This window comes from Cupriavidus ulmosensis (assembly GCF_977008105.1).
Map to the genome: position 1 here is coordinate 227,267 of NZ_CDRMWP010000002.1, position 114,250 is coordinate 341,516.

The window sequence follows — 114,250 nt, forward strand, 5'->3', positions numbered from 1 at the left end:
GACGCCTTCCTGTACAGCCGCCACGCCTGGCAGACCATCACCGACCAGTACCGCCAGTACTGCACGGATCCGTCGTTTACGGACTATTTCTGGACGGTGCGCATCATGCACAAGCCGCTGTGGCAGCTTGCGCGCATCGCCGGCAACCTGCTGCCGGCCAAGGTCTACCACACGGTGTCGACCGGCTATGCCGGCTTTCTCGGCGCCATGCTGCATTACCAGACCGGGCGCCCGCTGCTGGTGTCCGAGCACGGCATCTACACCAAGGAACGCAAGATCGACCTGTTCCAGAGCCAGTGGATCCGCGACAACCGCAACGTGTTCGAGCGCGACATCTCGCAGATCAGCTATTTCCGCGAACTGTGGGTGCGCTTCTTCGAGACGCTCGGCCGCGTGTGCTATGACGCGGGCGACACCATCGTGGCGCTGTACGAAGGCAACCGCCTGCGCCAGGTGACCGACGGCGCTGCCGCCGAGCGCACGCGCAACATCCCCAACGGCATCAACCTGCCGCGCCTGTCCGCGCTGCGCGCGAAACGCGCGCCGGGCGTGCCGCCGGTGCTGTGCCTGATCGGGCGGGTGGTGCCGATCAAGGACATCAAGACCTTCATCCGCGCCATGCTCACGGTGGTGCGCCAGTACCCGGACGCCGAAGGCTGGATCGCCGGCCCCGAGGACGAGGACCCGGAATACGCGCGCGAATGCCGCAGCCTGGCCGAGAGCCTGGGGCTGGGCGAGCGCGTCAAGTTCCTCGGCTTCCAGCGCATCGACGACCTGCTGCCCAAGGTGGGCGTGCTGGTGCTGAGCTCGATCTCCGAGGCGCTGCCGCTGGTGGTGCTCGAAGGCTTCGCCGCCGGCGTGCCGTGCGTGACCACCGACGTGGGCTCGTGCCGCCAGCTGATCTTCGGCCTGCCCGGCGAGGACGCCGCGCTGGGCGCGGCGGGCGACGTGGTGCGCATCGCCGACCCGGCCGCGCTGGCGCAGAAGGCCCTCGACCTGCTGGGCTCGCCCGAGGCCTGGCACGCCGCGCAGCAGGCCGGCATCCGCCGCGTCGAGCGCTACTACACGCAGGAAATGATGGTGGGCAGCTACCGCGAGCTGTACACGCGCCTGATGGCGCAGTCCGGCGCGCAGGCGCCGGCGGGCGCCTCGCCGGCCAAGGCCGCCCAGGCCGCGGGCTGCCCCATGAAGGGAGGTCGCTGAGATGGCGGGGATCGGTTTCGAGCTGCGCAAGATGCTGCGGCGGGACAGCCTGTCGGGCATGCTCGGCGCCTATGCCTATGCCGGCATCATCAGTTCCGGCCCGTGGGTGCTGTCGATCGTCGGCATCCTGCTGATCGGCGTGCTGAGCCTGCCGTTCGTGGTGCCGGGCAGCCTGGTGACGCAGTTCCAGGTGTCGGTGACCTACCTGATCGCGGTCAGCCTGATATTGACCGGGCCGATGCAGCTTGCCTTCACGCGCTTCACCTCGGACCGCCTGTTCGAGAAGCGCGACCACCTCGTGCTGTCGAACTTCCACGCCGTGGCGCTGCTGGTGACGGTGCTGTCCGGCGCGATCGGCATCGGTTTCGCGCTGTTCTCGTTCCAGGCGCAGTCGGTGCTGTACCGGCTGCTGATGATCGCGGGCTTCGTGGTCATGAGCAACATCTGGATCGCGGTGATCTTCCTGTCGGGGATGAAGCAGTACAAGGCCATCGTGTGGACCTTCCTGATCGGCTACACCTTCACGGTGGTGGCCGCGCTGGCGCTGCGCGGCTTCGGCCTGGAAGGGCTGCTGTCCGGCTTCGTGGCGGGCCAGCTGAGCCTGCTCACGGCGATGGTGGTGCTGATCTACCGCAACTACACCAGCCAGCGCTTCATGTCGTTCGAGGTGTTCCAGCGCCGCTACGCCTACCCGAGCCTGATGCTCATCGGCCTGCTGTACAACCTCGGCATCTGGCTCGACAAGTTCATGTTCTGGTACGCGCCGTCCACCGGCCAGCAGGTGATCGGGCCGCTGCACGCATCGATCATCTACGACATCCCGGTGTTCCTGGCCTACCTGGCGATCATTCCCGGCATGGCGGTGTTCCTGGTGCGCATCGAGACCGATTTCGTCGAGTACTACGATGCGTTCTACAACGCCGTGCGCGGCGGCAGCTCGCTCGAGCACGTCGAGGACATGCGCAACACGATGGTGCAGACCATCCGCCTGGGGCTGTACGAGATCGTCAAGGTGCAGGCCATCGCCGCGCTGCTGCTGTTCGTGGTGGGGCGCTACATCCTGGCGCTGCTGGGCATCTCCGAGCTGTACCTGCCGCTGCTGTACGTGGATGTGATCGGCGCCAGTCTCCAGGTGGTGCTGCTGGGCGTGCTGAACATCTACTTCTACCTGGACCGCCGCCGCGAGGTGCTGCTGCTGACCGCGCTGTTCGTGATCCTCAACGTGGCGCTGACCTCGCTTACGCTGCAGCTTGGCCCGGCCTGGTACGGCTACGGCTTCGCCGTGTCGCTGCTGGTCGTGGTGGCGCTGGCGATCTACCTGCTCGACCGCAAGCTGGATCGGCTCGAATACGAGACCTACATGCTGCAATAGGACAGGTCAGGGCCGCCCCGCGCGCCGGCACCGGCGCGCCGCCGCCCGATTTTCGGTACCATTCTCCCCACGTGCCCGGCCCCCGCCGGGCTGTCGTGCTTGCGGGCGCCGCGCCAGCGCCCGCCTGCGCTTGCTTGCCACGCCCGCCTGTCGTGCCCATGCCCGTGCCGGTGCGTGGCGCGGCGGCGGGCGCGGGCGGCGCGATGAAGAGGTAAGTATGAGAATAGCTTCGGTGGAAGACGACAAGAGCCAGGCCGAGCTGATCCAGCAGATCCTGGTCTCGGCCGGCCACGAGTGCGAATGCTTCGCCAGCGGTGGCAGCTTCCTGCGCGCCCTGCGCGACAAGGCGTTCGACCTGCTGGTGGTGGACTGGCAACTGCCCGACACCAGCGGTTTCGAGGTGGTCACCTGGGTGCGCCAGAATTCCGGGCGCAACCCGCCCATCCTGTTCCTGACCAGCCGCTCGCTGGAAGAGGACATCGTCGCCGGGCTCGGCGCGGGCGCCGACGACTACATGATCAAGCCGGTGCGCCGCGCCGAGCTGGTGGCGCGCGTGGGCGCGCTGCTGCGCCGCACGTATCCGCAGGCGCAGCAGGACGGCGACCTGATCCGCGTGGGCAGCTACCTGGTCGACCCGGCCGCGCGCACGGTGGAAGTGGGCGGCGTGCGCGCCGAGGTCTCGCCGCGCGAATTCGATCTGGCGCTGTTCCTGTTCCGCAACCTCGGCCGGCTGCTCTCGCGCGAGGTGGTCGAGCAGGCGGTGTGGGGCAGGGCCATCGGCGCGGGCTCGCGCACGCTGGACACGCATATCTCGCGCCTGCGCATCAAGCTCGCGCTGCGGCCCGAGAACGGCGTGCGCCTGACCTCCGTGTATTCGCACGGCTATCGCTTCGAAGCCACGGCAGATGGCGACAAGCAGGAAGACTGAGTTTATGAAGCGGTTCGACATGGCGACAAGCAGAACGGGCGGGATGGTCGGAATGGGCGGGATGGGCAGGATGGGTGGAGCGCGTGGCGCGGGCAGCGCGCGCGGCATGGCAGGCCGCGCCGCGCGGCATCCGCGCCTGCGCGCGGTGCTCGGCGCAATGGGCACGATGGGCGCGGCCGGCCTGATCGGCATGCTCGGCGCCGGCTGGCCCGGCGATGCGGCCGCGCAGGCCGCGGGCGCGGACGGGCAGGACTTCATTTACCTGGTGCGCCCGGGCGACACGCTCATCGGCCTGGCCGGGCAGTTCATGGACACGCCCGGCGGCTGGCGCGAGCTGCAGGCCCTCAACAAGGTGGCGGACCCCTACCACCTGCCGCCCGGCATGCGCCTGCGCATCCCGCTCGCGCGCATCCCGGTCGTGCCGGGCAGCGCGCGCGTGGTGTTCGTCACCGGCACGGCCCGCGCCGACGGCCGCGCGCTGCAGGCCGGCATGACGCTGGCCGAGGGCGCGCGCCTGGCGACGGAAGCCGGCGCTACCGTCACCATCGAGCTGGGCGACGGCTCGCGCGTCACGGTGCCGCCCGCGAGCGCGGTGGAAGTCCGCCGCCTGCGCGCGTTCGCGCGCACCGGGCTGACCGACACCGTGATCGGCATCGACCGCGGCGAGGTGGATTCCCGCGTGGCGCCGCGCGGCACCGGCGTGGGGCGCTACGAGATCCGCACGCCGTCGCTGGTGACGGGCGTGCGCGGCACGCATTTCCGCGTCGGCACCGACGACGGCGCCAGCCAGGGCGCGGTGCTCGAAGGCCGCGTGCAGGCCAGCGCCCGGCGCGGCCAGCGGGCCGCGGTGGCGGCCGGCTACGGCGTCAGCGTGTCGGCCGCCGGCGTGCTGGCGCGGCCGGTCGCGCTGCTGCCCGCGCCGGCGCTGGCGCCGCTGCCGTCGCCGCTGCTGGCCAGCAGCGCCACCGTCACCTGGACGCCGGTCGCCAGCGCCGCCGCCTACCGCGTGGTGGTGTCGCGCGATGCCGCCCAGACCGAGCTGCTGTCGTCGCAGACCGTGGGCGCGGCCGAGGCCGCGCTGCAGGACCTGCCCGAGGGCACGCTGTACCTGGGCGTGAGCGCGCTCGACGCGCGGCGGCTCGGCGGCGCCGGCACGGTGGCGCCGCTGGTGGTGCGGCTCAACCCGGCCGCGCCGTTTACGCTCGCGCCCGAGCGCGGCGGCACCGCCTACGGCGAGGAAGCCGCGCTGCGCTGGGCCGAAGTCACCGGCGTCGCCCAATACGAATACGAGGTGGCCGCCGACGCCGACTTCCGCCAGGGCGTCGTGCGCGCGCGCGCGGACACGCCGTCGGCCAGCCTGCCGCTGGCGCCGGGCCGCTGGTGGTGGCGCGTGCGCTCGCTCGACGCCGCCGGCCAGCCGGGCCCGTGGAGCGAGCCGGTGGCCTTCACGCAGGAGCCGTCGCCGCCGCAGCCGAGCTTCGACGACGACGGCGGCGACACGCTGCACATCGCCTGGCCCGGCGCCGGGGCCGGCGCGGCGCAGGCCTACCGCCTGCAGATGGCCGCCGATGCGGCCTTCACGCAGATCGTGGCCGACGTGCGCAGCGACACCAACGACGCGCGCCTGCCGCGCCCGGCCAGCGGCACCTATTTCGTGCGGGTCGGGCGCGAGAGCGCCGCCGCCGGGCCGCACTACTCCGCACCCCAGCGCATCGAGGTGAAGCAGTACGTGCGCGACGCGCAAGGCCGGCCGGTAGGCGCCGGCGGGCGCATGCTCGACCGTGCCGACTGAGCAGGCCCGCATCGCGCGGATCGCCCGCGCCGCCGCGCGCGCCCGCGCGCTGGCGCGCCTGCCGATGCGCCTGCTGGCCGGCTACCAGCGCCGCACGCTGGTGGAGTGGGCGCTGCTGAGCGCGGCGGTGCTGCTGCTGGTGGCGGCCTGCGCGCTGCTGGGCTGGAGCGAGCGCGCCGACAAGGCGGTCTACGACCTCGCCGTGGTGGCCCAGCGCCACGCGCCCGCCGACGACATCGTCATCGTCGCCATCGACGATCCGGGCATCACCGCGATCGGCCGCTGGCCGTGGCGCCGCCACGTGTTGGCCGACCTGATCGACCACGTCGCCGCCGGCGCGCCGCGCGTGATCGGCGTGGACGTGATCCTCTCCGAACCGGACCTGCAGCATCCCGCGGACGACCGCGCGCTGGCGCTGGCGATGGCGCGCGCCGGCAACGTGGTGCTGCCCGCGCTGGCCGAGCCCGGCGGCGACGGCCTGCAGGTGCGCTATCCGCTGACCGGCCTGGGCAGCGCGGTGGGCCACATCAACATCGCCGTGGACCTCGACGGCATCGCGCGCCAGGTATTCCTGCAGGAAGGCCTGCCGGGCCAGCTGCTCGATCATTTCTCGGCGGCGATGGTCGCCTTCGGCCGTCCGCCGCGGCCGGTGTCGGGCTACCGGCACGACCACCAGGACAGCGCGCCCGACGCCGACGGCTGGCTGCACCGCTACCGCCTGCGCATTCCGTTCGCCGGGCCGCCCGGCACGTTTCGCCAGATCCCCGTGCTCGACGTGCTCGGCGGCAAGCTGCCGCCGGACACGTTCCGCGGCAAGGCGGTGCTGATCGGCGCCACCGCCAGCGGGCTGGGCGACGTCTATCCCACGCCGGTCTCGCGCGACGGCCACGGCATGAGCGGCGTGGAGATCATCGCCAACGCCATGCACGCGCTCGAGCGCGACAGCGCCATCGTGGCGCTGCCGGCGCCGTGGTTCTGGCTCGGCACGCTGCTGCCGGTGCTGCTGGCGGCGCTGGCCGCGCTGGCGCTCACGCCGCGCAACGCGCTGGTGGTGACGGTGGCGCTGCTGGCCGGCACGCTGGGCGCGAGCCTGCTGCTGGTGGTGCTGGCCCACCTGTGGTTCGCGCCGGTCAGCGCGGTGCTGGGCTGCGGCCTGCTGTACCCGCTGTGGAGCTGGCGCCGGCAGGAAGCCGCGCTGCAGTTCCTCACCGACGAGCTGGCGCAGCTCGAGGCCGAGCCGGGCCTGCTGGCGATGCCCGCCGACGAAGGCGAGCCCCGCCGCGGGCGCAACCTCGACACCCGCATGCGGGCGGTCTACCGCATGACCACGCGCCTGCGCGACCTGCGCCAGTTCCTCGCCGACGGGCTGGAAGGCCTGCCCGAGGCCACCGTGATCTGCGACCCGGCCGGGCGCGTGCTGCTGGCCAACCGCCGCAGCCTGCTGCTGGCGCCGCGCACGCTGGCGCCGCTGGCCGACGTGGCGGCGCCGCGCCCGCGCATCGGCGAGCTGGTCGACGAGGTGTTCGTCCAGCCCAAGGCCGGCCACGAATATTGGGAGCAGCTGCGGCGCGCCCACGCCGGCGGCGACAGCGCGCAGGCGCCGCCCGGCGTGGAGCTGGAAGGGCGCGACCAGCGCCCCATGCTGCTGCGCGGCGCGCCGCTGCGCAGCGACACCGGCGGCGTGGCCGGCCTCATCATCAGCGTGATCGACATCACCCAGGTGCGCATGGCCGAGCGCCGGCGCGAGGAATCGCTGCGCTTCATCTCGCACGACATGCGCTCGCCGCAAGCCTCCATCCTCGCGCTGATCGAACTGCAGCGCGAAGAAAGCCGCGCGCTGCCGCAGGCCGCGCTGCTGGCCCGCATCGGCGACTACGCCAGCCGCACGCTGGAGCTGGCCGACGACTTCATCCGCCTGGCCCGCGCCGAGGCGCCGCACCTGAACTTTATCGAAGTCGATCTCGCCGGCGTGGTGCTCGACGCCACCGACGAGCTATGGGCGCTGGCCAGCGCCGCGCGCATCGACCTGCGCCTGGAGATGGGGGAAGAACAGCCGATGGTCACGGCCGAACCCGTGCTGCTGGTGCGCGCGATCGCCAACCTGGTGAGCAACGCCATCAAGTTCAGCCCGCCGCAGAGCACCGTCACGGTACGCCTGTACCGCGTGCCGCAGGGCGTGGCCATCGACGTGGCCGACCAGGGCCGGGGTATCGCGGTGGAAGATCAGGGCCGCCTGTTCCAGCCGTTCGCGCGCCTGCGCGACAACGAGCGCAACGCGCCCGCCGGCAGCGGCCTTGGGCTGGTGTTCGTCAAGACGGTGGTGGAGCGGCACGGCGGCGAGATCCGCCTGTCCAGCGAAGCGGGGAAGGGGGCGACGTTTACCATCGTGCTGCCGTGCTGAGCGGCACGGCGCGGCCACGCTCAGCGCGCCGCGTGCGTGCTGCTCGGCTCCTGCCCGGGCGCTGCCTGCGCGGCCGCGCGGCTGTCCATCTGCCGGATCTTGCGCGCGGCGCGCTGTTCGTTGTCTTCCTGCAAGGTGACGCACAGCACGGTGAGCAGCGCGAACGCCACCATGCATAGCGCGATATAGCCAAGCAGCTTGGTTCGTTCGGATCGCATCGGCGTGCCTGTGGTGAATAGCGCTGGATTCTAGGCGCGCCGCGCGCGGGTAATGTCAACAAATGCAAGGGCTGGCCGCGCGCGTGCCGTCACGGCATCGGCGCGCGCGCCGGGCCGTCATGCCGGCGCGGGCCACGGCATGCCGCCGCGGCGCACCGCGCGGCCATGCTACGATCCGCGCCTATCTCGGAGAATGAAGATGTCTTTTACTTGCCAGAACCAATCGTGCCGCATGCGCTGGGAAGAGGCGGATGTGACGATCAAGGATGAAGGCCAGGGCCTGCTGTTCCGTTGCCCCGTGTGCAACTCGCGCAACCCGGTGGTGCCGCAGCGCCGCCCGGACGGCACCATCCGCTACCAGCAGCGCACCAGGTAATCCCGCGGCGGGCTCAGCCGCCCGCGCGCTTGACCGTCATGCCGCGCTGGCGCAGCTTCTCGATCACGGCGTCGCAGTGGTCGCCCTGGATCTCGATCACGCCGTCCTTGACGGTGCCGCCCGAGCCGCAGGCCGCCTTGAGTTCCTTGCCGAGCTGGGCCAGCGCCAGCGGCGCCAGTGCCACGCCGCGCACCAGCGTCACGCCCTTGCCCTTGCGGCCCTTGGTTTCCCGCGATACCCGCACGATGCCGTCGCCTTGCGCGGCCGGCTGCGCCTTGCCGCAGGTGCAGGCCGCGGCGGGGTTGCCGCAGCCGGGGCACATGCGGCCGTGTTCCGTGGAATAGACCAGCGAGCTGGCGGGTTTGGGCCCTGGCATGACGACGTTCCTGGTGGCGGGGCGGCATGCCCCGGGGCAGGGCAGGGTACGTCAGGCGGGCGCCGCCGGCAAGCGTGCCGGCGCGAGGCGCCGGGCTAGCGGCCGGCGGGACTGCCGTAGAACGTGCCGGTGCGGGGGTTCGACACGATATAGGTATTGCGCCTGGCCCAGGTCTGGGCGGCCATGAATGCTTCCGGCTCGCGCTGGGTCCACTCGCTGGTCATCAGCGGCGCGGCTTCCTGCTCGGTGGTCATGTATACGGCTGCCTTGTGCAGGGCCGCGCGGCCCTTGCCTCCCGGAATCGTAATGGTGCGAATCGTCACGCGCATCGTCGGGATCCTCCACGTTTCTGGTCGCCAGATTATGTCCGGCTCCGCGGGGCAGTATCGTGACAATTGTGACAGCGAAATGCCGGCGGAGCGCAGCGGCTCCTAGTCTACTTCGTCTGGCGGCAGGATGGCGCGTGTGTTGCGCAAGCACCGCATCCCCGGCGTGCCGCGGCAGGGGCGCAGGCAACTTCCACGGCACAAATTCCCGCGGCGAGTGCAAATGTATTGACATGGCGGCGCGCCGCGCGGGGCAGGACATGACCAATACATTGTAGGCCGCGGGCGGCTGCGCGGGCAGCATCGCGCCGGCTTGTCATCGGCCGGCCCGGCGTCAGAGTCCGCCGGTGTCGAGGCGGATGCCGAGCTCGCCGGCCATCTGCTCGAGCATGGCCTGCAGGCGCGCGACCTTTTCCTCCAGTTCCCGCTGCGCGGCTTTCATCGCTTCGAACTCGGAGGGCGGCACGGTGTCCTCGCCGTTGCCTTGCGCGGGCGTGTCGTCCACGCTGACCTCGCCGCACAGCAGATGCATCCAGCGGTGCTCGCGCCCGCCGGGCGCGCGCGGCAGCTTGACCACGCGCGGCGGCTCGGCGGCGGCGAGTTCGTCGAGGAAGACCTCGACCGAGGAGATGTCGGCGAACGCATGCAGGCGCGCGCTGTTCAGGCGCAGCTCGGCCGCGGTCTGCGGGCCGCGCAGCATCAGGATGGCGAGCAGCGCGGCGGACTGGCTGGGCACGCCCAGCACGCGCTTCATGTTCTGCTCGAAGCGCGGCACGCGGCTGCTGCTGCCTTCCATCGCCAGGCTCAGGCGCTTGAGGCCGTCGATGGCGGTGAGCACTTCGTCTTCGGTGGCGTTCATCACCGGCGCGCGCGCGGTCTTCTGGTTGCAGCCGGCGGTGAGCGCGTTGAGCGAGAGCGGATAGGTGTCGGGCACGGTGTGCTGCTTTTCCAGCAGCACGGCCAGCACGCGCGCCTCGAGCTGGGTCAGGGCGCGGATGGCGGGGCGTGCGGAGAGATCGGGGGTGGTGTCCATGAGTGGCGTCGCTCGGTGAGGCGGCTGCGGGCCGCGCGGCGGATGCGCGCGGGCCCGGAGGCAGCGGTTTTGCGAGCCATATGATAGCCGCCCGGGCGCGTCTTCCCGCCGGAGCCGGCCATGCGGCGAAGCGGGCAGGACATGCGCGGCCCGCGCCGCGCGGGGCCGCGTCAGTCGCGCGAGGCCAGCGTGCGGTTGATGCCCAGCGCCAGCAGCGTGCAGGCGGCGCCGGACAGAAGATAGACGCTCACCGCCACCAGCCCGAACTCGACCGACAGCCCCAGCGCCACCAGCGGCGCGAAGGCCGCGCCGAACAGCCATGCGAAGTCGGAGGTCAGCGCCGCGCCGGTATAGCGGTAGCGGCTCTCGAAGTTCGAGGTGACGGCGCCCGCGGCCTGTCCGTAGGACAGGCCCAGCAGCCCGAAGCCGATCAGGATGAACAGGTCCTGCCGCGCCGCGCTGCCGCCCATCAGGAACGGCGCGAACAGGCTGAAGATGGCGATCAGCGTGGCCATCAGGCCGAGCGTGGTGCGCCGGCCGATGCGGTCCGCGATCACGCCCGAGGCGATGGTGCCGAGCACGGCGACGCCGGCGCCGATGATCTGCACCACCAGCACGTCGCTCACGTCCTGCGTGCCGTGCACCGCCACCCACGACAGCGGGAACACCGTGACGAGGTGGAACAGCGCATAGCTGGCCAGCGCCGCGAACGCGCCGAGGAACAGGTTGTAGCCCTGGTCGCGCGCGATCACGATGGGGCTGATCGGCTCCAGCTCGCCTTCGTCCAGCAGTTGCGTGTACTCCTGCGTCACCACCAGCCGCAGCCGCGCGAACAGCGCCACCACGTTGATGGCGAAGGCCACGTAGAACGGATAGCGCCAGCCCCATTCGAGAAATTCCTCGATGTCGAGGCTGGTGCGCAGGAACAGGAACAGCGAGCCCGCGATGAAGAAGCCGATCGGCGCGCCGAGCTGCCCCAGCATCGAATACCAGCCGCGCCGCTGCGGCGGCGCGTTGAGCGCCAGCAGCGAAGGCAGGCCGTCCCACGAGCCGCCGAAGCCGATGCCCTGCAGCACGCGGAAGCACGCCAGCAGGATGATGGACTCGCGCCCGAGCGTGTCGTAGCCCGGCAGGAAGGCGATGCCGGCGGTGGCCGTGCCGAGCGCGAACAGCGCCGCGGTGAGCTTGATGCCGCGCCCCCAGCGCCGCTGGATCACCATGAACAGCGTGGTGCCGAACGGGCGCGCGATGAAGGCGAAGGAGAAGACCGTGAAGGACAGCAGCAGGCCTTCCACGCGCCCGGCGAACGGGAAGAACACCGCCGGGAAGACCAGCACCGAGGCGATGCCGTAGACGAAGAAATCGAAGTATTCGGAGGCCCGGCCGATGACCACGCCGGTAGCGATCTCGCCCGGCGCGACCCTGGCATGGTGCGCGGCCTCCTGGGCCGAGGGTGCTGACGACGGGTCGTGCTGGTGAGCGATGCTGGACATCATCAGGCCTTGTCGTAGTGCCACACTCCTTTAAGAATGGCACTTCTTTGACTACAGTGCCATAGGAAAATATGCAGTGTCGGAAAGCTTGATTCTCGAAGTATGATGTTGCCCATGCCAGCCCACCGGCGTTCCAACGATCACTTGGACGGCTATGCATTTGCGTACACGGATAGTGCCATCCCGCTACGTCAAGCGCGGATTCCTACTTTCGGCTGCCTTGCTGTTGACGGGTTGCAGTGCCGTGCTGATGGCCCCGTCCGGCGACCTCGCGGTCAGGCAGCGTGATCTAATCATCATCTCGACCGGCCTGATGCTGTTGATCATCGTGCCGGTGATCATCCTCACACTGCTGTTCGCCTGGCGCTACCGCGCCTCCAACCGCGCCGCCACCTACGAGCCCGACTGGGACCACTCCACGCTGCTCGAACTGGTGATCTGGTCCGCGCCGCTGCTCATCATCATCGCGCTCGGCGCGATCACCTGGGTCAGCACGCACAAGCTCGACCCGTACCAGCCGCTGTCGCGCATCGACGCCGAGCGCGGCGTGCCCACCGGCACCGAGCCGCTCACCGTGGAAGTGGTGGCGCTGGACTGGAAGTGGCTCTTCCTGTATCCCGACCAGGGCATCGCCACCGTCAACGAACTGGTGGCGCCGGTGGACCATCCGATCCGCTTCAAGCTCACCGCGTCGAGCGTGATGAACTCCTTCTTCATTCCCGCGCTGGCCGGGCAGGTCTACGCCATGCCGGGCATGGAGACCAAGCTCCATGCGGTCATCAACGCGCCCGGCGTGTACGAGGGCTTCTCCGCCAACTACAGCGGCGCGGGCTTCTCCGGCATGTACTTCAAGTTCCACGGCGTGAGCAACGAGGAGTTCGAGCGCTGGGTCAGGCAGGCCAAGGCCGGCGGCGGCGCGCTCACGCGCGAGACCTACCTGAGGCTCGAGCAGCCCAGCGAGCGCGAGCCGGTGCGCCGCTACGCCAGCGTGGACCCGGCGCTGTACGGCGCCATCCTCAACCGCTGCGTGGAAGCGGGCAAGCCGTGCATCAAGGACATGATGCCGATGACCGGGCAGGCCACGCGCCAGGCGCAGCGGGCGCAGCCGGTGCCATCGGTACGGCTGGGGTCGGGGCGGGGCGAGTATGCGCTGGCCTCGCTGCAGCGGGACCGCGCGCCGTTCGGCGAGATCTGCACCGCGAGCGACCCGACCGGCTCCGGTTCCGCCAAAGCCCTGCCGCGCTGACGCGGCCCGGCCCGACGCCATGACGCGAGCGCCGAAAAAGAATCCTGCAACAATGCCCCTGCGGCCCTGGTGATGACAATGCCCGAGCACGATCTTACCCAGCTGGTATTCGGCCGCCTGACCTGGGAGGCGATTCCCTACCACGAGCCCATCCTGCTGGCGACCTTCGCCGTGGTGGCGGTCGGCGGGCTGGCGCTGGTCGGCGTGCTGACCTACTTCCGCGCGTGGGGCTACCTGTGGCGCGAATGGTTCACCAGCATCGACCACAAGAAGATCGGCATCATGTACATCGTGCTCGGCATCGTCATGCTGCTGCGCGGCTTCGCCGATGCCATCATGATGCGCGCGCAGCAGGCGGTGGCCTTCGGCGATTCGGCCGGCTACCTGCCGCCGCACCACTACGACCAGATCTTCACCGCGCACGGCGTGATCATGATCTTCTTCGTGGCCATGCCGCTGGTCACGGGCTTCATGAACTTCGTGGTGCCGCTGCAGATCGGCGCGCGCGACGTGGCCTTTCCCTTCCTCAACAACTTCAGCTTCTGGATGACGGTGGGCGGCGTGGTGCTGGTGATGATGTCGCTGTTCGTCGGCGAGTTCGCGCGCACCGGCTGGCTGGCCTATCCGCCGCTCTCGGGCATCCTGCAGAGCCCCGACGTGGGCGTGGACTACTACATCTGGTCGCTGCAGGTGGCGGGGCTGGGCACGCTGCTGTCCGGCATCAACCTGCTGGTGACGATCGTCAAGATGCGCGCGCCCGGCATGACGCTGATGAAGATGCCGATCTTCACCTGGACCTCGCTGTGCACCAACGTGCTGATCATCGCCGCGTTCCCGGTGCTCACCGCGGTGCTGGCGCTGCTGGCGCTGGACCGCTACGTCGGCACCAACTTCTTCACGGCGGACCTCGGCGGCAACGCCATGATGTACATCAACCTGGTCTGGATCTGGGGGCACCCCGAGGTCTACATCCTGGTGCTGCCCGCGTTCGGCATCTTCTCCGAAGTGGTGTCAACCTTCTGCGGCAAGCGGCTGTTCGGCTATGCGTCGATGGTGTACGCCACGGTGGTGATCACGGTGCTGTCGTACCTGGTGTGGCTGCACCACTTCTTCACGATGGGCTCGGGCGCGAGCGTCAACTCGTTCTTCGGCATCACCACCATGATCATCTCGATCCCGACCGGGGCGAAGATTTTCAACTGGCTGTTCACCATGTACCACGGGCGCATCCGCTTCGAGGTGCCGATGCTGTGGACGGTCGGCTTCATGGTGACGTTCGTCATCGGCGGCATGACCGGCGTGCTGCTGGCGGTGCCGCCGGCGGACTTCTCGCTGCACAACAGCCTGTTCCTGATCGCCCACTTCCACAACGTGATCATCGGCGGCGTGCTGTTCGGGCTGATGGCCGGCATCAGCTACTGGTTCCCCAAGGCGTTCGGCTTCAAGCTCGACCCGTTCTGGGGCAGGTGCTCGTTCTGGTTCTGGCTGGTCGGCTTCTACGTCGCCTTCATGCCGCTGTACGTGCTCGGCCTGATGGGCGTGACCCGGCGCATGAACCATTTCCAGGATGCCTCGCTGCAGATCTGGTTCCAGATCGCCGCGTTCGGCGCGCTGCTGATCGCCTGCGGCATCGGCTGCTTCCTGATCCAGCTGTTCGTGAGCTTCCGCCGCCGCGAGGCACTGCGCGACACCACCGGCGACCCGTGGAACGGCCGCACGCTGGAGTGGTCCACGTCCTCGCCGCCGCCGCAGTACAACTTCGCCTTCACGCCGCTGATCCACGACAACGACGCCTGGTGGCAGATGAAGCAGCTCGGCTACCAGCGCCCGCAGCAGGGCTTCATCCCGATCCACATGCCGAAGAACACCAGCGCCGGCATCATCCTCGCGGGGCTGAGCACGCTGATGGGCTTCGCGCTGATCTGGCACATGTGGCTGATCGTGGCGCTGGCGTTCATCGCCCTGCTGGCGGTGGCGATCGGCCACACCTTCAACTACAAGCGCGACTACTACATCCCGGCCGACACCGTCGTCCGTACCGAGGCAGAGCGCTCGCGCCTGCTTGCCACTCATGGTTGATATCGCCACCCCCTACGGCCCGGACAGCATGAGCGCGCAGGCGGCCCCGCGCGAGGCGCAGCTGCGCTTCTACGAAACCACCGAGGTGCACCCGCAGAACGGCACGCTGCTCGGCTTCTGGCTCTACCTGATGAGCGACTGCCTCATCTTCGCCAGCCTGTTCGCCGTCTACGGCGTGGTGGGCCGGCGCTATGCCGGCGGCCCGACCGGCGCGGAGCTGTTCGAGCTGCCGCTGGTGGCGCTCAACACCACCTTCCTGCTGCTGTCGTCGATCACGTATGGCTTCGCCATGCTGGAGATGCAGAAGGCGCGCACCAGCCAGACGCAGTGGTGGCTGGCCATCACCGGCGTGCTGGGCGCGGCCTTCCTCGGCATCGAGATGTACGAATTCGCGCACCTCATGCACGAAGGCGCCGGGCCGCAGCGCAGCGCGTTCCTGTCGTCGTTCTTCACGCTGGTCGGCACGCACGGGCTGCACGTGACCGTGGGCATCGTGTGGCTGGTCACGCTGATGGTGCAGGTCGGCAAGTACGGGCTGATCCACGAGAACAAGCGCCGCCTGATGTGCCTGTCCATGTTCTGGCACTTTCTCGACGTGGTCTGGATCGGCGTGTTCACCTTCGTCTACCTGATGGGAGTCCTGCCATGAACGCGCACGACAATACGCTGGCCGGCGGCGCCGGCGCGCACGGCCACGATGGCCACGACGGCCACGGACACCATGACGACGAAGGGTTCCACGCCACCTTCGGCGGCTACATGACCGGCTTCGTGCTCGCCGTGCTGCTGACCGCGGTGCCGTTCTGGCTGGTCATGGCCAACGTGTTCGACAAGTCACGGACCACGGCGCTGGTGCTGCTGGCGTGCGCCGCCGTGCAGATCGTCGTGCACATGATTTACTTCCTGCACATGAACTTCAAGTCCGAGGGTGGCTGGACCATGCTGGCCCTGATCTTCACCATCGTGCTCGTCGTGATCGCGCTGAGCGGCTCGCTCTGGGTGATGTTCCACCTGGATCAGAATATGATGCCGGCTATGCACGACACGAAGAACCTACCTTGAACGCAACTCGACACCCCCAGCCCCAGCCAGCCACCGGCGCCGCAAGCGCCCAGCCGTCCGCTTCCCCGCGCCGCACCGGCGCTCTCGTGGTGTTTGCCGTCCTGGCGGCATTCGCCTTTTCCGTCCTGGTCGGGCTCGGCACCTGGCAGGTCCAGCGCCGCGCCTGGAAGCTCGACCTGATCGAGCGCGTCAACGCGCGCGTGCACGCGCCGCCGGTGGCGGCGCCCGGTCCCGCGCAATGGCCGCAGGTCAGCGTGGCCGGCGACGAATACACGCACGTGCGCGTGTCCGGCACGTTCCTCAACGACCGCGAGACGCTGGTCCAGGCCGTGACCGACCTGGGCGGCGGCTTCTGGGTGGTCACGCCGCTGCGCATGGCCGACGGCAGCGTGGTGCTGGTCAACCGCGGCTTCGTGCCGCCCGAGCGCGCCGAGCGCGCTACCCGCAGCCAGTACGACCCGCCCGGCGAGACCACCGTCACCGGCCTGCTGCGCATCAGCGAGCCCGGCGACGCCTTCCTGCGCCACAACGACCCGGCGGCCAACCGCTGGTACAACCGCGACGTGCCCGCCATCGCCGCGGCGCGCGGCCTGCAGAACGTGGCGCCGTATTTCATCGACGCCGACGCGGCGGCCGGCGCCGCGCCCGCGGTCAATGGCGCGGCGGCCGACCCCGAAGGCAGCGTGCCGCGCCAGCAGGACGGCGAGCGCACGTGGCCGGTCGGCGGGCTGACCGTGATCTCCTTCCACAACAGCCACCTCGGCTACGCCATCACGTGGTACGGGCTGGCGCTGATGGTGGCGCTGGGCGCCTTCCTGGTCGGCCGGCAGGAGTACCGCCGGCGCAAGGGGATGTGAGGCGCGGCTGGTGTCCCGACGCATCGGGACGCCGGCCAGCACATCCGCCGGGGCCCTAGCCGACCGTGGCCTCGAACACGCGGCGGTAGTTGCCGCCCAGGATCATGCCCGTTTCCTGCTGGGTGAAGCCCGCGGCGACCAGCGCGTCGCCCAGCGAGGGCAGCTGCTCGTAGCCGGTGAAGACCGGCGGCGAGATGAAGCCGAGCATGTCGGTGCCCAGGCCGACGTGCGCCACGTCCACCACGTCCGCCATGCGCTTGACGCCTTCGGCCATCGCTTGCAGGCTGTGGAAGGTGCCCGCGCTCGGCCACACGCCAATCACGCCGCCGGTGCCGGCGATGGCGCGCGCATGGTCCGGCGAGATCAGCCGGCTGCGCGTGCCCGGGTGCGTGGCCAGCGCCGTGTGTGAGATCACCAGCGGCTTGCTCGACGCCGCCGCCGCGCGCTTGACGAGGTCGTAGGTGCCGTGCGCCACGTCCACCACGATGCCCAGCGCATTGCAGCGCCGCACCACCGCGGCGCCGAAGTCCGTCAGGCCGCCGTGCACCGGCGCCTCGGTCTGGATGTCGCCCAGTTCGTTGACGCGGTAGTGCGTCAGCTGCAGATGGCGCAACTGGTACATCGCATGCGCCTCGTCCACGCGCTCCAGCCGGCCTTCCAGGAAATCGGCGCCCTCCGCCGCGATGATCGCGCACGGGCCGGCGTGGCCCTGCGCCGCCAGCGTGGCCGCGCTGGTGACGACCTGCATGCGCTCGCGCGCCACCAGCTCGTGCGCGCGCGCGAATTCGGTGCGGCCCAGCGCGTAGAGCTCGCCCTCCTGCGGCGTGCGCCAGGCCTCGAAGCGCATGCGGTTGGCGGATACGCGCGTGACCGTGGTGTCGGTGACGATGGCCAGGCAGATCAGGTTCATGCCGCCCGCGCGCATCGGCGCGGCCAGCGGCAGGAACGGCCGGCGCGCGCCGATGGCCGGATCGCGCGAGACGATCACGCGGCCGGCGTGGCTGTGCATGTCGATGGTCAGCGCGTCGGCGGCCGGTTGCCATCTGGCCGGCGCGTTGGCCGGCTGCGCGTTGCCGGCCGCATCGGCCTGCTCTTCGGTGTAACCGGAGAACCGTCCCGGCGCACAGGCCGCGAGGCCGAGCGCCGCGCCGGAGGCCAGGAACACGCGCCGGCTCATGGTGCCGGCGGCGGGCGCGGCGAGCGGCTGCGCGTCGCGCAACTGGTAGCGCCATCCCGCCGGATCGTCCAGCAGGCGCACCAGGCGGCCGCGCAGGCCGACTGCCTGCGCCGGCAAGGCCAGCGGGCCGGCGGCGTAGACCTCGACGCAGGCCCGCGGATCGCGCGGCACGCAGCCGCCGCAACAGGGCGGCTCGGCCGCCAGCAGGAAATAGTCGGCGGCCTGTGCCTCGGGATCGAGGGAGATCATCCAGCCGCCGAATTCGACCGTTGCGCCGTCGAGCGCGTCGGCATTGCCGTTCCGGATCGTCGTCCAGTCGATCTGCATGCGGGGTCCCCTGGTGTGGCCGGCGCCGCGCCGGCCGCGCTATGGAGGATAGCCGCTCGGGCCCCGCTTGTGCGTCAGCTTTTCTGCGCCGGGGGGCTGAACAGGTAGGGCACCACCGCGGCCGCCACCAGCACGCCCGCCGACAGGAAGATGGCGGCGTAGGTGCGCGAGACCGGCCAGCGCGCGGCGTCGCCGAAGCTGGCGATCATGCCGAAGGCCCACGACGCCAGCGCCGAGCCGAGGAAGACGAAGGTATTGAGCAGGCCCAGGCCGCGCCCGCGCGCCGCCGGCGGGATCAGGCCGCGGCCCTGCGCCATGACCAGTGGGTGGAGCATGCCGATGGTGGACAGCAGCGCCATCAGGCCCACGCCGGAGGCCACGCTGCTGTCCGGCCACATGGTCAGCAGGATCGCGCCCAGCAGCGAGAAGCAGGACCAGCCGCCGATGGTGGCCTTGAGCGAGCTGCGCCGCACCAGCACCGGCAGCACGAACGCCGTGGCGAAGCCGGCCAGGCTCAGCAGCGTCAGCGCCACGCCGCGCGGGCCGGCCTGCAGGCCGTAGACGCTGGCCAGGTAAGGCCCGCTCCAGGCATTGCGGAAGGCGGTGCCGGCGGCCATCGCCACGCACATCGGGATCAGCGTCCACAGCGGCGCCAGGCCCAGCAGCCGGGCGCTCTGCAGCAGCATGGCGCGCCACGGCGTGTGGCGTGCCTCGGCATGGCCCTCGTCGCGCACGCAGCGCCAGACGCCGTAGCAGGCCATCGCCATGCACAGCGCCGCGAACGCCATCGCCACGCGCCAGCCCAGCAGTTGCGAGGCCCAGCCCAGCGGCGCCGTGGCGCACAGCGCGCCGATCATGCCGGTGGCGTTGGACTTGCTGACCACGCGCGTGTAGTCGCGCTCGGACAACTGCTCGGACGCGAAATGCAGCAGCCCCATGAAGACCGGCGCGCAGGCCAGGCCGAGCCCGGCCTGCGCCAGCATGGCCACGCCACCGTTGGGCGCCAGCGTAAACAGCAGCGACGACACCGCGCCGATGGCCAGCAGCAGCGACGTGGGCCGGCCCACGCCGTAGCGGTCGAAGGCGATGCCGACCGGGATCTGCGCCGCCGCGAAGGCCATGAAGAAACTCGACGACAGCGCGCCGAAGCCGGCCGCCGACAGCCCGAAGTCATGCTGGAGTTCCGGCGCCATCACCGCCAGGCAACTGCGGTAGAACTGGCTGAGCGCGAACGCGAAGGTCAGCAGGAGGATGCCGTGCAGCGCGCGGTTGGTGGCATCGGGGGCGCTTTGCCGCGCGGGCAGCTGGCCGCCTTGCGCGGCTGGGGATGTCTTCACGATGGAACCAGGTCTGTGTTCTTCTTATGCGCTGCTTCCCGGAGCACGGGCGCAGGACCGCGACCGCGGGGCGCCGCGGCAGCGGGTCATTCTACGCTGCCGGCCCGCCGGCCGAGGTGCGCCGCGGTTGGCTTGCGTGGTTCGCCGGCGTCAATCTGTTCGATTATCGGTGCGGATGGATGTCCGGCTTGTGACCGCGCGGCAGCGTTCCGGCCCGGCCGGTGGCCGATGAAAATTCGCCACATCCCGCTCGTGCACACGCGATTCGCCGCCTATTCTCCTATGGCTGTGCACGTTGTATCGCTGGCCGGCCGCAGCTTGCCGGGCGCCATGAACGCGGAAGTCTGCCTGTCCCGCCAGGGCGGCAGTCCACGGCCAGGGATGCCTGGTGCCCTGGTCTTGCCGCGCCCGCAGGGGACGGCGCTCCGCGCCTTTTCCTTCCCGCATCGTTTCTCGCCAAGGAGCATGCAGTGACTACGCAACAAGAACAAGACCCCGTGCCGTCGCCAGCGCGCCGCAATGTGCTGGTGGCCGGCGCGTCCGCCGTTGCCGCCGGCACCCTTTCCGCCCTGGCTGCCACGGCGGACGCCGAGGCAGCCACCAAGCCGGTTCGTGCCGGCGGCCAACACGCCCCCAACCAAGGAAGCCAAGTCATGGATACCATCACCACCAAAGACGGCACCCGCATCTACTACAAGGACTGGGGTACCGGCCAGCCCATCGTGTTCCATCACGGCTGGCCGCTCACCGCCGACGACTGGGACGCGCAGATGCTGTTCTTCCTCTCCAAGGGCTACCGCGTGATCGCGCATGACCGCCGCGGGCACGGCCGCTCCACCCAGACCGCGACCGGCAACGAGATGGACACCTACGCCGCCGACGTGGCCGCGCTGGCCGCGCACCTCGACCTGCGCAACGCCGTGCACGTGGGCCACTCCACCGGCGGCGGCGAGGTGGCCCGCTACGTGGCGCGCCACGGCGCCGGCCGCGTGGCCAAGGCGGTGCTGATCGGCGCGGTGCCGCCGGTCATGGTCAAGAGCGCGGCCAATCCGGGCGGGCTGCCGCTCGACGTGTTCGACGGCTTCCGCGCCCAGCTTGCCGCCAACCGCGCGCAGTTCTACAAGGACGTGCCGATTCCGTTCTACGGCTACAACCGCGAAGGCGCCAAGGTCTCCGAAGGCATCAAGGAGAACTGGTGGCGCCAGGGCATGATGGGCGGCACCAAGGCCCACTACGATTGCATCAAGGCCTTCTCCGAGACGGACTTCACCGAAGACCTCAAGAAGATCGACGTGCCGGTCCTGATCATGCACGGCGACGACGACCAGATCGTGCCGATCGCCGATTCGGCGCTGCTGTCCATCAAGCTGGTGCGCAACGGCACGCTCAAGGTCTACAAGGGGTATCCGCACGGCATGTGCACCACCCATCCCGACGTCATCAACGAAGACCTGCTTGCCTTCATCAAGCAATGACCGCGCGGCAGCCGGCCCAAAGCCGGCTGCGGTTTGTCGGTCTTTCCCTTGCCGTGCCGCCCGCGATTCCCACCGCGGGCGGCACGGCGCCTGTGCGTCCCAAGGCCGCCGGCGGGATGCGCGCCTGCCGCTCTTGCCGGCCAGGCGGCGCTTCCCGCACGGAAGGCACCGCATTCTTTATGCCTTTGAAGGCAATTCTCCGAAATAAGTGAATCAAAATGCACTTTAAGTGACGTGCAACCGTCCTCATCTGTGTATCAAATGAGAGTGATTGGCATTTACAATTGGCGGCAGCGTGCGGCATTGCCCAGAATGAGTCATCAGGCGCGCGAGCCGGCCCCGCCGGCGCGCCAACCACCATGCCAGAGCCAATCATGCCTCCCAGCCCAGACCAGCTTGCCCTTCCCGCCGCGTCCGCGGACGCGCGGCTTGCCCCGCAGCTGCCGCGGCGGGCCGCCTTCCTCGGCGCCGGCGCGCTGGTGGCGGTCGGCTACATGGACCCGGGCAACTGGGCCACCGCCATTTCCGCCGGCGCCAGGTACGGCTACGGCCTGCTCGCGGTGGTGGCCGCCGCCAGCGTGGTGGCCATGCTGCTGCAATGGATCGCCGCGCGCATCGGCGTGGTCACGGGGCGCGACCTCGCGCAGCTCAGCCGCGAGCGCTTCGGCCGGCGCACCGTGATCGGCCTGTGGCTCGCCAGCGAGATCGCCATCATCGCCTGCGACGTGGCCGAAGTGGTGGGCACCGCCGTGGCGCTGCAACTGCTGCTGCACGTGAACCTGTGGGTCGGCGTGCTGCTCTCCGCCGTCGGCACCATCGCCATGCTGGCCGTGCAGCGCCAGGGCCGGCGCACGCTCGAAGCGCTGGTGGCCGGGCTGATCCTGCTGGTGGCGCTGTGCTTCGTCGCCCAGCTGGCGATGGCGCAGCCCGACTGGGCCGCGGTGGCCGGCGGCTTCGCGCCCTCGGCGCAACTGGTGCGCGACGCCGGCATGCTGTGGCTGGCCGCCGGCATCGTCGGCGCCACCGTGATGCCGCACAACCTCTACCTGCACTCCGCGCTGGTCAGCAAGTTCGCGCCGCGGTCGCAAGCCGGCCAGCCGGCGGCAACGCGCGCGCCCCGGGCCGCGGACGCGCCCGCCGTGGCGGCGGCGCTGCGCGGCGTCAACCTCGACACCATCGGCTCGCTGACCTTCGCCTTCCTCGTCAACGCCGCGCTGCTGATCCTGGCCGCCGCCGCGTTCCACGCCAGCGGCATGACCGAAGTCAGCGACCTCGCCGACGCGCACCGCCTGCTGGATCCGCTGCTCCACTCGCAATGGGCCAGCCTGCTGTTCGCCGGCGCCTTGCTGGCCTGCGGCCTGAACTCCACGCTCACCGGCACGCTGGCCGGGCAAGCGGTGATGGAAGGCTTCCTCAACCTGCGCATCTCGCAGACCCGGCGCGCGCTGCTCACGCGCGGACTGGCCATCGTGCCGGCGCTGGCGGCGGTGGGGGTGTTCGGGCAGCACGGCTCGGCCGAACTGCTGGTGGCCAGCCAGGTGGTGCTCAGCCTGAGCCTGCCGCTGGCGGTGGTGCCGCTGATCCTGTTCGCGTCCAACCGGGAACTGATGGGCGCGTGGCGCGTGCGCGGCGTGCCGCTGGTGTTGGCCTGGGTTAGTGCGGGGGTTATTCTTTTTCTTAATGGGGCGTTGCTTTGGCAGGGGGTAATTGGTTAATTTTTTTATTGATTTTAAATTCCTTTGGCTATTAAAGTCAAAGGATTAACTTCAAAGTCAACGGCTGAACTTCAAAGTCAAAGGCTTTCGCTCCTCCGGAGCGACCTACTTTCTTTTGTCCGAAAAGAAAGTAGGCCAAGAAAGCGGACTGCCTTGCCGGCAGGGGCAGAGCCGAACAGGGTTGTTGGTTGTTGGTGGTTTCGTGGTGGGGTTCGTGGTTCTGCTGGGATTCTGCCGGTACCGGTTCTAGCGGCCACGTTCTCTCGGGTGGTGTTCGATTCGTGGTGGCGCTGCATGATGGCATAGGCCCAGGCCCTTCGGGCTGCTGCCGCGACCGGGGCAAATGCATACGGCAGAGGGACGGTGCTGGTTTCGTGGTGGGCGCGGTGGCCCCCATTCGATCTCAGTGCCAAACGGTTTTGACTTGAGAGGTAATCCGGGTCAAAGCAACCCAACACACTCGCGCGGGGTCCACCACGTCCACCACGAAAACATGAGGGTGCTATGTCGTGGCCGCCCGAGTCGGTAACGGCAGATGGTCGAACCAGCAGTGCGCTCGCCATCATAGGTCCGACCCCGAAACCCATACCGCCAGCCAGATCGTGGCCAGCCGAACCGGTAACGGCAGGATGCCAGCAGAATCACAGGCCTCACCACGAAACCAGAAACACTAGAAACCCCAACGTTTCTGCCCCTGCCGGCCAGGCAGCCCGCTTTCTTTGCCTACTTTCTTTTCGGGGAAAAGAAAGTAGGTCGCTCCGGGGGAGCGAAAGCCTTTGACTTTGACTTTGACGTTCAGCCATTGACGTTCAGAAGTTGACTTTGACGTTCAGCAGTTGACGTCAAATCCAAGCTTCCAAAGCTTCCGAATCTTCGAAATCAGCGCAAATCCAGGCAGACTAGCCCAATCCAGAAACCCAGGCCCAGGCGGTCAGCCCGCGCCGGCCACGTCCATCAAGCGTGCCTCCCGCGCCCGCAGCACCAGCGCCGCCGCCAGCCCGACCGCGCACATCGCCGCCGTAAGCAGGAACGCCCGTCCGCCCACGCTGGCGAATAGGAAGCTGCCCGCGAACACGCAGGCCGCCGTCAGCAGGCCGGTGCAGGCGGCGTAGAGTCCCGTGCCGCTGGAGAGCACCTGCGCGGGCACGCGCGTGCGCACGTACTGCGCCGCGCCAAGCTGCGTGAAGCCGAGCGTGGCGCCTTGCAGCAGTTGCGCGAGCATGGCCACGCCGGGTGTCTGCGCCAGGCCGGTCAGCGACCAGCGCAGCACGCCCGCCGCGCAGGCCAGCGCGATCAGCGCCGGCGGCGAGATGCGCGCGGCCAGCAGCGAGCCGCAGGTGAACGCCATGATCTCGGCCAGCACGCCGAGCGCCCACAGGTAGCCGATGGTCGAGGCGGAAAACCCCACGCTTTTCCAGTACAGCGCGCTGTAGCTGTAGAAGAAGCCGTGGCAGGCCTGCGAGACCGCCGCGCTGGCCAGGAACAGCGAAAAGCCGGGCACTTGCAGCACCTGCAGCAGCGGTCCCTTGACCGTGTGGCGCACGGCGATGTCGTCATTGGGCAGCATCAGCGCCAGGATGCCCTGCCCGAGATAGGTCACAAGGAAGGCGATCGCGATCACTTCGGTGCCGGCGCGGTCCACCAGCCAGCCTAGCGCCACCGACACCGCCACCACCGACATCGAGCCCGCGCTGCGCAGTCGGCCGAAATCGAGGCCGTAGCGCGGCACGCCGGCCAGCGCCATCGATTCGCTCAACGGAATCAGGCTGGCCGAGAAAGCCTTGGTGGCGAGGAACACCAGCAGCACGCCGACGAAGCCCTCGGCGCTGAACAGCAGCCCGGCGCTGAGCACCGAGCCGCCCACCAGCGCCAGCAGGATGGCCTTGCGGCTGCGGTACTGGTCGGCGATGGCGCCTACCGCCGGATTGACCAGCACCGCCAGCGCGGCGCCGAGCGCCATCACCAGCCCGGTCTGCCGGTCGTCCAGGCCCTGCGCGCGGATCCACAGCGGGAAGAAGCTGATGGTGATGGCGACCGGCGCGTACAGCGCGACGTAGTACAGATAGAACGCGGCGACGGGGTGGCGGGTGCCGGCGGCTTGGGTGGTCACGGATGGTTGGCGGATCGGTGCTTGTTGTTGTTCGACGGCGCGGCCAGCGCCGCTACCGGTGGCAGGTCAGGCGCGCGACCAGCCCAGTTCCACGAAGACCCGGCACAGCGCTTCCATGCCGGCGGCGTCCTCGTTGTCGAAGCGGCCCGCGACCGGGCTGTCCACGTCCCACACGCCGATCAGCGTGCCGTCGGCGGCAACCAGCGGCACCACGATTTCCGATTGCGAGGCGGCGTCGCAGGCGATATGTCCGGCAAACGCATGCACGTCCGGCACGATCTGGGTGGCGCGGGTCTGCGCGGCGGTGCCGCACACGCCCCGGCCCAGCGCGATGCGCACGCAGGCCGGCTTGCCCTGGAACGGCCCGACCACCAGTTCCCGGCCGTCATGGAAATAGAAGCCCGCCCAGTTCAGGTCTTGCAGCGAGTGATAGACCAGCGCCGAGAAATTCGCGGCATTGGCGATGCGGTCGGTCTCGTCGGCCAGCAGTGCGCGGGCCTGCGCCACCAGTTCCTGGTATTGCGCGGACTTGGATTGCGGGGTGGCGTCGGTGGGGAGGTGGAACATGGCGGCTGGAATGAGAGCGGAAAAAGGCTGCGCCATTGTCTCATTCCCGCGTTCCGGGCGGTGTTCCGAAGTGCAATATGGCGGTGTCGGGCGGGCGGTCGCGCGGTCCGGCTCGCGGCCGTGGGCGAGGAGCAGCCGGTCAGCCAATATCCTGGCGAAGAGACTGGCGCGATATTTCCACTTGCCGGCGCAGCCCGGGAAGGTCGTTCTGGAGGGTTTTCCACACAATTTCCAGATCGACCGCGAAATAGCCGTGCGCCACCGCATTGCGCATCTGATAGGCGAAGGCCAGCGGCAACTCAGGGTGCGCCGCCGCGAATTCCGGATAGTGGTCCTCGATGTTGTGGCTCGCTTCTCCGATGATCTCGATGTTGCGGACTACCGCGTCCTGCGCCATTTCGTTCGCAAGGAACGCCATCTCGTCCATCCCCTTCGTGTAGCGGGCAATCCGGTCGATGGCTTGCAGAACGTGCTCCAGATAATCGGCCAGCCGTTGCTTGTCCCGGCTCATACCGGCACCGCTTCGGCAAGCACGATGTCCCGGAATTTCTCGGGCAGCGCCTTCGGCGTCAGCACGTCGACGGGCACGCCGAGCAGTTGAAGCAATTCATGCCTGATGGCGCCGATATCGAACAGTGTCGTCTCCGGTGTCGGGTCGACCAGGATATCGAGGTCGCTGCCTTCCGCATCTTCGCCGCGGACGACCGAACCAAAGACGCGTGCATTGCGGGCCCGGTGGGATTCCACCACGCGCCGGATCGCCTCGCGGTGGGAGGCAAGTGCCTGAGAGGGTTTCATGGCTTGCAGACCTGTTTTCCAGAGTGGACCCGCTTCGCGGGTGCGCCAGCACACGGTGACTATCATATAGCGAACCGGCGCGCGGCTCGAAGCCTCATGATCCGCCTTCCTCCCCCTTCTCCCCCTCCGCCCCCAACGTCCCCCGCAGCCACCCGATAAACACATCCATGTCCCGCGGCAGTTCGCGCGCGGCGGGCACCGCCATCAGCCCGCCCGCGAAGCGCACGAAGCCGTGCGGCGCGACGAGCTGGCCGTCGCGCAGTTCCTTGTGGATCAGGCGTTGCTCGACCAGCGCCACGCCGGCGCCGGCGAGCGCGGCTTCGATGCACAGGTGGGTGTGCGGGAAGGTGAGCTCGCCGCCGTGCGCGATGGACTTGCCGGACAACCGCTGCCACTGGTCCCAGGCGCTGGAGGTGAAGTCGTGGGCGATGCGCACGGCGGCGCGCAGCGGGGTCTTGTACGCCGGCGCGCGCACCGGGCCGAAGGTGGCCGGCGCGAGGTAGAGCGCGCGCCGGCGGTCGGCCTCGGCGTAGGCGCTGAGGTCCCAGGCGATGACCACGTCGGCGCCTTCGGTGCGCATCTCGCGCGCGGAGGTCATGGACAGGCGGATGCGGATGTCGGGCCGCAGCCGGTAGAAGTCCACCAGGTGCGGCACCAGCCAGCGCATGGCGAAGGTGGCGCTGCAGGCCACGTGCAGGCTGGGGCCGCGCGCCTGGTCGAGCAGGCGGCCGTAGCCCTGCTCGAGCTGGTCGAACACGGCGCGCACCACGTCGTACATGGCCTGGCCGCGCGCGTTCAGGCGCACGCCGGTGCCGTCCTTGTCGAACAGCGTGGTGCCGGCGTGTTCCTGCAACTGGCGCAACTGGCGGCTGACGGCGCCGTGCGTGCGGCACAGCTCCTCGGCCGCGCGGGTGATGGAGCCGGTGCGCGCGGTGGCCTCGAAGGCGCGCAGCGTGGACATCGGGGGCAGGGTCCGCATGACGTGAATATGCAAAAAACTGACGAATTGGGAAGAATAACTCGGTTTTGCCGGAGGCTAGTTCTCTCTAACATGCCATCCATCGAGTGCGTTGTGGCGGGAAGGAGCACTTCTCCCATGCGGCGGAACATCCGTCAGCGTGAAGATTGCTCACGAAGCCGCGGCGCCGCAGGCGGTTTCTTTCAGGCAACGGAGCGGCAGGATGAGCGAGATCAGTCAGGTGCAGGGATACGAGGTGCTGGATAGCCGTGGCAATCCCACGGTGGAGGTGGAGGTCACGCTGGCCGACGGCGCGACGGGCCGGGCGACGGTACCTTCGGGCGCATCCACCGGCGCGCGCGAGGCGGTGGAGCTGCGCGACGGCGACCCGGCGCGTTATCTCGGCAAGGGCGTGAGCCGCGCGGTGGCGGCGGTGAATACCGAGCTGCGCGCGGCGCTGGCCGGCGTGGACGCGCGCGACCAGCGGCGGGTGGACGGCATCATGACCGCACTGGACGGCACGCCGGACAAGGGCAGGCTCGGCGCCAACGCGCTGCTGGGCGTGTCGCTGGCGGTGGCGCACGCGGCGGCGGCGTCGGGACGGCAGGCGTTGTTCGCGCATCTCGGCGGGCCGCAGGCGCATGTGTTGCCGGTGCCGATGATCAACATCGTCAACGGCGGCGCGCATGCGGACAATGCCATCGACTTCCAGGAATTCATGATCGTGCCGGTGGGCGCGCCGGACTTTGCCGAAGGCGTGCGCATGGCCTCGGAGGTCTTCCACACGCTGCGGCTGGACCTGAAGGCGGCGGGCTTCAACACCAACGTGGGCGACGAGGGCGGCTTCGCGCCGGACCTGCGCGCGGCGGACGAGGCGCTGGACTTCATCCTGCGCGCGGTGGAGCGCGCCGGCTACCGCGCCGGCACGGACGTGGCGCTGGCCATCGACCCCGCCGCCAGCGAGTTCCACGAGAACGGCAGCTACGTTTACCGCGGCGAGGGCGTGACGCGCAGCGCCGAGGCGCAGGTGGACTACCTCGCGGGGCTGGTGGCGCGCTACCCGATCGTCTCGATCGAGGACGGCATGGCCGAGGACGACCTCGACGGCTGGAAGCTGCTGACCGCGCGGCTGGGCGGGCGCTGCCAGCTGGTGGGCGACGACGTGTTCTGCACCAATGCCGCGCTGCTGCGGCAGGGCATCGAGGCCGGCGTCGCCAATGCGATCCTGGTCAAGGCCAACCAGATCGGCACGCTGACCGAGACGCTCGACACCGTGGGCGTGGCGCGGGCGGCGGGCTACGCGGCGGTGATGTCGCACCGCTCGGGCGAGACCGAGGACACCAGCATCGCCGACCTGGCGGTGGCGACCGGCTGCGGGCAGATCAAGACCGGCTCGGTCTCGCGCTCGGACCGCACCGCCAAGTACAACCAGCTGATCCGCATCGAGCGCGCGCTCGGCGCGCGGGCGCGCTACGCGGGCGCGGGCGCCTTCCAGCCGCGGGGCTGAAGGCGGCGCGCACCGGCCAGCGCGTCAGGAGCCGGCCACCTTCAGCAGCACCGGGTCGTTGCGGTACAGGTCCGGGAACATCTGCTTGAGGTAGCCGATCTTGGGCAGGTCGTTGACCACGATGTACGGATGGGCCGGATGCAGCGTGAGGAAGTTCTGGTGGTAGGCCTCGGCCGGGTAGAAGGCCTTGTAGTCTTCCACGCGGGTGACGATGGGGCCGCCGAACACGCGCGCCTTGCCGAGCTGGGCGATGTAGGCCTGCGCCACGCTGCGCTGCTCGGCGGTGAGCGGGAACACGGCCGAGCGGTATTGCGTGCCGTGGTCCGGGCCCTGGTAGTCGAGCTGGGTCGGGTTGTGCGCCACCGAGAAGAACACCTGCAGCAGGCGGCCGTAGCTGACCTGGGCGGGATCGAAGGTGACTTGCACCGATTCGGCATGGCCGGTGTTGCCGCCGCTCACGGTCTCGTACTGCGCCGTGCCGGCCGCGCCGCCGGCGTAGCCGGAAGTGACCTGCTTGACGCCGCGCACGTGCTGGAACACGCCCTGCACGCCCCAGAAGCAGCCGCCCGCGAAGACCGCGGTCTCGGTCTGCGCGGCGGGTTTTTCGTCCTGCGCGGGCGGCGGGATCTTGACGGCATCCTCGGCGGAGTTGGCGCTTTGCCAGGCTACCAGGCCCGCGGCGAGCATGGCCGCGCCGGCAAGCTTGGCTCCGGCCGAGCGCGTCAGGCGGGAGAAGAAGGTGGTCGATTGCGTGGGCATGATGGTCTGTCCTTGGTGAGATCGGGTTGCTGGCGGAAAGTCTGCCTGCTGCTGGTGTTCTCCCCTCTCCCGCTTGCGGGAGAGGGGCGGGGGAGAGGGTCGGCGCTGCCACGAAGTGATGGCCTTCGCCATATGCGGGCCCCTTGCCCTCTCCCCCGGCCCCTCTCCCATTGCATGGGAGAGGGGAGCAAACCGGCAGCAGTCAGAGCCGCATCGGTGATGCGGTGAGTCGTGCCTGTGTCGTCTGCGTTTGCATGGTGGAATCAGCCGAACGTAAAGGCATACGCCTCCACGCCCGGGTCCAGGAATTCGATGGAAAACGTGTGGTCGGCGACCGTGCCGGGCTGGCGCACGAGCTGGTACAGCCGCTGCTCCGTGACCGTGCCGCTGCCGTCCGCCGCCACGTCCATGCCGCGCGCGCCGCCCGGCGCGGTGCCGTCTATGCTGACGCGGAAGCGCACCGGCTTGCCGTCCTGGCCCGGGCCCAGCACCAGGTGCAGGTCGCGCGCGTGGAAGCGGTACACGATGCGGCCGTCCTTGCCGGCCAGCGTGGCGTGCTCCGCGCCGACGGTCCAGTCGCCGGCCAGGCCCCAGTCGTTGAGCGCGGGCCGGCCCGGCGCGGCGTAGGTGCGCGGCTTGTCCTGCGCCTGGCCGCCCGGCGAGGCGAAGTGCTCGGCGCGCTCGTAGCCGATGTAGGTCTCGCCCGAGCGCACGTCGGCCTTGTCGGAAGCCATCTGCACGCCTTGCTCGGACGCCGCGCCGATGCCGGTGGCGACCGTGGCCGCGCCGGCGTGGCCGGCCTCGGCCAGCAGTTGCCGGATCACCTGCTCGGAGCGCGCGTATTCGCCTTCGCCGAAATGGTGGAAGCGGATCTGGCCCTTGGCATCGATGAAATAGTGCGCCGGCCAGTACTGGTTGTTGAAGGCGCGCCAGATGGCGTAGTTGTTGTCGATGGCCACCGGGTAGTCGATGCCGAGGTCGCGCATGGCCTTCTGCACATTGCCGACGTTGCGCTCGAAGGCGAACTCCGGCGCGTGCACGCCGATCACGACCAGCCCCTGGTCGCGGTACTTCTGCGCCCATGCCTTGACGTAGGGCAGGGTGCGCAGGCAGTTGATGCAGGAGTAGGTCCAGAAGTCCACCAGCACCACCTTGCCGCGCAGCGCTTCGGCGGTGAGCGGCGGGGAGTTCAGCCACTGCACGGCACCCGTCAGCGCGGGCAGCTGGCCTTCGACCGGCAGCGCCGGGGCGGCGTCTGCACTGACCGCGCGCATCATCGCGCTGGAGGCCGCCATCATGGCCGGGCCGCCAGCCGTGTCGGCCGCCGGCGCGGGGCTGCCCGCCAGCCGGTCCACCAGGTGCTGCTCGATGCCGCCGGTGGCCACGGTCGACACGCGCGCCAGCACGCCGGTGTCCAGCCCCAGCCCGATCGCCACCACGCCCAGCAGCATGGCCGCGCCGATGCCGCGCCGCAGCCATTCGCCCGCGCCCAGCGAGCGCTTCATCGCGGTGAACACGCGCCCGCCGATCAGCAACGCCACCGCCAGCGAAGTGGCCGCGCCGGCCGCATACGCCACCAGCAGCAGCGTGGTGCCCGCGCTGGCGCCGCGCAGCGCGGCGCCGGTCAGCACGAGGCCGAGGATGGGGCCGGCGCACGGTGCCCACAGCAGGCCGGTGGCGATGCCGAGCAGGAAGGACGAGCCGGGCCGCACCTGCCCGTCGGCCTGCGCGAAGGCCGACAGGCGGCTGCCGGCACTGACTAGCGGGTGCATCAGCCGCTCGGCCAGCCGCGGCAGCAGCAGCGTCAGGCCGAACACGGCGAGCAGCGCGATGGCGAGCCAGCGGCCGTACTGGTTGGCCTGCGTCACCCAGCCGCCGCCCACCGCGGCCAGCGTGGCCACGGCGGCGAAGGTCAGGCCCATGCCGGCCAGCAGCGGCAGGCCGCTGCGCAGGAAAGGCTGGTCCGCGCGCGAGAACACGAACGGCAGCACGGGCAGGATGCACGGGCTCAGGATGGTGAGCGCGCCGCCGAGATAGGCGAGTACGATGAGAAACATGGCGTGGTCCAGATGTGGTGGTATGCCGGGCGCGTCAGGCGGCCTGCGGGCGGAAGGTCATCGCCACGCCGTTCATGCAGTAGCGCAGGCCGGTGGGCTTGGGGCCGTCGTCGAACACGTGGCCGAGGTGGCCGCCGCAGCGGCGGCAGTGCACCGCCGTACGCGTGGTGCCGAAGCTGCGGTCCTCGGTGGTGCCCACGGCGTGCTCCAGCGGCGCCCAGAAGCTGGGCCAGCCGGTATGGCTGTCGAACTTGGCGCGCGAGGAGAACAGGTCGAGCTGGCAGCCGGCGCAGGCGAACACGCCGGCGCGGTGCTCGTTGTTGAGCGGGCTGCTGTAGGGGCGCTCGGTGCCTTCCTGGCGCAGCACCTCGTACTGGGCCGGGGTCAGCAGCTGGCGCCACTGCGCGTCGGTCTTCATGACCTCGAAGACCTCGGCCGGCTTGCCCGCGCCGGCGGGGCCGGCCGCCAGGGCGCGCCACCCGCCCGCCACGGCGATGGTCGCCACGGCGGCACCGCCCGACAATAAAAAGCGCCTTCTGCTGCCCATGATGTACTCCTTGCGTGGGTTCCACGAATCGATGGACGCATCCTATGGCCGGCGCGATCCCGGAGTCCTCACGAAAGGTTAAATTAAATGTGATAACTCGGCGGCGCGGAATTCTGCACAATGGCTGCGCGGGCGCCATCCGCCTTTTCGTCTTTTCACCGTTCCTATCGCCGCCAATGGACCATCCCAAGCGCATCCTGATCGTCGAAGACGACGTCGACATCGCCAACGTGCTCAGCCTGCACCTGCGCGACGAGCGCTACGAAGTCGTGCACAGCGCCGACGGCAACGAGGGCCTGCGCCTGCTCGAGCAGGGCAACTGGGACGCGCTGATCCTCGACCTGATGCTGCCCGGCGTGGACGGGCTGGAGATCTGCCGGCGCGCCCGCGCGATGGCGCGCTACACCCCCATCATCATCACCAGCGCGCGCTCCAGCGAGGTGCACCGCATCCTGGGGCTGGAGCTGGGCGCCGACGACTACCTCGCCAAGCCGTTCTCGGTGCTGGAGCTGGTGGCGCGCGTCAAGGCGCTGCTGCGCCGGGTGGACGCGCTGGCGAAGGACCTGCGCGTGGACGCGGGCAGCCTGGTGCTGGGCGGGCTGTCGATCGACCCGATCGCGCGCGAGGCCACCGTGGACGGCCGGCGCATCGAGCTGACGCCGCGCGAGTTCGACCTGCTGTATTTCTTCGCGCGCCACCCGGGCAAGGTGTTCTCGCGCATGGACCTGCTCAACGCCGTGTGGGGCTACCAGCACGAAGGCTACGAGCACACCGTCAACACCCACATCAACCGGCTGCGCACCAAGATCGAGGCTGATCCGGCGCAGCCCGGCCGCATCCTCACGGTGTGGGGACACGGCTACAAGCTGGCGGCCGGGCCTGCCGGCGCGCCGGGAGACGCGACATGAACACCCTCACCGAGAGCGCGGCCGAAACCACCGGCGCCGCGCAGGAGCGGCCCGCGCGCCGCGGCCCGCGCTTCGGCCTCACGCTCACGCAGCGGCTGTCGCTGGTGTTCTCGGTGCTGCTGCTGGCCTGCTGCGGCGCCTCGGCGTGGCTGCAGGTCCGCTCCAACGACATGCACGAGAAGGAGGTCATCCAGGATCTCTCGCGCGGGCTGGCCGCGCACATCGCGCGCAACGCCGTGCTGATGGATGCCGACGGTCTCAAGCCCGAGGCGCTGCGCCAGTTGTTCGGCCAGTTGATGGTGGTGAACCCGAGCGTGGAGGTCTACCTGCTCGACGGCCAGGGGCATGTCGTGGGCCACGACGCGCCGGCCGGGCGCCTGCAGCGCGAGCAGGTGGACCTGCAGCCGGTGCGCCGCCTGCTGGCCGGCGGCGCGCTGCCGATCCTCGGCGACGACCCGCGCAGCGCCACCGGCCGCAAGGTGTTCAGCGCCGCGCCGCTGCGCTCGGGCGGCTATATCTACGTGGTGCTGCTGGGCGAGACGCACGACGAGCTGGCCGCGCGCGTGTCGGCCAGCTCGGTGCTGCGCACCACGCTGTGGTCGATGGCGCTGGTGGCGGCGCTGGGCCTCGTGGCCGGGCTGGTGGCGTTCGGCCTGATCACGCGGCCGCTGCGCCGGCTGACCGAGGCCATGCGGCGCTTCAATGCCGACGCCGACCCGGAAACCGCGCCCGCGGCGCAGCCGGGCCTGCTGCGCGCGTCCGCCGCGGGCAGCCGCGACGAGATCGCCGCGCTCGAAGCCGCGTTCGCGCAGATGGCCGGGCGCATCGCCGAGCAATGGCGCGCGCTGACCAAGCAGGACCAGGAGCGGCGCGAGCTGGTGGCCAATATCTCGCACGACCTGCGCACGCCGCTGACCTCGCTGCAGGGCTATCTGGAAACGCTCTCGCTCAAGGCCGACACGCTCGGCGACGCCGAGCGCCGCCGCTACCTCGCCATCGCGCTGGCGCAGAGCGTGAAGGTGGGGCGGCTGGCGCAGTCGCTGTTCGAGCTGGCGCGGCTGGAGCATGGCATCGTGCAGCCCGCGCTGGAAGCGTTCTCGCTGGCGGACCTGCTGCAGGACGTGTTCCAGAAATTCGAGCTGCCGGCCGAGGCGCGCCAGGTGCAGTTGCGCGCCGGCATCCCGCCGCGGCTGCCCGCGGTGACGGCGGACCTCGGCATGATCGAGCGCGTGCTGACCAACCTGCTGGACAACGCCATCCGCCACACGCCCGCGCATGGCGCCGTCGATGTCGACCTTGCCGTGGGCGACGGCAAGGTGTCGGTCACGGTCAGCGACACCGGCCCCGGCATCGCGCCGGCCTTGCGCGAGCGTTTGTTCCAGCGCGCCTTCAGCGCGGGCGCGCATCGCGGCGGCGGGCTGGGGCTGCTGATCGTGCAGCGCATGCTGCAGCTGCACCACAGCCAGATCCGCCTGCTCGAGCGCGAAGGCGCGGGCGCGGTATTCCGCTTCGAGCTGCCGGTGGCCGGGCGCTCAGTTGGATAGCAGCAGCCGGCGCGGGTTGGGCGGGATCGCGATGGTCTGGAAATAGACCGCGTCGCCGCGCTTGTCGAACGCGCGGATCTCCAGCGTCGCGCCCGCGGTGCCCGGCTTGACGCCGATGGCGCGGCACGCGGCCGGCGGGAACACGCCGACCGTCAGCGTCTCGGCAAAGTGCGTGACCGCCTGGCGCGCCTTGCGCGCGAGGAATTCCTTCAGGTTGATGCCCTGGAGCGCCTCGACCGGCTCCTCTTCCAGTTCCGGAAAGCGGCCCTGCACCACGTAGAAGCTGGTGAACAGGTCGAACTCGTTGTTGACCGAGAAGATGCGGTCCACGCGGTGCCACGCGGCGCCGGGCAGGTGCGCCGACCACGGGCCGCTCTCGGTGACGGTCTGCTTGCCGATGGCGTGCGAGAAGATCGGCAGGATCTCGCCGCTGCTTTCGTCGAGGAAGCGGCAGTGATAGAAGGGCGCCGTCATGGGCCGCTCGCCGGCGGCCACGAAGGTGCCGGAGCCTTGCCGGCGCACCACCAGCCCGTCCTCGGCGAGGCTGGCCAGCGCGCGCTGCACGGTGCCCAGGCTGAAGCCGCTGATCTGCGCCAGGGTTTCCTCGGCCGGCAGCTTGTCGCCGCCGCGCAGGCGCGTGTCGTCGATCGCGTCGGACACGGCGTCGCGCAGTTGCAGGTATTTCGGCAGGCCGGAGCGCTCGCGCGCGCGCAGCGTGTCGGGCAGCCATTGCGCGATGGCATCCACGCCAGGTGCTTCCATCATCTTTTCTTCCTCTTCTTGCGGGCCATCCTGCCGGCGCGCGCCTTGCCGCGCCCGGACCGCCTCGTCTCAAGCAACCATCAACGGCCACATCAATGGCCATTTGACAGTTTCGTTTCCGTGTCTATACTAGCAGCACTGTAGTCCTATATAGGTTTATAGTTTAAATGGACTTCGCGCGGTACTGCCGGGAACCGCCAGGAACCGACGCGAAGACAAAGGAGACGACGATGATTGTGGAAGAGCGGGTCTACACCTGCCACTGCGGCAAGGCGCAGGCCTACGTGAGGATGTACGAGGCCGAGGGCCTCGCCATCCAGCGCCCCATCCTGGGCCACCTGCTGGGCTACTTCACCAGCGAGCTGGGCCCGCTCAACCAGGTGGTGCACCTGTGGGCCTACCAGGACCTCGAGGACCGCGCCGCCCGGCGCGCGCGCCTGCTGGCCGATCCCGCGTGGCAGGCCTACGCCGTCAAGGTGCAGCCGCTGGTGCTGACCCAGGAGAACAAGATCCTGGTGCCGGCCGCGTTTTCCCCCTGGGCCAGAGAGCCCGCCTACCTGTCCTGAAGCGAAGCGAACATGAAAATTACCGATGTCATCACGCACCAGCTGCTGGTGAACGTGGACGAGCCCTTCACCTCCTCGCGCGGCTGGTACTACAAGACCAAGGGCGCGCTGGTGGTGGAGATCGTGACCGACGAGGGCATCGTCGGCTGGGGCGACTGCTACGGGCCGGCGGCCGTGAACCGCGCCATCGTCGAGACCGTGCTGCGCGCCGCCGTGATCGGGCGCGACCCGTTCGATGTCGAGGTGATCTGGGAGGAGCTGTACAACAAGGTCAAGGACTACGGCATGACCGGGATGAACATCTCGGCCATCAGCGGCATCGACATCGCGCTGTGGGACATCATCGGCAAGGCCTGCGGCAAGCCCGTCCACAAGCTGATCGGCGGCGCCTTCCGCACCGAGCTGCAGGCCTATGCCACCGGCCTGTACTTCCGCGACATGAACCGCCTGGTGGAAGAGGCCGTGGAGGAAGCGCAGGGCTACGTGGAGCAGGGCTTCGGCGCGATCAAGATGAAGATCGGCCTGGGCTCGATCCACAAGGACCTGGAGCGCGTGGCCGCGGTGCGCGACGCCATCGGCCCCAAGGTGCAGTTGATGGTGGACGCCAACCACTGCTTCACGGTGCCGCAGGCCATCAACATCGGCCGCGAGCTGGAGAAGCTCGACGTGCACTGGTTCGAGGAGCCGATCTCGCCGGAAGACGTGGACGGCTACGTGGAGGTGTCGCGCCGGCTGGACATGGCGATCGCCGGCGGCGAGAACGAGTTCACCAAGTTCAGCTTCCGCCATCTGCTGGAAAAGCGCGCGATGGACATCGTGCAGCCGGATGTGTGCGCGGCCGGCGGCATCACCGAGTGCAAGAAGATCGCCACGCTGGCGCAGGCGCATTCGGTGCAGTGCGTGCCGCACGCATGGGGCACGGCCATCGGGCTGGCGGCCACCATGCATTTCCTGGCCTCGCTGCCCAACTGCCCGCCCTGCCTGGTGCCGGTGCATCCGATGCTGGAGTACGAGCAGACCTTCAACCCGTTCCGCGACGAGCTCAGCACCACGCCGCTCACGCACGCGCGCGGCATCGTCGCGGTGCCGACCGGGCCGGGGCTGGGCATCGAGATCGACCGCGAAGTCCTGCGCAAATATCGTGTCGCCTGAAGCGGGAGAACGCACATGACGCGACCTCTCATTCTCTGCACGCTGCCCATGCACGCATCCGGCGCCGCCCTGCTGGCGCCGGTGGCGGAGCTGGTGGTGGCGCCCGACACCGGCGCCGACACGCTGCGCCGCATGGTGCGCGACGCGGACTACCTGCTGGTGCGCAGCCACCTGCCCGCCGACCTGTTCGACGGCGCGCCCCGGCTCAAGGGCGTGGTGCGCAACGGCACCGGGCTCGACATGATTCCGGTCGATGCCGCCACCGTGCTCGGCATTCCCGTGGCCAACGTGCCCGGTGCCAACGCGCAGGCGGTGGCCGAATACTGCATCGGCGCCTTTCTCGCGCTGGCGCGGCGCTTCGGCATGATGGACGCGGCTTTGCGCGGCGCCGGCTGGGCCGAGGCGCGCGCGCTCAGCGCGCCGACCGTCGAACTGGCGGGCAAGACGGTCGGTATCGTCGGCCTGGGCAATATCGGCGGCAGGCTCGCGCGCATCTGCGCCGGGGCGTTCGGCATGACCGTGCTGGCCAGCCAGCCCGGCGAGGCCGGCCTGCCGGACTTCGTCTCGCGGGTCACGCTGGACGAACTGCTGCGGCGAAGCGATTTCGTCTCGTTGAACTGCCCGCTGACGCCGCAGACTCATCACCTGCTCGACGCGGCGCGGCTGCGCGCGATGAAGCCGGGCGCGTTCCTGGTCAACGCCGCGCGCGGCGAGGTCGTCGACGAGGATGCGCTGGTGCGGGCGCTGGGCGAAGGCTGGATCGCCGGCGCCGCGCTCGACGTGTTCGCGCGGCAGCCGCTGGCGCCCGCGCATCCGCTGCTGGCGCTCGACAACGTGATGCTCACCCCGCACGCGGCGTCGCTCACGCAAGAGAGTTCGGAGAAGATGAGCACGGGCGCGGCGCGCCAGCTGCTGCAGCTCATTGCCGGCGAGCGTCCCGAGTTCCTGGTCAACCCGCAGGTCTGGGACGGCCATGCCAGCCGCCGCCGGGCCGTGGAGGTGCAACGTGCCTGATACCCAATCGAGCCTGAAGATCGTCAGCGTGGAAGGGTTTGCCACTTCGTTCCCGGTCAGGCAGGGCGTGACGCTCGGCATCGGGCGCGCGGTCAAGCGCGACGCGCTGATCGTCAAGGTGATCACCGAAGGCGGGCTGGTGGGCTGGGGCGAATCGCACCACGGCCGCTGCCCCGGCGCGATCGCCCAGCTGATCAACACCACGCTGCGCCAACTGGTGACGGGCATGGAGGCGCACGATGTGGTCGGCGCGTGGGCGCGCATCTACGCGCGCCAGCTTGCCAGCCACGGCATGGGCACCGCGTGCGCGCTGGCCATGAGCGGCATCGACCAGGCGCTGTGGGACATCCGCGGCAAGGCGGTGGGCTGGCCGCTGTACAAGCTGCTGGGCGGCAGCCGCAAGCCGGTGCCGGCCTATGCCGGCGGCATTTCGCTCGGCTTCCAGCCGCCGGCGGCGCTGGTGGACGAGGTGGCGGCCCTGCGCGCGCAGGGCTACCGCGCGGTGAAGCTGCGCTTCGGCGACAGCGTGGCGCGCGACGTGGAGCGGCTGGAGGCGATCCGCCGGGCCTTCGGCGCGGAGCTGAAGATCATGGTGGACGCCAACACCGGCTACCGCCTCGACGACGTGCGCCGCGTGATGCCGGCGCTGGTGGCGATGGACGTGGCGTGGCTGGAGGAACCGTTCCCGCCGCAAGACTATCGCGACTACCGCCACGCCGCCGCGCTGGGCGGCGTGCCGCTGGCCGCCGGCGAGAACCACTACACGCGCTTCGAGTTCAACCGCCTGATCCGCGAGGAATCGGTGCAGGTATTGCAGCCCGACTTGTCCAAGACCGGCGGCATCACCGAAGGCCTGCGCATCGCGGCGATGGCATCGGGCGAGAAGCTCGCCATCCATCCGCACACGTCCGCCAGCGGGCTGAACATGGCGGCCAGCATCCACCTGCTGTCGGCCATCGAGAACCCCGGTTACTTCGAGGCCGACGTGGCTCGCGAAAACCTGTTCCGCGACCAGTTGACCACGCGGGCGGACCGGCTCGACGCGGATGGCAACGTCATGCCGGGCGAGGCGCCGGGGCTGGGCATCGAGGTGGACGAGGATTTCCTGCGCGCGCATCCGGTGATCGAGGGGCCGGCCTATGTGTAGGGGAGCGGGCTAGCCGCGCCGGATCGCCGCCGCGGCAATGCAGGACAACATAACTACAGACAGGAGACAGACATGTACATCAAGACGCTACTGGCGGCCGCGGCCGCCATCGCGCTGGCCGCGCCGCCGCTGGCCGCGGCGCAGGGCACGGCGCAGGATTTCCCGCGCAAGCCGATCCGCATCATCGTGCCCTACGTGGCCGGCGGCAGCACCGACCTGCTGGCGCGCCTGGTCGGGCAGAAGCTGACCGAGAAATGGGGCCAGCCGGTGGTGGTGGAGAACCGCCCGGGCGCCAACGGCATGGTCGGCATGGAATTCGTGGCCAAGGCGCCGCCGGACGGCTACACGCTCGGCATCGCCTCGCCCGGCACGCACGCGGCCAACGCCAGCCTCTACAAGAACGTGCCGTACGACACCGTGCGCGACTTCACGCCGGTCACGCTGGCGGTCAACGCGCCGATGCTGCTGGTGGCCAACCCGCAGCTCAAGGTCAAGAGCGTGCGCGAGCTGATCGCGCTGGCCAAGGCGCACCCGGACAGCATCAGCTACGCCTCGGGTGGCAGCGGCTCGTCCCAGCACCTGGCGATGGAGCAGTTCATGTACATGGCCGGCATCAAGATGGTCCACGTGCCTTACAAGGGCTCGTCCAATTCCTATACCGACCTGCTCGGCGGTCGCGTTTCGGTCGAGTTCGACGTGCTGCCCACGGCCACGCCGCACACCCGCAGCGGCAAGCTGCTCGCGCTGGCGACGGCGGCCGACAAGCCGCTGCCGCAGATGCCGGACGTGCCCACGGTGGCGTCGGCCGGCGTGCCGGGCTTCACGGCATCGTCGTGGTACGGCTTCGTCGGGCCGGCGGGCATGCCGAAGGACATCCTGGCCAAGCTCAACACCGAGATCGTGGCCGCGCTGCGCCAGCCGTCGTCGGTCGAGACGCTGGAGAAGGCCGGCCTGCAGGTGGTGGCCGGCACGCCCGAGCAGTTCGCCGCGCATATCAAGTCGGAGATGGACAAGGCCGCCAGGATCATCGCCGAGGCGCATATCCAGCCGGACTGAGCGCCGTTGGGGGCGGCTGATGATCTGCATCAAGAGCCGCCGGGCGGTGTTTGCGCATAATCAAACTCGCGATTCCCGATTCCCGCCGGAGTTGCTGCCGGGTTCCCGGGCATCGCGCTACCGCGCAACCCTTCCGATACCCGCTATGGCAGCACACGTACATAACATCGATTCGTCCCCCTCCGGCCAGCCCGATTCCGCCAACCCGCCAGCCGACGCGCGCCCGGTCGCCAAGGGCGACGTGATTCCGACCCGCACGCCGCGCTCGGCCGAGCGCAACACCGTCATCGACGCCGTGGACGCCGCCGCGCAACTGGCGGCCAGCAGCATGCAGGACATCCTCGCGCAGGCCACCGCCGAGGGCGAGGAAGGCATGCTCGGCGTGGTCAGGACGCTGATGGACGGCATGTCTCCCGACGAAGCCGCGCAACTGCGCAGCCTCATCCTCGAAGGCGATCCCGGCGCCTGGCAGGTGGGCAAGCGCAGGCATCCGGACCACGAGCTGTCGCCGGGCTGGCGCGAGGGCCTGTATCCGTACCAGAACCTGATGTCGCGGCGCAATTACGAGAAACAGAAATACCGGCTCCAGGTGGAATTCCTGAAGCTGCAGGCCTGGGTCAAGGAAACCGGCCAGCGCGTGGTGATCCTGTTCGAGGGGCGCGACGCGGCCGGCAAGGGCGGCGCCATCAAACGCTTCATGGAACACCTGAACCCGCGCGGCGCGCGCGTGGTGGCGCTGGAAAAGCCCACCGAATCCGAGCGCGGCCAGTGGTACTTCCAGCGCTACGTCCAGCACCTGCCCTCGGCCGGCGAGATCGTGCTGTTCGACCGCTCCTGGTACAACCGCGCCGGCGTGGAGCACGTGATGGGATTCTGCTCGCCGCAGGAATACCAGGATTTCCTGATGCAGGTGCCCGAGTTCGAGCGGCATCTGGTGCGCAGCGGCATCCACCTGTTCAAGTTCTGGTTCTCGGTCAGCCAGAAGGAGCAGCGCCGGCGCTTCCGCGAGCGCGAGATCCATCCGCTCAAGCAGTGGAAGCTCAGCCCGGTCGACGTCGCCTCGCTCGACAAGTGGGACGCCTACACGCGGGCGAAGGAAACGATGTTCGCGCGCACCGATACCGCCGATTCGCCGTGGACCGTGATCCGCTCCGACTGCAAGAAGCGGGCGCGCCTGAACGCGATGCGGCACGTGCTGCTGCGCTTTCCCTACGCCAACCGCGACGTCGAGGCGGTCGGCCCGACCGATCCGCTGATCGTCGGACGGGCGCTGGCGGGCTAGCCCGGCCCGCCCCTCGGCGGCGCGGGCTGTCGTTCAGTCCGTGCCGCCGGACCGTATCTCGCGTCCGTTAAGCGGCTGCGCGGGGCGCGCGTTCATTGGGTACAGCGCGCGGAACGCCGCCAGTTGCGCCGCGGAAATCTCCAGCGGCGTCCTGAACACGCGCCAGCGCACGCCTTCGCTGCACGGCGGCGTGGTCAGCGAACCCATGTAGGCGTAATAGCCGCGCGCGCCGGGCAGCAGCGCCGCCGGGTCGAGCGCGGCCAGCTTCCGCTTTTCTCCCTTATGGGCGGGCAGGCTGGCGAAGACCGGCTTCAGGGCCGCGTTCTCCTCGCCCAGCCTGAACAGCACCGCCACCACCGCAAGCCGGCCCTCGGCATCCCTGTGGACCAGATGCGCGGCCAGCGGATAGGCCTTGCCGTCGAACGTGGTTTCGCTGGGCGTATGGAAATGGAACTGTAGCAACTGGTAGGCCGCGCCGTCGATGCGCGCCGTGCCCGCGCCGCGCAGGTTCGCCTGGATGGTGTGGCCGTTGTTGACCAGTTCCGCCGTGCCGCCGCGGTACGCGAAGGCCATCGCCTCGCCGCCGTCCTCCTTCTCCTGCACGCCGCCCAGGTCCACCGGCGACTGCGCCGCGCCGCCGCGGCAGCCGGCAAAGCGTTTGTCGAGGTCCGCCCAGTGCTCGGCGCCGGTGCGCCCCGAGTAGCTCCAGTGCGCCTCGTGTCCGGCGAATGCCGCGGGAGCGGCAAGCAGCGCGCACAGCGCCGCGGCAAGCATCTCTGTCTTCATCCTGTTTCCCCTGGTTGTCTTTCCATGTCGGGCAGCGCGCCGGGCCGCGCTGCGAGCCCGAAGTCTGCCAACGCATGATGAATTTGGCGATGCGGCGGATAACTCGGAAGTTTCGATTTTTAACTGTGAATTTTCTGATCTAGATTTCCATTTTCTGCATATCTGCCTGTCGTCTCTTTTTGGGCGCGAGGACAACTGGCAGCAGTGAGACAGGACGACGTAAAGGTCGCATCGGCCGCGTGAAAGACAGACGTTTACGAAGCGCGTCTCAGAAGAATCGACGCGTTATGTCGTACGCGTCCTATGCATTCATTGGAATTAGTACCAATCAAAAAATGACGTTTCTCGATATCAAAGAGATGCTTCGTGGAATCTTCATGCGCGCCGGACAGTACATTTTCATTACCGGAGAGTGATGTGGTTGCCACCGCAGATCTCCCCGGAAATGAAGCGTCGAATGCCGAGATGCCAGACCGGGCATGGCCATTTTCCATGGCCGGCGAAGCGGTTCGGTTGCCACCGCGCGGTCATGAGAGCGATGCGGCGAAGACGGTCATAGCTCCACTCACCTCAACCTGAAAAGGTAATCACATGAAGCGCACAATCGTTGCATCCCTCGCCACCACCTGCGTGGCCCTGGCCGCCCTGACGCCGTCGCTGTCGCACGCGTTCGACGGCCAGATCGACTTCACCGGCAGCATCACGGACGTGAGCTGCACCATCAACGGCCATCAGCCGGGCGGTGGCAATCACACCCTGGTCGATCTGGGTACGATCAATCCGAACGTGTTTACCGGGCTGAATGCGCGCAGCACCGCCGTGCCGTTCAGCCTGGCGCTGGGCGGCGGCACGAACTGCATCGACGGCCGCAAGGCATTGGTCTCCTTCGATACGGGTTCGTCCAACATCGATCCCAACACAGGCAACCTGATCCTGGTGGGCACCGGCGCGGCCAAGGGCGTGCAGGTCGAGGTCAGCGACGCCGGCAACGGCGCGTCCGGCAAGATCCCGCTGAACGTGGCGCAGACCACGCCGCAGACGGCCACGATCTCGGGCAACACCGCCACGCTGACCTACAGCGCCGTGTACGTGCAGACGGCTGGCTCCATCACGCCGGGCGCCGCCAACACGTTCATCCGCTACACGATGGTCTACAACTGAGCCGGGTCAGGATCCTGATCCCGTGAACGCCATGACGTCGGTCGCACACCTGTCTTCCCGCCTCGCCGCAGCCGGCGTCATGGCGCTCTCCGCCCTCGCCGCGCCGGCGCAGGCGGCCATTGTCATCCAGGGGACCCGCGTAGTGTTCCCCGCGGACTCCCGCGAAGTCACGCTGCGCATCAACAATCCCAGCGCCGCGCCCGTGCTGGTGCAAAGCTGGGTCGACGACGGCCACGCGGACGTTCCGCCCGAGCAGGTGCGGGTGCCGTTCGTGCTCGCGCCGTCGGTTTCCCGCGTGGAGCCGAGCAAGGGCATGGTCTTGCGCATTTCCTACACGGGCGAGGCGCTGCCTGCGGACCGCGAGTCGCTGTTCTGGCTCAACGTGCTGGAAGTGCCTTCGAAACAGGAGGGCGCGGAGAACGTGCTGCAGTTCGCTTTCCGCAGCCGCATCAAGGTGTTCTTCCGGCCGGTCCAGCTCAAGGACGTGGACGCCGCCGCCGCCAGGCTCACCTGGAAGCTGGCCAGCGTGGACCGGACCGACGGCAAGTCCGGCAAGCAGCTTGCGGTGCAAGCGAGCAATCCCACGCCGTATTACGTTTCGTTCGGGTTCGTCGAAGCTACGCTGGACGGCAAGTCCGTGCTGGTGCCCGGCGGCATGGTCGCGCCGCTTGCCACGCAGACCATTGCCCTGCCCGATACCAAGCCTGGCAATCATGCCAAGGCGTCGGTCCGCTTCGAGGTCATCAACGACTATGGCGGCCGCTCGATAGAAGAGCGGACCCTGGCGAACTGAAGCTATCGCGCCCCGCTCCTTCCGCCGCTTGCGCAACATGGCGGACTCCCAATTCGAATCCAGGAAAGTCCCGTCGGCCATGTATTCTCCCCGTCCTGCCTACATCGTCCTTCCTCGCCGGCCCCAGCGGCCCCGCGCGGTGGCCGCTCCGCCGCCGTCGCGGCTCGAGCGTTTCGTGCCACGCCTGGTCAGCGCCGCGGCGGCGATCGCGATGTCGCCGACCGCATGGGCCGCGGCCACGATGGTGGGCCAGGGCGCGGGTCCGCGCCAGCCCGTGGACACCACCGCGCAGGTGGGCGAGCGGCTGGCGCGCGAGGAGCGCGCGGAGCGCGGCCAGGACCGCGGCGACGGCGATGCCGTCACCGATACGGCCGATACCGCGGCGCTTCAGCTTGCCGCCAGGCCGGTGCTGTTCGATTCCTACATGCTGGTGCAGGGCGGCGACGGTTTCGCCATCGACACCAGCCGCTTCGAGCGGCCCGACATCGTGGCGCCCGGCCGCTACCGCACGGAGCTGCTGGTCAACGGCCAATGGCGCGGCACCGAGGACATCGAGTTCAGACAGGTGCCCGGCAAGGAAAGCGCGCAGCCGTGCTACAGCCGCGAATTGCTGACGCGTGCCGGCGTGGACCTCGCCAAGGCGGCGCGCGGCCAGGATCCGCAGCACGTGCCGGACCCGGTGCCCGAAGGGGCGGTCTGCGACGAGATCTCGCGCTACATCCCCGGCGCCGAATTGAGCTACGACCAGGCCGAGCAGCGCGCCTACCTGACCGTGCCGCAATACTTCCTGCGGCTGACCGGGCTCACCAACTACGTCGACCCGCAGCAGTGGGACAGCGGCGTGCCCGCGCTGCTGCTGAACTACAACACCAACGTCTTCACCACCGAGAGCCAGGGGCACAACACCACCAACGGCTACGCGGGCGTGAACCTGGGCATGAACCTGGGGCCGGTGCGGGTGCGTCACAACGGCGCCGTGACGTGGTCGCCGCAGACCGGCACGCACTACCAGCGCGGTTTCATCTACGGCCAGACCGACGTGACCGCGCTGCGCTCGCAACTGCTCGTGGGCGAGAGCGCGACCAGCGGCGAGCTGTTCGATTCGGTGTCGTTCCGCGGCGCGTCGCTGTTCAGCGACGACCGCATGCTGCCCGAGGCGCAGCGCTATTACGCGCCGGTGGTGCGCGGCACCGCGGCTTCCAACGCCAAGGTTTCGGTCTACCAGCGCGGCTACCTGGTCTACGAGACTACCGTGGCGCCCGGCCCGTTCGAGATCGACGACCTGCAGGTGGCCAGCTATGGCGGCGACCTCAACGTTACCGTGACCGAGGCCAACGGGCAGGAGCGCACGTTCGTGGTGCCGTTCGCCACCACCGTGCAACTGCTGCGCCCCGGCTCCACGCGCTACAGCGTGACCGCCGGCCGCGCCAGCGATCTCTCGCTGCAAGGCAGCGGCAAGTACATCGTGCAGGGCACGGTGCAGCACGGCATCAACAACATGGTGACCGGCTACGGCGGCATGGCTTTCGCCACCAACTATATGTCCGGGCTGGTGGGCGCGGCGTTCAACACGCCGCTGGGCGGCTTCGGCGCCGACGTGACCTATGCCAGGACCGGGCTGGCGAACGGAGAAAGCAAGCGCGGCGCCAGCTTCCGGCTGTCGTACAGCAAGAACATCGCCAACAGCGGCACCAATTTCTCGCTGGCGGCCTACCGCTACTCCACCGGCGGTTATCTCGGCCTGCGCGACGCGCTGAGCCTGCACGACCTGATCGAGCGCGGCGTGCCGACCGACTCGTTCGCGCGCATGCGCGCGCGCATGGACGCCAACGTCAGCCAGCAGCTCGGCACCAGCGGCGGCAGTGTCTATCTCAACGGCTCCTCGCTGCAGTACTGGAACCAGCGCGGACAGGCGCTGAGCTTCACGCTCGGCTACAGCAACCAGTGGCGCGGCATCACCTACTCGGTGTCCGTGCAGCGCGTGCAGAACGTGTCGGCCGGCACCAGCGTGCCCTACACCGGCGGCGGCAGCTTCATGAGTCCCAGCGTCACGCCCAAGAGCACGCTGGTCAGTGTGAATCTCTCGATTCCGCTCGGCCGCGGCGGCTCCCGCACCACGCCGCTCATGAACACCTTCTTCACGCACGACAGCGACCGCGGCGCCCAGGTGTCCACCGGCGTGTCGGGCGCGCTCAACGAGCGTGGCACAGCGTCGTATTCGGTGTCCGGCACCTACGACAACAACCGCAACGCGACCTCGGGCAACGCCAGCATCAGCTACCGCGCCTCGCGTGCCACGGTGGGCGCGAGCATCGCGCAGGGGCAAGGCTACCGCCAGGCGTCGGCCAATGCCATGGGCGCGCTGGTCCTGCACCCGGGCGGCCTTTCGGCGGCCCAGACGCTGGGCGAGACCATCGGCGTGGTGAAGGCGCCCGATGCCACCGGCGCGACGGTCAATTCCGGCGGCGCCACCATCGACGGGCGCGGCTACGCGATCGTGCCGAGCCTCACGCCCTATCAGCTCAACAGCGTCGACCTCGATCCGAAGGGCATGGCCGACGACGTGGAACTGAAGACCACCTCGCGCAGCGTGGCGCCGCGCGCCGGCGCGGTGGTGATGCTTTCCTACGAGACGCGCCGCGCGCGCGCCGTGCTGATCGACAGCCGCATGCCCAGTGGCGAGCCGCTGCCGTTCGCCGCCAGCGTGATCGACACCGAGACCAACGCATCCGTGGGCGCGGTCGGCCAGGGCAGCCGCCTGGTGATCCGCAGCGAGAAGGACCACGGCACGATCCGCGTGGAATGGGGCAGCAAGCCGGACCAGCGCTGCGCCATCGACTACGCGCTGCCGGCGCGCGAAACCGGCGCTGGCAAGGGCTACGCAACGCTGGACCTCGAGTGCAGGCCGATTCCGGCCGGCGGCGCCGAGGGCGGCAAGGTCGCGGCACGGCAGTAGGCAGACAACGGACCCGGAGGCGCGATGAACACAGGAACGAAGACAGGCATACGGCGGTGGCGCGCGCTGGCGGTGCTGGTGGCGCTGTCGCTGCTGGCGCCGGGCTGGGCCGCGGCGGCGCTGTCGGTGGTGGGCACGCGCTTCATCTATCCCGCCGGCGCGAAGGAGTTGACCGTGCAGGTGGGCAACAAGGGCCGCAGCCCGATCCTGGTGCAGGCCTGGCTGGACCGCGGCGACCCCGATGCCGATCCCGCCAGGCTCAGCGTGCCGTTCGTGCTGGCGCCGCCGATGTTCCGGCTGGACCCCGAGCACAAGTCCGTGCTGCGTCTCAGGCATACCGGCGAGCCGCTGCCGGGGGACCGCGAATCGGTGTTCTGGCTCAACTTCCTCGAAGTGCCGACGCTGCCCGAGGACAGCCGCAACCTGCTGCGGCTGTCGTACCGTTCGCGCATGAAGCTGCTGTACCGGCCCGCCGGCCTGCCCGGCAGCGCCGACGAAGCGGTCTCGCGCGTGACGTGGCGCCTCGGCGGCGCGCCCGCGCCCGGCGACGCGGTACTGGAGGCGGACAACCCCACGCCGTATTACGTCTCGCTCGCGCAGATGACGGTCACGCGCGGCGCTGCCGCGGTGGAACTGGACGGCCAGACGCTGGCGCCGCTCGGCGTCACGCGCATCGCGCTGCCCGGCCTGAAGGGGAGCGGCGAAGCGCAGGTGCGCTACGAGGTGGCGAAGGACGGTGGGGAACTGGTCGGCGGGAGCGCGAGCGCCAGGCCCTAGGTCCGCCCGGATGGTCCGCGCGGCGCAGGTGAATCGACGATGGTCAATGTGAAAGCAAGACAAATGATTGGTATCCCGGGCCTGTGCGCATTCGGCGCGGCGCTGGCGCTGCCGGTGGCCGCGTGGGCGCAGGCGCCCGGTGCTCCAAACGCACCCAATATTCCCAACGCCGGGCAGACCATGCGCGACCTGGAAACGGTGCGCCCCGGCCTGCCGGCGCCATCGGACCTGGAACTGGATATGCCCCAGGCGCCGGCGCGCCCGGCCGCGCCCGCCGAGCCGGGCCTGCGCATGACGGTGCAGGGCTTTCGCATCACCGGCAACCAGGCGTTCGCGTCGGCGCAACTACTGGCGCTGCTGCGCGACCTGCACGGCAGCGAGCAGGACCTTGCCGGCCTGCGCGCCGCGGCCGACCGCGTCACCGCGTACTACCACGAACACGGCTACGTGCTGGCGCGCGCGTTCCTGCCGCGCCAGGACATCGAGGACGGCGTGGTCCTGATCGAAGTGATGGAGGGCCGCTACGGGCAGGTCGAATTGCAGAACCAGTCGCGCGTGCTCGACGGCGTGCTGCGCCAGCCGCTCGCGGCGCTCAGGGGCGGCGACGCCGTGCAGGCCGCCGCGCTGGAAAGCCGCCTGCTGCTGCTCAACGACCTGCCTGGCGTGCAGGTGCGCGGCACGCTGCGCCCCGGCGCCGAGCGCGGCGCCACCGACCTCGTGGTCGACGCGGCACCGCTGCCGCTGGTCAGCGGCAGCGTGGAGGCGGACAACTACGGCGGCTACTACACCGGCGAATACCGCCTCGGTGGCAGCGTCTATCTCAACAGCCCGCTGCGGCTCGGCGACCAGTTGAGCCTGCGCGTGCTGGGCAGCGACAAGCGGCAGCGCTACTACCGCGCCGGCTACCAGGTGCCGTTCGGCCCGTGGCTCACGCGCGCGGGCGTGGCGTACTCCGAGATGCGCTACCACCTGGCGCGGGACTTCGCGGTGCTGGATGCGCACGGCAAGGCCGGCATCCGCAGCGCCTTCATCACCCAGCCGCTGCTGCGCGGCCGCGCGTTCAACGTGAACGCGCAACTGCAATACGACGACAAGCGGCTGCGCGACGACATGGACCTGTTCGAGGTGACCAACCCCAAGCGCGTCGAATCATGGACGCTGGGCGTGAACGCCAACAACCAGGACGGGTTGTTCGGCGGCGGGCAGAGCATGGTGTCGGTGAGCGTCAGCCGCGGGCGGCTGCGCCTGGACGATCCCTACACGAGTTACGTGGACGGCTTCACCGCCCACGCCGCCGGCCGCTTCAGCAAGCTGAGCCTGAACGCCGCGCGGCTGCAGCGGCTGAGCCAGCGCTTCCAGCTTTATGGCCAGTTCAACGCGCAATGGGCCTCGGGCAATCTCGACGGCTCCGAGAAATTCGGCATGGGCGGGCCCTACGGTGTGCGCGGCTACGCGCTCGGCGCGGGCACCGGCGACCAGGGCTGGCAGGCCAGCCTGGAGCTGCGCTACATGCCCTTTGCCGGCTGGCAGTTCAGCGCCTTCGTCGACCGCAGCGAGGTCGACATCAACCGCCATCCCTGGTCCATCGGGAACAACCAGCGCCGGCTGACCGCCGCTGGAGTCGGTGCCGGCTGGACCGGCGACGGGCATCAGGTCAGCGTGGCGCTCGCGTGGCCGGTGGGCCAGCGCGACGAAAGCGGCGGGCCGGTGCGCAGCCCGCGGATCTGGGTGCAGGGGGCGCAGTACTTTTGAGCGGCGGATGTCCGCCGCGCGGCATCGATGTCGTACCCATGCTGCCGGGCAGATGGCAGTGTCTGACAAACAAGGAAGAAGTCATGAACAAGAACTACGCATTGGTCTGGAACCAATCTCAGGGTTGCTGGAACGTCGCCAGCGAAGGAACGCGCCGCCACGGCAAGCCGGGCAGCGCAAAGCGCGCCATCGCGGCGGCCGCCGTGGTGCTCGGGCTGGGGGCGCTGGCCACGGCGCATGCGTTGCCGACCGGGCAGTCGATCGTGTCCGGCAGCGGCGACGTGCAGGTCTACAACGGCGGCAGGAACATGACGGTCAATCAGCAGTCCGACAAGCTGATCGTCAACTGGAACGAATTCAACATCGGCGCGGCCGAACGCGTCGCCTTCAACCAGCCCGCCAATACCTCGGTGGTGTTGAACCGCGTGGTCACGGCGGCTACCAGCAACATCGATGGCGCGCTGGATGCCAATGGCCGCGTGTTCCTGGTCAATCCCAACGGCATGCTGTTCGGCCGGACCGCCCAGGTCAACGTCGGCGGGCTGGTGGCCTCGGCGCAAGGCATCAGCGACGCCGACTTCCTCAACGGCAATTACCGCTTCGCGGGCAGCACCGGCGCGCAGGTATGGAACTACGGCACGATCAATGCCGCGCCGGGCGGCAGCGTGGCGCTGCTGGGCACGAACGTCAACAACACCGGCACGATCCAGGCCCTGCTGGGCCGCGTGGCGCTGGGCGCCGGCAACGACTTCACCGTCAGCTTCGATGGCAGCGGCCTGCTCAACCTGCAGGTCAACGGCGCCGCGCTGAGCGCGGTGGCGCAGAACGGCGGCGTGCTGCGCGCCAATGGCGGGCAGGTACTGATGACGGCGCAGGCGGCCGGCAGCCTGCAGCAGGCGGTGGTCAACAACACGGGCGTCGTCGAGGCCAAGACCCTGGCCGGCTACGCCGGCAGGATCACGCTGGACGGCGGCGACGCCGGCACCGTGCGCGTGGCCGGCAGCCTCAACGCCAGCGCGCTGTCCGGCCCGGGCAACGGCGGCGTCGTCGAGACCAAGGGCGCCGACGTGCAGGTGCTGGTGGGTACGCAGGTCAGTACCCAGGCCAGCTATGGCCAGACCGGCACCTGGCGCATCGGCACGGCCGAGGCCAGCGTCAGGCAGACGGGCAGCGCAGGCGGCAGCACCGTAACGGCCGACACGCTGGCACGCAGCCTGGGCACCACCAATGTCGAGCTGGTCAGCAATACTGGCAATCTCTCGGTCAACGCGCCCGTGGTCTGGAGCAGCGGCAACAAGCTGGCGCTGACCGCGGCCGGCGACGTCAACATCAACGGCGTTGCGCTGACGGCCACCGGCGCGGGCTCCGGCATGGAGATCAACTATGGCGCGGGCAATGCCCTGAAGCTGAACAACGGCGCCGTGGTGACGCTGTCCGGCACCGGTGCCTCGTTCAAGTCGAACGGCTACTTCTATGACGTGATCCAGAATTTCTCCCAGTTGCAGAACGTCAACAACAACCTGGGCGGTTATTACGTGGTCGGCACCGATTTTCGCGGTGCCTACATGACCCCGATCGGTTCCAGCCAGGTCTTCTCCGGCATCTTCGAGGGCCTGGGCCATACGCTGAGCGACATCAGGGTGAGCGGCACGGGGCCGTATGTCGGCCTGTTCGGCATCTCGTCCGGCCGCATCAGCAACCTGAACCTGGCTTCGCTTACGGCCGTCGGCCCCTCCGGCTGGCCCGCGGGCGGGATTGCGCTGGTGGGCGGACTGGCGGGCGTGAACTTCGGCCAGATCAACAACGTCAACGTCACCGGCGTGAAGGTGGACGGCAACGTCTACGGCAGCAGCGGCGCCACGACGGGCGGCCTGGTCGGGATGAATTTCGGCACCATCGACACCGCCAAGGTGGCAGGCACCGTGTCGGGCAACGACTACAGCCAGGCCGTCGGCGGTCTGGTCGGCGAGAACTTCGGCCGCGTGATCAACAGCCAGACCAACGTCAGCCTGATGAACCGCATGTCGCACAACCTGTCCGGCAGCGTGGGCGGACTGGTCGGGATCAACAACGGCGACGGCACGGGCGGCAGTGCCGCTGGTTTCATCGCCGACTCCTCGAGCCTGGGCACTATCACCAACTACGCGGGCGGAGCCAATTACGGCGGGCTGGTCGGCTACAACCGTGGCGGCACCATCGCGAGCAGCTTCTTCGCCACTGGCTCCGTCAACGCCACCGGCGGTTATCTCGGTGGCCTGGTCGGCCGCAATGAGGGCGGCTCGATTACCGGCTCCTACGCCAGCGGCAGGGTGACCGGTTCCGGCGCGGCCACGGTGGGTGGCCTGGTGGGCTGGAATCAGGCGGGCAACCTGACCGATGTCCGGGCCAGCGGCGTCGTCGAGAACCGCAGCGGCGTCAGCGTGGGCGGGCTGGTTGGCACGCATGACGGTGGCACCATCCTGAATGCCGAGGCCGCCGGCGAGGTCTACGGCGGCAGCGGCGCCCGCGTGGGCGGGCTGGTTGGCAGCAGCAATGGTGGTGCCATCGTCGGCGCGCTGGCGACTGGCAATGTCTGGTCCGGCAGCAACAGCCACGTCGGTGGCCTGGTCGGCTACAACGCCGGCGACTTGCAGGGGGTGGAAGCCCGCGGCAATGTCTCTAGCGGCAGCAACAGCTACGTCGGCGGGCTGGTCGGCACCAACAACACGAGCCTCGACCCGACCGCCATGGCGATTTCCGGCGTGGCCAGCGGCAGCGTCACAGGCCAAAACTACAGCATGGTAGGCGGCCTGGTCGGCCAGAACAACGGCCGCATCCTCGGCGCCTCGGCCTCGGGCTCGGTCAAGGGCGGCAGTTATGCATCGCTGGGCGGGCTGGTCGGCGTGAACAACGGCGTGGTCGAGTATTCGCAGGCGAGCGGCAAGGTCAACGCCACGGCCTACTACGGCCAGAACGGCGGTGGGCTGGTCGGCGTGAACTATGGCCGGATGAGCTACAACGCCGTCTCCGGTGACGCCGCGCTGGTGCCGCTGGCGGGCCGCAACTTCGGCACCATCGAGTAAGGCGCCGAGGCTGGCCGGCCGCCTGTCCGCCTGGTGCAGGCCGGACGGGCGCGCCGGCCCCTGAAATTGCCTCGCAGTAAGGAGGCCATGGAGAATGGCATGAACAGGAACGAATTGCCGGGCGCCGGGCGCGCCCCGTCACCGCGCTGGCTCGCTGCCGTGCCGCTGCTGGCACTCGGGGTTGCATTGGGCGTGGCCAGCGCGGACGTGCGGGCGGCATGGGTGGACGCCGTGACAACCGGTTGCCTTACGCGGCTCTCCGACGACATGGTGCAGCCATGGACGATCGTCAATCCGCTGACCAGCAGCACGCCGGTCGGCACCCCCCTGATGGCGCGGAACTTCAGCTTGCATACCGAATTTGCCTACAAGCCGGCTACCGTACCCCACACGCTCGTCATTGCCGGGCACTGGTCGGTGGGACCGATCGGATCGGACAGCATTGCGCCGACCAATATCGACGGCATCGGTCTCAAATGGATGACGGTATCGGGGGCTGGCGAGACACCGCTGCCCTTCAGTTCGTATCCGACGGCGTTGGCCGCCGACAAACTTGCGTTGATGATAAATGACGCGGTGGGCTCTGGAAGCTCCGGGCGTCTCTCCGGCTACAGGCAATACCTGGTGCTGACCAAGCCCGCGAATCTGCTGCCGCCGGGTGCGCTCCAGGTGACCAGGATCGCGGATAACCGGGAGGTGAAGCTTTATGCCCGGGATTTCCTGACCGCGGCGGCGCCGGCGCTTGGCACCATCGTCGACCTCAGCCAGGCGACTTCGGGCACCTGCAGTCTGGAGCGTGTCTACGACAGCACGGGCATCGTCAACCTCGGCGGCGGCCCGCCGCCGCCGATTCCGAACAAGTGCGACGTGGTGGCCAACCAGATCATTCCGGTCAACCTGGGTACCTTTTCGGTGAGGGATTTCCCGAACGCCAACAGCACCTCGACGCCGGTACCGTTCGCCATCACGCTGAACAATTGCACGGCAAACGCCAAGCCCACGATCAGCTTCCGCGACAAGTCCAACAAGCCGACCACCGACAAGACCATCCTGCAGCTCTACGCGCCCGGCGGGCAGAGCCTGGCCGAGGGCTTCGGCATCATCATGACGAACAGGTCGAGCGGTGCGCGCATCGCCTTCGACAATCCGAACGTGGCCACGAAGTACGTGATGACGCGCTCGAGCGATACGGCGACGATCCAGCTGCAGGCGCAATACCTCCGCACCGGCACGGTTGCCGAGATGAAGGCCGGGTATGCCGGCGGCTCGGCGGAATTCACGTTTACCTTCCCATGAGGGCGGTGTTGCGGCGCGGCCGCTTATCCCGCCAGCGAGTTCTCCGACGCGGCGAGGTTGCCGTCGGTGGCGTAGCGGATCAGGTCGGCGTCGCGCTTGATGCCGAGCTTGCGCATGGCGCTGGATTTCTGCGAGCTGACCGTCTGCTTGCTGCGATGCAACTGGGCGGCGATCTCGTTGATGGTCTGCCCCGAGCCGAAGCGGCGCACGACCTCGGCTTCGCGCGGGGTCAGCGGGCGCGACTGCGTGGCCGGCTGGTCGTCCTCCAGCATTTCCTTGATGGAGGGCGAGAAATACTTGCCTTCCACATGGGCCGCATGGACCGCGGCGAGCAGGTGGGACATGGCGTCGGACTTGCTCAGGATGCAGTTCACGCCCTGCTGCAGGATGGCCCGGATGACGCCGGGGTTGTCGATCATGGTGAAGATCACCAGCCGCAGCGCCGGGTAGCGGCGCCGCAGGAAAGACACCAGCGCGAGGCCGTCGCCGTACTTGCCGCCGGGCATGACGTAGTCGGTCACGAGCACGTCGCACGGATGCGCGTCCAGCGTGGCGATCAGTTCGGTCGAGTTGCTCACGGTTGCCACCAGCTTGGCGGCATCGATCTTCTGCAGTTCATAACTGATTCCCAGGGCCACCGCCGGATGGTCGTCCGCGACGATCACTCTGATGGAAAATTCTTGCATGTTTTCACTCCTTGACCCCGGCTGCCACGGCGCGGAACGTGGCAATGATGGCGGGTTTGACTTCGGGCGCGAGGGCGGACGCATGATGACCGAGGGAGCAGCCGTCTGACAAATCCTAAATGACTGTACGAGTTTAACGGGAATTTCCCCTAAACCGTTGGCAAGCTCCCTCCGGGGGCGGCGGTCATCCCCGTGCGAAGGTTAAAAGGAGAAACAATCAAGGAAGAGTCCAAGAAATTGTTTCATCGATGGGCGAGACGCGGCTCTGGCGGCGGCTGGCTTAGGAATGTTCTTGTTGCTCTCTTGCTGGCCAGGCTGTGCTGCGCAGCCTGGCTGCCGGCCGGCTGCTGCTTTGCGTCCCGGATGGCGCGGCTCGCCGCCGCAGCGGGAGACGCCATCCTCAATTCAATTGCTGTGTTCGGTGTCGGCTGTGGCGTGGCGGTCCAGCGCCACGCGCCATTGCTCGATGAATTCGCGGCGCCGCTGCGGCGAGATCATCAGGAAGTCGTTCATCAGTTCGATGAAGACCTGCTGATTCACCTTGCTCAGGTCGGAGAATTCGAGCAGCACGCGATACACAGTCAAGGGTTGTTGCGTTTTCACGGCAGGTCCTTCCGGCGGAAAGCTGGAGTCTTCACGCATTGCCGGTGTCTCAGTGGTGAGATGGAATGGATGTCCAGCCCGGCATGGCGGCGGCGCATGGCGAGGGCGCGGTTTCCGTGGATGGGCCCTGCGCCGGCAATGGCGGCGCGGGCAGGCCGGTCAGGGGTGGTGGCTTCATAGGGTTCATCGATCGTTCTTGGTATGAGTGGTCCGGCCGCGCGCGCTGCCTGCGCGGGCGATGCCGGCGCAAACGCGCGCGGGCAACGGCGGCGACATGCGTTCCAGGCCTGTCCGGAAGCGGGCCAGAGCGCCTGTCGACGGGGAGGGCTGCCGTGTTGCCAAGGGCAGGCTCAAGCACAGAGTTTCGGTCAATGACGTTTCCCTTTCTATCTGACATGAACGATATTTATGGCGTCCATATAGGGTGAGTATGAAATCGATGGCTATGCGCGCTTTGCGCAAGAACCGATTTCGGACAAGTTCGATGACGGGGCCGGGTGGATGACCGGGACCGGCAAACGTGCGCCGGCACAAGCCGGGGAGCCGGGGGAGAAGAGGTCCGCCGTGCGAGGGGGCGGGCACCGGAGGAAAAAGATGCCGGGGCGATGCCGAATCCGTGGGGCCGGGAACGTGGCTCCGGGCGCCGTGTCCGGGCGGCCGGAGCAGCCGGATTCGTCTTTCAATACGACGGCAAATGCCCGTGCCGCGTGGCCATCATTGATAGCTCATCGTGATGGTGGCCCGGCCGTTTGCCGTGCCCGCCCCGACCTCGGCCTCGGTCTGTATGTAGCGTGCGGTCAGGGCAATGTCGAACGGGCCGTTCGCCGCCAGGCCGGCGGGCCACTGGTTCGGATTGGCCGGGTCGCGGGAATCGGCGCCGTACTTGAGCACGGTGCCGTCCTTGCGTATCTGGATGCCCACGCCTTTCGCCGTCGATCCCGGCGACAGCTTGAGCGTATCTCCGCGGTTGGCCAGATCGTTCGCGTCGGTCAGCGTCGCATGGATGTTGGTCTCGGTCCCGGCACTGCCGCCGGCGCAGGATAGCCTGACGTGGAATGGCTGGTCGTCCGAAGCCGAACCGATGCCCTTGAAACGACTGATGTCGACCTTGTCCAGCGACACCGGGATATGGTTGTTTTGCAGTGAGCAGGTGGGCACGAGCGGCCTGATGGGGGCATTGTCGATCAGGTATTCGGCTGCCTTCACCGTGCCGTCATGAATCCATTTTGCCGCAACCACGCCGTTCAGCGTGCCACCCGCGGTGATCGGGCCGACCTTGACGAGCTCGACGACCAACTGCACGGTGTAGCCTTCACTGAGGCCGACGGCCGCGCTTGATTCAGAGTACGGCCACCATCTGGGGTCGAAGGCATAGCGCATCCGCAAGCCGATACCCTTGAGCGGTGTGGACAAGGTGTCGTGGGGTCCCAGGCTTCCCCGGCCGCCGTAATTGACCAGTCGGAGATCGCAGGTCCAACCGGTCGGTCCGCTGTTTTCCGGGATGAAGTCGTGCGTCCCCGAGTAGAGCAGGGTGCCGTCCGCCACGTTCGGATTGAAGGCCGGCGGGTTGAAGTTGCTCAGCCTGTAGCGGAACGGCTTGTGATCCGTTGACGGAATCACATTGCAGTCGGCCATCGCATCGACCGCCGTCAGTGTGGAAATCAGCAACGCCAGCCAGAAGAAGAGTCTTTTCATGATGTCCTTGCCCAGGTTTCGATATGACCAGCCAGGAGGCACGCGCCGCGCACGGCGCGCTCATCGGCGTACCACCGGCGCGCCGGTGGTCACGGTGGCCGCCGCCGTGGCGATGGACGCGCAGCCGGCCTTGATCTGCTGATAGCTGCTGCCCTTGTCCGTCTTCTTGCGCTCCGGCAGCGTGTAGTCGATGCGGCAGGCCGACGCATCGCCGCTGCCCCACGAGACCTTCAGCACGCCCTTGTCCCGGAGCCCGCGCGCGAAGATCTTGCCGGCCTGGCCGACCACGCCGACCTCCTGGCCGGTCTCGTCGCGCACCGACGCCCCGAACGGCAGCGCCGCATTGCCGTCGCGCAGCGCCCGGATCAGCGCCGAGCGCCCCGAAATGGTCTCGAACCTGAGCATCGGCACCGCGCCGGCGCGCGGCGCGACCTGCTGGCTGGTCTCGCGCAGTTCCACGTCGGTGGACAGTCCCTTCGGGTCGAGCGCCACCGTGTTCATGCTGTACGGCGTCAGGTACGGCACCACCGCGTAGCCGCGGCTGTCGATGCGCACGCCGGGCGCATTGGCCACGCGCGCGCCCGCGGCGGCGGGCGCCTCGACGATCGCGAAGGTGTCGGACAGCGGCTGCGACAGCGTGATGCCGCCGCGGTGCAGGACCGCCGCGCCGCGCACGCCGAGCGAGGCCTGCTGGCGATCGGCGCCGGCGCCCATGCTGCCGCTGAAATCCGCATACGCGCTGCGGTACAGCACGTTGGCGCTGCCGTCGGTGCTGGATTGCCCGGCGCCCGAGCTGTGGTTCACGCTCAGGCCATACGAGAAGTTGCTGTCGGCGCCGGCCGAGCCCGACACGGTGGTCTGCGCCTGTGTGCTGCCGCGGCTGTCGTGCGAGACGCTGCCCGTCACGGTCAGCGGGCGCTGCTTGCCCAGCGGGATCGTGATGTTGGCGTAGTACATCGTGCTCATGCGGCCGTCCACGCTGCGCTGGCGCATGGCCGACACGCCGAAGGCGATGTTCCTGTAGGTGTTGGCGTAGCCGACCGAATAATTGATGTCCGAGCCGCTGCGGTTCCAGTAGTTGGCGGTCGACGCGGTCAGGTTGAGCCGCCCGCCGCGCTCGCCGAGCTGCTGGCCGAGCGTGACCGAGGCGCGGTTGCGCTGGCGCCAGACGCTGTCGATGCTCTGGCCGCTCTCCGCGCGCGTGCGCGCGAGCATGGCCTCGTTGAGGCCGAAGTAGCCGCCCGTGGAGTAGCGGTAGGCGGCGATCGCCACGTCGGTGCGGGTCTTCGGCACCAGCTTGGAATAGCTGATGCGCGTGCTCGTGCCGCTGAAGCGGCCCTGGCCGGGCAGCGAGGTGAGCGCCTGCGTCACGTCCGCGCCGAGCGCGCCGAACGGCGTGTTGAAGGCCCCGCCCAGCATCGCCGAGCCGTAGCCCTGCGCCAGCGTCACGCCGCCGTAGCCGGTCAGCAGGTTGCTGATGCCGCGCTGCCAGGTGGCCTGGGCGAACAGCGGGTTGCGCGAGCTCAACGGGTCGCGCACCGTGCCGGCCACGACGCTGTAGCGGTTGACGCCGGGCCGCAGCGACAGTGGCACGGCGGCATACGGCACCGAGAACGAGCGCACCGAGCCATCCGCCTCGGTGATGGCGACGTTCAGGTCGCCGCCGTAGCCGGTGGCGTAGAGATCGTCGATCTCGAACGCGCCGGGCGCGACCGTGGTCTCGTAGATCGTCATGCCGTTCTGGCGGATCGTCACCCGGGCATTGCTGTTGGCGACGCCGCGCACCGTCGGCGCGTAGCCGCGCAGCGAATCGGGCAGCATGCGGTCGTCGGTGGCGATGCGCACGCCGCGGAAAGCGGTCGAGTCGAACAGTTCGCCGCTGGTGTAGGCTTCGCCGATGGTCAGTTGCGAAGCCAGCTTCGTCAGGTCGCGCTGGGCATAGGTGGCGACGTTCTGGTAGACGCTGCGCCCGTTCGCGTCCCAGTTGTAGGAGCCGTTGTGGCGGAAATGCCAGTTGCCCGCGTTGAAGCCCGCGTTCAGGCCGAGGTAGCCCTGCGTCTGCATGCTGGCGCCGCGGCTCTTGAAACTGTAGACGTTGAGGTTGTAGCCGAGCATGCCGGTCGTCACGCCGGAGTCGAGCAGGTCGGGGCTCACGTAGCCGCGCGCGCTGCGGCTCAGCGAAACCTGCGGCACGCCGATGTCCAGGCGCTGGTCGCCGAAGTCCAGGCTCACGCTGGCGTCGGGCACCACCTCGGCAAGCGGCAGGCACGCGCCCGCGACCGCGAGCCGCGACGCCGTTTCGGGCGACAGCTTGCGGAAATCGATGCCGATGCCTTGCAGCAGTTTGCCGTCGAAGCAGGCCTGCGCGTCGCGGTCGCCGTCGCCGAGGAGCCTGAACGGCACGTCGGCGCGGCTCACGCGGCTGCCGTTGACGTAGATGTCGAGGCTGTAGACGCCAGGCAGCACGACGTTGCCGTGCTCGAAGCGCGACAGATCCACGTGCCGGGCGTTGCCTTTCACCAGGAACCCGCTGTCGAACTCGACCTGCGCGACCTGCCTCGCCGCGGGCGCGCCCGCCTCGGCCAGTGCCTCGGACTGCCACGCGGCCAGGCTCGACAGCACCAGCGCGCACAATGGCTTGAGGCGGAAATGAAAGGCGCCATCGCGGGCGGGGGTCATGACTACTTGCTCCTTGATAAAGCCGTTGGCATCCGGCATGACCGGATGCACGGCCGAGCGGGGCTTGCCAGGGTCCTCCGGGACCTGGCCGCCGCCTGCCGGTGCGGGCTGTTCACGAAAGCCCTGGCTGCACGCGGCGGATACGGACTGGATCTGTCTGGAAAGCGGGAACGGTCCGCGCGGTCCCGGCGGGACTGGCATGGTTGCCAGCCCCGCCCGCCCGCGCCTACTGCGCCAGCCTGACCGCGGACGGCTGCTTGCCCTGCACGGCGCCGCCCCAGTCGTTGATGGCGCTGTAGTTGACGGACACGGCCGAGGCCGGCGGCGCCGCAAGGCCTTCGACCGCGAACGTCCGCGAGCCGCCGGGCAGGACGTAGCCCTTGCCGGCGTTGAGGTCCCGGCCGTCGGCCAGGAGCGAGATGCTGCCGAGGTTCACCACATACGGGCTCGGGTTGGTCGCCTTCAGCGCGTATCCCTTGCCGCCTTCGCCGCGCACGAGCTCCCATGTGACCTTCGCCGGCGCGTCGTCGGCGCTGCCGGCCAGCGCGGCCGGGCGGAACATCATCTTGATGCGCGTGCGGAAGGCCAGTTGCAGGCGGTTGGTGTTTTCACCGAGCTCGGGCTTTGGCGGCACTTCGAGCACGTTGAGCCAGAACAGCGATTCCTTGTCCTGAGGCAGGGGCTCCTTGCTGTAGATCACGCGCAGCGTCTGGCCCTTGCCGGGCTCGAGCCGGAACATCGCCGGCGTCAGCACGAACGGCACGTCGATCTGGTCGGGCGAGGCGTCGGCGTCGCCCGTGTCGATCCAGCTCTGCACCAGCGCCGGGATCTTGCCGTCGTTGGTGAGCCTGACCGTGACCTCGCGCTCCTGCGCCGGAAAGATGACGCGGGTGCCGGTGATGACCACGCTCGCCTGCGCCGGGGTGGCCAGCCCGCCCGCCACGGTGAAGGCCGCCGCCATGAGAGGCCCGAGAAAAATGGAGGGTTTCATCTTTGCTACCGATTGATTGGCTTACTTGGGCAACACGTTTCCTCAGAAGCCGTCTCGGCATTGCCGAGACGGCTTGAAAGGCCTCGCCTTGCGGCGGCGGGGTCATGCGCCGGACCGTCTTCCGCGCAACGCCGGCCGGCTGTCGATCACTCGTAGACCAGCGAGTACCGGACACGCGAGTTCGCGGCACCGGACGTGACGGTGCCGGTGCCGGTCGCGAAGTATTCGGCGAAGTAGTTCAGCGTGGCGCCATTGCCAACGATGTTCACGGCCGGCGAGTTCTGGCCGGTCAGCGCGGTGCCCGCGTTGATCACGCCCTGGGTGGCATTCAGCAGGCGGATTTCGACGCCGCTGGCGCCGCCTGCGTCCACGGTCAGGCGGCCGGTGCTGTTGACCGTCGGGCCGGCTTCGAAGCTGGTGGAAACCTTGGTGGCCGAACCCCCCTGGCAGCCGGAGAGCGTGATCGAGAACGGCGTGCGGCCGGCGGTGGCGCCCTGGGTCGACAGCGCGTTGGCCGATACCGGGGGCAGCGGCACCGTCACGTCGGTGGGGCCGTTGCTGCCATTGATCTGGCACGTGGTGGCGACGATGTTGCCGGTGATTTCGATCGTGCCGTCGTAGGCGTTGGCGACTGGGGCGAATGCAGCCGCTGCTGCTGCGGCGGCGATGGCAGAAGCAAGAAGGGTATTTTTCATGACAAGAAATGGGAAAAGTGGAAGATCCGGAACTACCCGTTAAAGCCCCGCTTGGTACAGAGGTAGTACTGCTGCGGTGCTCTGAATGAATTTTCGGATAAGTCAATGTTCCGAACTATCTGACCAGAACGAGATTTTGACTTTAAACGTAGTACAAGTACTAAATATGGGATGGGTTTGTGTTGGGACAGATCGTTGCCTTCGGGGCGGTGATTTCGGCGGAAGTCGGAACCAAGAGAAAGCGCGTACGGCGCCAGGAGACAGGATAGGAGGCCATCCATGCGGTCATGGGAAGGACGGAAATCTCAAAAAAAATCCGCCCGGGCGGGGCGGATGCTGGCGGGGGAAAAGGGGAGAGCGATTTCAGCTAGCCATTGCAGAAATTTGGCAAGTCGCATGCGCAATGCGTGTGAATAAAATATTGCGCTGCGGGAAGCACTAGAAATATAGGATTTATCCTAGTCATTGAGGGAAATTCCTAACTCAATGATTTCATATTCGTGCCGATAACGAAACAAATGCCGGCGCTGCGTATGCCGGCGCCCTCATGCAAAGGCGCCACCCGGCAATCGCGCCGCCGCTACGCGCGCTGCCCGGCGGAGAACGAGGCGAGGTCCTCGCGGAAGGCCAGCATCACTTCCCGCTGCAGCAGGGCCTGGTATTCGCGGAACGGCGTGTCGAGGTCGAACGCGGCCTCGTTGTAGGTGCGCTGGAGGAAGGCCAGCGACTCGGCCAGCGAGCGCGCCTGCTCCGACTGGTGCAGGCGCAGGCGCCAGTCCACCGCTTCGTGGTGGTCGGCCAGCAGGTTCTGCTGCTCGGGACACGCAATCTCGCCGACCTGCCTGGCCTCGTGGAAGGCGGCCAGGTAGGCGCAGATGGCCGACATGCGCCGGTTCGCCTCCGAGGCGGATTCGGCCAGCATGACCGCGGAGGCGGCGAGCTCGTCCGGCCGGCTGCGCGCGCGGCGCCGCTCCGGCGCGGCGTCCAGCAGGGGCCGCACCGCGATCAGCAGTGATGGCGGCAGCACGCGGTTGAATTCCCTGGCCAGCACGGCGTGGACCGAGCGCGTCAGGCGCGCGCAGTGCGCGATGTCGTCGTTGACGTAGAAATCGAGCGCGACGGCCCCTTTTCTTACGTCCGAGATCACCGCGCGCACGGGCACGGCGCCCGCCTCGCGCAACGCGGCCAGGCAGATGCTGGCGCGCGCCAGCCACTCGCCGTTGTGGCGCAGGGCGTCGGCCAGGCTGTCGATGGTCATTTCCTGGTCGGGGCGCAGCGTCACCACCATGCGCAGGTCGGAGATGCTGCCGCGGGTCGCGCGCAGCGGGTCGCCGTGGTTTCCCGGCCCTGCAGATTTGCTTTTCTTCATCTGGCTCCTTGGCGGTCGTTTCGAAAGGCCCGGGGCATGCCGCGCGTGCGCGCGTCCCTGGTGGCCGTCTGGCGTCCGGCGGGACCGCCGCGATGGGGCCGCCCCGCGGCCGTGAAAAGTCGAGGGATGAAGTATGTCGCAGCGGCCTTGCAGCCGGGCTCGGACATTTCCCGAACAGAGGCGGGAGGATTCTGCCGGGCCAGGGCGAAGGTGCCGTGCCGGCATGCGGCGCTTTCCGGCCGCCGCTGCGGCGCAGCGCTGCGCCGTCCGTGCGGACGCGACATGCCGCATGCCATATGGCGATCTTTCCGCAGCGAAAGCAGGGGTTTCCCATACTTGCCTCAGGCGCTTTATCGCAGAATCGGAAGACAAGGATCACGCATTCCGCGTGCTTCTGCGGCAGATAGCGCAAATTTTTCTGAACGGAGACTGCGCAATGACAACGGTGTTGATAGTTGACGATCATCCAGCGATGCGCATGGTCATTCGCACGCGGCTTTCGCAGGTGCTGGGCGTGAGCCGGGTGCTGGAGGCCAACAATGGTCAGTCCGCGCTGGACATCGCGAAGGAGTACCCGGCCGACCTGGTGATTCTCGACCTCGATATTCCCAAGGTGAACGGCCTGGAGGTCATCCCGCGCCTGCGGGCGATGCATCCGCACGTGCGCATCCTGGTGCTGTCCGGCCAGGATTCGCTGACGTTCGCGCCGCGCGCCATGCAGCTCGGCGCCAAGGGGTTCGTCAGCAAGCTGCAGGACGTGGACGAGATCATGCGTTGCGTCGATGCCGTGATGGCCGGCTACACACTGTTCCCGCCGGAAGTGGGCGACGCCGAGGCCGTGCCGCCCGACCTGCGCGACGACAACGACCGGCTCAAGCAGCTGACCGACAAGGAGATCGTCATCCTGCAACTGCTGGCGCGGGGGCTGTCGAATGCCGCCATCGGCAAGCTGCAGTTCATCAGCAACAAGACCGTGAGCAGCCACAAGATCCACATCATGGCCAAGCTGCGTGTCGCGACGCTGGTGGAGTTGGTAGACTTCGCACGGCGCTGTCATGTGGTGCCGTGACGGTGCCGGAATTTCATCGACGCAGCTTCAAGGACTACGGATCATGCATCGCGCATTGCTAATCGGCGACACGACGGACTGGGCGGAAGACAGCGGCCTCGCCACCCTGATGGAGGGCCTGGGTTTCCAGGCGACCTCGCATGCGCTGTCCTCGCCTGGCCCGCTGGGCGAGGGGTGGCGGCTGGTGGTGGTGCGGCTGCCCGCCGACGGCGCGCTGCCGGCCGGCGTGGCGCCGGACCCGGATGGCGCCGGGCCGACCCTGTGGCTGGCGGTGTCGGCGGGGCCGGCCGACCCGCGCTTCGGCGGCACGCTGGCGGAACCCGTGCGCGAGCACGAACTCGTGCGGCAACTGGTGCGGCATCGGCTCATGCCGATCAGCGCCGAGGAGGAGGCCGCATTCTGGCCGGCCATCGAGACGCTGTCCGATGGCGACCCCGACATGATCGCGGAGCTGGTGAGAAGCCTGGTCGACACCAACCGCGACGACCTCGTGCTGCTGCGCGATGCCTGCGTCGCGTCCCGCTGGGACGAGGCCGCCTCGCTGGCGCATCGCTTCAAGGGCTCGGCGCGCATCCTCGAGTCCCGCGCGGTGGTGTCGCTCTGCGCGCGCCTGGAAGCGGCCGCGCGCCGGCGCGACGCCGACGGCGTGCTGGCCCTGCTGGCGCTGTTCGAGCCGGCCATCGAGCACATGAACGACTGCCTGGCGGAGCGATAGGGGGCGCAAGGGGGGCGGTGCGGAGGGGCGGTGCGACAAGGCGCACATGCCGGCGCACATGCCGCGCGCCGCCGCTGTGATGGCTGGCGCATGTTGCGCGCATTGCGCGTGCCGGCGCCGATACCGCCGCCGGACCGCCGAAAGCCGGACGCCCCGGTGCATGCCGTGGCATCGCACCGGGGCGTCCGCGGCAACCCGGCCAATCCGTCAGGCCGGGGCCGTGCCGTCAGAAGCGGTGCCGCATGCCGAAGCTGGCGCCGAACTGGTTGTCGCCCGGCGAGACCTGGCCGTTGCCGTTGGCGCTGGTGTCCGACATGAAACCGCGCGAGCGGTCGGTCTTGTTCAGCGCGTAGGCCATGTTCAGGTACAGGTCGGTGCGCTTGGACAAGGCGTAGTTGCCCCCGGCGGAGAGCAGCCACGGGTCCGCGCTGGTGCCGCGGTTGTCCTGGTAGTACACCGCGCCACTGAACGAAACCGCGGGCGTGAGCCGGTAGCTGGCCCCGGCCCAGCCCAGGTGAGCCGTGCCGTTGCCCAGCGCCGAGGTGAAGCCGAGGTGCTGCCAGCGGTAGCCGGCGAAGACCTTGGCCGGGCCGAAGGCGTAGCTGGCGGCGATGGTGGCGCGCTGGTCGTGGCGGTTGCGCGAGGCGATGGTGTCGCCGTTCTTCTGGTCGAAGACCGCGCCCGCGGCCAGCGGGCCCACGGCATAGTTGAGGCCGAAGGCATACTCGCGGCCTACCTTCCAGTGGCCGGGGACTTCGCCATTCGTGCCGCCCTGGCCGTCGTAGCCGAAGCTGTAGAGGCCCGACACGGTCAGTCCGCCGGACTGGCCGCGGTACTTGATGGCGTTGTCGGCGCGCGAGCCGAAGTCGCTGTCCATGCCGTAGATGGAATAGCTGCTGACGGCGGCCATCGGGTCGTACTGCAGCGCGAAGTCGTACATCGGCGTCTGCTGGCGGCCCAGCGTGACGGTGCCCTGCGGGGTCTCCAGCCCGACGTAGGCCTGCCGGCCGAACAGGCGGTCGCCGGCCCTGCCGTCGTCGAGGTCGAAGCCGCTTTCCAGCACGAAGATGCCCTTCAGCCCGCTGCCCAGGTCTTCCGCGCCGCGCAGGCCCCAGCGCGAGCCGGTCAGCGCGCTGCCGGACTGCAGGCGGTAGACCTTGTCGCCGTTGCCGTTCTGCCGGTTGACGAACTCCAGGCCGGCATCGGCCACCCCGTACAGCGTGACGGCGCTTTGCGCCCACGCGCCGCTTGCCAGGACCGCGGCCGCCGCCGCAACGATTGTCTTCTTCATTTCCTGATTTCCTCGCTGATTCCCTTGGTTAAGAAACTCTGTCCGGCGCGCGCCCGCGCCGGTTGTCGGCGCCGCTGCGCCAGCTACCCGGGCGCGCCGAGCCCGGCGGGCAGCGCGTATTCCCCGGGCGCCGGCGTCGGCGGCGGCATGCGCGCCGGCACGTCGCCGGGCGCGCCGCGCCCGGCCGGATGCCATCCGGCCGGAGCCGCCTCCTGGACGTCGAGGCGATAGCCCAGGGCGTGGATCGACGCGATGGTGATGCCGTTGGCGGAACGCAGTTCCAGCACCCGGCGCAGGCGCGCGATCAGCGCCGCCAGCGCGCGCGACATGGCGGGCAGCACGTGGCCCCACACCATCGTCTCGATGTGGTTGCGCGGCAGCACCTGCGAAGGCGAGGAGAACAGCAGCCACGCCAGGCCGAATTCCTTGGGCGTCAGGCGGATGTCCTTGCCGCGCAGCGTGGCGCTGTACCGGTCGATGTTCAGCACGTAGTCGCCGAGGTGGATCAGGCGCTGGCGGGAGGGCTGCGCGCTGTGGTGGCGGCGGTAGTGCGACACCATGCGGGCCAGCAGCTCGGCCGGGCGCAACGCGCAGCAGTAGTCGTCGGCGCCCGCCGCGAACGTCTCCATGATCTCGTGGTGGCTGGCGCCGGGCGAGACCACGATCACCGGCGTCTGGAAGGCGAAGGTGCAGCGGATCATCCTGACGACCTCGGTGCCGTTGCCGTCCGGCAGCTCGCCGGCGACCAGGATCATGTCGAAGACGTGGTCGCGCAGGTCGCGGATCAGCGCGGCCCGTTCTTCATAGCAGTGGCAGGGAAATCCGGCGCCTGTCACCAGCTCGGCGACCGGCTGCGAGCTTGCCGGGTTGGCATCCAGTAGTGCGACTTTCATATAAGACAACCTCTGAGTCTGTCGGCCCGCGCGCGGCGTCGCATGCGCGATGACGCCCGGCGGCCGAGGTACAAGGTAGCGTCAATGCCTTCGTACCGAGCCCGGAAATTTCCGCAAACAAGTCGGAATACTTCGGTTTTCTCCCCGCGCCTTGCGCAAGATCAGATCGCGGGCGCCGCCGCCGCCGCAAACGGCGTCCGCGCGGCGCGCCGGCGCGGCTTCGTACCGTGCCGGGAAGCCCGGCCATCGGCGCGGCGGAGGCGCTATCATGCAAAGCCATCGGCCATGCGGCTCCCGGCGCACGGAGCGGGCGGCCACGCGGGAGCGCAACGCGCCGCGGCGACATAGGACAACCGACTCATGGAAAAAACCTGGACCTCGGGCGAGGCCTGGCGGCGGTGGCTGGTTCATCTTGTCTTGCTGGCGTGCTGCGCCGGCCCGGCGTTCGGCGCGGCGGCTGCGGCCGCTGGCGCGACCGGTCCGGCCGCGGCGCCCGGGCCGGTGCCGGCCGTCATCCGCATCGGCACGGTCAGGCAGGGCCTGCCGCCTTTCCTGTTCGCGCGCGGCGCGCAGCCGAGCGGATACGGCGTCGACCTGCTGCGCGAGGCGCTCGGCAACCCGGCGCTCGAGCTGGTCGAGCACGCCTATCCCGACATCCCGGCGCTGATCGCCGCCACCTGCGCCGGCGAGATCGACCTCCTGATCAGCATGGCGAAGACGGATGCGCGCACGCGCTGCCTGCTCTATTCCGCGCCGTATTTCGAGGGCGACACCGTGGTGGTGGGGCGCACCGCCGACCACGTGGCCGGCGTGCTGTCGCCGGGCTCGAAAGGCGTCCGCTTCGCGGCCGAGCCGGGGTTCTACATGGAAAGCGTGGTGCGCGCGCGGTATCCCGGCGCCACGCTGGTGCCGGTGGGCGACGTCACCGACGGCCTGCGCGCGGTGGTGGCGGGCAAGGCGGACTTCTACTCGGCGGTGCAGCCGGTGGCGGAATACGCGCTGGCCCGCCGCGAGTTCGACGCGCTCTCGGTGGTGAACGCCTATCGCGAACCGGGCAGCGCCGTGCACTTCGCCTTCCCGCCCGCGGCCACCGCGCTGCGCGACCGGGTGGACGAAGGGCTCGCGCGCGTGCCGCGCGAGCGCCGCCTCATGCTGCTGGCGAAATGGATCAACGCGCGCCTGGTGCAGCAGGACGACGCCGACCAGTTCTTCCTCACGCCCGAGGAAAGCGCCTTCCTCAACGCGCTGCCGCCGCTGCGCGTGGGCTTCGACGTGGGCCTGCCGCCCTACAGCTATCTCGACGACAGCGGCCGCCCGAGCGGCATCGCGCTCGATTACCTGAGCTATCTCGGCGAGGCGCTCGGCCTGCGCTTCCAGCGCGTGCCGTCCGGCAACTTCGGCAAGACCGTGGACGCCATGCACGACGGCGCGCTCGACCTGATGGCGGTGGCGGCCCCGAACGACCCCGGCCTGCGGCGGCTGCCGGTCTCGCGGCCCTACGCCGCGTTCCCGGTGGTGATCGTCGGGCGGCAGTCGGCGCCCGCGGTCGGGCATCTGCGGGAACTCGCCGGCCTGCGCGTGGTTGTCACCGCGGCCGGCGGCGCCGGCGGGGTGGTCAGGCGCGGGGTGCCGGGCGCGCTGCTGTCCACCGCGCCCAGCGTGCACGCCGCGCTGCAAAGCGTGGCGGACGGCGACGCCGACGTCTACGTCGACGACCTTGCCTCGGCGGACGTCGAGCTGCAGCGCAGCTTCGCCGGCAAGCTGCGCGTGATCGGCTCGGGCGAGCGCCTGCTGGACATCGGCTTCGCGGTGTCGCCGGCACTGTCGGAGCGGCTGCTGCCGCTGGTCAACCGCGCGCTGTCGGCGCTGCAGGACCAGCGCCGGCTCGACATCCAGAAGCGCTACATGGCGGCCAGCTACGTGCTCGAGCCGTCGTGGCGGCAGATCCTGGAGCGCGCCGGGCTGCCGATCGCGGCGCTGCTGTGCATCGTCGCCGTCCTGCTGCGCTCGCAGTACCTGCTGCGCAAGGAGGCGGCCGGCCGGCGCGCGGTGGAGCGCAAGGTCTCGGTGCAGCAGCGCTTCCAGTCGACGCTGATCGACGCCGTGCCGCTGCCGATCGCGGTCATGGACAAGGACGGGCGCTACCTGGCGATCAACGCGGCCTTCCTGTCGTTGCTGGACGTGACGCGCGAGCGCCTCGTCGGCCGCCTGCAGAACGAGGCCGCGGTGTGGGGCGCCGACATCAGCGCCACGCTGGACCAGGCGATCCGCGACGCCATGCAGGCCGGCGAGATGCACCATATCGCGCTCGATTTCCAGGCCGCGTCCGGGCACGCGCGGCACTTCCTGTGCTGGCTGCAGCCGTTCGCCCCGAACGAGTCCGAGGCGGGCGGCGTCATCTTCTCGGCGGTGGAGGTCTCGGAGATCCGCCGCGCCGAGCTCAAGGCGCGCGAGGCCGAGGCGCGGCTGACCGACGTCACGCGCCATCTGCCGGCCACGGTGTTCCAGATGCGCCAGGCGCGCGACGGGCATTTCGCCTTCGTCTGGGTCAGCGGCAACACGCAGGAACTGTTCGGGCTCGATGCCGAGGACATGATGGCCGACAGCGCGCGCGTGCGCGCCTGCGTCCATCCGGACGACGCCGAGCCGCTGCGCGCGGCGGTCACGCGCGCCGGCGCGGCGTTGCAGGCGGTCAACCACGAGGTCCGCCTGCGCGGCCGCGGCGGCTTCCAGTGGGCCCGGCTGCACGCCGTGCCGCGCCGCGAGGACGACGGCACCACGCTGTGGAACGGCTACTGGACCGACACCACCGAGGAGCACGAGCGCGCTGCCGCGCTGGCGAGCGCGCGCGACATCGCCGAGGCCGCCTCGCGCGCCAAGGACAATTTCCTGGCCATGATGAGCCACGAGATCCGCACGCCCATGAGTGGCGTGCTCGGGCTGGTCGAACTGCTCGGCCATACCGAGCTGAGCCGCGAGCAGGCCTCCACGGTCGGCATGATCGAGGACTCCGCCGGCGCGCTGCTGCAGATCCTCGACGACATCCTCGACTACTCCAAGATCGAGGCCGGCCGCATCGACATCGAATGGCTGCCGCTGGACCTGCGCGAGCTGTGCGACAACGCCCTCGGCCTGCTTGCCACGCGCGCGCACGACAAGGGCCTGCTGATGCGGCTGGACGTCAGCGACGACGTGGCGGCGGTGGTGCTGGGCGACAGCGTGCGCCTGCGCCAGATCCTCTTCAACCTGCTCAGCAACGCCATCAAGTTCACCGAGCACGGCACCGTCACGCTTGCCGTGGAGGCGGCCGGCGAGCGCGACGGCAGGCAGACCGTGGTGTTCCGCATCAGCGACACCGGCGTCGGCATCGAGCTGGACAAGCAGGCGCGGCTGTTCGAGCCCTTCATGCAGGCGGACTCGTCGACCACGCGGCGTTTCGGCGGCACCGGCCTGGGCCTGTCGATCTGCCGCCGGCTGTTGGTGCTGATGCACGGCGAGATCACGCTGGCCAGCGCGCCGGGCGCGGGCACGCAGGCCGAAGTCCGGCTCGCGCTGCCGGTCAGGGACATGGCCTACACGGTCCGCCCGCTGGCCGGGCGCCGCGCCGCGATCCGCGTGGCCGATGCGCAGGTCTCGCGCGGCATCGCGCACCTGCTGCGCGCCGCCGGCGCGCAGACCGTGGAGCAGCGGCAGCCGGCGCGCGCGGACGGCGCCGGCGAGCCGGGCTTCGACCTGCTGTTCCTGGACGACGGCACGGAGGCGCCCGCGTCCGGCGCCATCCGCATCACCGACAAGCCCAAGCTGGCCGGCTACCGGCTCACGCGCTCGGACGTGCGCCTGAGCGCCAATCCGCTGACGTGGCGCGCGCTGCGCGCGGCCTCGCTGGCCGCCGTCGGCAGCCAGGCGGCGCGCGGCGCGGAGCCCGCCGCCGCGCCGGCGCAGGTGCCCGCGGTGTCGCGCGAGCTGGCGCTGGCGCAGGGGCGGCTGATCCTGATCGCCGAGGACCATCCCACCAACCGCATCCTGCTGCAGCGCCAGCTCAAGGTGCTCGGCTACGCCAGCGACGCGGTCGGCGACGGCGGCGAGGCGCTGGCCGCGCTCGGCAGGACCAGCTACGCCCTGCTGATCACCGACTGCCACATGCCGGTCATGAACGGCTACGAGCTGGCGGGGCGGGTGCGCGCGCAGGAAGCGGCCGAAGCTGGCGACGACGCGGAGGGGCGGCGCCACCTGCCCATCGTCGCCATCACCGCCAGCACCGAGGCGGAGGAAATGCAGCGCTGCCTGGACGCCGGCATGGACGAATGCCTGTTCAAGCCCGCGCAACTGCATGTCCTGCGCGCCTGCCTGGAGCGCTGGATCATGCCGGCGCGCTTCTCGGGCGCGGTGGCCGAATAGGAGGGAGGGACGGGCAGGGCGGCGGGGCAGGCAAGGGCGGCGGCGCGATGATGGCGATGACGCGCGCGCGTCGCCTCAGTGCAGCGCGAGCGCGCGCCGGATCGCCTGCTTCAGCTCCTGCATCGAGGCCGGCTTGCCGAGGAAGATGTCGATGCCGGCGGCGCGGCTGCGGTGTTCCTCCTCGGCCAGCGTGGACGCGGACACCGCGATGATCGGCGTGTGCCTGCCGCCTTCGGTGGCGCGCACCTGCCGGGCGAGGTCGAAGCCGTCCATGCCGGGCATGTAGAGGTCGGTGATGAGCAGGTCCGCCGGCTCGGCGTGCAGCGCCTTCCAGGCGCCTTCGCCGTCGTCGCAGATCACCACGTTGTCGTAGCCGAGCTGCCGCAACTGGATCTTGAGCAGCAACTGGTTGACGCGATGGTCCTCGGCCACCACGATGCGCGCGGTCTTCTTGTCCGACGGCGCCGGCCCGTTGTCCGGTGGCGCCGCGGCGACCGCGTTGCCGCCCTTGCCGCGCAGCAGCGCTTCCTGGCACGCGGCGACGAAGGCGCTCCACGCGATGGGGTTGTCGTGCAGCACCACCGGGCCGCCGTCCGGCGCGTCGGCCGGCTGGCTGCCCTGGTGGGCCAGCAGGATGTCGCCGGCGCGCGCGCGGGCGCCGCGGGCGGCCACGATGCGCAGCGGCGCGTCGTGGCCATCCGGCTTGCCGTGCGCGCCCGCCTCGCCCGTCAGCAGCGGCCGCATGCCGGCCGCGCTGGCATAGTGCTTGAGCGCCATCACCGCGGCCGCGTCGCTCACGTCGATGGCGATGTCGCGGCCGGCCAGTTGCGGGAACGCATGGCGCCCGCAATCGACCTTCAGGGCGAGCCGCAGCGTCACCGAGGTGCCGTTGCCCTCGTTGCTGCTGATCTCGAGCTGGCCGCCCATCAGTTCGGCCAGTTGCCGGCAGATCGTCAGCCCGAGGCCGGTGCCGCTGAAGCGCCGCGTGGAATGGCCGTCGATCTGCTCGAACGGCTCGAACAGCCGGCGCAGCGACTCGGCCGGAATGCCGATGCCGGTGTCGCTCACGGTGATCTCGATGGTCTCGTGCGCGCCGGCGCTCTCCACCAGCGTGGCGCTCACGCTGATGCTGCCCTGCATGGTGAACTTGATGGCGTTGGAGATCAGGTTGAGCAGGATCTGGCGGATGCGCGCGGTGTCCGCGAGGTAGCGCGCCGCGATGCCGGAGTCGATGCAGATGTTCATCCGCAGGCCCTTCTCGTAGGCATTGCCGGACAGCAGGAACACCGCGCCTTCGACCAGTTCGCGCATATCGGTCTCGGCCTCGACGATCTTCATCTTGCCGGCGCCGATCTTGGCGTAGTCGAGGATGTCGTTGAGGATCTGCAGCAGCGCCTCGCCCGAGCTGTTGGCCACCTGCGCGAGGTGGCGCTGGTGCTCGTCCAGCCCGGTGTCGATCAGCATTTCCAGCAGGCCCAGCATGCCATGCATCGGCGTGCGGATCTCGTGGCTCATCATGGCCAGGAAGCTGTCCTTGGCGTGCAGCGCGGCCTCGGCGGCATCCCTCGCCTGCATCAGCGCCTCGGCCTGCGCGCGCTCCTGCGCGGCGGCTTCCTGCAACTGCCGGATCAGCAGGTCGCGGTCGGCCTCCAGCTCGTCCTTGGCGATGGCCGCGCGCCGCAGCACCTGCACCGAATGCAGCAGCGCGCCGATCTGGGTGCTGCGCCGCGCCGACGGCAGCGACACCTTGTAGTCGCCGCCGGCGATGCGCCGGATGGCGTCGGTCGCGCCCGACAGCGGGCGGATCACGCGGTACGCGAACAGCACGATGATGACGGCCAGCGCCAGCAGCGCGATGCCGATGACGCCGCACAGCACGCGCAGCCGACTGCCGGCGATGGCGTCCTGCGCCTGGATGATGTGCTCGGCCGAGGCGAGCTCGGCATTGCGCACGCGGATGATGGCGCTCATGGTGGGCACGTAGCGCTCGGCGAAATCCGCGGTGGTCGGGTAGCGCAGGTCGTGCGGCGGCAGCGTGGCGATCTCGTTGAGATAGGCCAGGCCATCGGTGAAATAGCTCGAGCCCATTTCATGCATGGCCAGCAGCGATTCGCGGCGCGCGGCCTTGTCGTCGCGCGTGCGCATCATCACCAGCTCGCCCAGCGCGCGGATCCTGCCGGTCTCCGTCCACAGCGCGCGCTGCTCGTCGACCGACAGCGCCCGGCGCGCGGTGAGCGCCGGGGTGAACACGGAGCCGGCGCGGCCGGCCTGCTCGCGCAGCTCGGCGGTCAGGCGCGCGATGCCGGCATGCTCGGCGGTCAGCGGCTCGGCGCGGATCAGGTCGAACATGACCTCGTCGGAGATCTGCATGATGTCGGTGGTGGCCGTGAACATGGTGCTCAGCACCGTGCACAGCCGGTCGGTGGAGCGCCCCGGGCGCGGCAGTTGCACCAGCCGGTCGACGTGCGCGCGCGCGGCGCGCAGTTGCGCGTGCGTCTGCCGCATCTGCCTGGCGCTGGCCGAGCAATGGTCGCACTGAGAAGCCTCGAGGCCCGCGATGGCTGCCATCATGGCGCTGTCCGTCTCGGCGCGCGCGCGTTCGAGGTCGTGCAGCTTGTTCTCCGGCGCGGGCGTGTCGCTGCCCAGCACGGCGTTGGACGGGCCGCGCTCCGCCGAGGCCTTCTCGGCCGCGACCAGCACCGCGCGGAACAGGTTCAGCATCGGCCCGGTCTCCTGCGCATCGTTGTAGGTCCGCCATTCCAGCAGCAGCAGGTAGCCCGCCAGACCCAGCGTGGTCACGAAGATGAAGGCGGCAACCAGCCGGAAGCGTCGGTCAATGCGCATGTGCTGTTTCAGGTGCGGTTATGTACTTGTGCTGACGGCGCCTCGTGAGCACATGTCATTGCCGATGGCGTGGCCGGGGCAGTGCAATGTGCCGGCCACGTCCGCCGGGCCGTCCGTGGCGCGACGGCGGCCTGGAGTGGGAGGCCGGCTCGTGCGTTCGCCGGCGAAAGACGGCGGACAGGCACGCCGGAAGCCCACGCAATGCCTGTCGGCTGCGCGGCGCGGTCAAGGACGGGTGGCTTGTCATGTGGGGTCGCCAGAACGGCGCGCGAGCGGGTCCGGGCGGAACATGCCGATAACACGCAGGACTTTATCCCGCCATTTCCGACATGATTTTGGGAAATTTCCCAATGTAGGAGGGGAAAATTCCCAATCACATTGCTGTGCTGTAGGAATCTCCCGAGATGCTCGCGCAGCGGCGCGGCATGTCGGCCAATCGCAATGCGAAGGCCCTGTTTGCAGCCTGTGCGCGCGGCGAGGGACGTTCCGCCAACGGCAGGCAGCTCGCGCATTCCGGCGCGGCGCGCGCCGCGCCGATGCCATTCGGAATGGCCTGCGCCGGAGCGGGGAGGGCGGGGCCGTGCGCCGGCCAGCTGCGCCGGCCGCGCGTCAATGCATGCGCCGCGGGCGGGTGTGGCGAAGCGGGTGCGCGGCGGGCCGCAGGCGGGTGGTCACGCGCCGGCCCGGGATGGCGGCCGGATTCAGGCCGCCGGCGCGGCCGGAGGGGACAAGCGCGTGGCGCGCCGGCCCGAAGGATAGCAAGGACGCGAGGGACGCATCACGGCGCGCGCGCGCCGGCAAGCGCCACGGCGCGCGGCGCGGCGGCGGTGTCCGCGTGGCCGGATGGCGGCACGGCCACGCGGCTCGCCAGCTCCACGAAGCTGGCCACGCTCGCCGTGCGCAGCGGATGGTAGGCGACCTGGTGGCGCTCGCACACGCGCTTGATCATGTTCATCGAATCGTGGTCGATGCAGTCCACCGGGAAGACCACCATGTCGGCGCGCGCCACCGTCGCGGCCAGCAGGCCCTTGCGGTCCTCGATGCCGCCGTCGTGCAGCACCAGATGGCCGCCGGTCGATTCGACCAGCGCCTTGAGCGCGTTGTTGGAGCCAGGGCGGCCGCCCACGTACACGATGCGCTTGCCCTCCAGGTGGCGCAGCCCCGGATGGCGCCCGCGCGGCTCGCCGTCCTGGCCGCCGGCCGCGAGCACGGCCTGTTCCAGCGCGCGCGTCTCGGCGTGGCTGGCGGCCAGTTGCGCCAGCGCGTCGTCGCGCTGCGCGCGCAGCGCCTGCGCCGCTTCCTGCTCCCGCAGCGCATGCTGCTCCGCGGCCTCGCGGCGGCTCGCGTGCAGCGCGGCGGCTCGCTCGTGCTCGGCCAGCGCGTCGCGCAGCGCGCGCAGCTCCGCCTGCGCCGGCGTGCCCTCGGCGCCAGCGCGCGCGCTGGCGTGGGCGAGCCGCTCGCCCAGCGCCGCGAGCTCGCGCGCCTGCGCGTCATGCCGCGCGCTCATTTCCTGCAGGCGTTCCTGTTGCCGCTCGAGCTTGGCGCGCAGCGCGGCGTTGTCTTCCTCCAGCGCCATCAGCCGCCGGATGTCGGCGCGGTTGGCGGCGCCCACCAGGTGCGACAGCATGTGCACCTCGCCGAAGGCGGCCTGGCGCACCGGGCTGCTCGCTTCCGGATGGGTCATCACGGCCCAGTAGGCCGGCGGGATGTCGCCGCTGGCCACCGCTTCCTGCCAGAGCTTGAGCACGGCGTCGGCGTCGCGCGCCGCGTTGAAGTGGCGCAGGGCCTGCGCATAGCGCTCGTCGAGCGCTTTCTGCAGGGCCTTGCAGCCGTCGCCGCCCGCGCCGGCGAGCTTGACCGCCTCGTGGTGGATTTCCAGGTCGGTGGCGCGCTGCCGGTCCAGCGCCACGAAGCGCGGCACCAGCTTGCGCAGCTCGCCGGTGGTCATGCACGTGCCGATGATCGAGCAGTGCAGGTGCGAGTCCAGCTCGGCCAGGCGCGCGCGGCGCCGCGCGGGGCGTGCCTGCGGCGCCGCCGGCGCGCAGCAGGCCAGGGGCGCCGGCTGGTTGCCGAGCGCCGTCTCGATGCCGTTGGCGCGGGCCAGGCGAAACGGTGGAGCGTGCATGCGATACCTCGCGTGGAAAAGGGCAGGCCCGGCACCGCGCCGCGTGGCAGCCAGGTGCGGGGTCCCGCCGTCTCGGCGAAATATACCATTGAATATAACGAATGTGCGGAGCCGCGCCGGACCGGCGGAAGCCGCGCGCAAAGGCGGTAATATCTGCTGGCTGGGTGCCCGGCTTGCCGCCGGCGCGCGCGCCGGCGTCCTTGCGGCCAGAGCGATGGCCGCCGAAACGACCAATCGATCAATCGACCAATCGAGGGGAAGATGAATATCAGCGCAAGAAACAAGCTCGACGGCAAGGTAAGCGCCATCCGCCAGGGCGCGGTCAACGACGAGATCGACCTGGAGATTGCCGGCGGCGTGCGCATCGTCGCCAGCATCACCGGCGAGAGCACCAGGCGGCTGGGGCTGGCCGTGGGCAAGGACGCCACCGCCCTGATCAAGGCCTCGTCGGTGATCGTCGGCGTGCCCGATCCGGGCACGCTGCTGTCGGCCCGCAACCAGCTCGTGGGCACGGTGTCGGTCATCAAGACCGGCGCCGTCAATTCGGAGGTCGCCATCGGCCTGCCGCAGGGCGGCGAGATCGTGGCCATCATCACCAACGAGAGCGTCGGCGGCCTCGGCCTGAAGCAGGGCGGCGCGGCCGTCGCCATCTTCAAGGCCTCCAGCGTGCTGCTGGCCGTGCGCGCCTGAGCCCGGCGCGGGCTCAGCGGGCGGGCGGCGCCGCGAACACCTCCAGGCTGACCAGCCTGGAGACGTGGCGGCCGGGCTTGCCGTCGCCCGGAATCACCAGCCGGGCAAAGCCGCCGGCGCCCAGCGGCGCGCCGTCCATCTCGTAGGCGATCAGGTCCGGCTGGTTGCCGAAGCCGGGCGCGATCTCGCCCAGCGCCACCAGCGCCTTGTAGCCGTCGCTGCCGGTGGCCACCACGTACATCGCCAGCATGCCGTTCTTCGCCGCGCCGGGCGCCAGGCCGGCCCGGGCATCGAGCAGGTCCCACAGGCTCGCGCCGGTATAGGTGTGGGCGCCGACCGTGCGCGTCACCGCCGGCAGTGCCTTGAGCGCGGCGAGGTCGAAGCTGCCGGGCTGCCTGACCGCCCCGCTCACCGCGATCCGGGTCGAGGGGGCGCCGTCCGCCGCGGCCACCGTGGAGCCGGACGCGCGCACTTCCAGCCGCCGCAGGCCGGCCACATAGCGCCCGCCCTCGCCGTCGCCGGGCGCGGTCACGCGCAGCGGGCCGCCGGCGGCCAGCGGCGCCGCCGCGCCGTCCACGGCCTCGCCATAGGCCACCAGGCTGGCGCGGTTGCCGAAGTCCGGCTTCAGTTCCGCGAGGGAAAAGACCACCCGGTAGCCGTCCGCGCCGGTGGCCAGCACATAGCGCGCCAGCGCGTCGTTCCTGGCTGCCGGGTCCGCCTGGATGCCCATGCCGTCGAGCAGGTTCCACAGCGGCGTGCCCACGTAGGTATGGGTCTGCGTGCCGCGGCTGCTGGCGAAGCTGACGGTCTGGGTGACGGCGGGCAGCGCGTGGAGTCGGGGCAGCGTGAGCGTTGCCGGGCGGTCGAGCGCGCCGGCCACCTGCAACTGGCCATCGGCCGGGGCCGGTGGCGCCACCACGCCGCCGGGGATGTTGGGGCCGCCGCATGCCGACAGCAGCAGCGGCACGAGGGCGGCGCACAACAATGCGGACAGCGGACCGTTCGGCTTGCGCATCTGGATTCCTCCCGTGGTTCCGCGGGCGCGCCGCGTGGCGGCGTTCCCGGCTGCCGGCGCGGCGCTCGCGGGGGCGCGGCCGGCGTTATGTCGACTCTAACATAGCGCGCGGCGCACATATCGGGACGGCGGCGGGCGCGTTCCGGGTGCGCATCGATACCGCCGCGGGGCCGCGCCGAGTTACCATCGCGTCATGGTCAAACTAGCCCGCTCCCGTACCACCGTCAGCCCGGACGCACCGCAGGCGCTCCTGCGCATGCGCATCATGCTCGGCGATACCATCGCCATCGGCCCCGGCAAGATCGCCCTGCTCGAAGCCATCCGCGCCTGCGGCTCCATCTCGGCCGCGGCCAAGCGCCTCGACATGTCCTACAAGCGGGCGTGGGACCTGCTCAACGAGATCAACCGCTCGCTGGCCCAGCCGGCGGTCGATTCCGAGCACGGCGGCTCGCAGGGCGGCGGCACGGTGCTCACGCCCGTCGGCGAGGAAGTGATCCGCCTCTACCGCGCCGCCGAGGCGCGCGCCGCCAAGGCCTGCGCGGGCGAGATCGACGGGCTGATCCGCCTGCTGGCCCGCCCCGGGCCCACGCCCTGAAACCGCCGCGGAAATGCCGGCCGCAGGCCGGCCGCGCACCCGGTTCCGCCTGGAAATAGTCCGCCCCCTTTGTGATGCGCATGAGACGCGCGTCATGGGAGTGTCATGCTCCGGCAGGAGGATGGCGCTTCATCTTTGCGCAAGGGGGAGCGGAACATGAGCAACACGATCGAAACGGCGCCCATCGCCGATGCGGGGCGCATGCGCCCCAACCTGGACCACCGGCCCGGCAAGCTCACCGGCCTGGCCTTCCTGCTGCTGGTCGCCGCGGGCGTGGCCTACACCGGCATGAGCCTGGTCCACGACCTGTCCTCGGCGGCGTCGATGCCGACCACGTGGCTGCCCTTCCTGCTGCTCGGCGTTGCCCTGCTGATCGCGCTGGGTTTCGAGTTCGTCAACGGCTTTCACGATACCGCCAACGCCGTGGCCACGGTGATCTACACCAACTCGCTGCCGCCGCAGTTCGCGGTGATGTGGTCCGGCGTGTTCAACTTCCTCGGCGTGCTGGTGTCGAGCGGCGCGGTGGCGTTCGGCGTGATCTCGCTGCTGCCGGTGGAGCTGATCCTGCAGGTGGGTTCCGCGGCCGGCTTCGCGATGGTGTTCGCGCTGCTGATCGCCGCCATCATCTGGAACCTCGGCACGTGGTGGCTCGGGCTGCCGGCGTCGTCGTCGCACACGCTGATCGGCTCGATCATCGGCGTGGGCGTGGCCAATGCGCTGATGCACGGGCGCGACGGCACCAGCGGCGTGGACTGGCCGCAGGCGATCAAGGTCGGCTACTCGCTGCTGCTCTCGCCGCTGGTCGGCTTCGGCTGCGCGGCCATCCTGCTGTTGCTGCTGCGCGCGCTGGTCCGGCGCCCCGAGCTGTATGCCGAGCCGGTCGCCAACAAGGCGCCGCCGCTGTGGATCCGCGGCCTGCTGGTGCTCACCTGCACTGGCGTGTCGTTCGCGCACGGCTCCAACGACGGGCAGAAGGGCATGGGCCTCATCATGCTGATCCTGGTCGGCACCGTGCCGCTGTCGTATGCGCTCAACCGCGCCATGCCGGTCGACGAGACGACCCGTTTCGCCGCCGTGGCCCAGATCACCAGCGAAGCTCTGCGGCACAGCGTGCCCGCGCCGGCGGCGGCCCCGTCCGACCCGCGCGGCGTGCTGTCGACCTACCTGCGCACCCACGAGTTCAACGCCGGCGTGGTGCCGGCGCTGGCCGTCGTCGCCGGCGGGATCGGCGACCAGGTGCGCGCGCACGACAGCCTGGCTGGCGTGCCGGCCGCCGCGGTGGCCAACGTGCGCAACGAGATGTATCTCGCCTCCGAGGCCATCCGCCTGCTGGAGAAGGAAAGCACCGTCAAGTTCGACGCCACCACCAGGGAAAACCTGGCCGCGTTCAAGCAGGAGATCGACGCCGCGACCAAGTTCATCCCGCTGTGGGTCAAGGTGGCCGTCGCCATCGCGCTCGGCCTCGGCACGATGGTCGGCTGGAAACGCATCGTCGTCACCGTGGGCGAGAAGATCGGCAAGACTCACCTGACCTACGCGCAGGGCGCGTCCGCCGAACTGGTGGCGATGGCCACCATCGGCGCGGCCGATGCCTTCGGCCTGCCGGTATCCACCACCCACGTGCTGTCGTCGGGCGTGGCCGGCACGATGGCGGCCAACCGCTCGGGCCTGCAGATGTCCACCATCCGCAACCTGATGATGGCCTGGGTGCTGACGCTGCCGGCGGCGATCCTGCTGTCGGGCTGCCTGTTCTGGCTGTTCTCGAAGCTGTTCTGAACGGACAAGGGGCCGGGCACTGGTATTGTCCGGTGCCCGGCCCCTGCCCTCACCGCCGCCATGCGCGGCGGCGGCGCCCGTGGCGTGCCCGCGGGTGCCCGTGCGTCAGGCCGCGGGTGCCCGTGCGTCAGGTTCAGGCAGCCTGCTTGACCGCCGCCAGCGCGCGCCGGCCGACGGCCAGTTGCCGCGCGACTTCCGCCACGCGCGCGCCCAGGTGTTCGGCGGTGCGCAGGTCGGCCAGCGGCGGCACCACGTCCGCGCTCTCGTCCGCGTTCGACTGCGCCGCGGCGCCGAGGAAGAAGCCGTGGCGGTTCAGCGTGTCTTCGGTCGACTTGGAGTTGTTGTGGCCCGGGGGCAGGCCCAGGTTGACCCAGTGCATGCCGTGCTGCGCGGCAAAGATGGACAACTGCTGCAGCGTGGCCAGCTTGTCGCCCGAGCGCGAGGCCGAGTTGGTGAAGCCCGCCGACACCTTGTTGGCCCACTTGCCGCCCTTGGCGAAGACGTTGCGCGAGGTGGCGTCCATGAAGCCCTTGAACTGCGCCGACGCGCTGCCCATGTAGGTCGGGGCGCCGAAGATGATGCCGTCCACGTTTTCCAGCGTGTCCCAGTGCTGGTCGATGTCGTCGATGCTGATCAGCAGGCTTTCCACGCCGTCCACGCCGGCGGCGCCGCGGGCGACGGCCTGGGCTTGCCTGGCGGTGTGGCCGTAGCCGCTGTGGTAGACGATGGCGATCTTGGTGGCGATGGCGCTCATGGCGATGTCCTCGATGATTGCGAAATTTTGAACTGCGGGATCTGGCTTCGGCTGGCTGTGTTGCCCGCCGGTGAAAGCAAGTTTAGGCAGGTGGCGCGGGCGTGCGTGACGGAAATATCAACAAGTCATTGAGGTAATTTGAATGTGGCCGCCTGTGCGGCCTGGCGTACCCGTGCCGTCCCTCTATTTTTACCCGGGTAATATTGACGATCCAATTTCACCCGGGTAATATTGGCGCCATCGTCCATCTTCCGCGGCAACGCCAGTCCGTCATGAGTGAGAACCAGCCAGTCCAGTACACCGCCTTCGAAGGCAGCCGGCGCATCGCCGCGGGCCCGCTCGCGCAAGTGGCGCGGCAGGTCAGGCAACGTTTCGCGGACCAGCCGGTCGCCGGCGTGCTGATCTTTTGCGACGACGACTGCCAGCAGGCGGAAGTCGATTTCCGCGGCAGCGCCGACGAGGTGGCCGCGCGCATCGCCGCCGCGGAGCAGGCCGCGTCTGCCACCACCACCGCCGTTACCGCCGTCGCGCCGGTGGACGAAGCCGGCGCGCCGCGCGGCCCCGGCCGTCCCCGGCTGGGCGTGGTGGCGCGCGAGGTCACGCTGCTGCCGCGCCATTGGGAATGGCTCGGCGCGCAACCGGGCGGCGCTTCGGTGGTGCTGCGCAGGCTGGTGGACGAGGCGCGCCGCGCCGGCGCGGGCAAGGACCGCATCCGCCACGCCCAGGAGGCCGGCTATCGCTTCATGGCCGCGGCCGCCGGCGGCGAGGCCAATTTCGAGGAAGTGGCGCGCGCCCTGTTCGCGGGAGACCGCGCGCGCTTCGACCAGCTGCTCGCGCCGTGGCCAGCCGACCTGCGCGGCTATCTCGCGCAGCGTGCCGAGGCCGCCTTCGCCGGGGAGTGAGGCAGCCGCGGCCGGCCGCGCCCTTGTCCAATCCGCATGGCCGCTGCAGAATACGGCCACAACGAAAAACGCAGAACCAGACCAGACGGGCGGGTATCGGGACATGGGTATCAAAGGGGTATTGCTGGCGGCCGGCACGGCTGCATGGCTGGTGTCGGGCTGCGCCTCGGGGCCGTCTTTCCAGGACGTGCAACAGGCCATGCCGCCCCTGCGCGCGGGCGAAGGCCGGATCTTCTTCCTGCGCTCCGCGTCGATGATGGGCGCCGCCATCCAGCCGGAGTTGCGCATCGACGAAGAGGTCGTGGGGCGCAGCCGTCCCGGCGGCTTCTTCTTCGTCGACCGCAAGCCCGGCAGCTTCGTCGCTTCGGCCACGACCGAGGTCGAAACCACATTGTCTTTCCGGTTGGCTGCGGGCGAGACCAAATATCTGCGCACCTCGATCGACTTTGGCCTGTTCGCCGGCCATGTGGTGCTGCGGGAGGAATATCCCGACGGCGCGCGCGCGGAACTGGCCAGCCTGGCTTACACGGGCGATCTGCCTGTGTCGGTGTCAGCCACCGGCTCCGCGCCGGCCGGCACGGCCGGGGCCGGCGTTGCCGCTGCGGTTCCCGCCGCGCCTGTTCCGGTGCCTGTCTCGGTGCCTATTCCGGCGCCTGTCCGCGCGCCTGTCCCGGCGCCGGTTGCCGCCGCTGTCGTTCCCGCGCGCTCGGCGCCCTCCGCGCCGGCGGACGCCGGCACGGTGCGCATGGACGACCTGCGCTACCTGATGCCGGCCCGATGAGGCGGCGCTTCGCTTCTCCCATCCAGGGACCACGGTTTTCTCTTTCCCCGCCCATGACCATCACGACCCGCACCCCGCGCCGCGCCGCGCTGTCCCTCGCGCCCGCGGCGCTCCTGCTTGCCGCCGCCAGCGCCCACGCGCTCGACAGCGCGCAACTGCTCGTCAGGCTCGCCCCCAGCGTCTACGGGGTGCGCACCACGGGCCAGAACAACGCGCCGCTGTCCTCGGGCTCGGCCGTGGTGATCGGGGCCGGGCAACTCGTCACGTCCTGCCACGTGCTGGCCGGCGCGCGCGGCATCGCCGTGCGCCGCGACAACGTGAGCTATGACGCCACGCTGGAAGCGCCCGACGTCGAGCGCGACCTGTGCCTGCTGCGCGTGGCCAATTTCAGCGCGCCGGCGGTGGCCGTCTCCACGGCGGCGGCGCCGTCCTTCGGCCAGAAGGTGGTGGCGGCCGCGAGCCCGGACGCCGCGGGCGTCGCGCTGCAGGAAGGCAGCGTGGCGGGTCTGCATGCCGGCGCGGACGGCAAGCTGGACCGCATCGAGGTCACGGCGCAGATGCCGGCCTCGTCCGGCGGCGGCGTGTTCGACGACAGCGGCCGGCTGGTGGGCGTGATCGCGGGGCGCGCCGATGCGGGCGACAAGCTACTCAAGGCCGTGCCCGCGGGCTGGATCGCGGCGGCCAGGGAGCGCGGCGTGGCGGCGATGGCCAGCTACCGGCAGTCGCCTCCGCCCGCCGCTCCCGCCGCTTCGCCGGGACCGGCGGCGGCAGCGGCGGTCGACGAAGCGGGCGCCGTCGTGGCCGGCAAGCAGTCGCCGGCGGTGGGCGAGGTCTGGCGCTACGACCTGCTCGACAAGCTCACCCGCAAGCGGCGCGAGGTGGTCTACCGCGTCGACAGGATCGACGGCGAGCGCGTGACCTTCAACCAGGGCGCGCGCATCGAGAGCCGCGATGGCCGCCTGGAGCGGCTCGTCACGCCCAGCGGCGGCGAGTTCGATGCCGCCTCGCCGCCGCACGGCTGGGTGCCCGACAACGTCAAGCCGGGCCAGCGCTGGAAGTACAGCTACAAGCAGCCCGGCTCCGAGCTGAGCACCGAACTCAGCGGCGAGGCCACCGGCGAGTCCACCATCACCGTGCCGGCGGGCAGCTTTCGCGTGCTGCGCATCAGCTACAAGGGTTATGTGATGCGGCCCTTCTACGGCTTTTCCTCCGGCGGTGCGCAGAGTTCCGTGCTCTACACGGCGGTGGCGTGGTACGCGCCCGAGCTGCGGCGCGTGGTGCGCTTCGATGCCACCTATGCCACGCGCTGGGAAAAGACGGACGAAAGCCTGATGCTGGTGGAGCATCGCTTCGATTAGGCGGCGCCGGCGCCACCCCGCTGCGCCGCGGTGCGTTTTTGGTAGGATGCAGGCCTTTCCATTGACGGCTGGCCGGCCGCGCGCCGGGCCGCGCCGCCGTCCGCCGCTCGCTTCATGAATCTGGAACAGATCAAGACCTTCGCCGCCGGCCGCCTTGCCTTCCTCTCCCGCCTGCGGCGCCCCACGCGCCGCGGCGTGCTCAGGGCGGTGGCCGCCGTGCCGCTGCTGTTCCTGCTGTACGTGGTGGTGCTGGTGCCGTTCACCCCGGGCATCCGCGACATCCGCAAGGCCAAGTCCGACCGGCCCGCGCAGGTGCTCTCGGCCGACGGCAAGGAACTGGCCGTGTACAAGTGGGCCAACCGCGAATGGGTCCGGCTGGCGGACATCTCGCCCAACGTCACCGCCGCGCTGATCGCCACCGAGGACCACCGCTTCTACCAGCACTTCGGGCTGGACTGGCGCCGGCTCGGCTCGGCCGCGCTGCGCACCTTCTCGGGCGACCGCCAGGGCGGCTCCACCATCACGCAGCAGCTCGCGCGCAATCTCTACCCCGACGAGATCGGCCGCGCGCCCACGCTCACGCGCAAGCTCAAGGAAGCGATCACCGCGCTGAAGATCGAGGCGCTCTACACCAAGGACGAGATCCTCGAGACCTATCTCAACACGGTGCCGTTCCTCTACAACGCCTACGGCATCGAGATGGCGGCGCGCACGTATTTCGACAAGTCCGCCGACCAGCTCGACGTGCTGGAAAGCGCCACGCTGATCGGCATGCTCAAGGGCAACAGCTACTACAACCCGGTCATCAACCCGGAGCGCGCGCTGCAGCGGCGCAACCTCGTGCTGGCGCAGATGGTCAAGTACGAGAAGCTGGCGCCGGCCCGGTTCGAGCAACTGAAGAAGCGGCCGCTGCGCATCGATTTCGAGCGCCAGACCGAGCCGCCCGGCCCGGCGCCGCACTTCGCGCAGCAGCTGCGCAAGTGGCTGATCAACTGGGCCGACCGCAACGACTACAACATCTACACCGACGGGCTGGTGGTGCGCACCACCATCGATTCGCGCCTGCAGGCGCTGGCCACGCAGGCCGTGGCGCGCCAGGGCAACCAGCTCCAGGGCATCGCCGACTCGGCGTGGTCGCAGCGCTCGGGCTGGTCCGCCGGCAGCGACCTGGTGCGGGCCTTCGTGCGCGAGACGCCGGAGTTCCGCGCCGCGCGCGAGGCCGGGCAGTCGCCCGAGGACGCCCTCAGGACGCTGCTGGCGGACCGCGCCTTCATGCAGGCGCTGCGCCAGTCCAAGACGCGCATCCAGGCCGGTTTCCTCGCGCTCGACCCGCGCAATGGCGAGATCAAGGCCTGGGTCGGCAGCCGCGATTTCACCCAGGACGCCTTCGACCACGTGCAGCAGGCCCAGCGCCAGCCCGGCTCCACCTTCAAGCCCTTCGTCTACGGCGCGGCCTTCGAGCAGGGCGCCAGCCCCGACGACACCTTCATCGACCAGCCCGTGGAAATCCCGCTGGCCGGCGGCGAAGTGTGGCGGCCCTCGGACGACGGCCCGCCCAGCGGGCGCGCCATGAGCCTGCGCGACGGCCTGGTGTATTCCAAGAACACCATCACCGCGCAACTGATGCAGACCGTCGGGCCCGACAAGGTGGCCCGGCTGGCGCGGGTCATGGGCGTGCGGCAAAGCAAGCTCGAGATCGTGCCGTCGCTGGCGCTCGGCACCAGCCCGGTCACGCTCAAGGAAATGGTCACGGCCTACGGCACCATCGCCAACCAGGGCGCCTACCTGGAGCCGGTGATGGTCACGCGCATCGAAGACCGCAACGGCGAAGTGCTGGAGACCTTCCGCCACGCCTCGCCCGAACGGGCGCTGCCGGTGGCCACCGCGCAGACGCTGCTCGACGTCATGCGCGGCGTGGTGGACCGCGGCACCGGCAGCAGCATCCGCAGCCGCTTCGGCATCCGTGCCGACGTCGCCGGCAAGACCGGCACCACGCAGGACAACGCCGACGGCTGGTTCATCCTGATGCACCCGCAACTGGTGGCCGGCGCGTGGGTCGGCTTCAACGACAGCCGCATCACGCTGCGCAGCGACTACTGGGGCCAGGGCGCGCACAGCGCGCTGCCGATGGTGGGCGACGTCTTCCAGCGCGCGCTGCGCACGCGGCTGATCGACGCCAACGTCCGCTTCGCCGAGCAGGAAGACAGCGGCTTCTGGGACACCATCGCCGGCACCGTGCGCGGCTGGTACCAGCGCCTGTTCGGCAGCGCGCCGAAGCCGGAGGCGCCGCCGCCGCCGCCCCGGCGCGCGCCGCGGCCCGCCGCCACCGAAAGCAGCGCGGCCGCCAGCGAGGCCAGCGCGGTTGCTCCGGCGCCGCCCGCCAGCGACAGCGGCGCGCCGTACCCTGGCGATGCCCCGGCATCGGCCGCGGTGCCCGCGCCGGCCGGCGCAGCGCCGCAGGCGGGCGCGCCAGTCTCGGGTTTGCCGCCCGCCGTGCCCGCGCCGGCACAGAATGACGGCGGCGTCAGCGAGGGTGGCGCGGCGCAGGCGCAGTAGCGGCCGGCGTCTGCGACCCCGAGGTCAATCGGACGATCCGCTCTGGAGCAGGACGTGGGGAGGGAATGCGGTGCGGGCCCATTCGGGCAAGCGGGACGACCGCCGCCGGAGCCGGCCTTCGTCCCAGGACAGGATCAGGCGGGCGCGCAGTGCCGCATTGTCGAGAGCAAAGCATCGGTCAGCAATGGCAAAGGCCGGAGCAAAATTGGCGAGGCTGCGGGCATGGCGGCGGCGTACATCGCCTGGCGGTACCCAGTGGCCACCCCTCGCCACCCGCTGGACGATCCGGGCGATGCACAGATCGGGGCCGGGGCCGCCGACGAAGACGAGATTGACCTTGTAGCCGGCTGCCCCGGCCCGGCGCATCAGCGCCAGTTCACGCTTGCCCGAGAGCGTGGTGTCGACGGCGAACGAAATGCCCTGCGCGAGAAGCGCTTCCTGCCGAAGAACCGCGCGCCTGCCGGCTTCCACCGGCGAGACCTGGTGTTCCGCGGCAATCGTGTCGGGAGAGATCACCGGAATGCGGCCGGCGAACCAGCGATCGGCGATGGTTGTCTTCCCGGCACCGTTCGGGCCTGCGATGACCCAAAGCTGAGCCAAGGGGCTAGATGGTCCGGACTACCGAAATGTGGCCGTCGACATCGACGGTCGCCAGCTCCCTGCTGCCGTCGGGATTCTTCTTGACGATGAAGCCGGGATATTCCGGATCGGCATAGTAGACGGGGCGTCCCTGGTCCAGGTGCTCCTGGGCGGCGGTTTCGCCCTGTGCATCGATGGCCCGTTCAAACTCGGCCGAGGTACGGAATACGTCATTGCCTTGCTTGACCGCGGTTGGCTGCATGCTGGCTCCTTTTGCGCACGCGTGCGCTTCGGTGGCGCCATTTTCTCACAGGGCGCGGTACTCCGACGCACTGGCCGGGGGACAAAATATGTGTCCGGAAATATCGCTTCCAGGGCATGCGGAACGCCGCCGGACGCCCCCGTCCGGCGACGTCGCGCCTGCCCGGCGACAACCCCGGCTCTGCCGGAACACGTTGCCCATGCGCGGCACCAGCGCCAGCGAGCGGGGGCGCGCCCGGGTACGGGAACCGGCGCAGCAGATGTATCCGGGCCAGGCGCGCCCGGCCGCGCATGCCGCCGCCCGCGCGGTCAGCCCGGCTGGGCGCAGAAGCGCAGGATGGCGGCGGCCACGGCCTCGGGCGCCTCGCGCTGCGGGAAGTGGCCCACGCCGTCGAGCACCTGGCGCGCGTAGCGCCCGGAGAAAAAGCCTTCCTTGCCCTCGGAACTGGCCGGCTGGTTGCACGTGTCGCGCCCGCCGTGCAGGACCAGCGTGGGCGCGGCCAGCACCGGCGCCGGGCACAGCGCGCGCTCGTCGGCGGCGTAGGCGGGATCGCCTTCGGCGAGGCCCCAGCGGTGCCGGTACGAATGCAGCACCACGGCGGCCCAGTCGGGGTTGTCGAAGGCCGCGGCGGCTTCGTCGAAGTCCTGTTCCGCGTACCAGCCCAGCGGCGACCACGTGTCCCACATTTGGCGCGCGAAGGCGCGCCGGTCCTGCGCCACGGTGCGCTCGCCGCGCGGCGTGGCCATGTACCAGTGATACCAGTAGTTGCGCGCCTGCTGCAGCGGGATGGCCTGGCGCGGGTCGTTGGTGCCGTAGCCGACCGACAGCATCACCAGGTGCGAGCCGGCGCGCGGCCGCAGCCCGAAGGCGTTGGCGGCGGCGCGCGCGCCCCAGTCGTGGCCGACCAGCAGCGGGTCGCGCAGCGCCAGCGCGTCGAGGAAGGCGAGCAGGTCGCGCCCGAGCGCCGCGAGCTGGCCGCTGCGCATGGTGGCGCCGTCGCGGAACCGCGTCGGGCCGAAGCCGCGCAGCGCCGGGCAGAGCACGCGGAAGCCGGCCCCGGCCAGTAGCGCGGCCACGCCGCGCCAGCTTTCCGGGCTGTCCGGCCAGCCGTGCACGAGCACCGCGGTGCGCGCGCCGCGCGGGTTCCATTCCAGGTAGCCGATGTCCAGCACGCTGGTACTGGCAAAGTGGTATGCCGTCATCGCGCGGCGCTCCTCGTGGGTAACAGGTTGGGTGGGGGGACCGGCCTGGTCAGCTTGAAACGATAGCACCCGCGCGATTTCCGATTCGTGATGAATTGGCTATGATTGTGAAGATTACGAAATCAATCTGGAGGGCATGACATGGATGCGATGCCGGCCTCGGCGGCCACGCTCGACATCGGCCTGCTGCGCACGTTCCTCGCCGTGGTGGATTGCGGCGGCTTCGCGCTGGCGGCCGAGTCGCTCAGCCTGACGCCGTCGGCCATCAGCGGCCATGTCAAGCGGCTGGAGCAGGGCGCCGGCGCGGTGCTGCTGGAGCGCACCACGCGCAGTTTCACGCTGACGCCGGACGGCGAGCTGCTGTATGCGTATGCGCGCAACATCGTCGCGCTGGAGCGCGAGCTGCGCGCGCGGCTGCGCGGCGCGCCCGTGCGCGGGCGCCTGCGCGTCGGCAGCTCGGAGGACTTCGCCGGCACCTGGCTGCCGCGCATGCTGCAGGCGTTCCGGCGCTGGCATCCGGACGTGTCGGTCGAGCTGAAGGTCGGCGCCTCGGCGGACCTGCTGCGCCAGCAGGAGCGCGGGCGCTTTGACATCGTGTTCGGCAAGCAGTGCTCCCGCGCGACGGGCGGCGAGCTGCTGTGGGAGGAGGAACTGGTGTGGGTCCACGCCGCCGACGCGCCGTTCGATCCCGAGGCCGAGGTCCAGCTGGCGGCGTTTCCCGAGCCGTGCGTGTACCGGGAGTCGGCGGTGGCGGCGCTGGCGCGCGTCGGGCGGCCCTGGCGGCTGGTGTTCGAGAGCAGCAGCATGGCCGGCTGCCTGTCCGCGGCGCGCGCCGGCTTCGCGGTCACGCCGGTGGCGCGCAGCCAGGTGCGCGAGGGCCTGCGCGTGCTGGACGGCCGCGACCGCATGCCGGCCCTGCCCAAGGCGCGCTTCTACGCCTTCGTGCGTGAAGGGGCGCCGGCCGCCCAGGTGCTGACGGACGCGGTGCGCGAAGCCGGCCGCCAGCACCGCTTCGGCGAGACCCGGGCCTGGTGAGCGGCGCCGGGCCGGCGGCGGCCGCACTCCGGGGGGCGTTGCTTCGGGGTCATGCCCCCGGCACGCACTATTGTGGTGCTCGCCTCTCCCGGGCGCCCGTCCGGCCTTCCGCCGGCGGGGCGATTGTGCCGATGCGGGTCACATCGCTTACCATATCGGTTTGGCCGGCGGCATCCGCATCGACCTGACGTGGCTGCGCCGCCCCACCGGGTTGCGTTCCCGCAATGCAGGGCGCGCGGACTGGCGCTAGTATGCGGGCCTTGCGGCTGCGCCGCGGCAGCCGTCCCGGGGTCCCGCCGGCCCTGTAGCTTGCCCTGTATCTATTTCAGATGAACGACATTCCAACGAAATCCCACGGCGAGCCGCCCCCGCCACGCACCTGGGATGCCCGCCTCGCGCGTGCGCTGGTGCGCCCGCTGAAGGACTCGTGGGTCACTCCCAACCATCTCACCACCGTGCGGCTGCTGATCGGCCTGGCCGGCGTCGCCTGCCTGATGCAGGGCGGCTACGGCTGGACCAACTACGGCGCGTTCCTGATCGTGCTGTCCAACTTCGTCGACCATACCGACGGCGAACTGGCGCGGATCAGCGGCAAGACCAGCAAGATCGGCCATTTCTACGACCTTGCCAGCGATGCGCTCATTACCGTGCTGCTGTTCGTCGGCATGGGCGTGGCGATCGCGGGCCAGGCCGCGGCCGGCAGCTTTTCGCCGGTGCTGCAGGGCACGCTGGCCGGGCTGGCGGTGGCACTGATCTTCTTTTTGCGCATGCGTATCGAATCGGCGGTGGGCAAGAGCGGCACCAGACAGGCCGCCGCCGCCGGCTTCGAGACCGAGGACGTGCTGTACCTGCTGCCGATCGTCACGCTGAGCAACGGCATCGCGCCGTTCCTGACCGCCGCCGCGATCGGCGCGCCGCTATTCGCGGTGCTGGTGGCGATCGACTACTGGCGCGTGATGCGCAAGGTGCGCACGGCCCGCGCCAATATCCAAGGAACACGATGAGCGAACCAGCCAACGACATCACCCTGGACGCGCCGCCGCAGGCGGCGCCCGCTTCCGCGCCGCGCCAGGGCCAGCCCGCGCGGCCCGACCCGGACGCCAGCGTCGCCGGGCGCATCGCCGGGCTCGACAGCGCGAAGCTGCGCGCCGACTTCGAGCGCCAGGATGCCTTCCTGAACCTGCAGGAATTCCTCGCGCCGGAAGTCACCGCGCAACTGATCGCCGCGGCCCGCGCGCTGGTGCCGGACATCAACCGCAACTACCTGCCCGGCCACAAGGCCGGCGGCAGCGTCAGCCGCCACACCATCGACGAGAAGGCGCCGTTCATCGCCGAGCTGTACCGCTCGCGCGCGCTGATCTCGTGGCTGGAGCGCATCAGCGGCGACAAGCTGCTGCTGTCGCCGCAAAGCGATCCGCACGCCTACGCGCTGTACTACTACACGCGCCCGGGCGACCACATCGGCTGGCACTACGACACCTCCTACTACGACGGCCGCCGCTACACGCTGCTGCTCGGCGTGATCGACGAGTCGACCTGCCTGCTCGACTACGAGCTGCACACGCGCAACCCCGACGTGCCCGACGAGGCGGGCTCGGTGCGGATCGGGCCGGGCGGGCTGGTGTTCTTCGACGGCGACAAGCTGCGCCATCGCGTCACGCCCGCCGGCGAGGACGAGTTCCGCGTGTCGCTGACGTTCGAGTACGTCACCGATCCGGGCATGCGCCCGTGGCTGCGCTTCATCTCCAACATGAAGGACGCGGTGGCCTATTTCGGTTTCCGCCAGGTGTTCAAGAACCTGACGTCCGGCAAGAACAAGCCTCGCGCATGACCCGTGCCGCCATGATCCTGCTGTCGGTCGGCGTGGCGCTGTTCGTCGCGCTGCTGGCATGGCAGGGCTTCGGCTCGGTCGCGTCGACGTTCATGTCGGCGGGCTGGGGCCTGGCGGCGGTGGCCGCGTTCCACCTGCTGCCGCTGGCGGTGGACGCGGCCGCGATCCGCGTGCTGTTCGGCCGCGACGGCCATTGCTCGCTGCGCGACACGCTGCTGGCGCGCTGGGCCGGCGAGTCCGTCAACAGCCTGCTGCCGGCGGGCCAGATCGGCGGGCCGGTGCTGATGGTGCGCTTCCTGTCGCAGCGCGGCGTGCGCATGCGCGACGCCGCGGCCGCCATCACCGTGTGCACCACCATGCAGGCGCTGGCGCAGATGGTGTTCGCCTTCGCCGGCCTGGCGCTGTTCGGCCTGTACGGCGGACACGAGGCGCTGTCCGACCTGCGCGCGCCCACGCTGATCGTCACCGCGGTGCTGGGGCTGTGCATCGTGGGGTTCTATTACGTGCAGAAGCGCGGCCTGTTCGGGCGCGTGCTGCGCGTGCTGTCGAAGCTGTTCGGCAAGCGCGACTGGAGCGGCCTGACCACGCGCGCCGACGCCGTGGACGCCGCCGTGCACGAGCTGTACCGCGACCGCGCCAGGGTCGCCAGGACCTTCGCGCTGAGCCTGGCCGGCTGGGTGGTCGGCACCGGCGAAGTCTGGCTGGCGCTGCATTTCCTCGGCCACCCGGTGAGCTGGCTCGATGCCCTGCTGCTGGAAAGCGTGGGGCAGGCCATCCGCGGCGCGGCCTTCGCGATTCCCGGCTCGCTGGGCGCGCAGGAAGGCGGCTACCTGCTGCTGGCGCCCATCGTGGGGCTGCCGCCGGACGCGGCGCTGGCGCTTTCGCTGGCCAAGCGCGCGCGCGAGATCGGCCTCGGCGCGCCGGGGCTGCTGTACCTGCATTTGAGTGAAAGACGTTTCCAGCGACGGCGTGCCACGGCCAGCACCACCAGTGCGGCCAGTGTGCGGGCCACTACCGATTGATCGAACCTATTTGGATGAGCGCGGAGAAAGAATGCGAGCAATCATTCTTGCCGCGGGCCTAGGCCTGCGACTGCAGCAACAGCCCGGGGAGCAATACCCGAAGTGCCTGTTGCGTTTTGAGGGGATGACCCTGCTGGAGCGCCACCTGCGCATGCTGGATGCGGCGGGTGTCGACGAGATCGTGCTGGCGCTCGGCTTCCAGCCCGAGCAGGTGGAGGCCGAACTGCGGCGCCTGGGCCGCGATCCGTATCCGGAGATCGTGCTGAACCCGCGCTACGACCTGGGCAGCGTGCTGACCGTGCATACCGTGGCCGACGCGCTCACCCGTGGCGGCGACGTGCTGCTGATGGACGCCGACGTGCTCTACGACGAGCGCATCCTGCGCGCGCTGGTGGCCGGCGAGACCACCAACCGTCTGCTGATCGACCGCGATTTCGAAGCCGGCGACGAGCCCGTCAAGCTGTGCCTGAAGGACGGCGTGCCGGTCGAGCTGCGCAAGCAGCTCGCGGTGGGCCTGGAGTACGACACCATCGGCGAGTCCGTCGGCTTCTTCCGCTTCCAGGAACAGACCGCGCGCCGCCTGGCCGAGATCGTCAAGGGCTACGTGGACGGCGGCCGCGCCAACATGCCGCACGAAGAAGCGGTGCGCGACCTGCTGCTCGAAGGCGGCCACGTCTTCGACACCGCCGACGTGAGCGGCGCGCCCTGGATCGAAATCGATTTTCCTGGCGACGTCGCGCGCGCGCGCGACGAAGTCCTGCCCGAACTACAGCGCCTCGTGGGAGCAGCACAATGAACGCAATCGACCCGATTTTCCCGCGCGCCACGCGCGCCGCCCGCCTGCGCCAGATGCTGGTCGGCAAAGAGCTCGAATTCATCATGGAAGCCCACAACGGCCTGTCCGCGCGCATCGTGCGCGAGGCCGGCTTCAAGGGCATCTGGGCCTCGGGCCTGGCGATCTCCGCGCAGTTCGGCGTGCGCGACAACAACGAGGCGAGCTGGACCCAGGTGGTCGACAACCTCGAGTTCATGGCCGACGCCAGCGACCTGCCGATCCTGCTCGACGGCGACACCGGCTACGGCAACTTCAACAACATGCGCCGCCTGGTGCGCAAGCTCGAGCAGCGCGGCATCGCCGGCGTGTGCATCGAGGACAAGCAGTTCCCCAAGACCAACAGCTTCATCGACGGCGAGCGCCAGCCGCTGGCCGAGATCGACGAGTTCTGCGGCAAGATCAAGGCCGGCAAGGACTCGCAGGCCGACGACGACTTCTCCATCGTGGCCCGCGTCGAAGCGCTGATCGCCGGCTGGGGCATGGATGAAGCGCTGCGCCGCGCCGAGGCCTACCGCCAGGCCGGCGCCGACGCCATCCTGATCCACAGCAAGCTGTCCAGGCCCGACGAGATCCTCACGTTCGCGCGCGAGTGGGCCGGCCGCGGCCCGCTGGTGATCGTGCCGACCAAGTACTACAGCACGCCGACCGAAGCGTATCGCAAGGCCGGCATCAGCCTGGTGATCTGGGCCAACCACCTGATCCGCGTGGCGGCCTCGTCGATGCAGGCCGTGGCAAAGGAAATCCACGACAGCGAGACGCTGGTCAACGTGGAAGACCGCATCGCCACCGTCAACGAGATCTTCCGCCTGCAGGACGCCGACGAATACTCGGCTGCCGAGAAGATCTACCTGTCCGGCGCGCAGGTGCCGGGCGCGGCGGTGGTGCTGGCCGCCGGCCGCGGCAAGGGCCTGGAAGCGCTGACCGAGGACAAGCCCAAGATCATGCTGCCGGTGGCCGGCAAGCCGCTGCTGCGCTGGCTGGTGGACGCGTTCAAGAAGCAGTCGATCAACGACATCACCGTGGTCGGCGGCTACCAGGCCGGCGCCATCGACACCGCCGGCATCAAGCTGGTGGTCAACGAGCGCCACGCCCAGACCGGCGAGCTGGCCTCGCTGGCGTGCGCGGTGGACGGCCTGCAGACCGACACCGTGATCGCCTACGGCGACCTGCTGTTCCGCAGCTACATCCTGCGCGACCTGCTGGAAAGCGACGCGCCGTTCAGCGTGGTGGTGGACTCCTCGCAGAACGCGCCGGCCAACCAGAGCGTGCACGACTTCGCCTGGTGCTCGGCGCCCGACGACCGCGACCTGTTCGGCCAGAAGATCCTGCTGCGCCATGTGTCGAGCAAGGCCGAGCAGGCCGGCGCTGCGCCCGCGCAGCCGGCCAACGGCCGCTGGATCGGCCTGCTCAACGTGCGCGGCGAAGGGCGCGCGCGCCTGCAGAAGCTGATCGGCGAGCTGCGCGCGCGCGACGACTTCGACACGCTGGACCTGCCCGCGCTGCTCAACGCGCTGGTGGCCGCCGGCGAGGAAATCGAGGTCAAGTACGTGCATGGCCACTGGCGCGGCGTGAACGACCTGGAAGACTTCCGCCGCGCGGGCGATTTCGCCCACACGCAGACGCAGTTCGCGGCCGGCACCACGGACGGCGAGGAAGCCCGATGATCGAGGCGGCGCAGTTCGTCGAGGCCGCGCGCGCGCGCGGTTTCGACTGGTATGCCGGCGTGCCGTGTTCCTACCTGACGCCGTTCATCAACTACGTGCTGCAGGACCCCACGCTGCACTACGTCTCGGCCGCCAACGAAGGCGACGCGGTGGCGCTGATCGCGGGCGTCACGCTGGGCGCGCGCGGCGGCCGCCGCGGCATCACCATGATGCAGAACTCGGGCCTGGGCAACGCGGTCAGCCCGCTGACCTCGCTGACCTGGACCTTCCGCCTGCCGCAGTTGCTGATCGTCACCTGGCGCGGCCAGCCGGGCGTGGCCGACGAGCCGCAGCACGCGCTGATGGGCCCGGTCACGCCGGCCATGCTGGAGACGATGGAGATCCCCTGGGAGACTTTCCCGACCGACCCGGCCGAGATCGGCCCGGCGCTGGACCGCGCGGTGGCCCACATGGACGCCACCGGCCGGCCCTACGCGCTGGTGATGCAGAAGGGCAGCGTGGCGCCCTACGCGCTCAAGGAACAGGCGCGCCCCGCGCCGCGCCCGAAGGCCGTGCCGCGCGCCGCGCTGGCCGGCGCGCCGACGCTGCCCACGCGCCGCGAGGCGCTGCAGCGCGTGATCGCGCATTCGCCACCGGGCAAGACCGTGGTGCTGGCCTCCACCGGCTTCTGCGGGCGCGAGCTGTACGCGCTCGATGACCGCGCCAACCAGCTCTACATGGTCGGCTCGATGGGCTGCCTGACGCCGTTCGCGCTCGGCCTGGCGCTGGCGCGCCCGGACCTGGACGTGATCGCCGTGGACGGCGACGGCGCGGCGCTGATGCGCATGGGCGTGTTCGCCACGCTCGGCGCCTACGGCCCGCCCAACCTGACCCACGTGCTGCTGGACAACGGCGCACACGACTCCACCGGCGGCCAGGCGACCGTCTCGCACAACGTCTCGTTCGCCGGCGTGGCCGCCGCGTGCGGTTATGCCGAGGCCGTCGAAGGCGACGACCTCGCCGTGCTGGAAGACGTGCTGGCGCGGCCGGCCGCCGGCGCCGGCCCGCGCCTGGTGGCGCTGTCGATCAGCGCCGGCACGCCGGACGGCCTGCCGCGCCCGACCGTGACCCCGGTCGAGGTCAGGACCCGCCTGGCGCGCCATATCGGCGCGGACATCGGCGCCGATCTCGACACCGCCGCCGCCGCCGCACAAGGAGCCAAGTAAATGCTGCTACTCAACCCCGGTCCCGTCACGCTGAGCGAGCGCGTGCGCCGCAGCCTGCTGCAGCCCGACCTGTGCCACCGCGAAAGCGAGTTCTTCGACCTGCAGGACGAAGCGCGCGCGCGGCTGCTCGACGTGTACGGGCTCGACCCCGCCGCCTGGACCGCGGTGCTGATGACCGGCTCCGGCACCGCCGCGATGGAAAGCATGACCGCCGCGCTGGTGCCCGCGAACGGCAAGCTGCTGGTGGTGCAGAACGGCGTCTACGGCGAGCGCATCGCGCAGATCGCCGCGCAATACCGCATCGCCCATGAGGTGGTGGCGCACGACTGGAAGCAGGCGCCCGACCTCGACCGCATCGCCGCCGCGCTCGAGGCCGATCCCGCCATCACGCACGTGGCCGTGATCCACCACGAGACCACCACCGGCCGCCTCAACGACCTGCCGGCGCTCGACGCGCTGTGCCGCGCGCGCGGCGTGCGGCTGCTGGTGGACGGCGTCAGCAGCTTCGGCGCCGAGGCCATCGACTTCGGCGGCAACGTCGACGCCGTGGCCGCCACCGCCAACAAGTGCCTGCACGGCGTGCCCGGCGTGTCGTTCGTCATGGTGCGGCGCAGCGCGCTGGCGCAGGCCGCGAGCCGCACCTACTATCTCGACCTGGGCCGCCTGGCGCGCCTGCAGGACCAGCGCAACACGCCGTTTACGCCCGCCGTGCACGTGTACTACGCGCTGGTGGAAGCGCTGCGCGAACTGGCCGACGAAGGCGGCTGGCGCGCGCGCCACGCCCGCTACGCCGGGCTGGCCGAACGCGCCCGCGCCGGGCTCGAGGCGCTGGGCATACCGGCGCTGTGGCCGGCCGCGCAATCGTCGGTGGTGCTGCGCGCCTACCACCTGCCCGCCGGGCTTTCGTACGCGCAGCTGCACGACGGCCTGAAGGCGCGCGGCTTCGTCATCTACGCCGGCCAGGGCGGCTTGTCCGCGGAACTGTTCCGCATCTCCACGATGGGGAACATCGGGCCGGACGACATCGACCGCCTGCTGCAGGGCTTCCGGGAACTGACGCGGTAAAAGTGACAATGGCGCCGCCGGACCGCGCGGCCGGCGCCATTTGGTTTTTGTGCCCGAGGCACTAGCATTAGATATCGGTCGCGGCCTGTCTCCGGGAGACGGGCGCGGCCGCTCCGTTCATGGTCGTACATCGGGAGGTACTCGCGATGCATCGCCGTCTTCGCCGCCGCGGTCTTGCCGCCGCCGGCCTCCCCGCCGCCGCCCTCGCGGCCTGCGTCGCGCTTGCGCTGGCCGCGGGGCTGCCGCCGGCCGCCACCGCCGCCGACATCGTCGCGCCGGCCGTCGACCGCTCCGCGCCGGACCGCATGGTGCGCGCCGCCGTGGAAGGCGTGCTGGCCACCATCCAGGCCAATCCCGACACCCGCAACGGCGATCTCGACAAGATCACCGCCGTCGTGCGGCGCCAGTTCCTGCCCTACACCGACTTCGAGCACACCACGCGCCTGGCCGTCGGCGCGGCCTGGCGCACCGCGACGCCGGAACAGCAGAAACAGTTGTACGAGCAGTTCCAGACCCTGCTGGTGCGCAGCTACGCGCTGTCGCTGTCGCAGGTGCGCGACCAGGCCCTGAAGTTCCGCTACAAGCCGCCGCGCACCAGCGGCAACGATGCCGTGATCGAGACCAGCGTCATCAACAAGGGCGACGAGGTGCAGATCGACTACCGCCTTCAGCGCGGGCCGGCCGGCTGGGCCATCTACGACATCAACATGAGCGGTGCCTGGCTGATCGAGGTGTACCGGCGCCAGTTCGCCGACATCGTGGCCAAGGGCGGCATCGACGGGCTGGTGAAATACCTGACCACCCACAACGCGGTCTAGCCGCTTGTCGCGAGTTGCCGCGGACTGCCGCGGGCGGCAGCAGGTTCATGACAGGCGCCTGCCTTGCCCCGCCGCGGGCGGGCCGTCGTCGGGTATGCGGCACATGCCAAAACTTGATAGCCCCGAAGGGGTATTGAACAGGGCAAAAATCCGCTGTTACAGTCGCCCGCGCATACCCTTCGCGCCCGGGCCGCATCCGCAATCCGAACCAGACCCTGGCATGCCGGCGGCGTGCGCTTGCCAACAAATAAAAACGGGTCAGGTCACATGTTCCACGGTCTTCATGCCGGCGCGCGGTCTCGCGCGGCCGGTCTGCTCTCGCTTGTCCTCGCCGCGGGCTTGCTGTCCGCCTGCGGCAGCGACGACGCCCCCTCTTCTCCCGCCACTACGCAGGCGCCCAGCAGCCGCCTCATCGTCGACACCGGCACGGCCGCGCCCGCGCAGGGTAGCACGCTGACGCTGAAGGCGACTTTGCTCGGCGCCGACGGTCTCGAGGTCAAGGGCGCAAAGTTCGCGTGGTCGTCGTCGAACGAAGCAGTCGCGGTGGTGGCGTCGGCTTCCGACCAGGCGCCGGCGGCGGCCAGCATGATGCAGCCGGTGGGCACCTATGCGTCGGTGCGCATGCTGGCGCCGGGCGAGGTCGACATCGTCGCCACGGCGACGCTGCCCGACGGTACTCAGGCCACCAGCACCACGCACCTGACGGTGCAGGCCGCGCCCGCGAAGACTTATGCGCTGACGCTGTCGCCCTCCACGCTGACGGTCAACTACGGCGCAGCGGCGCAAGTCGTCACCGCGGTGGTACGGCGTTCGGACGGCGTGGATGGCGCGGCCGATCTCACGAACTGGTCGTGGGCGGTCGACAACGCCACGTTCGCCGCCGCGCCGGCGGCGGACAGCCATTCGGCGCAGGTTTCCACCACGGGCACGCTGGCGGGCGCGGGGCAGCTCACCGCGTGCGCGAGCACGCCGGCGGGCGACCGCCTGTGCGCCAACGCGGCGCTGGCGCGGCCGCTGGTGGCGCTGCCGTCGATCGCGTTCTCGGTGCCGTCGCTGAACATGAAGCCGGGCCGCACCGGCACCGTGACGGCGACGCTGACCGACGCGCCGGGCGCGGACCTCGCCAGCCGGGCCACGCTGGTGTGGTCGATTCAGCAAAGCGGCACGGCCGCATCCATCGTCAGCATGCCCACTAGCACCAGCGTGACGCTCGGCCTCGACGCCGCGCAGACCGGCGCCTATGCCGCCACGCTGACGCTGACCGCGACCTATCCGGATGGCCGCACCAACAGCAGCACGCTGCCGCTGACGTTCCCGGGCGTGTGGAGCCGCCTGCCGGACGCGCCCGTTGCCAATCCCTCGATCGTCAGCCTGGCGATCGACGGCACGCGCGTGTGGCGGCTGAGCGCGGACGGCAGCCAGCCGGCGCGGCTGGAGCGTTTCGGCGTGGCCGGCGAAGGGCCGATCGAGCCCGCCGCGGCGCTGCCGGCGGCGGCGCAAGGTGTGTGGCTGGCGGCGGACACGGACCCGGCGAATTCGGCGGTGGTGGTGCAACTGGGCACCGATGGCGCGAGCGTGCCGTTCGGCAGCGTCGATGCGGAGCTCGCCGGAGCGCGTACGGATTTCTCGTTGCCGGGTTGCGTGCAGTATGCGGCCAGCACAACGGCCGGGCGCGCCTTCGTGAAGGCAACCGGCGGCACCGGCATCATCGCGACGGGCTGGTGTGTCACGTCAGGGGTGTGGTGGTGGCAACCCGTGGGGGGAGGCGCGACAGTGAATAGTTTCAGGAACGCGCCAGTCCTGGACGCGCGGCCGTATTCCACAGGTGGCGGCCTGGCGGTCCAGGCGAATGGATCGCGCAATACAATGTCGCCGGGTGGCGGCGAGACCCTGTGGTTTGGCGCCCAGGCGTCCCTTGGCCTTGGCGCTGTCTCCGGTGACGCGACCAACGAAAACGCGCCGATCTACGGCTACGTGAGCGGCACTGGCATCGTTGTCACATCCGGACCGAATACCCCTTATGCGACTGTGTCCGGCGGGGTGACGCCACTGCTCAAACTGAGCGCCATCCCGCATTTCGTGACGGGTCTCGCGGCGTCTTCGCTGGCTGTCCTCAACACGGACAGCATTACGCTGGCGACGCTCGCGCTGCCGGGCAACGGCACCGGGGCGGATTTCGCGAGCGCTGTCGATGCGAATGGCAAGCTGCGCGTCGCCGTGCGCCTCGCGGACGGCTCGGTGTGGGTCTACGATCAGCCCTGACGCGGGAACGATCGCGGTCCGCGCGCTGCCACCGGCGCGATGGGCCGCACCCGCGCAGGGGCGTGAATTCCTGATTTGCTAGTGCGGAAATATTCGTGGACCGGGGTGCGGGCGGCTGCCTAGACTGCATCCCCTGGCATCGCGCGGCGCCATGCGCGCGCCGCCGCCACCCACGAACCGCACCCAGGCAGACCGCTCATGACCCTGCGCAAGATCCTTTCCACGCTCCTGGCCGCCTCGGCGGCATTCGCCATCGGCGCGGCGCCGGCGCTGGCCGCCGACAAGACCATCAAGGTCGGCGTGCGCGGCGGTGTCGACGAAGAAATCTGGGAAGTCGTCACGCAGGTGGCCAGGAAGCAGGGCCTCAACGTGCAGCCCATCGTCATCACCGGCACCGCCAGCCCCAACGAGGCGCTCAACAACGGCGACCTCGACGCCAACGCATTCCAGCACAAGCCGTTCCTGCGCGACCAGGTCACGCAGCGCGGCTACAAGATCGTGGCGGTGGCCGATACGCTGATCTCGCCGATCGCCTTCTACTCGAAGAAGTACAAGTCGCTCGAGGCGCTGCCGGCCGGCGCGCGCATCGGCATTCCCAACGACCCGAGCAACCAGACCCGCGCGCTGGTGATCCTGCGCGACCACGGCCTGATCAAGCTGCGCGACGGCTTCGATCCGTTTACCGGCACCGCCACGCTGGCCGACGTGACCGCCAACCCGAAGAAGCTGGACCTGGTGGAAAGCGCCTCGGTGGTGCTGGCGCGCTCGCTGCCGGACGTGGACGCCGCCGCGGTGATCAACACCTTCGCCTATCAGGCCGGCCTGATCGCCACGCGCGACGGCATCGCCGTGGAGAAGAAGGAGCACAACCCCTACGTCAACGTGATCGCCGTGCGCGAGCGCGACAAGGCCGCGCCGTGGGTGGCGCCGCTGGTCAAGGCCTACCAGTCGGAAGACGTGCGCAAGTTCATCCTGAGCAAGTACCAGGGCTCGGTGATCCCGGCGTTCTGACGCCGCGGTCTCTTGCCGCCGTTGCCGTTCCAGGAGGATCCACCGTGTCGCAGGCACCCCCGCAGCCTTCCCCGGCGCCGTCCGCGCTGCCGCACATCGTGTTCGAGCAGCTCGGCAAGCAGTATCCCGGCGCGCCGTCCGCCGCGCTGTCCGCGGTGTCGTTCACCGTGGCGCGCGGCGAGATCTTCGGCATCATCGGCCGCAGCGGCGCCGGCAAGTCCACGCTGCTGCGCACCATCAACATGCTGGAGCGCCCGAGCGGCGGCCACGTGCGCGTGGACGGCGTGGACGTGGGCACGCTCGACGAGGACGGCCTGGTGGCGCTGCGCCGGCGCGTGGGCATGATCTTCCAGCATTTCAACCTGCTCTCGGCCAAGACCGTGTTCGAGAACGTGGCGCTGCCGCTGCGCGTGGCCGGCGTGCCGCGCGCGCAGATCGCGCCGCGCGTGACGGAGCTGCTCGAGCTGGTGGGCCTGGCCGGCAAGGCGCAGGTCTATCCGGCCATGCTGTCCGGCGGGCAGAAGCAGCGCGTGGGCATTGCGCGCGCGCTGGTGCAGCGCCCCGAGATCCTGCTGTGCGACGAGGCCACCTCGGCGCTGGACCCGGAGACCACCGAATCGATCCTGGCGCTGCTGCGCGACATCAACCGCCGCCTTGGCCTGACCGTGGTGCTGATCACGCACGACATGGCGGTGATCCGCCAGGCCTGCGACCGCGTGCTGGTGCTCGACCACGGCCACGTGGTGGAGCTCGGCACCGTGGAGCAGGTGTTCGCCCAGCCGCGGGCCGCCGCCACGCTGGCGCTGCTGCGTCCGCTGCGGCTGGCCAGCGGCGTGGCGAGTGTGGCAAGCGTGGCGGGCATCGGCGGCGCGGCGCCCGCGGCCAATGCGGCCAATGCGGCCGGCGCCGGCGCGCGCGCCAGTCACGAGGAGGCAGCGGACCATGTTCCCGCCATTGGCTGACAAGTATGTGAAGGCGCTGGGCGAGACCTTGCTGATGACCAGTTCCGCCTGCCTGGTGGTGTTCGTGTGCGGCATGGCGCTGGCGATCGTGCTGACGCTGAGCGCGCCGGGCGGGCTGAGCCCGCGGCCGCGCCTGCACCGCGTGCTGTCGGTGCTGGTCAATACCTTCCGCTCGATTCCCTTCATCATCCTGCTGGTGGCCATGCTGCCGGTCACGCGGCTGATCGTGGGCACCACGATGGGCACCTGGGCGGCGGTGGTGCCGCTGAGCGTGCACCTGATCCCGTTCTTCGCGCGCATCGCCCAGGTCAGCCTCAACGAGATCGACCCGGGGCTGGTCGAGGCCGCGCGCGCGATGGGCTGCCGGCGCTGGCACATCGTGCGCCACGTGCTGTTGCCCGAGGCGCTGCCGGGCATCGTGGGCGGCGCCACGGTCAGCGTGATCGCCATGATCGGCTCGTCGGCGATGGCCGGCGCGGTCGGCGCCGGCGGCCTCGGCGACCTCGCCATCCGCTATGGCTACGAGCGCTACGAGACCGCCGTGATGTTCAACGTCATCGCCATCCTGATCGCGCTGGTGACGCTGGTGCAGTTCGGCGGCGAGCGGCTCGCGCGCCGGTTCGACCACCGGCGCTGAGAGACGCCATCAAAATGATCCTGGCGTCGTTGCGCGGCCTTGCCGTACTACTTGTACCGTCCGCGGCCGCGCCTGGCCGGAGCCGCTTCGCTTCATCTTGATAGCGTCTCTTGGCGAGTTTTTTTCTAGTGGCGGTACGACGGATCGCTGCGGTCGAGCTGGCGCAGCAGCGCGGCCCAGTGCTTGCGCGTGACCGTGCCGCCGGTGTTGCGGATCGCCACGTCGGCCACCTTGCGGGCCACCGCGTCCGGCGCGATGATCAGCGGCGCGCCGCCGGACTGCGCGGCGAGCTGCGCCGCGCACGCGCGTTCCAGCACGTGCAGTTCCTGGAACGCCTGCGCGATGGTCGGCGCGCAGGTCAGCAGGCCGTGGTTGCGCAGGATGAAGACGTTCTTGTCGCCGAGGTCCGCCACCAGGCGCACGCGCTCGTCGAGGTCGAGCGCGATGCCTTCGTAGTCGTGGTACGCGACCCGCCCGAAGAAGCGCATGGCGTGCTGCGAGATCATCAGCAGCCCGTCGCGCTGCGCCGACACGCCGATGCCGGCCGCGGTGTGGGTATGCAGCACGCAGCCCACGTCGTGGCGCGCGCCGTGCAGCGCGCTGTGGATGGTATAGCCGGCCGGGTTGATGCCCAGGCCGGTATCGTCGCGCACGATCTCGCCGTCGATGTCGACCTTGACCAGGTTGGACGCGCCGATCTCGTCGAAGGTCAGGCCGTAGGCGTTGATCAGGAAATGCTCGTCGGGGCCGGGCACGCGCGCGGAGAAGTGCGTGTAGATGTGGTCGGTCCAGCGGAACTGCGCGGCGAGCCGGTAGGCCGCGGCCAGCTCGACGCGCACCGCCCATTCCTGCGGCGAGACTTCGGCCTGGACGGCGGGGAAATGCAGCGAGGGAAGCTCGAGATCCTGCAAAGCCAGCAGCGGCTCAGTGACGGCGTTCATGCGGCGCTCCATGTTGTGGGGGTGGGTGCCGCACATCATACGGCGGCCCGGGCCGACGCGCCAACGCAGCGAAGCACATATGGAAATGCGGGCGCCGGCGTGCCGTACTCCGGCTCCGGGTCCGGCTCCCTCCGGCCCGGCTCCTGCTGGCAGTGAGCGCTGTTTCTCCGCCAGCGCCATTCCCGATCGCGCCCGCGCACGCCATCGTGCCGCTGGCCGACGGCGGCGCGCCATCATGCCGTGCCCGCTAGCCCTTGACCGCGGGCGAGAGCAGGTCCCGCAGGCCGATCGCGAGGTACATCTCGCGGCGCATGCGGTCGGCCACGGCGTTGACCACTTCCGCGCCGTCCTGCGACGGATCGACGTGCACGCGGAACGGGCGCCTGCCGAACGGCAGGCCCACCACGCGGACGATCTCGCGCGCCACTTCGGCGGGGTCGGCGTCCTCGGGTTCCAGGTTCTTCAGGCCTTCGAGCGCCTTGCCGGGCACGTCGGCGTAGGGGCCCTGCTCGTATTCGGCGGCCACCGCGGTATCGGCCGGCTTGCCCGAATGCGCGAAGTGGTTGGTGCCCTTGGTGAAGGCGCCCGGCACCATGATGGTGGTCTCGATGCCCCAGCGCGCCAGCTCGGTGGAGTACGACACGGCCAGCGCGTCCATCGCGGCCTTGGCGGCGAAGTACGGCGCCAGGAACGGCGGCGTGCCGCCGCGCGTGGACGACGAGCCCACCCACACCAGCAGACCCTTGCCCTGCTTGCGCAGGTGCGGCAGGGCGGCGCGGTTCACGCGCTGCGTGCCGAGCACGTTGACGTCGTACTGCTGCATCAGTTGTGCCGGCGTGAAGGCCTCGGCCGGGCCGAACACCATGTGGCCGGCGTTGTGCACGATCACGTCCAGGCGGCCGGCATCCTGCAGGATGTGGGCGACCGCCGCCGCGGGCGAGGTGTCGGACTGCACGTCCAGCTCGACGGTGCGCAGGTCGGCCTTGTTGTCCCTGGACCATTGGGCGATCTCCGCCACGCGCGGGGCGTTGCGGCCCTGGGTCTCGCGCATCGAGGCATAGACGGTGTGGCCGGCTTGCGCCAGCTCCCTGGCGGTCATCAGGCCGAAGCCGGACGAGGCGCCGGTGACGAGGATGATTTGCGACATGTGGGTCTCCCTAGGAGTGGAAATTCAGGAAAGTGGACTATCTGTAGCCGCGGACGCGTACCCGGCGCGTCTCCGGAGAGACGGCTTCCGCGTGCCCGCCGCCGTTCCGGGCAGGACCGCGCGGAACGGCGGCGGCCTTACTGCCGGAAGATCTTCTGGTAGTACGCCCGCCCCTGTTCCAGATGGGCATCGAAGGCGAAGCCCCGGTCGAGCATGACCTGCATCTCGCCCTCGGGAATGCGCATGACGTAGCCATGCTCCGTGGCGACCAGGGCGCCGGGCTTGTCCTGCGTCTGGCGGGTGTTGAACCACTTGCCCGGGTCCGCGTGCCCGCTCGGGAACGACTTGCCGGCGTGCTCGACGCGCCATCCGCCGTCGAGCAGGATCCAGTAGTCGGTATCCGTCGGGCCTTGCGGGCCGCGCCTGGACAGCACGGCGCCGGCATCGACCTCCCACTCGCGCGAGTGGTCGATGACCCATTGCAGCTGGTCGGTCGACAGCGCGGTGAAGAACGGCGTATGCCGCAGCAGGTGCAGGTAGGTAACGGATGGGCGCATGGTCATGTTGTTCTCCGCATCGGCCATGCGCGCGCGGCTGCAGGCCGCGAGCGACAGCACGGATGCCAGTACCGCGGCGGCGGCGCGCAGGCGCGGCCGCCACGGCTTCGCCTGTGCGCCGTTGTGTCGGGTTGCCGGCATGGGGCGCGCAGCCGTGCTCAGGCCAGGCCGCCGTTGGCGCGCAGCACCTGGCCGTTGACCCAGGCACCGTCCGGGCCGGCCAGGAAGGCCACCGCGCTGGCGATGTCCTCGGGCTGGCCCAGGCGCTCCAGCGGGGGCATCTTGGAGAAGGTCTGGATCTGTTCTTCGGTCTTGCCGTTGAGGAACAGCTCGGTGGCCACCGGGCCCGGCGCCACGCAGTTCACCGTGATGCGGCGCCCGCGCAGTTCCTTGACCAGCACGCGCGAGAACGCTTCCACCGCGGCCTTGGTGCCGTTGTAGATCGCGTAGCCCGGCAGGTTCAGCGCCAGCGTCGTGCTCGACAGGTTGATGATGCGGCCGCCGTCGTTCAGGCGCGCGGTCGCTTCGCGCAGCGTGTTGAACACGCCGGTCACGTTGATGCTGAAGGTCTGGGCGAACACCTCGTCGGTGGTCTGCGCGAACGGCATGGTCTTGAGGATGCCGGCGTTGTTGACCAGCACGTCGATCTTGCCGAGCTTGCTCTCGACCTCGTCGAACATGCGGCGCACGTGGTCGACCTTGGACACGTCGGCCTGCACGGCGACGGCCTTGACACCGGTCTGGGCCAGTTCGGCGACGAGCTTGTCGGCCTCACCGGGGTTGGACACATAGTTCACGGCAACCGAGAAGCCATCGGCGGCCAGGCGGCGGGCGATGGCGGCGCCGATGCCGCGCGAGGCGCCCGTCACCAGGGCGATACCGTTCTGTTTGTCGGACATGGTTTCTTGCTCCTTTTCGTTCAGGGGGATGCACTACGGAGATCATGATATTGGTTGCCTTGGGGAAAATAATTGTCTGGCAATGATTATTAGTGTTCCATCTGCATTAACAATGCGGGATGTGGAGGGCGTGACGGACCGGTTTCGGAACAGGTGGGGGGTTTGGCGCACATGGCGGCGCGCGGGGGTGTTTCCCCTGGTCGGGAAAGATCGGCCCCGATGTGTCACGCGCGGCGGCGTGCCATGCGTGTTGCCGGAAGATATCGGGAAGGCCGACGGGGCGGCGTCTGGCAACGCCATGCCCGGGAGGAGGGGGCTATCGGTGAATCACGGCATGCGGCCCGCCCCTGTCCGGGACGGGCCGCATGCCGCTGCCGGCTCGCAGTGGCGCCGGCCCCGGCGAAGTCCGCCGGAGCATGGCGAAGCGGCGGCCGGCGGGCGCCGCCCGGCAAGGCCCGGGCGGCGCCAGTCCCGCCGCGCTCAGGCGAGCGCGGGGTAGTCGATGTAGCCTTCCGCGCCCGAGTGGTAGAAGGTTTCCGGCTGCGGCGCGTTGAGCGGCGCGTCGGTCTGCAGGCGGCGCGGCAGGTCCGGGTTGGCGATGAACAACTGGCCGAAGGCCACCGCGTCGGCTTCGCCGGCTTCCAGCACGTGCTGCGCCGTGGCCTTGGTCATGCGCTCGTTGGCGATGTAGACGCCGCCGAAGGCCTGCTTCAGGGCCGGGCCCAGGCGGTTGTCGCCGAGCGCCTCGCGCGCGCAGATGAAGGCGATCTTGCGCTTGCCGAGCTCGCGCGCCACGTAGCCGAAGGTGGCGGCCGGGTCGGAGTCGCCCATCGTGTGCGCGTCGCCGCGCGGCGCCAGGTGCATGCCCACGCGCGACGCGCCCCACACCTCGATGCAGGCGTCGGTCACTTCCAGCAGCAGGCGCGCGCGGTTCTCGATGGAGCCGCCGTAGGCGTCGGTGCGCTTGTTGGTGCTGTCCTGCAGGAACTGGTCGAGCAGGTAGCCGTTGGCGCCGTGCACTTCCACGCCGTCGAAGCCGGCGGCCTTGGCGTTCTCGGCGCCGTGGCGGTAGGCGGCGACGATGCCGGGGATCTCGTCGGTTTCCAGCGCGCGCGGCGTGACGTAGGGGCGCTGCGGGCGCACCAGGCTGACGTGGCCCTGGGCGGCGATGGCGCTCGGCGCCACCGGCAGTTCGCCGTCGAGGAAGATCGGGTCGGAGATGCGGCCCACGTGCCAGAGCTGCAGGAAGATGCGGCCGCCCGCGGCGTGCACGGCATCGGTGACGACCTTCCAGCCGGCCACCTGCTCGTCGGACCAGATGCCCGGGGTGTCGGCGTAGCCCACGCCTTGCGGGGTGACGGCGGTGGCCTCGCTCAGGATCAGGCCGGCCGAGGCGCGCTGCACGTAGTACTGCGCCATCAGCGCGTTGGGCACGCGGCCGCCGCCCACCGCGCGCGAGCGCGTCAGCGGCGCCATGATGACGCGGTTGGGCAGGTCGAGGTCGCCAATGCGGATCGGGTCGAAAAGGGTAGTCATGATTGGTCCGGTATCAGGATAGACAGCAGGGTAGACAGGCACCATCGGTGCGGAAAAACTGCGGCGCTCGCGCGCCGCCGGGGTTCAGAGATCGCGGTGCATCCGTGCCAGGAAAGCCTGGATGGTCTGCTCGTCGCGCTTGAAGAAGATCCACTGGCCGACCCGCTTCGACGTCACCAGCCCCGCGCGCTGCAGCGTGGCGAGGTGCGCCGAGACCGTGGACTGCGACAGCCCGGTGCGCGCATCGATCAGGCCCGCGCACACGCCGATGTCGAGCGGGTGGTCCTGCATGGCGAAGTTCGCTTCCGGGTCTTTCAGCCAGTACAGGATGTTGCGCCGCAGCGGGTTGGCGAGGGCCTTGAGGATGGCGTCGATGTCGATGGCGTCGGAGTCCATTGGGGGCGGGTTGGCTGGTGGAGGAAACGGCCTGTTTCGTCTTTTGCCGAAACATATATCCGCTTCTCTCAAAATTAATATCGCAACTATACGATATACATCGCAACCTTGCTGGGGAGCCTCCCGCGCCGCTTTTCGCTTCGCTTCTTGCGCCGCTGCTTGCCTTGCTTTCTGCCGCACTTCCCGTGCCGTCGTGTGTATTGCGCATCATCTGGTTGCTTAAGGAAACCATGTTGGCTAGACTCCATCTGGTTTTCTGACGCAACCAGATGGAGTCTCCATGACCATGAACGCCGCCGCGCCGTGCGCGCGCGCTCCCGCCGCGGCGCCGGCTCGCATGGCCCCCGCGCTGGTGTGGCTGTTCGCGCTGGCCTGCGGGCTCAGCGTGGCCAACGTCTATTACGCGCAGCCGCTGCTCGACGCCGTGGCGCGCGAGTTCGGCTTCGCCGAGAGCGCCGTGGGCATCGTGGTGACGGCGACCCAGGCCGGCTGCGCGCTGGCGCTGCTGCTGCTGGTGCCGGTGGGCGACCTGATGGACCGGCGCCGGCTGATCCTGGCGCAACTGCTGCTGCTGGCGGTGGCGCTCGGCGCGGTCAGCCTGGCCGGCACGCGCGCCGCGCTGCTGGCCGGCATGCTGGCCGTGGGCCTGCTCGGCACGGCCATGACGCAGGGGCTGCTGGCGGCGCGCGCGCTGGCGGGCGTGCTGGCCGACCTGGCCGGCTGGCGCGCGGTGTACGCCACCTCGGGCGTGCTGGCGCTGCTGCTGTTCGCGGTGCTGGTGCGCCGCCTGCCGCGCCAGGCCATCGCGCCGGCGCGCCTGGGTTACGCGCGCCTGCTCGGCTCGATGTTCGTGCTGCTGCTCGGCGAGCGCACGCTGCAGATCCGCGGCGTACTCGCCATGCTGATGTTCGCCGCGTTCAGCGCGTTCTGGACCACGCTGGTGCTGCCGCTGAGCGCGCCGCCGCATGCCATGTCGCACACCGCCATCGGCGCTTTCGGCCTGGTGGGCGCGGCCGGCGCGCTGGCCGCGGCGCGCACCGGCCGGCTGGCCGACCGCGGCCTGGGCCAGCGCACCACCGGCGTGGCGCTGGTGCTGCTGCTCGCCTGCTGGCTGCCCCTGGCGCTGGCGCCGCAGTCGCTGTGGCTGCTGGTGGCCGGCGTGCTGGTGCTCGACCTCGCCGGGCAGGCCATCCACGTCACCAACCAGAGTCTGGTGTTCCGCGTGCGGCCCGAGGCGCACGGCCGCATGGTGGGCTGCTACATGCTCTTCTACGCACTGGGCAGCGGCGCCGGCGCCATCGCGTCGACCCACGTCTACGCGCGGGCCGGCTGGAGCGGCGTATGCGTGCTGGGCGCGGTCATCAGCCTGGCGGCGCTGGTCTTCTGGGCGCTCACGCTGCGCGCCATGCCCGCGCAGGCAGGCCAGCCCTGAGCTGGCGGCGGCCAGGGGAGCGCGGATGGCGGCCGGGGCTTTCGTTTTCCTTGCGGAGCGGGATCCGTTTCCGGGCGTAAAGTCCGGGTAAATCACGGCACGTTCGCGTCAACCGAACCGCGTCCGTCCGCGTCAGAGCGGTGTCACCCACGCGCTCGCGCGAGCCGAGACAGGACCGCCATGCCTCTTCGCTTTCCACGTCTGACGACAACGTTGTACCTGGCCGTGGCCGTCGCGCTGCTGGCCGCCTGCGCGCAGGGCGGCGGCCCGCGGGCCGGTGGCGCGTCCGCCGCCGCGCTCGGGCCGGCCGACCTGCACTGGCTCAACAGCGTGACCTTCGGCGCCGACCAGGCCGGCATCGAGCAACTGCGCAGGCTGGGCCGCGCGCGTTATCTCGACGAGCAGATCGCGGCGCCGGCGCAGGACGGCGGCGAGCTCGCCGCCGCCATCGGCGCGCTGAGCATCGCGCAGCAAAGCGGCGCGCAGCGCCTGAGCGGCGTGCGCGCCGAGCAGCGGCGCATCAACGCGCTCGCCGACGAAGACGAAAAGCAGAAGGCCCGCGAGGCGCTCAACCGCGCCGGCAGCGAGGTGCTGCTCGACACCAGCCGCCGCCACCTGCTGCGCGCGCTTTACTCGCCGGCGCAACTGCGCGAGCAGATGACGTGGTTCTGGATGAACCATTTCAGCGTGTACTCGGGCAAGGGTTCGGTGCGCTGGGTGCTGGCCGACTACGAGGACCGCGCCATCCGGCCGCGCGCGCTCGGCCGGTTCCGCGACCTGCTGATGGCCACCGTGACCGCGCCCGCCATGCTGGAGTACCTGGACAACGCGCAGAGCGCCGCCAACCGCATCAACGAGAACTACGCGCGCGAGCTGATGGAGCTGCACACGCTCGGCGTGTCGGGCGGCGCCAGCGGCTCGCGCTACACGCAGCAGGACGTGCAGGAGCTGGCGCGCGTGCTGACCGGCCTGGGCATCAACGCCAGCGGCGAGCCGCCGAAGCTGCCGCCGCAGAAGCAGGCGCTGTACCGCGCCGATGGCGTGTTCGAGTTCAATCCGAACCGCCACGACTTCGGCGCCAAGACCCTGCTCGGCCACCGCATCGAGCCGTCCGGTTTTCACGAGGTGGAGCAGGCCGTCGACATCCTTAGCCGCGATCCGGCCACGGCGCGCTTCATCTCGGCCAGGATCGCCGCGCACTTCGTCGGCGACGCGCCGCCGCCGGCGCTGGTCGAGCGCATGGCGGCGGCGTTCACCAGGAGCGACGGCGACATCGCCACCGTGCTGCGCACGCTGTTCCTGTCGCCCGAGTTCGATGCCACGCTGGCCTCCGGCACGCGCCGCTTCAAGGACCCGATGCAGTTCGTGGCGTCGTCGCTGCGGCTGGCCTACGACGGCCGCATGGTGGCCAACCTGCGCCCGGCCATCGGCTGGCTCAACCAGCTCGGCGAGCCGCTCTACGGCCGCGTCACGCCCGACGGCTACCCCGCCGCGGAAAGCGCGTGGGCCAGCTCGGGCCAGATGGTCAAGCGCTTCGAGATCGCGCGCGCGATCGGCTCCGGGCAGGCCGGCCTGTTCTCGAAGGACGACGGCAAGCCGGCCGAGCGCACAGGTTTCCCGCAGCCGGGCAACCGCGTCTTCTTCGACAGCATCGAAGCCACGCTCGGCCCCGCCACGCGCACGGCCATGACGCAGGCGGCGTCGCAGGCGGAATGGAACACGATACTGCTGTCCTCGCCCGAGTGGATGCAGGACTAGACACGACACGGGAGCATCTCATGCAACGACGTGAATGGCTCAAACGCGCCGGCATGGCTGGACTGGCCACGCTGGCGCCCGGCATCGTCGCGCGCGCCTATGCGCTGCCGCAGCAGGCCGACGCGCGCTTCCTGCTGGTGTTCCTGCGCGGCGGCTACGATGCCACCAGCGTGCTGGTGCCGGCGGGCAGCGATTTTTATTACGCCGCGCGGCCCACGATCGCCATCGCGCGGCCTGTCGCGCCCGCCGCGTCCGATACGCCGGCCGACCCGCGCGCGGCGCTCTCGCTCGCGGCGGCTTCCGACGGCGGCGCCGACCGCGGCATCGGCGACTGGGCGCTGCATCCCGCGCTCAGGGACAGCATGCTGCCGCTGTGGCGGAAGCGGCAGCTTGCCTTCGTGCCGTTCGCCGGCACCGAGGACCTGTCGCGCAGCCACTTCGAGACGCAGGACGGCGTGGAGGCGGGCCTGCCGCTGGCCGGCGCCAGCGGCGCGCGCAGCGTGGCGTCGCTGCGCGGCACCGGCTTTCTCAACCGGCTGGCCGGCGTCATGGGCGGGCGCGCCGCGCCGGTGGCCTTCACCGACGGCCTGCCGGTGGTGCTGAGCGGGCCGCTCAACGTGCCCAACGTCTCGCTCAAGGGCACCGGGCGCACGCCGTTCGACGAGCGCCAGACGCGCGTGCTGGCGCAGATGTACCGCGGCACGCGCTTCGAGTCGCTGATCGACGAAGGCTTCGAGCTGCGCCAGACCGTGGCGCAGGAGGCTGAGGCCATGCAGCGCCGCAACGCCATGCTGGCGCAGGGCGGGCAAGGTGGACAGGGGGAGGGCGACGCCGCGATGGCCGGCCGCATGCAGGAGATGCAGGCGGCCAACCGGCGCGCGCTCAGCGCCCGCGGCTTCGAGCTCGAGGCGCGCCGCATGGCCGGCCTGATGCGCGAGCGCTTCAACCTCGGCTTCATCGACGTGGGCGGCTGGGACACGCACGTCAACCAGGGCGGCGCGCAGGGGCAGCTGGCCAGCCTGCTCGACAACCTCGGGCGCGGCATTGCCGGCTTCGCCGAGGAGATCGGCCCCGCGTGGAACCAGACCACGCTGGTGGTGGTGTCCGAGTTCGGCCGCACCTTCCGCGAGAACGGCACGCGCGGCACCGACCACGGCCACGGCACGGTGTACTGGGTGGCCGGCGGCGCGGTGCGCGGCGGGCGCATCGCCGGCGAGCAGGTGGCGGTGGAGCAGCGCACGCTCAACCAGAACCGCGACTGGCCCGTGCTCAACGAATACCGCGCGCTGCTGGGCGGCCTCTTCCGGCGCCTCTACGGGCTGGACGACGCGCGCCTGGCGCAGGTGTTTCCCGGCGCGCGCGCCGTGGACCTCGGGCTGGTCTGACAGCGCGGATTCAACCGGCCAGCGCCTTCAGTTCCGCCTGCAGCTTCGCCATTTCCTGCATCACCTCCGCCGTGAACGCGGGGCCTTCCCAGGCGCGGTAGTTCTGCTGCGCGTAGGCCAGCGCGTTCTTGTAGTAGAGGAAGGCATTGAGCCGGTTGCGCACGTAGCTGTTGTGCGTGCGCGTGATCTTGCCGGGGCTGCCCATCACGATGGAATTGGGCGGGATCACGGTGCCTTCCTTGAGGAAGGCATGGCCGGCCACGATGCTGTTGTCGCCGATCACGCAGGCGTCCATGATGGTGGCGTTGATGCCGATCAGGCAGTTGTCGCCGATGGTGCAGCCGTGGATGGTGCAGTGATGGGTGATCGAGCAATGGCTGCCGATGAGGGTGGGCGTGCGGTCGCCCACGTGCAGCATGGCGAAGTCCTGGATGTTGGTGTACGCGCCGATCACGATTTCCGTGTGCTCGGCGCGCGCGGCCGCGTTGATCCAGATCGACGCGTGCTCGTGCACCGTGACCTTGCCGTAGAGGTAGGCCGATTCATGCACGTAGGCGCTCGGGTGGATGCGCACGTCGGGTCCGATCACTGCCATTGTCGTCTCCTGGTTGTGATGATGCCGCGATGGTGTCGTGATGGCTGGCTCCGGCCGATTGTACGCGCCGGCCGCCGGCTGCGGATTGTGCCGCGGCGGCGGCGATGCTACCTTCGCTGCATGACGGCGGCCGGTGCCGCCGCGGCCCAGCCTGGGATACCAAATGACAGTTCCTCCTTGCCGGACCGACGCCCGCGCAAAACCGGGCGCGCCCGCGCGGCTCCGCCTGCCGGCGCTGCTGCTGTTGCTGTGCGGCGTCCTCGGCGCCGCGCGGGCGCAGCCGGCCGCGCCCGCGCCCACAGACAACGCCGCCGCCGGCGCGACCGCCGCATCGGCGGAGCCGCCGCCGGCCGCGCCGGGCACCATCTGCGACACCGGCTGGTTCCGTTCCGGCGCCCGCACGCAGATGGAAGCCGACGGCGACATGCCGATGTCGATCACCATGACGATCCGCCACCCGGTGCGCACCGAGACCGGCTGCAGCGCCTGGCTGACGATCCATTCCAAGTCCGCGCTGGCGGCGATGATGGGGCCGCCGGTGGTGATGGACCAGGTGCACCACATGAATTTCGACCGCGCGGCCGGCGGCACCGGCGGCACGGTCAGCAGCCAGCGCGCCACCAT

General features: G+C 69.8%; 96 protein-coding genes (2 of these 96 cut by a window edge). 56 read left to right on the plus strand and 40 right to left on the minus strand.

Annotation, left to right across the window (positions count from 1 at the left end; genetic code table 11):
• The 5 genes from pelF to ACWTPI_RS20990 all read left to right on the plus strand — a co-directional run.
• Positions 1-1,203, plus strand: the 3' portion of a protein-coding gene (pelF, locus tag ACWTPI_RS20970; protein WP_454732605.1) for a GT4 family glycosyltransferase PelF. 399 nt of this gene lie to the left of the window's left edge; only the last 1,203 of its 1,602 coding nucleotides appear in the window; its start codon lies off the left edge, out of view; the stop codon is at positions 1,201-1,203.
• 1 nt (position 1,204) lies between these two features.
• Positions 1,205-2,575 (plus strand): exopolysaccharide Pel transporter PelG, encoded by a 1,371-nt coding sequence (pelG, locus tag ACWTPI_RS20975; RefSeq protein WP_020204680.1) that lies wholly within the window; start codon positions 1,205-1,207, stop codon positions 2,573-2,575.
• A 217-nt stretch (positions 2,576-2,792) separates the two neighbouring features.
• Complete coding sequence (locus ACWTPI_RS20980) at positions 2,793-3,503, plus strand: response regulator transcription factor (RefSeq protein WP_029043948.1); 711 nt, start codon at positions 2,793-2,795, stop codon at positions 3,501-3,503.
• Between the two features lie 106 nt (positions 3,504-3,609).
• Positions 3,610-5,295, plus strand: a complete 1,686-nt coding sequence (locus ACWTPI_RS20985) for a FecR domain-containing protein (protein ID WP_454732606.1) — start codon at positions 3,610-3,612, stop codon at positions 5,293-5,295.
• Complete coding sequence (locus ACWTPI_RS20990) at positions 5,285-7,696, plus strand: CHASE2 domain-containing protein (protein WP_454732607.1); 2,412 nt, start codon at positions 5,285-5,287, stop codon at positions 7,694-7,696. The genes ACWTPI_RS20985 and ACWTPI_RS20990 overlap by 11 nt, the downstream gene beginning before the upstream one ends.
• Before the next feature lie 20 nt (positions 7,697-7,716).
• Here the strand turns inward: ACWTPI_RS20990 and ACWTPI_RS20995 are convergent, their stop codons facing one another.
• Positions 7,717-7,914 carry a hypothetical protein gene (locus ACWTPI_RS20995; RefSeq protein WP_020204676.1) on the minus strand — a complete coding sequence of 66 codons (198 nt, stop codon included), beginning with the start codon at positions 7,912-7,914 and terminating at the stop codon, positions 7,717-7,719.
• A 199-nt stretch (positions 7,915-8,113) separates the two neighbouring features.
• Here ACWTPI_RS20995 and ACWTPI_RS21000 point away from each other — a divergent pair, with 199 nt between their 5' ends.
• Positions 8,114-8,290 (plus strand): hypothetical protein, encoded by a 177-nt coding sequence (locus ACWTPI_RS21000; protein ID WP_196812910.1) that lies wholly within the window; start codon positions 8,114-8,116, stop codon positions 8,288-8,290.
• 13 nt (positions 8,291-8,303) lie between these two features.
• Here the strand turns inward: ACWTPI_RS21000 and ACWTPI_RS21005 are convergent, their stop codons facing one another.
• The 4 genes from ACWTPI_RS21005 to ACWTPI_RS21020 form a co-directional block, all read right to left on the minus strand.
• Complete coding sequence (locus ACWTPI_RS21005) at positions 8,304-8,666, minus strand: translation initiation factor Sui1 (protein WP_454732608.1); 363 nt, start codon at positions 8,664-8,666, stop codon at positions 8,304-8,306.
• 95 nt (positions 8,667-8,761) lie between these two features.
• The gene (locus tag ACWTPI_RS21010; protein ID WP_020423871.1) at positions 8,762-8,995 is read right to left on the minus strand and encodes a hypothetical protein; all 234 of its coding nucleotides are present in this window, start codon (positions 8,993-8,995) and stop codon (positions 8,762-8,764) included.
• Between the two features lie 331 nt (positions 8,996-9,326).
• A complete protein-coding gene (locus ACWTPI_RS21015; RefSeq protein ID WP_454732609.1) occupies positions 9,327-10,025 on the minus strand; it encodes a YceH family protein in 699 nt (232 codons plus the stop codon).
• A gap of 170 nt (positions 10,026-10,195) precedes the next feature.
• Entirely contained in the window at positions 10,196-11,518 is a 1,323-nt protein-coding gene (locus ACWTPI_RS21020; protein WP_029043946.1) for an MFS transporter, read from the minus strand.
• A gap of 154 nt (positions 11,519-11,672) precedes the next feature.
• On the opposite strand from ACWTPI_RS21020, the gene cyoA reads away from it, so the two are divergent.
• From cyoA to ACWTPI_RS21045, 5 genes are all read left to right on the plus strand, one after another.
• Positions 11,673-12,764 carry a ubiquinol oxidase subunit II gene (cyoA, locus tag ACWTPI_RS21025; RefSeq protein WP_454732610.1) on the plus strand — a complete coding sequence of 364 codons (1,092 nt, stop codon included), beginning with the start codon at positions 11,673-11,675 and terminating at the stop codon, positions 12,762-12,764.
• A gap of 78 nt (positions 12,765-12,842) precedes the next feature.
• A complete protein-coding gene (gene cyoB, locus ACWTPI_RS21030; RefSeq protein WP_454732611.1) occupies positions 12,843-14,843 on the plus strand; it encodes a cytochrome o ubiquinol oxidase subunit I in 2,001 nt (666 codons plus the stop codon).
• A 28-nt stretch (positions 14,844-14,871) separates the two neighbouring features.
• Positions 14,872-15,492: a cytochrome o ubiquinol oxidase subunit III gene (gene cyoC / locus ACWTPI_RS21035; RefSeq protein WP_454733986.1), complete on the plus strand. Its 621-nt coding sequence runs from the start codon at positions 14,872-14,874 to the stop codon at positions 15,490-15,492.
• Positions 15,489-15,905 carry a cytochrome o ubiquinol oxidase subunit IV gene (gene cyoD / locus ACWTPI_RS21040; RefSeq protein ID WP_020204666.1) on the plus strand — a complete coding sequence of 139 codons (417 nt, stop codon included), beginning with the start codon at positions 15,489-15,491 and terminating at the stop codon, positions 15,903-15,905. The genes cyoC and cyoD overlap by 4 nt, the downstream gene beginning before the upstream one ends.
• Positions 15,906-15,991: 86 nt before the next feature.
• The gene (locus tag ACWTPI_RS21045; protein ID WP_454732612.1) at positions 15,992-16,762 is read left to right on the plus strand and encodes an SURF1 family protein; all 771 of its coding nucleotides are present in this window, start codon (positions 15,992-15,994) and stop codon (positions 16,760-16,762) included.
• 55 nt (positions 16,763-16,817) lie between these two features.
• On the opposite strand, the gene ACWTPI_RS21050 is transcribed toward ACWTPI_RS21045, so the two are convergent.
• Both ACWTPI_RS21050 and ACWTPI_RS21055 read right to left on the minus strand, forming a co-directional pair.
• Positions 16,818-18,266: a dipeptidase gene (locus ACWTPI_RS21050; RefSeq protein WP_454732613.1), complete on the minus strand. Its 1,449-nt coding sequence runs from the start codon at positions 18,264-18,266 to the stop codon at positions 16,818-16,820.
• 74 nt (positions 18,267-18,340) lie between these two features.
• Positions 18,341-19,570: an MFS transporter gene (locus tag ACWTPI_RS21055; RefSeq protein WP_052165962.1), complete on the minus strand. Its 1,230-nt coding sequence runs from the start codon at positions 19,568-19,570 to the stop codon at positions 18,341-18,343.
• 686 nt (positions 19,571-20,256) lie between these two features.
• Here ACWTPI_RS21055 and ACWTPI_RS21060 point away from each other — a divergent pair.
• Both ACWTPI_RS21060 and ACWTPI_RS21065 read left to right on the plus strand, forming a co-directional pair.
• Positions 20,257-21,078 carry an alpha/beta fold hydrolase gene (locus ACWTPI_RS21060; protein WP_020204662.1) on the plus strand — a complete coding sequence of 274 codons (822 nt, stop codon included), beginning with the start codon at positions 20,257-20,259 and terminating at the stop codon, positions 21,076-21,078.
• A 374-nt stretch (positions 21,079-21,452) separates the two neighbouring features.
• On the plus strand, positions 21,453-22,793 hold the full coding sequence (locus ACWTPI_RS21065) for an Nramp family divalent metal transporter (RefSeq protein WP_020204661.1): 1,341 nt from the start codon (positions 21,453-21,455) through the stop codon (positions 22,791-22,793).
• A gap of 931 nt (positions 22,794-23,724) precedes the next feature.
• On the opposite strand, the gene ACWTPI_RS21070 is transcribed toward ACWTPI_RS21065, so the two are convergent.
• From ACWTPI_RS21070 to ACWTPI_RS21090, 5 genes are all read right to left on the minus strand, one after another.
• Complete coding sequence (locus tag ACWTPI_RS21070) at positions 23,725-24,903, minus strand: MFS transporter (protein ID WP_454732614.1); 1,179 nt, start codon at positions 24,901-24,903, stop codon at positions 23,725-23,727.
• A gap of 66 nt (positions 24,904-24,969) precedes the next feature.
• The gene (locus tag ACWTPI_RS21075) at positions 24,970-25,470 is read right to left on the minus strand and encodes a GAF domain-containing protein (protein WP_059412149.1); all 501 of its coding nucleotides are present in this window, start codon (positions 25,468-25,470) and stop codon (positions 24,970-24,972) included.
• 139 nt (positions 25,471-25,609) lie between these two features.
• A complete protein-coding gene (locus tag ACWTPI_RS21080) occupies positions 25,610-25,981 on the minus strand; it encodes a HepT-like ribonuclease domain-containing protein (protein WP_059412151.1) in 372 nt (123 codons plus the stop codon).
• Positions 25,978-26,268 carry a nucleotidyltransferase family protein gene (locus tag ACWTPI_RS21085; RefSeq protein WP_059412153.1) on the minus strand — a complete coding sequence of 97 codons (291 nt, stop codon included), beginning with the start codon at positions 26,266-26,268 and terminating at the stop codon, positions 25,978-25,980. Before ACWTPI_RS21085 ends, ACWTPI_RS21080 begins: the two co-directional genes overlap by 4 nt.
• Before the next feature lie 94 nt (positions 26,269-26,362).
• Positions 26,363-27,247 (minus strand): LysR family transcriptional regulator, encoded by an 885-nt coding sequence (locus ACWTPI_RS21090; RefSeq protein WP_454732615.1) that lies wholly within the window; start codon positions 27,245-27,247, stop codon positions 26,363-26,365.
• Positions 27,248-27,449: 202 nt separating this feature from the next.
• Between ACWTPI_RS21090 and eno the strand changes: the two genes are divergently transcribed.
• Entirely contained in the window at positions 27,450-28,733 is a 1,284-nt protein-coding gene (gene eno, locus ACWTPI_RS21095) for a phosphopyruvate hydratase (protein ID WP_454732616.1), read from the plus strand.
• A gap of 24 nt (positions 28,734-28,757) precedes the next feature.
• On the opposite strand, the gene msrA is transcribed toward eno, so the two are convergent.
• The 3 genes from msrA to msrB form a co-directional block, all read right to left on the minus strand.
• Positions 28,758-29,492 carry a peptide-methionine (S)-S-oxide reductase MsrA gene (gene msrA / locus ACWTPI_RS21100; protein WP_020202750.1) on the minus strand — a complete coding sequence of 245 codons (735 nt, stop codon included), beginning with the start codon at positions 29,490-29,492 and terminating at the stop codon, positions 28,758-28,760.
• Between the two features lie 263 nt (positions 29,493-29,755).
• Entirely contained in the window at positions 29,756-31,549 is a 1,794-nt protein-coding gene (locus tag ACWTPI_RS21105; protein ID WP_454732617.1) for a cytochrome c biogenesis protein DipZ, read from the minus strand.
• A 34-nt stretch (positions 31,550-31,583) separates the two neighbouring features.
• Positions 31,584-32,096, minus strand: a complete 513-nt coding sequence (msrB, locus tag ACWTPI_RS21110) for a peptide-methionine (R)-S-oxide reductase MsrB (RefSeq protein WP_029043549.1) — start codon at positions 32,094-32,096, stop codon at positions 31,584-31,586.
• A 176-nt stretch (positions 32,097-32,272) separates the two neighbouring features.
• Here msrB and ACWTPI_RS21115 point away from each other — a divergent pair, with 176 nt between their 5' ends.
• Positions 32,273-33,004, plus strand: a complete 732-nt coding sequence (locus ACWTPI_RS21115) for a response regulator transcription factor (RefSeq protein WP_020202753.1) — start codon at positions 32,273-32,275, stop codon at positions 33,002-33,004.
• Positions 33,001-34,548 carry a HAMP domain-containing sensor histidine kinase gene (locus ACWTPI_RS21120; RefSeq protein WP_454732618.1) on the plus strand — a complete coding sequence of 516 codons (1,548 nt, stop codon included), beginning with the start codon at positions 33,001-33,003 and terminating at the stop codon, positions 34,546-34,548. Before ACWTPI_RS21115 ends, ACWTPI_RS21120 begins: the two co-directional genes overlap by 4 nt.
• On the opposite strand, the gene ACWTPI_RS21125 is transcribed toward ACWTPI_RS21120, so the two are convergent.
• Entirely contained in the window at positions 34,537-35,313 is a 777-nt protein-coding gene (locus tag ACWTPI_RS21125) for a GntR family transcriptional regulator (RefSeq protein ID WP_020202755.1), read from the minus strand. The genes ACWTPI_RS21120 and ACWTPI_RS21125 overlap by 12 nt on opposite strands.
• 227 nt (positions 35,314-35,540) lie before the next feature.
• Here ACWTPI_RS21125 and ACWTPI_RS21130 point away from each other — a divergent pair, with 227 nt between their 5' ends.
• From ACWTPI_RS21130 to ppk2, 6 genes are all read left to right on the plus strand, one after another.
• Positions 35,541-35,876: an NIPSNAP family protein gene (locus ACWTPI_RS21130; protein WP_020202756.1), complete on the plus strand. Its 336-nt coding sequence runs from the start codon at positions 35,541-35,543 to the stop codon at positions 35,874-35,876.
• A 12-nt stretch (positions 35,877-35,888) separates the two neighbouring features.
• Positions 35,889-37,028 (plus strand): mandelate racemase/muconate lactonizing enzyme family protein, encoded by a 1,140-nt coding sequence (locus ACWTPI_RS21135; protein WP_454732619.1) that lies wholly within the window; start codon positions 35,889-35,891, stop codon positions 37,026-37,028.
• Between the two features lie 15 nt (positions 37,029-37,043).
• Positions 37,044-38,042 (plus strand): hydroxyacid dehydrogenase, encoded by a 999-nt coding sequence (locus tag ACWTPI_RS21140; protein ID WP_454732620.1) that lies wholly within the window; start codon positions 37,044-37,046, stop codon positions 38,040-38,042.
• Entirely contained in the window at positions 38,035-39,189 is a 1,155-nt protein-coding gene (locus ACWTPI_RS21145; RefSeq protein ID WP_454732621.1) for a mandelate racemase/muconate lactonizing enzyme family protein, read from the plus strand. The genes ACWTPI_RS21140 and ACWTPI_RS21145 overlap by 8 nt, the downstream gene beginning before the upstream one ends.
• Before the next feature lie 72 nt (positions 39,190-39,261).
• Positions 39,262-40,245, plus strand: a complete 984-nt coding sequence (locus ACWTPI_RS21150) for a Bug family tripartite tricarboxylate transporter substrate binding protein (protein ID WP_454732622.1) — start codon at positions 39,262-39,264, stop codon at positions 40,243-40,245.
• Between the two features lie 145 nt (positions 40,246-40,390).
• Entirely contained in the window at positions 40,391-41,527 is a 1,137-nt protein-coding gene (gene ppk2 / locus ACWTPI_RS21155; RefSeq protein WP_454732623.1) for a polyphosphate kinase 2, read from the plus strand.
• A gap of 33 nt (positions 41,528-41,560) precedes the next feature.
• Here ppk2 and ACWTPI_RS21160 read toward each other — a convergent pair whose 3' ends face one another.
• Positions 41,561-42,313: a carbonic anhydrase gene (locus ACWTPI_RS21160; RefSeq protein WP_454732624.1), complete on the minus strand. Its 753-nt coding sequence runs from the start codon at positions 42,311-42,313 to the stop codon at positions 41,561-41,563.
• Positions 42,314-42,904: 591 nt separating this feature from the next.
• Between ACWTPI_RS21160 and ACWTPI_RS21165 the strand changes: the two genes are divergently transcribed.
• The 7 genes from ACWTPI_RS21165 (at position 42,905) to ACWTPI_RS21195 (ending at position 54,110) form a co-directional block, all read left to right on the plus strand.
• Entirely contained in the window at positions 42,905-43,474 is a 570-nt protein-coding gene (locus tag ACWTPI_RS21165) for a fimbrial protein (protein ID WP_020202763.1), read from the plus strand.
• A 31-nt stretch (positions 43,475-43,505) separates the two neighbouring features.
• A complete protein-coding gene (locus tag ACWTPI_RS21170) occupies positions 43,506-44,267 on the plus strand; it encodes a fimbria/pilus periplasmic chaperone (RefSeq protein WP_043366437.1) in 762 nt (253 codons plus the stop codon).
• Between the two features lie 175 nt (positions 44,268-44,442).
• Positions 44,443-47,223: a fimbria/pilus outer membrane usher protein gene (locus ACWTPI_RS21175; RefSeq protein WP_454732625.1), complete on the plus strand. Its 2,781-nt coding sequence runs from the start codon at positions 44,443-44,445 to the stop codon at positions 47,221-47,223.
• 24 nt (positions 47,224-47,247) lie between these two features.
• On the plus strand, positions 47,248-48,000 hold the full coding sequence (locus ACWTPI_RS21180) for a fimbria/pilus periplasmic chaperone (protein ID WP_454732626.1): 753 nt from the start codon (positions 47,248-47,250) through the stop codon (positions 47,998-48,000).
• A gap of 63 nt (positions 48,001-48,063) precedes the next feature.
• The gene (locus tag ACWTPI_RS21185) at positions 48,064-49,752 is read left to right on the plus strand and encodes a ShlB/FhaC/HecB family hemolysin secretion/activation protein (RefSeq protein WP_454732627.1); all 1,689 of its coding nucleotides are present in this window, start codon (positions 48,064-48,066) and stop codon (positions 49,750-49,752) included.
• Positions 49,753-49,835: 83 nt separating this feature from the next.
• On the plus strand, positions 49,836-52,814 hold the full coding sequence (locus tag ACWTPI_RS21190; protein ID WP_454732628.1) for a two-partner secretion domain-containing protein: 2,979 nt from the start codon (positions 49,836-49,838) through the stop codon (positions 52,812-52,814).
• A 99-nt stretch (positions 52,815-52,913) separates the two neighbouring features.
• A complete protein-coding gene (locus ACWTPI_RS21195; RefSeq protein ID WP_454732629.1) occupies positions 52,914-54,110 on the plus strand; it encodes a fimbrial protein in 1,197 nt (398 codons plus the stop codon).
• Between the two features lie 23 nt (positions 54,111-54,133).
• Here the strand turns inward: ACWTPI_RS21195 and ACWTPI_RS21200 are convergent, their stop codons facing one another.
• From ACWTPI_RS21200 to ACWTPI_RS21230, 7 genes are all read right to left on the minus strand, one after another.
• Positions 54,134-54,796 carry a response regulator gene (locus ACWTPI_RS21200; protein WP_020202770.1) on the minus strand — a complete coding sequence of 221 codons (663 nt, stop codon included), beginning with the start codon at positions 54,794-54,796 and terminating at the stop codon, positions 54,134-54,136.
• Between the two features lie 405 nt (positions 54,797-55,201).
• Positions 55,202-55,399 (minus strand): hypothetical protein, encoded by a 198-nt coding sequence (locus ACWTPI_RS21205; RefSeq protein ID WP_029043556.1) that lies wholly within the window; start codon positions 55,397-55,399, stop codon positions 55,202-55,204.
• 714 nt (positions 55,400-56,113) lie between these two features.
• Positions 56,114-57,094 carry a fimbrial protein gene (locus ACWTPI_RS21210; RefSeq protein WP_454732630.1) on the minus strand — a complete coding sequence of 327 codons (981 nt, stop codon included), beginning with the start codon at positions 57,092-57,094 and terminating at the stop codon, positions 56,114-56,116.
• 60 nt (positions 57,095-57,154) lie between these two features.
• Positions 57,155-59,773: a fimbria/pilus outer membrane usher protein gene (locus ACWTPI_RS21215; protein WP_454732631.1), complete on the minus strand. Its 2,619-nt coding sequence runs from the start codon at positions 59,771-59,773 to the stop codon at positions 57,155-57,157.
• Positions 59,774-59,999: 226 nt separating this feature from the next.
• Positions 60,000-60,764 carry a fimbrial biogenesis chaperone gene (locus tag ACWTPI_RS21220; RefSeq protein WP_231401598.1) on the minus strand — a complete coding sequence of 255 codons (765 nt, stop codon included), beginning with the start codon at positions 60,762-60,764 and terminating at the stop codon, positions 60,000-60,002.
• Between the two features lie 146 nt (positions 60,765-60,910).
• The gene (locus tag ACWTPI_RS21225) at positions 60,911-61,459 is read right to left on the minus strand and encodes a fimbrial protein (RefSeq protein ID WP_020202775.1); all 549 of its coding nucleotides are present in this window, start codon (positions 61,457-61,459) and stop codon (positions 60,911-60,913) included.
• Between the two features lie 580 nt (positions 61,460-62,039).
• Entirely contained in the window at positions 62,040-62,828 is a 789-nt protein-coding gene (locus tag ACWTPI_RS21230) for a hypothetical protein (RefSeq protein ID WP_020202776.1), read from the minus strand.
• Between the two features lie 436 nt (positions 62,829-63,264).
• On the opposite strand from ACWTPI_RS21230, the gene ACWTPI_RS21235 reads away from it, so the two are divergent.
• Positions 63,265-63,897: a response regulator transcription factor gene (locus ACWTPI_RS21235; protein ID WP_029043558.1), complete on the plus strand. Its 633-nt coding sequence runs from the start codon at positions 63,265-63,267 to the stop codon at positions 63,895-63,897.
• Between the two features lie 43 nt (positions 63,898-63,940).
• Entirely contained in the window at positions 63,941-64,612 is a 672-nt protein-coding gene (locus ACWTPI_RS21240; protein ID WP_454732632.1) for an Hpt domain-containing protein, read from the plus strand.
• Between the two features lie 226 nt (positions 64,613-64,838).
• Here the strand turns inward: ACWTPI_RS21240 and ACWTPI_RS21245 are convergent, their stop codons facing one another.
• The gene (locus ACWTPI_RS21245) at positions 64,839-65,903 is read right to left on the minus strand and encodes a porin (protein WP_454732633.1); all 1,065 of its coding nucleotides are present in this window, start codon (positions 65,901-65,903) and stop codon (positions 64,839-64,841) included.
• 83 nt (positions 65,904-65,986) lie between these two features.
• Positions 65,987-66,796 carry a response regulator transcription factor gene (locus tag ACWTPI_RS21250; RefSeq protein WP_020202780.1) on the minus strand — a complete coding sequence of 270 codons (810 nt, stop codon included), beginning with the start codon at positions 66,794-66,796 and terminating at the stop codon, positions 65,987-65,989.
• Between the two features lie 360 nt (positions 66,797-67,156).
• Here ACWTPI_RS21250 and ACWTPI_RS21255 point away from each other — a divergent pair, with 360 nt between their 5' ends.
• Positions 67,157-71,194, plus strand: a complete 4,038-nt coding sequence (locus tag ACWTPI_RS21255) for an ATP-binding protein (RefSeq protein ID WP_454732634.1) — start codon at positions 67,157-67,159, stop codon at positions 71,192-71,194.
• 75 nt (positions 71,195-71,269) lie between these two features.
• Here ACWTPI_RS21255 and ACWTPI_RS21260 read toward each other — a convergent pair whose 3' ends face one another.
• Positions 71,270-74,038 carry an ATP-binding protein gene (locus ACWTPI_RS21260; RefSeq protein WP_052165871.1) on the minus strand — a complete coding sequence of 923 codons (2,769 nt, stop codon included), beginning with the start codon at positions 74,036-74,038 and terminating at the stop codon, positions 71,270-71,272.
• 778 nt (positions 74,039-74,816) lie between these two features.
• Entirely contained in the window at positions 74,817-76,163 is a 1,347-nt protein-coding gene (locus tag ACWTPI_RS21265) for a DUF2325 domain-containing protein (protein ID WP_454732635.1), read from the minus strand.
• A 261-nt stretch (positions 76,164-76,424) separates the two neighbouring features.
• On the opposite strand from ACWTPI_RS21265, the gene ACWTPI_RS21270 reads away from it, so the two are divergent.
• The gene (locus ACWTPI_RS21270; RefSeq protein WP_454732636.1) at positions 76,425-76,853 is read left to right on the plus strand and encodes a TOBE domain-containing protein; all 429 of its coding nucleotides are present in this window, start codon (positions 76,425-76,427) and stop codon (positions 76,851-76,853) included.
• Between the two features lie 13 nt (positions 76,854-76,866).
• On the opposite strand, the gene ACWTPI_RS21275 is transcribed toward ACWTPI_RS21270, so the two are convergent.
• Positions 76,867-77,868: a molybdopterin-dependent oxidoreductase gene (locus ACWTPI_RS21275; RefSeq protein WP_454732637.1), complete on the minus strand. Its 1,002-nt coding sequence runs from the start codon at positions 77,866-77,868 to the stop codon at positions 76,867-76,869.
• 193 nt (positions 77,869-78,061) lie between these two features.
• On the opposite strand from ACWTPI_RS21275, the gene ACWTPI_RS21280 reads away from it, so the two are divergent.
• Together ACWTPI_RS21280 and ACWTPI_RS21285 are read left to right on the plus strand one after the other, a co-directional pair.
• Positions 78,062-78,463, plus strand: a complete 402-nt coding sequence (locus ACWTPI_RS21280) for a winged helix-turn-helix domain-containing protein (RefSeq protein WP_231401599.1) — start codon at positions 78,062-78,064, stop codon at positions 78,461-78,463.
• A gap of 156 nt (positions 78,464-78,619) precedes the next feature.
• Positions 78,620-80,239 carry an inorganic phosphate transporter gene (locus tag ACWTPI_RS21285; protein WP_454732638.1) on the plus strand — a complete coding sequence of 540 codons (1,620 nt, stop codon included), beginning with the start codon at positions 78,620-78,622 and terminating at the stop codon, positions 80,237-80,239.
• A gap of 133 nt (positions 80,240-80,372) precedes the next feature.
• On the opposite strand, the gene ACWTPI_RS21290 is transcribed toward ACWTPI_RS21285, so the two are convergent.
• Positions 80,373-80,993 (minus strand): flavodoxin family protein, encoded by a 621-nt coding sequence (locus ACWTPI_RS21290; protein ID WP_020202787.1) that lies wholly within the window; start codon positions 80,991-80,993, stop codon positions 80,373-80,375.
• A 272-nt stretch (positions 80,994-81,265) separates the two neighbouring features.
• On the opposite strand from ACWTPI_RS21290, the gene ACWTPI_RS21295 reads away from it, so the two are divergent.
• From ACWTPI_RS21295 to ACWTPI_RS21310, 4 genes are all read left to right on the plus strand, one after another.
• Entirely contained in the window at positions 81,266-81,895 is a 630-nt protein-coding gene (locus ACWTPI_RS21295) for a DUF2239 family protein (protein WP_454732639.1), read from the plus strand.
• A gap of 103 nt (positions 81,896-81,998) precedes the next feature.
• Positions 81,999-82,676, plus strand: coding sequence for a DUF2846 domain-containing protein (locus ACWTPI_RS21300; RefSeq protein WP_454732640.1), 678 nt, complete (start codon positions 81,999-82,001; stop codon positions 82,674-82,676).
• Positions 82,677-82,729: 53 nt separating this feature from the next.
• Positions 82,730-84,034 carry a S1 family peptidase gene (locus ACWTPI_RS21305; RefSeq protein ID WP_020202790.1) on the plus strand — a complete coding sequence of 435 codons (1,305 nt, stop codon included), beginning with the start codon at positions 82,730-82,732 and terminating at the stop codon, positions 84,032-84,034.
• Positions 84,035-84,148: 114 nt separating this feature from the next.
• Positions 84,149-86,590, plus strand: coding sequence for a penicillin-binding protein 1A (locus ACWTPI_RS21310; protein WP_454732641.1), 2,442 nt, complete (start codon positions 84,149-84,151; stop codon positions 86,588-86,590).
• A 24-nt stretch (positions 86,591-86,614) separates the two neighbouring features.
• Here the strand turns inward: ACWTPI_RS21310 and ACWTPI_RS21315 are convergent, their stop codons facing one another.
• The 3 genes from ACWTPI_RS21315 to ACWTPI_RS21325 form a co-directional block, all read right to left on the minus strand.
• The gene (locus ACWTPI_RS21315; RefSeq protein ID WP_454732642.1) at positions 86,615-87,190 is read right to left on the minus strand and encodes an AAA family ATPase; all 576 of its coding nucleotides are present in this window, start codon (positions 87,188-87,190) and stop codon (positions 86,615-86,617) included.
• 4 nt (positions 87,191-87,194) lie between these two features.
• Complete coding sequence (locus tag ACWTPI_RS21320) at positions 87,195-87,431, minus strand: hypothetical protein (protein ID WP_020202793.1); 237 nt, start codon at positions 87,429-87,431, stop codon at positions 87,195-87,197.
• 308 nt (positions 87,432-87,739) lie between these two features.
• Entirely contained in the window at positions 87,740-88,633 is an 894-nt protein-coding gene (locus ACWTPI_RS21325; RefSeq protein ID WP_454732643.1) for an alpha/beta fold hydrolase, read from the minus strand.
• Between the two features lie 141 nt (positions 88,634-88,774).
• Here ACWTPI_RS21325 and ACWTPI_RS21330 point away from each other — a divergent pair, with 141 nt between their 5' ends.
• From ACWTPI_RS21330 to ACWTPI_RS21390, 13 genes are all read left to right on the plus strand, one after another.
• Complete coding sequence (locus tag ACWTPI_RS21330) at positions 88,775-89,668, plus strand: LysR family transcriptional regulator (RefSeq protein ID WP_020202795.1); 894 nt, start codon at positions 88,775-88,777, stop codon at positions 89,666-89,668.
• 329 nt (positions 89,669-89,997) lie between these two features.
• Positions 89,998-90,672, plus strand: a complete 675-nt coding sequence (locus tag ACWTPI_RS21335) for a CDP-alcohol phosphatidyltransferase family protein (RefSeq protein ID WP_029043561.1) — start codon at positions 89,998-90,000, stop codon at positions 90,670-90,672.
• Positions 90,669-91,499, plus strand: a complete 831-nt coding sequence (locus tag ACWTPI_RS21340; RefSeq protein WP_454732644.1) for a HalD/BesD family halogenase — start codon at positions 90,669-90,671, stop codon at positions 91,497-91,499. Before ACWTPI_RS21335 ends, ACWTPI_RS21340 begins: the two co-directional genes overlap by 4 nt.
• Complete coding sequence (locus ACWTPI_RS21345; protein WP_454732645.1) at positions 91,496-92,521, plus strand: HpnL family protein; 1,026 nt, start codon at positions 91,496-91,498, stop codon at positions 92,519-92,521. The genes ACWTPI_RS21340 and ACWTPI_RS21345 overlap by 4 nt, the downstream gene beginning before the upstream one ends.
• Positions 92,522-92,552: 31 nt before the next feature.
• The gene (locus tag ACWTPI_RS21350) at positions 92,553-93,317 is read left to right on the plus strand and encodes a phosphocholine cytidylyltransferase family protein (protein WP_029043562.1); all 765 of its coding nucleotides are present in this window, start codon (positions 92,553-92,555) and stop codon (positions 93,315-93,317) included.
• Positions 93,314-95,020 carry a phosphoenolpyruvate mutase gene (gene aepX / locus ACWTPI_RS21355; protein ID WP_020202800.1) on the plus strand — a complete coding sequence of 569 codons (1,707 nt, stop codon included), beginning with the start codon at positions 93,314-93,316 and terminating at the stop codon, positions 95,018-95,020. The genes ACWTPI_RS21350 and aepX overlap by 4 nt, the downstream gene beginning before the upstream one ends.
• Entirely contained in the window at positions 95,017-96,225 is a 1,209-nt protein-coding gene (gene aepY / locus ACWTPI_RS21360; RefSeq protein ID WP_454732646.1) for a phosphonopyruvate decarboxylase, read from the plus strand. The genes aepX and aepY overlap by 4 nt, the downstream gene beginning before the upstream one ends.
• Positions 96,226-97,290 carry a 2-aminoethylphosphonate aminotransferase gene (locus tag ACWTPI_RS21365; protein ID WP_454732647.1) on the plus strand — a complete coding sequence of 355 codons (1,065 nt, stop codon included), beginning with the start codon at positions 96,226-96,228 and terminating at the stop codon, positions 97,288-97,290. It abuts the gene before it with no gap.
• Between the two features lie 146 nt (positions 97,291-97,436).
• A complete protein-coding gene (locus ACWTPI_RS21370) occupies positions 97,437-98,108 on the plus strand; it encodes an MlaC/ttg2D family ABC transporter substrate-binding protein (protein ID WP_082079547.1) in 672 nt (223 codons plus the stop codon).
• A 267-nt stretch (positions 98,109-98,375) separates the two neighbouring features.
• Positions 98,376-100,370: a hypothetical protein gene (locus tag ACWTPI_RS21375; RefSeq protein ID WP_454732648.1), complete on the plus strand. Its 1,995-nt coding sequence runs from the start codon at positions 98,376-98,378 to the stop codon at positions 100,368-100,370.
• 198 nt (positions 100,371-100,568) lie between these two features.
• On the plus strand, positions 100,569-101,381 hold the full coding sequence (locus ACWTPI_RS21380) for a MetQ/NlpA family ABC transporter substrate-binding protein (RefSeq protein ID WP_020205041.1): 813 nt from the start codon (positions 100,569-100,571) through the stop codon (positions 101,379-101,381).
• 44 nt (positions 101,382-101,425) lie between these two features.
• On the plus strand, positions 101,426-102,343 hold the full coding sequence (locus ACWTPI_RS21385) for a methionine ABC transporter ATP-binding protein (protein ID WP_454732649.1): 918 nt from the start codon (positions 101,426-101,428) through the stop codon (positions 102,341-102,343).
• Positions 102,324-102,980: a methionine ABC transporter permease gene (locus ACWTPI_RS21390; protein ID WP_029044034.1), complete on the plus strand. Its 657-nt coding sequence runs from the start codon at positions 102,324-102,326 to the stop codon at positions 102,978-102,980. Before ACWTPI_RS21385 ends, ACWTPI_RS21390 begins: the two co-directional genes overlap by 20 nt.
• A gap of 125 nt (positions 102,981-103,105) precedes the next feature.
• Here ACWTPI_RS21390 and ACWTPI_RS21395 read toward each other — a convergent pair whose 3' ends face one another.
• The 6 genes from ACWTPI_RS21395 to ACWTPI_RS21420 form a co-directional block, all read right to left on the minus strand.
• The gene (locus ACWTPI_RS21395) at positions 103,106-103,921 is read right to left on the minus strand and encodes a class II aldolase/adducin family protein (protein ID WP_454732650.1); all 816 of its coding nucleotides are present in this window, start codon (positions 103,919-103,921) and stop codon (positions 103,106-103,108) included.
• Between the two features lie 247 nt (positions 103,922-104,168).
• A complete protein-coding gene (locus ACWTPI_RS21400; RefSeq protein ID WP_454732651.1) occupies positions 104,169-105,068 on the minus strand; it encodes an SDR family oxidoreductase in 900 nt (299 codons plus the stop codon).
• Between the two features lie 137 nt (positions 105,069-105,205).
• On the minus strand, positions 105,206-105,766 hold the full coding sequence (locus ACWTPI_RS21405; protein ID WP_454732652.1) for a hypothetical protein: 561 nt from the start codon (positions 105,764-105,766) through the stop codon (positions 105,206-105,208).
• A gap of 17 nt (positions 105,767-105,783) precedes the next feature.
• Positions 105,784-106,524, minus strand: a complete 741-nt coding sequence (locus tag ACWTPI_RS21410) for an SDR family oxidoreductase (protein WP_020205047.1) — start codon at positions 106,522-106,524, stop codon at positions 105,784-105,786.
• 480 nt (positions 106,525-107,004) lie between these two features.
• Positions 107,005-108,060: an alkene reductase gene (locus tag ACWTPI_RS21415; RefSeq protein ID WP_020205048.1), complete on the minus strand. Its 1,056-nt coding sequence runs from the start codon at positions 108,058-108,060 to the stop codon at positions 107,005-107,007.
• 84 nt (positions 108,061-108,144) lie between these two features.
• Complete coding sequence (locus ACWTPI_RS21420; RefSeq protein ID WP_020205049.1) at positions 108,145-108,456, minus strand: ArsR/SmtB family transcription factor; 312 nt, start codon at positions 108,454-108,456, stop codon at positions 108,145-108,147.
• A gap of 280 nt (positions 108,457-108,736) precedes the next feature.
• Here ACWTPI_RS21420 and ACWTPI_RS21425 point away from each other — a divergent pair, with 280 nt between their 5' ends.
• The 3 genes from ACWTPI_RS21425 (at position 108,737) to ACWTPI_RS21435 (ending at position 113,031) form a co-directional block, all read left to right on the plus strand.
• Positions 108,737-109,888: an MFS transporter gene (locus ACWTPI_RS21425; protein ID WP_454732653.1), complete on the plus strand. Its 1,152-nt coding sequence runs from the start codon at positions 108,737-108,739 to the stop codon at positions 109,886-109,888.
• A 180-nt stretch (positions 109,889-110,068) separates the two neighbouring features.
• Positions 110,069-111,646 (plus strand): DUF1800 domain-containing protein, encoded by a 1,578-nt coding sequence (locus tag ACWTPI_RS21430; RefSeq protein ID WP_454732654.1) that lies wholly within the window; start codon positions 110,069-110,071, stop codon positions 111,644-111,646.
• Between the two features lie 20 nt (positions 111,647-111,666).
• Positions 111,667-113,031 (plus strand): DUF1501 domain-containing protein, encoded by a 1,365-nt coding sequence (locus ACWTPI_RS21435; protein ID WP_454732655.1) that lies wholly within the window; start codon positions 111,667-111,669, stop codon positions 113,029-113,031.
• A gap of 10 nt (positions 113,032-113,041) precedes the next feature.
• Here the strand turns inward: ACWTPI_RS21435 and ACWTPI_RS21440 are convergent, their stop codons facing one another.
• Positions 113,042-113,626 (minus strand): gamma carbonic anhydrase family protein, encoded by a 585-nt coding sequence (locus ACWTPI_RS21440; RefSeq protein ID WP_454732656.1) that lies wholly within the window; start codon positions 113,624-113,626, stop codon positions 113,042-113,044.
• Between the two features lie 163 nt (positions 113,627-113,789).
• Here ACWTPI_RS21440 and ACWTPI_RS21445 point away from each other — a divergent pair, with 163 nt between their 5' ends.
• Positions 113,790-114,250: the 5' end (the start) of a hypothetical protein gene (locus tag ACWTPI_RS21445; protein WP_454732657.1), read on the plus strand. Its footprint extends 472 nt past the window's final position; the window shows 461 of its 933 coding nt (coding positions 1-461); the start codon lies at positions 113,790-113,792; the stop codon falls past the right edge of the window.

Bases quoted from the DNA above. Each gene is read 5' to 3' on its own strand.
- ACWTPI_RS20980 (WP_029043948.1), top strand. From the start codon at position 2,793: ATGAGAATAGCTTCGGTGGAAGACGACAAGAGCCAGGCCGAGCTGATC.
- ACWTPI_RS21220 (WP_231401598.1), bottom strand. From the start codon at position 60,764: ATGAAACCCTCCATTTTTCTCGGGCCTCTCATGGCGGCGGCCTTCACC.
- ACWTPI_RS21290 (WP_020202787.1), bottom strand. From the start codon at position 80,993: ATGAGCGCCATCGCCACCAAGATCGCCATCGTCTACCACAGCGGCTAC.
- cyoA (WP_454732610.1), top strand. From the start codon at position 11,673: ATGCATTTGCGTACACGGATAGTGCCATCCCGCTACGTCAAGCGCGGA.
- aepY (WP_454732646.1), top strand. From the start codon at position 95,017: ATGATCGAGGCGGCGCAGTTCGTCGAGGCCGCGCGCGCGCGCGGTTTC.
- ACWTPI_RS21250 (WP_020202780.1), bottom strand. From the start codon at position 66,796: ATGAAAGTCGCACTACTGGATGCCAACCCGGCAAGCTCGCAGCCGGTC.
- ACWTPI_RS21165 (WP_020202763.1), top strand. From the start codon at position 42,905: ATGAAGCGCACAATCGTTGCATCCCTCGCCACCACCTGCGTGGCCCTG.
- ACWTPI_RS21280 (WP_231401599.1), top strand. From the start codon at position 78,062: ATGGTCAAACTAGCCCGCTCCCGTACCACCGTCAGCCCGGACGCACCG.
- ACWTPI_RS21080 (WP_059412151.1), bottom strand. From the start codon at position 25,981: ATGAGCCGGGACAAGCAACGGCTGGCCGATTATCTGGAGCACGTTCTG.
- ACWTPI_RS21020 (WP_029043946.1), bottom strand. From the start codon at position 11,518: ATGTCCAGCATCGCTCACCAGCACGACCCGTCGTCAGCACCCTCGGCC.
- ACWTPI_RS21010 (WP_020423871.1), bottom strand. From the start codon at position 8,995: ATGCGCGTGACGATTCGCACCATTACGATTCCGGGAGGCAAGGGCCGC.
- ACWTPI_RS21440 (WP_454732656.1), bottom strand. From the start codon at position 113,626: ATGGCAGTGATCGGACCCGACGTGCGCATCCACCCGAGCGCCTACGTG.
- ACWTPI_RS21310 (WP_454732641.1), top strand. From the start codon at position 84,149: ATGAATCTGGAACAGATCAAGACCTTCGCCGCCGGCCGCCTTGCCTTC.
- ACWTPI_RS21180 (WP_454732626.1), top strand. From the start codon at position 47,248: ATGAACACAGGAACGAAGACAGGCATACGGCGGTGGCGCGCGCTGGCG.
- ACWTPI_RS21230 (WP_020202776.1), bottom strand. From the start codon at position 62,828: ATGAAGAAAAGCAAATCTGCAGGGCCGGGAAACCACGGCGACCCGCTG.
- ACWTPI_RS21120 (WP_454732618.1), top strand. From the start codon at position 33,001: ATGAACACCCTCACCGAGAGCGCGGCCGAAACCACCGGCGCCGCGCAG.
- ACWTPI_RS21430 (WP_454732654.1), top strand. From the start codon at position 110,069: ATGCCTCTTCGCTTTCCACGTCTGACGACAACGTTGTACCTGGCCGTG.
- msrB (WP_029043549.1), bottom strand. From the start codon at position 32,096: ATGGGCAGCAGAAGGCGCTTTTTATTGTCGGGCGGTGCCGCCGTGGCG.
- aepX (WP_020202800.1), top strand. From the start codon at position 93,314: ATGAACGCAATCGACCCGATTTTCCCGCGCGCCACGCGCGCCGCCCGC.
- ACWTPI_RS21215 (WP_454732631.1), bottom strand. From the start codon at position 59,773: ATGACCCCCGCCCGCGATGGCGCCTTTCATTTCCGCCTCAAGCCATTG.
- ACWTPI_RS21190 (WP_454732628.1), top strand. From the start codon at position 49,836: ATGAACAAGAACTACGCATTGGTCTGGAACCAATCTCAGGGTTGCTGG.
- ACWTPI_RS21065 (WP_020204661.1), top strand. From the start codon at position 21,453: ATGCCTCCCAGCCCAGACCAGCTTGCCCTTCCCGCCGCGTCCGCGGAC.
- ACWTPI_RS21195 (WP_454732629.1), top strand. From the start codon at position 52,914: ATGAACAGGAACGAATTGCCGGGCGCCGGGCGCGCCCCGTCACCGCGC.
- pelG (WP_020204680.1), top strand. From the start codon at position 1,205: ATGGCGGGGATCGGTTTCGAGCTGCGCAAGATGCTGCGGCGGGACAGC.
- ACWTPI_RS20985 (WP_454732606.1), top strand. From the start codon at position 3,610: ATGGCAGGCCGCGCCGCGCGGCATCCGCGCCTGCGCGCGGTGCTCGGC.
- cyoC (WP_454733986.1), top strand. From the start codon at position 14,872: ATGAGCGCGCAGGCGGCCCCGCGCGAGGCGCAGCTGCGCTTCTACGAA.
- msrA (WP_020202750.1), bottom strand. From the start codon at position 29,492: ATGCCCACGCAATCGACCACCTTCTTCTCCCGCCTGACGCGCTCGGCC.
- eno (WP_454732616.1), top strand. From the start codon at position 27,450: ATGAGCGAGATCAGTCAGGTGCAGGGATACGAGGTGCTGGATAGCCGT.
- ACWTPI_RS21125 (WP_020202755.1), bottom strand. From the start codon at position 35,313: ATGATGGAAGCACCTGGCGTGGATGCCATCGCGCAATGGCTGCCCGAC.
- ACWTPI_RS21255 (WP_454732634.1), top strand. From the start codon at position 67,157: ATGGAAAAAACCTGGACCTCGGGCGAGGCCTGGCGGCGGTGGCTGGTT.
- ACWTPI_RS21135 (WP_454732619.1), top strand. From the start codon at position 35,889: ATGAAAATTACCGATGTCATCACGCACCAGCTGCTGGTGAACGTGGAC.
- ACWTPI_RS21295 (WP_454732639.1), top strand. From the start codon at position 81,266: ATGAGTGAGAACCAGCCAGTCCAGTACACCGCCTTCGAAGGCAGCCGG.
- ACWTPI_RS21270 (WP_454732636.1), top strand. From the start codon at position 76,425: ATGAATATCAGCGCAAGAAACAAGCTCGACGGCAAGGTAAGCGCCATC.
- ACWTPI_RS21050 (WP_454732613.1), bottom strand. From the start codon at position 18,266: ATGCAGATCGACTGGACGACGATCCGGAACGGCAATGCCGACGCGCTC.
- ACWTPI_RS21225 (WP_020202775.1), bottom strand. From the start codon at position 61,459: ATGAAAAATACCCTTCTTGCTTCTGCCATCGCCGCCGCAGCAGCAGCG.
- ACWTPI_RS21235 (WP_029043558.1), top strand. From the start codon at position 63,265: ATGACAACGGTGTTGATAGTTGACGATCATCCAGCGATGCGCATGGTC.
- ACWTPI_RS21260 (WP_052165871.1), bottom strand. From the start codon at position 74,038: ATGCGCATTGACCGACGCTTCCGGCTGGTTGCCGCCTTCATCTTCGTG.
- cyoD (WP_020204666.1), top strand. From the start codon at position 15,489: ATGAACGCGCACGACAATACGCTGGCCGGCGGCGCCGGCGCGCACGGC.
- ACWTPI_RS21245 (WP_454732633.1), bottom strand. From the start codon at position 65,903: ATGAAGAAGACAATCGTTGCGGCGGCGGCCGCGGTCCTGGCAAGCGGC.
- ACWTPI_RS21400 (WP_454732651.1), bottom strand. From the start codon at position 105,068: ATGTCGCAAATCATCCTCGTCACCGGCGCCTCGTCCGGCTTCGGCCTG.
- ACWTPI_RS21410 (WP_020205047.1), bottom strand. From the start codon at position 106,524: ATGTCCGACAAACAGAACGGTATCGCCCTGGTGACGGGCGCCTCGCGC.
- ACWTPI_RS21425 (WP_454732653.1), top strand. From the start codon at position 108,737: ATGACCATGAACGCCGCCGCGCCGTGCGCGCGCGCTCCCGCCGCGGCG.
- ACWTPI_RS21090 (WP_454732615.1), bottom strand. From the start codon at position 27,247: ATGCGGACCCTGCCCCCGATGTCCACGCTGCGCGCCTTCGAGGCCACC.
- ACWTPI_RS21340 (WP_454732644.1), top strand. From the start codon at position 90,669: ATGAGCGAACCAGCCAACGACATCACCCTGGACGCGCCGCCGCAGGCG.
- ACWTPI_RS21275 (WP_454732637.1), bottom strand. From the start codon at position 77,868: ATGCGCAAGCCGAACGGTCCGCTGTCCGCATTGTTGTGCGCCGCCCTC.
- ACWTPI_RS21170 (WP_043366437.1), top strand. From the start codon at position 43,506: ATGACGTCGGTCGCACACCTGTCTTCCCGCCTCGCCGCAGCCGGCGTC.
- ACWTPI_RS21365 (WP_454732647.1), top strand. From the start codon at position 96,226: ATGCTGCTACTCAACCCCGGTCCCGTCACGCTGAGCGAGCGCGTGCGC.
- ACWTPI_RS21240 (WP_454732632.1), top strand. From the start codon at position 63,941: ATGCATCGCGCATTGCTAATCGGCGACACGACGGACTGGGCGGAAGAC.
- ACWTPI_RS21075 (WP_059412149.1), bottom strand. From the start codon at position 25,470: ATGTTCCACCTCCCCACCGACGCCACCCCGCAATCCAAGTCCGCGCAA.
- ACWTPI_RS21350 (WP_029043562.1), top strand. From the start codon at position 92,553: ATGCGAGCAATCATTCTTGCCGCGGGCCTAGGCCTGCGACTGCAGCAA.
- ACWTPI_RS21305 (WP_020202790.1), top strand. From the start codon at position 82,730: ATGACCATCACGACCCGCACCCCGCGCCGCGCCGCGCTGTCCCTCGCG.
- ACWTPI_RS21140 (WP_454732620.1), top strand. From the start codon at position 37,044: ATGACGCGACCTCTCATTCTCTGCACGCTGCCCATGCACGCATCCGGC.
- ACWTPI_RS21335 (WP_029043561.1), top strand. From the start codon at position 89,998: ATGAACGACATTCCAACGAAATCCCACGGCGAGCCGCCCCCGCCACGC.
- ACWTPI_RS21395 (WP_454732650.1), bottom strand. From the start codon at position 103,921: ATGAACGCCGTCACTGAGCCGCTGCTGGCTTTGCAGGATCTCGAGCTT.
- ACWTPI_RS21420 (WP_020205049.1), bottom strand. From the start codon at position 108,456: ATGGACTCCGACGCCATCGACATCGACGCCATCCTCAAGGCCCTCGCC.
- ACWTPI_RS21415 (WP_020205048.1), bottom strand. From the start codon at position 108,060: ATGACTACCCTTTTCGACCCGATCCGCATTGGCGACCTCGACCTGCCC.
- ACWTPI_RS21380 (WP_020205041.1), top strand. From the start codon at position 100,569: ATGACCCTGCGCAAGATCCTTTCCACGCTCCTGGCCGCCTCGGCGGCA.
- ACWTPI_RS21435 (WP_454732655.1), top strand. From the start codon at position 111,667: ATGCAACGACGTGAATGGCTCAAACGCGCCGGCATGGCTGGACTGGCC.
- ACWTPI_RS21150 (WP_454732622.1), top strand. From the start codon at position 39,262: ATGTACATCAAGACGCTACTGGCGGCCGCGGCCGCCATCGCGCTGGCC.
- ACWTPI_RS21345 (WP_454732645.1), top strand. From the start codon at position 91,496: ATGACCCGTGCCGCCATGATCCTGCTGTCGGTCGGCGTGGCGCTGTTC.
- ACWTPI_RS21370 (WP_082079547.1), top strand. From the start codon at position 97,437: ATGCATCGCCGTCTTCGCCGCCGCGGTCTTGCCGCCGCCGGCCTCCCC.
- ACWTPI_RS21265 (WP_454732635.1), bottom strand. From the start codon at position 76,163: ATGCACGCTCCACCGTTTCGCCTGGCCCGCGCCAACGGCATCGAGACG.
- ACWTPI_RS21160 (WP_454732624.1), bottom strand. From the start codon at position 42,313: ATGAAGACAGAGATGCTTGCCGCGGCGCTGTGCGCGCTGCTTGCCGCT.
- ACWTPI_RS20995 (WP_020204676.1), bottom strand. From the start codon at position 7,914: ATGCGATCCGAACGAACCAAGCTGCTTGGCTATATCGCGCTATGCATG.
- ACWTPI_RS21005 (WP_454732608.1), bottom strand. From the start codon at position 8,666: ATGCCAGGGCCCAAACCCGCCAGCTCGCTGGTCTATTCCACGGAACAC.
- ACWTPI_RS21200 (WP_020202770.1), bottom strand. From the start codon at position 54,796: ATGCAAGAATTTTCCATCAGAGTGATCGTCGCGGACGACCATCCGGCG.
- ACWTPI_RS21325 (WP_454732643.1), bottom strand. From the start codon at position 88,633: ATGACGGCATACCACTTTGCCAGTACCAGCGTGCTGGACATCGGCTAC.
- ACWTPI_RS21210 (WP_454732630.1), bottom strand. From the start codon at position 57,094: ATGAAAAGACTCTTCTTCTGGCTGGCGTTGCTGATTTCCACACTGACG.
- ACWTPI_RS21390 (WP_029044034.1), top strand. From the start codon at position 102,324: ATGTTCCCGCCATTGGCTGACAAGTATGTGAAGGCGCTGGGCGAGACC.
- ACWTPI_RS21185 (WP_454732627.1), top strand. From the start codon at position 48,064: ATGATTGGTATCCCGGGCCTGTGCGCATTCGGCGCGGCGCTGGCGCTG.
- ACWTPI_RS21015 (WP_454732609.1), bottom strand. From the start codon at position 10,025: ATGGACACCACCCCCGATCTCTCCGCACGCCCCGCCATCCGCGCCCTG.
- ACWTPI_RS21320 (WP_020202793.1), bottom strand. From the start codon at position 87,431: ATGCAGCCAACCGCGGTCAAGCAAGGCAATGACGTATTCCGTACCTCG.
- ACWTPI_RS21300 (WP_454732640.1), top strand. From the start codon at position 81,999: ATGGGTATCAAAGGGGTATTGCTGGCGGCCGGCACGGCTGCATGGCTG.
- ACWTPI_RS21330 (WP_020202795.1), top strand. From the start codon at position 88,775: ATGGATGCGATGCCGGCCTCGGCGGCCACGCTCGACATCGGCCTGCTG.
- ACWTPI_RS21060 (WP_020204662.1), top strand. From the start codon at position 20,257: ATGGATACCATCACCACCAAAGACGGCACCCGCATCTACTACAAGGAC.
- ACWTPI_RS21105 (WP_454732617.1), bottom strand. From the start codon at position 31,549: ATGTTTCTCATCGTACTCGCCTATCTCGGCGGCGCGCTCACCATCCTG.
- ACWTPI_RS21085 (WP_059412153.1), bottom strand. From the start codon at position 26,268: ATGAAACCCTCTCAGGCACTTGCCTCCCACCGCGAGGCGATCCGGCGC.
- cyoB (WP_454732611.1), top strand. From the start codon at position 12,843: ATGCCCGAGCACGATCTTACCCAGCTGGTATTCGGCCGCCTGACCTGG.
- ACWTPI_RS21405 (WP_454732652.1), bottom strand. From the start codon at position 105,766: ATGCCGGCAACCCGACACAACGGCGCACAGGCGAAGCCGTGGCGGCCG.
- ppk2 (WP_454732623.1), top strand. From the start codon at position 40,391: ATGGCAGCACACGTACATAACATCGATTCGTCCCCCTCCGGCCAGCCC.
- ACWTPI_RS21130 (WP_020202756.1), top strand. From the start codon at position 35,541: ATGATTGTGGAAGAGCGGGTCTACACCTGCCACTGCGGCAAGGCGCAG.
- ACWTPI_RS21000 (WP_196812910.1), top strand. From the start codon at position 8,114: ATGTCTTTTACTTGCCAGAACCAATCGTGCCGCATGCGCTGGGAAGAG.
- ACWTPI_RS21285 (WP_454732638.1), top strand. From the start codon at position 78,620: ATGAGCAACACGATCGAAACGGCGCCCATCGCCGATGCGGGGCGCATG.
- ACWTPI_RS21375 (WP_454732648.1), top strand. From the start codon at position 98,376: ATGTTCCACGGTCTTCATGCCGGCGCGCGGTCTCGCGCGGCCGGTCTG.
- ACWTPI_RS21115 (WP_020202753.1), top strand. From the start codon at position 32,273: ATGGACCATCCCAAGCGCATCCTGATCGTCGAAGACGACGTCGACATC.